115 protein-coding genes and 2 pseudogenes (1 of these 117 cut by a window edge) are annotated in these 108,802 nt (G+C 70.8%); 56 read left to right on the top strand and 61 right to left on the bottom strand.

Annotated features, from left to right (window positions below; genetic code table 11):
- Together ACWGKJ_RS07460 and ACWGKJ_RS07455 are read left to right on the top strand one after the other, a co-directional pair.
- Positions 1-223 carry the 3' end of a C40 family peptidase gene (locus ACWGKJ_RS07460; protein ID WP_385021172.1) on the top strand. The gene continues 881 nt to the left of window position 1, outside the view, so 223 of the gene's 1,104 nt are visible here — the last part of the coding sequence; the start codon falls outside the window, past its left edge; it ends in the stop codon at positions 221-223.
- A 366-nt stretch (positions 224-589) separates the two neighbouring features.
- Entirely contained in the window at positions 590-1,828 is a 1,239-nt protein-coding gene (locus tag ACWGKJ_RS07455; RefSeq protein ID WP_385021175.1) for a PP2C family protein-serine/threonine phosphatase, read from the top strand.
- 215 nt (positions 1,829-2,043) lie between these two features.
- Here ACWGKJ_RS07455 and ACWGKJ_RS07450 read toward each other — a convergent pair whose 3' ends face one another.
- The 4 genes from ACWGKJ_RS07450 to ACWGKJ_RS07435 form a co-directional block, all read right to left on the bottom strand.
- Positions 2,044-2,385, bottom strand: coding sequence for a DUF2516 family protein (locus tag ACWGKJ_RS07450; protein ID WP_385021178.1), 342 nt, complete (start codon positions 2,383-2,385; stop codon positions 2,044-2,046).
- A gap of 129 nt (positions 2,386-2,514) precedes the next feature.
- Complete coding sequence (locus ACWGKJ_RS07445) at positions 2,515-3,279, bottom strand: hypothetical protein (RefSeq protein WP_385021181.1); 765 nt, start codon at positions 3,277-3,279, stop codon at positions 2,515-2,517.
- Positions 3,280-3,297: 18 nt separating this feature from the next.
- Positions 3,298-3,894 carry a helix-turn-helix domain-containing protein gene (locus ACWGKJ_RS07440; protein ID WP_385021184.1) on the bottom strand — a complete coding sequence of 199 codons (597 nt, stop codon included), beginning with the start codon at positions 3,892-3,894 and terminating at the stop codon, positions 3,298-3,300.
- Positions 3,895-4,060: 166 nt separating this feature from the next.
- Complete coding sequence (locus ACWGKJ_RS07435) at positions 4,061-5,638, bottom strand: integrase (RefSeq protein ID WP_385021187.1); 1,578 nt, start codon at positions 5,636-5,638, stop codon at positions 4,061-4,063.
- Between the two features lie 240 nt (positions 5,639-5,878).
- Between ACWGKJ_RS07435 and ACWGKJ_RS07430 the strand changes: the two genes are divergently transcribed.
- On the top strand, positions 5,879-6,046 hold the full coding sequence (locus ACWGKJ_RS07430; protein ID WP_385021190.1) for a hypothetical protein: 168 nt from the start codon (positions 5,879-5,881) through the stop codon (positions 6,044-6,046).
- A gap of 58 nt (positions 6,047-6,104) precedes the next feature.
- On the opposite strand, the gene ACWGKJ_RS07425 is transcribed toward ACWGKJ_RS07430, so the two are convergent.
- Genes ACWGKJ_RS07425 through ACWGKJ_RS07415 form a run of 3 tightly spaced genes read right to left on the bottom strand, consistent with a single transcriptional unit; the run spans position 6,105 to position 9,500 of the window.
- A complete protein-coding gene (locus ACWGKJ_RS07425) occupies positions 6,105-7,949 on the bottom strand; it encodes a hypothetical protein (RefSeq protein WP_385021193.1) in 1,845 nt (614 codons plus the stop codon).
- Positions 7,942-8,409 (bottom strand): ABC-three component system middle component 2, encoded by a 468-nt coding sequence (locus ACWGKJ_RS07420; RefSeq protein ID WP_385021196.1) that lies wholly within the window; start codon positions 8,407-8,409, stop codon positions 7,942-7,944. Before ACWGKJ_RS07420 ends, ACWGKJ_RS07425 begins: the two co-directional genes overlap by 8 nt.
- A complete protein-coding gene (locus ACWGKJ_RS07415; protein WP_385021199.1) occupies positions 8,406-9,500 on the bottom strand; it encodes an ABC-three component system protein in 1,095 nt (364 codons plus the stop codon). Before ACWGKJ_RS07415 ends, ACWGKJ_RS07420 begins: the two co-directional genes overlap by 4 nt.
- Positions 9,501-10,348: 848 nt before the next feature.
- Here ACWGKJ_RS07415 and ACWGKJ_RS07410 point away from each other — a divergent pair.
- Both ACWGKJ_RS07410 and ACWGKJ_RS07405 read left to right on the top strand, forming a co-directional pair.
- On the top strand, positions 10,349-11,677 hold the full coding sequence (locus ACWGKJ_RS07410) for a sensor histidine kinase (protein ID WP_385021203.1): 1,329 nt from the start codon (positions 10,349-10,351) through the stop codon (positions 11,675-11,677).
- 89 nt (positions 11,678-11,766) lie between these two features.
- Complete coding sequence (locus ACWGKJ_RS07405) at positions 11,767-12,411, top strand: response regulator transcription factor (protein ID WP_385021357.1); 645 nt, start codon at positions 11,767-11,769, stop codon at positions 12,409-12,411.
- A 31-nt stretch (positions 12,412-12,442) separates the two neighbouring features.
- Here the strand turns inward: ACWGKJ_RS07405 and ACWGKJ_RS07400 are convergent, their stop codons facing one another.
- The gene (locus ACWGKJ_RS07400; protein WP_385021206.1) at positions 12,443-13,339 is read right to left on the bottom strand and encodes a hypothetical protein; all 897 of its coding nucleotides are present in this window, start codon (positions 13,337-13,339) and stop codon (positions 12,443-12,445) included.
- A 474-nt stretch (positions 13,340-13,813) separates the two neighbouring features.
- Between ACWGKJ_RS07400 and ACWGKJ_RS07395 the strand changes: the two are divergent.
- From ACWGKJ_RS07395 to ACWGKJ_RS07385, 3 genes and pseudogenes are all read left to right on the top strand, one after another.
- Positions 13,814-14,482, top strand: a pseudogene (locus ACWGKJ_RS07395) (methyltransferase domain-containing protein).
- 302 nt (positions 14,483-14,784) lie between these two features.
- Entirely contained in the window at positions 14,785-15,216 is a 432-nt protein-coding gene (locus ACWGKJ_RS07390; protein WP_385021209.1) for a VOC family protein, read from the top strand.
- 232 nt (positions 15,217-15,448) lie between these two features.
- Complete coding sequence (locus ACWGKJ_RS07385) at positions 15,449-16,402, top strand: SDR family NAD(P)-dependent oxidoreductase (RefSeq protein ID WP_385021212.1); 954 nt, start codon at positions 15,449-15,451, stop codon at positions 16,400-16,402.
- A gap of 18 nt (positions 16,403-16,420) precedes the next feature.
- Here ACWGKJ_RS07385 and ACWGKJ_RS07380 read toward each other — a convergent pair whose 3' ends face one another.
- Positions 16,421-17,281 carry a helix-turn-helix transcriptional regulator gene (locus ACWGKJ_RS07380; protein ID WP_385021215.1) on the bottom strand — a complete coding sequence of 287 codons (861 nt, stop codon included), beginning with the start codon at positions 17,279-17,281 and terminating at the stop codon, positions 16,421-16,423.
- A 194-nt stretch (positions 17,282-17,475) separates the two neighbouring features.
- Between ACWGKJ_RS07380 and ACWGKJ_RS07375 the strand changes: the two genes are divergently transcribed.
- Together ACWGKJ_RS07375 and ACWGKJ_RS07370 are read left to right on the top strand one after the other, a co-directional pair.
- Entirely contained in the window at positions 17,476-18,471 is a 996-nt protein-coding gene (locus ACWGKJ_RS07375; RefSeq protein ID WP_385021218.1) for an aldo/keto reductase, read from the top strand.
- 303 nt (positions 18,472-18,774) lie between these two features.
- On the top strand, positions 18,775-19,581 hold the full coding sequence (locus ACWGKJ_RS07370; protein ID WP_385021221.1) for an SDR family oxidoreductase: 807 nt from the start codon (positions 18,775-18,777) through the stop codon (positions 19,579-19,581).
- A 68-nt stretch (positions 19,582-19,649) separates the two neighbouring features.
- Here the strand turns inward: ACWGKJ_RS07370 and ACWGKJ_RS07365 are convergent, their stop codons facing one another.
- Positions 19,650-20,546 carry a LysR family transcriptional regulator gene (locus ACWGKJ_RS07365; RefSeq protein ID WP_385021224.1) on the bottom strand — a complete coding sequence of 299 codons (897 nt, stop codon included), beginning with the start codon at positions 20,544-20,546 and terminating at the stop codon, positions 19,650-19,652.
- A gap of 215 nt (positions 20,547-20,761) precedes the next feature.
- Between ACWGKJ_RS07365 and ACWGKJ_RS07360 the strand changes: the two genes are divergently transcribed.
- The gene (locus ACWGKJ_RS07360) at positions 20,762-21,478 is read left to right on the top strand and encodes a TetR/AcrR family transcriptional regulator (protein WP_385021227.1); all 717 of its coding nucleotides are present in this window, start codon (positions 20,762-20,764) and stop codon (positions 21,476-21,478) included.
- A complete protein-coding gene (locus tag ACWGKJ_RS07355) occupies positions 21,462-23,027 on the top strand; it encodes a glycosyltransferase family 39 protein (protein ID WP_385021229.1) in 1,566 nt (521 codons plus the stop codon). The genes ACWGKJ_RS07360 and ACWGKJ_RS07355 overlap by 17 nt, the downstream gene beginning before the upstream one ends.
- A gap of 101 nt (positions 23,028-23,128) precedes the next feature.
- On the opposite strand, the gene ACWGKJ_RS07350 is transcribed toward ACWGKJ_RS07355, so the two are convergent.
- Complete coding sequence (locus ACWGKJ_RS07350) at positions 23,129-23,539, bottom strand: VOC family protein (protein ID WP_385021232.1); 411 nt, start codon at positions 23,537-23,539, stop codon at positions 23,129-23,131.
- A 39-nt stretch (positions 23,540-23,578) separates the two neighbouring features.
- Complete coding sequence (locus ACWGKJ_RS07345) at positions 23,579-24,001, bottom strand: helix-turn-helix transcriptional regulator (protein WP_385021235.1); 423 nt, start codon at positions 23,999-24,001, stop codon at positions 23,579-23,581.
- Positions 24,002-24,180: 179 nt separating this feature from the next.
- Between ACWGKJ_RS07345 and ACWGKJ_RS07340 the strand changes: the two genes are divergently transcribed.
- On the top strand, positions 24,181-24,732 hold the full coding sequence (locus tag ACWGKJ_RS07340) for a sugar O-acetyltransferase (RefSeq protein WP_385021360.1): 552 nt from the start codon (positions 24,181-24,183) through the stop codon (positions 24,730-24,732).
- Positions 24,733-24,856: 124 nt separating this feature from the next.
- On the opposite strand, the gene ACWGKJ_RS07335 is transcribed toward ACWGKJ_RS07340, so the two are convergent.
- The 7 genes from ACWGKJ_RS07335 to ACWGKJ_RS07305 form a co-directional block, all read right to left on the bottom strand.
- A complete protein-coding gene (locus ACWGKJ_RS07335; protein ID WP_385021238.1) occupies positions 24,857-25,693 on the bottom strand; it encodes a hypothetical protein in 837 nt (278 codons plus the stop codon).
- Positions 25,694-25,948: 255 nt separating this feature from the next.
- Complete coding sequence (locus tag ACWGKJ_RS07330) at positions 25,949-28,150, bottom strand: HelD family protein (RefSeq protein ID WP_385021241.1); 2,202 nt, start codon at positions 28,148-28,150, stop codon at positions 25,949-25,951.
- A gap of 39 nt (positions 28,151-28,189) precedes the next feature.
- Positions 28,190-28,858, bottom strand: coding sequence for a TetR/AcrR family transcriptional regulator (locus ACWGKJ_RS07325; RefSeq protein WP_385021244.1), 669 nt, complete (start codon positions 28,856-28,858; stop codon positions 28,190-28,192).
- A 100-nt stretch (positions 28,859-28,958) separates the two neighbouring features.
- On the bottom strand, positions 28,959-29,753 hold the full coding sequence (locus ACWGKJ_RS07320; RefSeq protein ID WP_385021247.1) for an HAD family hydrolase: 795 nt from the start codon (positions 29,751-29,753) through the stop codon (positions 28,959-28,961).
- 71 nt (positions 29,754-29,824) lie between these two features.
- Complete coding sequence (locus ACWGKJ_RS07315; protein WP_385021250.1) at positions 29,825-31,078, bottom strand: phosphotransferase; 1,254 nt, start codon at positions 31,076-31,078, stop codon at positions 29,825-29,827.
- 195 nt (positions 31,079-31,273) lie between these two features.
- Positions 31,274-32,092: an HAD family hydrolase gene (locus tag ACWGKJ_RS07310; protein WP_385021253.1), complete on the bottom strand. Its 819-nt coding sequence runs from the start codon at positions 32,090-32,092 to the stop codon at positions 31,274-31,276.
- Entirely contained in the window at positions 32,073-32,954 is an 882-nt protein-coding gene (locus ACWGKJ_RS07305; protein WP_385021256.1) for a winged helix-turn-helix domain-containing protein, read from the bottom strand. Before ACWGKJ_RS07305 ends, ACWGKJ_RS07310 begins: the two co-directional genes overlap by 20 nt.
- 266 nt (positions 32,955-33,220) lie before the next feature.
- Between ACWGKJ_RS07305 and ACWGKJ_RS07300 the strand changes: the two genes are divergently transcribed.
- A complete protein-coding gene (locus ACWGKJ_RS07300) occupies positions 33,221-33,409 on the top strand; it encodes a hypothetical protein (protein WP_385021259.1) in 189 nt (62 codons plus the stop codon).
- Between the two features lie 90 nt (positions 33,410-33,499).
- On the opposite strand, the gene ACWGKJ_RS07295 is transcribed toward ACWGKJ_RS07300, so the two are convergent.
- The 3 genes from ACWGKJ_RS07295 to ACWGKJ_RS07285 form a co-directional block, all read right to left on the bottom strand.
- Positions 33,500-34,798 (bottom strand): GNAT family N-acetyltransferase, encoded by a 1,299-nt coding sequence (locus tag ACWGKJ_RS07295; protein ID WP_385021262.1) that lies wholly within the window; start codon positions 34,796-34,798, stop codon positions 33,500-33,502.
- A gap of 96 nt (positions 34,799-34,894) precedes the next feature.
- Positions 34,895-35,857, bottom strand: a complete 963-nt coding sequence (locus ACWGKJ_RS07290; protein ID WP_385021265.1) for an asparaginase — start codon at positions 35,855-35,857, stop codon at positions 34,895-34,897.
- Between the two features lie 43 nt (positions 35,858-35,900).
- Positions 35,901-36,488: an RsiG family protein gene (locus tag ACWGKJ_RS07285; protein WP_385021268.1), complete on the bottom strand. Its 588-nt coding sequence runs from the start codon at positions 36,486-36,488 to the stop codon at positions 35,901-35,903.
- A 116-nt stretch (positions 36,489-36,604) separates the two neighbouring features.
- Here ACWGKJ_RS07285 and dtd point away from each other — a divergent pair, with 116 nt between their 5' ends.
- A complete protein-coding gene (dtd, locus tag ACWGKJ_RS07280) occupies positions 36,605-37,030 on the top strand; it encodes a D-aminoacyl-tRNA deacylase (RefSeq protein ID WP_385021271.1) in 426 nt (141 codons plus the stop codon).
- Positions 37,031-37,136: 106 nt separating this feature from the next.
- Here the strand turns inward: dtd and ACWGKJ_RS07275 are convergent, their stop codons facing one another.
- Positions 37,137-37,469, bottom strand: a complete 333-nt coding sequence (locus ACWGKJ_RS07275) for an SCO0607 family lipoprotein (RefSeq protein ID WP_385021274.1) — start codon at positions 37,467-37,469, stop codon at positions 37,137-37,139.
- A gap of 411 nt (positions 37,470-37,880) precedes the next feature.
- Between ACWGKJ_RS07275 and ACWGKJ_RS07270 the strand changes: the two genes are divergently transcribed.
- Both ACWGKJ_RS07270 and ACWGKJ_RS07265 read left to right on the top strand, forming a co-directional pair.
- Positions 37,881-39,065 carry a S1 family peptidase gene (locus ACWGKJ_RS07270; protein ID WP_385021277.1) on the top strand — a complete coding sequence of 395 codons (1,185 nt, stop codon included), beginning with the start codon at positions 37,881-37,883 and terminating at the stop codon, positions 39,063-39,065.
- 104 nt (positions 39,066-39,169) lie between these two features.
- Positions 39,170-40,150 carry an XRE family transcriptional regulator gene (locus tag ACWGKJ_RS07265; protein WP_385021280.1) on the top strand — a complete coding sequence of 327 codons (981 nt, stop codon included), beginning with the start codon at positions 39,170-39,172 and terminating at the stop codon, positions 40,148-40,150.
- A 72-nt stretch (positions 40,151-40,222) separates the two neighbouring features.
- Here ACWGKJ_RS07265 and ygfZ read toward each other — a convergent pair whose 3' ends face one another.
- The 6 genes from ygfZ to ACWGKJ_RS07235 form a co-directional block, all read right to left on the bottom strand.
- On the bottom strand, positions 40,223-41,188 hold the full coding sequence (gene ygfZ, locus ACWGKJ_RS07260; protein WP_385021283.1) for a CAF17-like 4Fe-4S cluster assembly/insertion protein YgfZ: 966 nt from the start codon (positions 41,186-41,188) through the stop codon (positions 40,223-40,225).
- Positions 41,189-41,297: 109 nt separating this feature from the next.
- Positions 41,298-41,750, bottom strand: a complete 453-nt coding sequence (locus ACWGKJ_RS07255) for a Fur family transcriptional regulator (protein WP_385021287.1) — start codon at positions 41,748-41,750, stop codon at positions 41,298-41,300.
- 82 nt (positions 41,751-41,832) lie between these two features.
- Positions 41,833-42,396, bottom strand: a complete 564-nt coding sequence (locus tag ACWGKJ_RS07250; RefSeq protein WP_385021290.1) for an FABP family protein — start codon at positions 42,394-42,396, stop codon at positions 41,833-41,835.
- A 302-nt stretch (positions 42,397-42,698) separates the two neighbouring features.
- Positions 42,699-43,547: a hypothetical protein gene (locus tag ACWGKJ_RS07245; protein ID WP_385021293.1), complete on the bottom strand. Its 849-nt coding sequence runs from the start codon at positions 43,545-43,547 to the stop codon at positions 42,699-42,701.
- Positions 43,544-44,344, bottom strand: a complete 801-nt coding sequence (locus ACWGKJ_RS07240; protein WP_385021296.1) for a hypothetical protein — start codon at positions 44,342-44,344, stop codon at positions 43,544-43,546. Before ACWGKJ_RS07240 ends, ACWGKJ_RS07245 begins: the two co-directional genes overlap by 4 nt.
- Positions 44,341-45,249 (bottom strand): hypothetical protein, encoded by a 909-nt coding sequence (locus tag ACWGKJ_RS07235; RefSeq protein WP_385021298.1) that lies wholly within the window; start codon positions 45,247-45,249, stop codon positions 44,341-44,343. Before ACWGKJ_RS07235 ends, ACWGKJ_RS07240 begins: the two co-directional genes overlap by 4 nt.
- Positions 45,250-45,352: 103 nt before the next feature.
- Between ACWGKJ_RS07235 and ACWGKJ_RS07230 the strand changes: the two genes are divergently transcribed.
- On the top strand, positions 45,353-45,718 hold the full coding sequence (locus ACWGKJ_RS07230) for a DsrE family protein (RefSeq protein WP_385021301.1): 366 nt from the start codon (positions 45,353-45,355) through the stop codon (positions 45,716-45,718).
- A 39-nt stretch (positions 45,719-45,757) separates the two neighbouring features.
- Here ACWGKJ_RS07230 and ACWGKJ_RS07225 read toward each other — a convergent pair whose 3' ends face one another.
- The 8 genes from ACWGKJ_RS07225 to ACWGKJ_RS07190 all read right to left on the bottom strand — a co-directional run bounded on the left by ACWGKJ_RS07225 (position 45,758) and on the right by ACWGKJ_RS07190 (position 51,428).
- Positions 45,758-46,078, bottom strand: a complete 321-nt coding sequence (locus tag ACWGKJ_RS07225; RefSeq protein ID WP_385021304.1) for a DUF3099 domain-containing protein — start codon at positions 46,076-46,078, stop codon at positions 45,758-45,760.
- A 182-nt stretch (positions 46,079-46,260) separates the two neighbouring features.
- Positions 46,261-46,548, bottom strand: coding sequence for a DUF1416 domain-containing protein (locus ACWGKJ_RS07220; protein WP_164259678.1), 288 nt, complete (start codon positions 46,546-46,548; stop codon positions 46,261-46,263).
- Positions 46,549-46,590: 42 nt separating this feature from the next.
- Positions 46,591-47,430 (bottom strand): sulfurtransferase, encoded by an 840-nt coding sequence (locus ACWGKJ_RS07215; RefSeq protein ID WP_385021308.1) that lies wholly within the window; start codon positions 47,428-47,430, stop codon positions 46,591-46,593.
- A 190-nt stretch (positions 47,431-47,620) separates the two neighbouring features.
- Positions 47,621-47,701, bottom strand: a complete 81-nt coding sequence (locus ACWGKJ_RS07210; RefSeq protein ID WP_356828304.1) for an Ms5788A family Cys-rich leader peptide — start codon at positions 47,699-47,701, stop codon at positions 47,621-47,623.
- Between the two features lie 178 nt (positions 47,702-47,879).
- On the bottom strand, positions 47,880-48,572 hold the full coding sequence (locus ACWGKJ_RS07205) for an LmeA family phospholipid-binding protein (RefSeq protein ID WP_385021311.1): 693 nt from the start codon (positions 48,570-48,572) through the stop codon (positions 47,880-47,882).
- 72 nt (positions 48,573-48,644) lie between these two features.
- Positions 48,645-50,054 (bottom strand): hypothetical protein, encoded by a 1,410-nt coding sequence (locus tag ACWGKJ_RS07200; RefSeq protein ID WP_453315685.1) that lies wholly within the window; start codon positions 50,052-50,054, stop codon positions 48,645-48,647.
- Positions 50,055-50,062: 8 nt separating this feature from the next.
- Complete coding sequence (locus ACWGKJ_RS07195; protein WP_385021314.1) at positions 50,063-50,317, bottom strand: MoaD/ThiS family protein; 255 nt, start codon at positions 50,315-50,317, stop codon at positions 50,063-50,065.
- A 229-nt stretch (positions 50,318-50,546) separates the two neighbouring features.
- Positions 50,547-51,428: an alpha/beta hydrolase gene (locus tag ACWGKJ_RS07190; RefSeq protein ID WP_385021317.1), complete on the bottom strand. Its 882-nt coding sequence runs from the start codon at positions 51,426-51,428 to the stop codon at positions 50,547-50,549.
- Positions 51,429-51,649: 221 nt separating this feature from the next.
- On the opposite strand from ACWGKJ_RS07190, the gene ACWGKJ_RS07185 reads away from it, so the two are divergent.
- The 6 genes from ACWGKJ_RS07185 to ACWGKJ_RS07160 all read left to right on the top strand — a co-directional run bounded on the left by ACWGKJ_RS07185 (position 51,650) and on the right by ACWGKJ_RS07160 (position 57,310).
- Positions 51,650-52,441 (top strand): winged helix-turn-helix transcriptional regulator, encoded by a 792-nt coding sequence (locus ACWGKJ_RS07185; protein ID WP_385021319.1) that lies wholly within the window; start codon positions 51,650-51,652, stop codon positions 52,439-52,441.
- A gap of 36 nt (positions 52,442-52,477) precedes the next feature.
- Positions 52,478-53,500 carry a LacI family DNA-binding transcriptional regulator gene (locus ACWGKJ_RS07180; RefSeq protein WP_385021322.1) on the top strand — a complete coding sequence of 341 codons (1,023 nt, stop codon included), beginning with the start codon at positions 52,478-52,480 and terminating at the stop codon, positions 53,498-53,500.
- A gap of 168 nt (positions 53,501-53,668) precedes the next feature.
- Complete coding sequence (locus tag ACWGKJ_RS07175) at positions 53,669-54,751, top strand: S1C family serine protease (protein ID WP_385021325.1); 1,083 nt, start codon at positions 53,669-53,671, stop codon at positions 54,749-54,751.
- Positions 54,752-54,798: 47 nt separating this feature from the next.
- Positions 54,799-55,053, top strand: a complete 255-nt coding sequence (locus ACWGKJ_RS07170) for a hypothetical protein (protein ID WP_385021328.1) — start codon at positions 54,799-54,801, stop codon at positions 55,051-55,053.
- Positions 55,054-55,106: 53 nt separating this feature from the next.
- The gene (locus ACWGKJ_RS07165; RefSeq protein ID WP_385021331.1) at positions 55,107-55,838 is read left to right on the top strand and encodes a response regulator transcription factor; all 732 of its coding nucleotides are present in this window, start codon (positions 55,107-55,109) and stop codon (positions 55,836-55,838) included.
- A gap of 56 nt (positions 55,839-55,894) precedes the next feature.
- The gene (locus tag ACWGKJ_RS07160; RefSeq protein WP_385021364.1) at positions 55,895-57,310 is read left to right on the top strand and encodes a sensor histidine kinase; all 1,416 of its coding nucleotides are present in this window, start codon (positions 55,895-55,897) and stop codon (positions 57,308-57,310) included.
- 83 nt (positions 57,311-57,393) lie between these two features.
- Here the strand turns inward: ACWGKJ_RS07160 and ACWGKJ_RS07155 are convergent, their stop codons facing one another.
- On the bottom strand, positions 57,394-58,665 hold the full coding sequence (locus ACWGKJ_RS07155) for an LmeA family phospholipid-binding protein (RefSeq protein ID WP_385021334.1): 1,272 nt from the start codon (positions 58,663-58,665) through the stop codon (positions 57,394-57,396).
- A gap of 202 nt (positions 58,666-58,867) precedes the next feature.
- Here ACWGKJ_RS07155 and ACWGKJ_RS07150 point away from each other — a divergent pair, with 202 nt between their 5' ends.
- Positions 58,868-59,044, top strand: a complete 177-nt coding sequence (locus ACWGKJ_RS07150; protein ID WP_385021337.1) for a CsbD family protein — start codon at positions 58,868-58,870, stop codon at positions 59,042-59,044.
- Between the two features lie 194 nt (positions 59,045-59,238).
- On the opposite strand, the gene ACWGKJ_RS07145 is transcribed toward ACWGKJ_RS07150, so the two are convergent.
- Entirely contained in the window at positions 59,239-59,820 is a 582-nt protein-coding gene (locus ACWGKJ_RS07145; protein WP_385021340.1) for a TetR/AcrR family transcriptional regulator, read from the bottom strand.
- A gap of 99 nt (positions 59,821-59,919) precedes the next feature.
- On the opposite strand from ACWGKJ_RS07145, the gene ACWGKJ_RS07140 reads away from it, so the two are divergent.
- A complete protein-coding gene (locus ACWGKJ_RS07140) occupies positions 59,920-60,801 on the top strand; it encodes an SDR family oxidoreductase (protein ID WP_385021367.1) in 882 nt (293 codons plus the stop codon).
- A gap of 66 nt (positions 60,802-60,867) precedes the next feature.
- Here the strand turns inward: ACWGKJ_RS07140 and ssuE are convergent, their stop codons facing one another.
- From ssuE to ACWGKJ_RS07115, 5 genes are all read right to left on the bottom strand, one after another.
- Complete coding sequence (ssuE, locus tag ACWGKJ_RS07135; protein ID WP_385021343.1) at positions 60,868-61,422, bottom strand: NADPH-dependent FMN reductase; 555 nt, start codon at positions 61,420-61,422, stop codon at positions 60,868-60,870.
- Positions 61,423-61,682: 260 nt separating this feature from the next.
- On the bottom strand, positions 61,683-61,757 hold the full coding sequence (locus ACWGKJ_RS07130; protein WP_356828300.1) for a putative leader peptide: 75 nt from the start codon (positions 61,755-61,757) through the stop codon (positions 61,683-61,685).
- A gap of 116 nt (positions 61,758-61,873) precedes the next feature.
- A complete protein-coding gene (locus ACWGKJ_RS07125; RefSeq protein WP_385021346.1) occupies positions 61,874-62,251 on the bottom strand; it encodes a hypothetical protein in 378 nt (125 codons plus the stop codon).
- Positions 62,252-62,564: 313 nt separating this feature from the next.
- The gene (locus tag ACWGKJ_RS07120; protein WP_385032595.1) at positions 62,565-62,759 is read right to left on the bottom strand and encodes a DUF397 domain-containing protein; all 195 of its coding nucleotides are present in this window, start codon (positions 62,757-62,759) and stop codon (positions 62,565-62,567) included.
- 13 nt (positions 62,760-62,772) lie between these two features.
- Entirely contained in the window at positions 62,773-63,624 is an 852-nt protein-coding gene (locus ACWGKJ_RS07115; RefSeq protein WP_385032592.1) for a helix-turn-helix domain-containing protein, read from the bottom strand.
- Positions 63,625-63,872: 248 nt separating this feature from the next.
- Here ACWGKJ_RS07115 and ACWGKJ_RS07110 point away from each other — a divergent pair, with 248 nt between their 5' ends.
- Together ACWGKJ_RS07110 and ACWGKJ_RS07105 are read left to right on the top strand one after the other, a co-directional pair.
- Entirely contained in the window at positions 63,873-64,343 is a 471-nt protein-coding gene (locus ACWGKJ_RS07110; RefSeq protein WP_385032589.1) for an ATP-binding protein, read from the top strand.
- Positions 64,344-64,470: 127 nt separating this feature from the next.
- On the top strand, positions 64,471-64,941 hold the full coding sequence (locus ACWGKJ_RS07105) for a hypothetical protein (RefSeq protein WP_385032586.1): 471 nt from the start codon (positions 64,471-64,473) through the stop codon (positions 64,939-64,941).
- Between the two features lie 158 nt (positions 64,942-65,099).
- Here ACWGKJ_RS07105 and ACWGKJ_RS07100 read toward each other — a convergent pair whose 3' ends face one another.
- Both ACWGKJ_RS07100 and ACWGKJ_RS07095 read right to left on the bottom strand, forming a co-directional pair.
- Positions 65,100-67,028, bottom strand: a complete 1,929-nt coding sequence (locus ACWGKJ_RS07100; RefSeq protein WP_385032583.1) for a bifunctional metallophosphatase/5'-nucleotidase — start codon at positions 67,026-67,028, stop codon at positions 65,100-65,102.
- 106 nt (positions 67,029-67,134) lie between these two features.
- Positions 67,135-67,236 (bottom strand): annotated as a pseudogene (locus tag ACWGKJ_RS07095) (DNA-binding response regulator); the annotation flags it as partial.
- A gap of 126 nt (positions 67,237-67,362) precedes the next feature.
- Between ACWGKJ_RS07095 and ACWGKJ_RS07090 the strand changes: the two are divergent.
- From ACWGKJ_RS07090 to ACWGKJ_RS07070, 5 genes are all read left to right on the top strand, one after another.
- A complete protein-coding gene (locus ACWGKJ_RS07090) occupies positions 67,363-68,415 on the top strand; it encodes a PDDEXK nuclease domain-containing protein (RefSeq protein ID WP_385032580.1) in 1,053 nt (350 codons plus the stop codon).
- 80 nt (positions 68,416-68,495) lie between these two features.
- Positions 68,496-69,443 (top strand): mycothiol synthase, encoded by a 948-nt coding sequence (mshD, locus tag ACWGKJ_RS07085; RefSeq protein ID WP_385032577.1) that lies wholly within the window; start codon positions 68,496-68,498, stop codon positions 69,441-69,443.
- Positions 69,444-69,689: 246 nt separating this feature from the next.
- The gene (locus ACWGKJ_RS07080) at positions 69,690-70,223 is read left to right on the top strand and encodes a GntR family transcriptional regulator (RefSeq protein WP_385032574.1); all 534 of its coding nucleotides are present in this window, start codon (positions 69,690-69,692) and stop codon (positions 70,221-70,223) included.
- Complete coding sequence (locus ACWGKJ_RS07075; protein WP_385032571.1) at positions 70,220-71,113, top strand: ABC transporter ATP-binding protein; 894 nt, start codon at positions 70,220-70,222, stop codon at positions 71,111-71,113. Before ACWGKJ_RS07080 ends, ACWGKJ_RS07075 begins: the two co-directional genes overlap by 4 nt.
- On the top strand, positions 71,110-72,048 hold the full coding sequence (locus ACWGKJ_RS07070; RefSeq protein ID WP_385032568.1) for an ABC transporter permease: 939 nt from the start codon (positions 71,110-71,112) through the stop codon (positions 72,046-72,048). The genes ACWGKJ_RS07075 and ACWGKJ_RS07070 overlap by 4 nt, the downstream gene beginning before the upstream one ends.
- Positions 72,049-72,141: 93 nt before the next feature.
- Here the strand turns inward: ACWGKJ_RS07070 and ACWGKJ_RS07065 are convergent, their stop codons facing one another.
- Positions 72,142-72,705 carry a dihydrofolate reductase family protein gene (locus tag ACWGKJ_RS07065; RefSeq protein ID WP_385032565.1) on the bottom strand — a complete coding sequence of 188 codons (564 nt, stop codon included), beginning with the start codon at positions 72,703-72,705 and terminating at the stop codon, positions 72,142-72,144.
- Between the two features lie 198 nt (positions 72,706-72,903).
- Here ACWGKJ_RS07065 and ACWGKJ_RS07060 point away from each other — a divergent pair, with 198 nt between their 5' ends.
- The 3 genes from ACWGKJ_RS07060 (at position 72,904) to ACWGKJ_RS07050 (ending at position 76,665) form a co-directional block, all read left to right on the top strand.
- Entirely contained in the window at positions 72,904-75,129 is a 2,226-nt protein-coding gene (locus ACWGKJ_RS07060) for an RNA degradosome polyphosphate kinase (RefSeq protein ID WP_385032562.1), read from the top strand.
- A 103-nt stretch (positions 75,130-75,232) separates the two neighbouring features.
- Positions 75,233-76,222 carry a CHAD domain-containing protein gene (locus ACWGKJ_RS07055; RefSeq protein ID WP_385032559.1) on the top strand — a complete coding sequence of 330 codons (990 nt, stop codon included), beginning with the start codon at positions 75,233-75,235 and terminating at the stop codon, positions 76,220-76,222.
- On the top strand, positions 76,219-76,665 hold the full coding sequence (locus ACWGKJ_RS07050; protein ID WP_385032556.1) for an NUDIX hydrolase: 447 nt from the start codon (positions 76,219-76,221) through the stop codon (positions 76,663-76,665). The genes ACWGKJ_RS07055 and ACWGKJ_RS07050 overlap by 4 nt, the downstream gene beginning before the upstream one ends.
- 17 nt (positions 76,666-76,682) lie before the next feature.
- On the opposite strand, the gene ACWGKJ_RS07045 is transcribed toward ACWGKJ_RS07050, so the two are convergent.
- A complete protein-coding gene (locus ACWGKJ_RS07045) occupies positions 76,683-77,111 on the bottom strand; it encodes a PIN domain-containing protein (RefSeq protein ID WP_385032553.1) in 429 nt (142 codons plus the stop codon).
- Positions 77,108-77,380 carry a type II toxin-antitoxin system Phd/YefM family antitoxin gene (locus tag ACWGKJ_RS07040; RefSeq protein WP_385032550.1) on the bottom strand — a complete coding sequence of 91 codons (273 nt, stop codon included), beginning with the start codon at positions 77,378-77,380 and terminating at the stop codon, positions 77,108-77,110. The genes ACWGKJ_RS07045 and ACWGKJ_RS07040 overlap by 4 nt, the downstream gene beginning before the upstream one ends.
- 286 nt (positions 77,381-77,666) lie before the next feature.
- On the opposite strand from ACWGKJ_RS07040, the gene pstS reads away from it, so the two are divergent.
- The 4 genes from pstS to pstB all read left to right on the top strand — a co-directional run bounded on the left by pstS (position 77,667) and on the right by pstB (position 81,831).
- Complete coding sequence (pstS, locus tag ACWGKJ_RS07035; protein WP_385032547.1) at positions 77,667-78,803, top strand: phosphate ABC transporter substrate-binding protein PstS; 1,137 nt, start codon at positions 77,667-77,669, stop codon at positions 78,801-78,803.
- 149 nt (positions 78,804-78,952) lie between these two features.
- Positions 78,953-79,948: a phosphate ABC transporter permease subunit PstC gene (gene pstC / locus ACWGKJ_RS07030; RefSeq protein WP_385032544.1), complete on the top strand. Its 996-nt coding sequence runs from the start codon at positions 78,953-78,955 to the stop codon at positions 79,946-79,948.
- Positions 79,945-81,030: a phosphate ABC transporter permease PstA gene (gene pstA / locus ACWGKJ_RS07025; protein ID WP_385032541.1), complete on the top strand. Its 1,086-nt coding sequence runs from the start codon at positions 79,945-79,947 to the stop codon at positions 81,028-81,030. Before pstC ends, pstA begins: the two co-directional genes overlap by 4 nt.
- 24 nt (positions 81,031-81,054) lie before the next feature.
- Positions 81,055-81,831 (top strand): phosphate ABC transporter ATP-binding protein PstB, encoded by a 777-nt coding sequence (pstB, locus tag ACWGKJ_RS07020; RefSeq protein WP_385032538.1) that lies wholly within the window; start codon positions 81,055-81,057, stop codon positions 81,829-81,831.
- 210 nt (positions 81,832-82,041) lie between these two features.
- Here the strand turns inward: pstB and ACWGKJ_RS07015 are convergent, their stop codons facing one another.
- Complete coding sequence (locus ACWGKJ_RS07015; protein WP_385031041.1) at positions 82,042-83,037, bottom strand: inorganic phosphate transporter; 996 nt, start codon at positions 83,035-83,037, stop codon at positions 82,042-82,044.
- A 5-nt stretch (positions 83,038-83,042) separates the two neighbouring features.
- Positions 83,043-83,663, bottom strand: a complete 621-nt coding sequence (locus ACWGKJ_RS07010; RefSeq protein ID WP_164266361.1) for a DUF47 domain-containing protein — start codon at positions 83,661-83,663, stop codon at positions 83,043-83,045.
- A gap of 223 nt (positions 83,664-83,886) precedes the next feature.
- Here ACWGKJ_RS07010 and ACWGKJ_RS07005 point away from each other — a divergent pair, with 223 nt between their 5' ends.
- A complete protein-coding gene (locus ACWGKJ_RS07005; protein WP_385031044.1) occupies positions 83,887-84,234 on the top strand; it encodes a metal-sensitive transcriptional regulator in 348 nt (115 codons plus the stop codon).
- A gap of 71 nt (positions 84,235-84,305) precedes the next feature.
- Here ACWGKJ_RS07005 and ACWGKJ_RS07000 read toward each other — a convergent pair whose 3' ends face one another.
- Positions 84,306-84,512 (bottom strand): hypothetical protein, encoded by a 207-nt coding sequence (locus ACWGKJ_RS07000; RefSeq protein ID WP_385031047.1) that lies wholly within the window; start codon positions 84,510-84,512, stop codon positions 84,306-84,308.
- Positions 84,513-84,611: 99 nt separating this feature from the next.
- Positions 84,612-85,433 (bottom strand): hypothetical protein, encoded by an 822-nt coding sequence (locus ACWGKJ_RS06995; RefSeq protein ID WP_385031050.1) that lies wholly within the window; start codon positions 85,431-85,433, stop codon positions 84,612-84,614.
- A gap of 204 nt (positions 85,434-85,637) precedes the next feature.
- On the opposite strand from ACWGKJ_RS06995, the gene ACWGKJ_RS06990 reads away from it, so the two are divergent.
- Both ACWGKJ_RS06990 and ACWGKJ_RS06985 read left to right on the top strand, forming a co-directional pair.
- Positions 85,638-85,802, top strand: a complete 165-nt coding sequence (locus ACWGKJ_RS06990) for a hypothetical protein (RefSeq protein WP_385031053.1) — start codon at positions 85,638-85,640, stop codon at positions 85,800-85,802.
- A gap of 161 nt (positions 85,803-85,963) precedes the next feature.
- Positions 85,964-87,598: an FAD-binding oxidoreductase gene (locus ACWGKJ_RS06985; protein WP_385031056.1), complete on the top strand. Its 1,635-nt coding sequence runs from the start codon at positions 85,964-85,966 to the stop codon at positions 87,596-87,598.
- A 59-nt stretch (positions 87,599-87,657) separates the two neighbouring features.
- Here the strand turns inward: ACWGKJ_RS06985 and ACWGKJ_RS06980 are convergent, their stop codons facing one another.
- The 3 genes from ACWGKJ_RS06980 to ACWGKJ_RS06970 are packed head-to-tail and all read right to left on the bottom strand — an operon-like array spanning position 87,658 to position 89,299.
- Positions 87,658-88,005 (bottom strand): Asp23/Gls24 family envelope stress response protein, encoded by a 348-nt coding sequence (locus ACWGKJ_RS06980; RefSeq protein WP_385031059.1) that lies wholly within the window; start codon positions 88,003-88,005, stop codon positions 87,658-87,660.
- Positions 88,002-88,733: an Asp23/Gls24 family envelope stress response protein gene (locus ACWGKJ_RS06975; RefSeq protein ID WP_385031063.1), complete on the bottom strand. Its 732-nt coding sequence runs from the start codon at positions 88,731-88,733 to the stop codon at positions 88,002-88,004. Before ACWGKJ_RS06975 ends, ACWGKJ_RS06980 begins: the two co-directional genes overlap by 4 nt.
- Positions 88,724-89,299 (bottom strand): RNA polymerase sigma factor, encoded by a 576-nt coding sequence (locus ACWGKJ_RS06970; RefSeq protein WP_385031109.1) that lies wholly within the window; start codon positions 89,297-89,299, stop codon positions 88,724-88,726. The genes ACWGKJ_RS06975 and ACWGKJ_RS06970 overlap by 10 nt, the downstream gene beginning before the upstream one ends.
- A 288-nt stretch (positions 89,300-89,587) precedes the next feature.
- On the opposite strand from ACWGKJ_RS06970, the gene ACWGKJ_RS06965 reads away from it, so the two are divergent.
- From ACWGKJ_RS06965 to ACWGKJ_RS06945, 5 genes are all read left to right on the top strand, one after another.
- Positions 89,588-90,169, top strand: a complete 582-nt coding sequence (locus tag ACWGKJ_RS06965) for an Asp23/Gls24 family envelope stress response protein (protein ID WP_385031066.1) — start codon at positions 89,588-89,590, stop codon at positions 90,167-90,169.
- A 75-nt stretch (positions 90,170-90,244) separates the two neighbouring features.
- Positions 90,245-90,595 carry a hypothetical protein gene (locus tag ACWGKJ_RS06960; protein ID WP_385031114.1) on the top strand — a complete coding sequence of 117 codons (351 nt, stop codon included), beginning with the start codon at positions 90,245-90,247 and terminating at the stop codon, positions 90,593-90,595.
- On the top strand, positions 90,592-91,650 hold the full coding sequence (locus ACWGKJ_RS06955) for a DUF6286 domain-containing Asp23/Gls24 family envelope stress response protein (RefSeq protein WP_385031069.1): 1,059 nt from the start codon (positions 90,592-90,594) through the stop codon (positions 91,648-91,650). Before ACWGKJ_RS06960 ends, ACWGKJ_RS06955 begins: the two co-directional genes overlap by 4 nt.
- Positions 91,634-92,218, top strand: coding sequence for a hypothetical protein (locus ACWGKJ_RS06950; RefSeq protein WP_385031071.1), 585 nt, complete (start codon positions 91,634-91,636; stop codon positions 92,216-92,218). Before ACWGKJ_RS06955 ends, ACWGKJ_RS06950 begins: the two co-directional genes overlap by 17 nt.
- Positions 92,219-92,338: 120 nt before the next feature.
- On the top strand, positions 92,339-93,370 hold the full coding sequence (locus tag ACWGKJ_RS06945; RefSeq protein WP_385031074.1) for a YihY/virulence factor BrkB family protein: 1,032 nt from the start codon (positions 92,339-92,341) through the stop codon (positions 93,368-93,370).
- A 112-nt stretch (positions 93,371-93,482) separates the two neighbouring features.
- Here ACWGKJ_RS06945 and ACWGKJ_RS06940 read toward each other — a convergent pair whose 3' ends face one another.
- The 3 genes from ACWGKJ_RS06940 to ACWGKJ_RS06930 form a co-directional block, all read right to left on the bottom strand.
- Positions 93,483-94,187, bottom strand: a complete 705-nt coding sequence (locus ACWGKJ_RS06940; protein WP_385031076.1) for a phosphatase PAP2 family protein — start codon at positions 94,185-94,187, stop codon at positions 93,483-93,485.
- A 276-nt stretch (positions 94,188-94,463) separates the two neighbouring features.
- The gene (locus ACWGKJ_RS06935) at positions 94,464-95,471 is read right to left on the bottom strand and encodes a C40 family peptidase (protein ID WP_385031079.1); all 1,008 of its coding nucleotides are present in this window, start codon (positions 95,469-95,471) and stop codon (positions 94,464-94,466) included.
- Between the two features lie 420 nt (positions 95,472-95,891).
- Positions 95,892-97,148: a hypothetical protein gene (locus ACWGKJ_RS06930; protein ID WP_385031082.1), complete on the bottom strand. Its 1,257-nt coding sequence runs from the start codon at positions 97,146-97,148 to the stop codon at positions 95,892-95,894.
- A gap of 485 nt (positions 97,149-97,633) precedes the next feature.
- On the opposite strand from ACWGKJ_RS06930, the gene ACWGKJ_RS06925 reads away from it, so the two are divergent.
- From ACWGKJ_RS06925 to ACWGKJ_RS06900, 6 genes are all read left to right on the top strand, one after another.
- A complete protein-coding gene (locus ACWGKJ_RS06925) occupies positions 97,634-97,942 on the top strand; it encodes a hypothetical protein (RefSeq protein WP_164265700.1) in 309 nt (102 codons plus the stop codon).
- A gap of 156 nt (positions 97,943-98,098) precedes the next feature.
- Positions 98,099-98,959, top strand: a complete 861-nt coding sequence (locus ACWGKJ_RS06920; RefSeq protein WP_385031085.1) for a hypothetical protein — start codon at positions 98,099-98,101, stop codon at positions 98,957-98,959.
- Positions 98,949-100,304 (top strand): hypothetical protein, encoded by a 1,356-nt coding sequence (locus ACWGKJ_RS06915; RefSeq protein WP_385031088.1) that lies wholly within the window; start codon positions 98,949-98,951, stop codon positions 100,302-100,304. The genes ACWGKJ_RS06920 and ACWGKJ_RS06915 overlap by 11 nt, the downstream gene beginning before the upstream one ends.
- Positions 100,301-101,851, top strand: coding sequence for an SCO6880 family protein (locus ACWGKJ_RS06910; RefSeq protein WP_385031091.1), 1,551 nt, complete (start codon positions 100,301-100,303; stop codon positions 101,849-101,851). The genes ACWGKJ_RS06915 and ACWGKJ_RS06910 overlap by 4 nt, the downstream gene beginning before the upstream one ends.
- Positions 101,852-101,861: 10 nt before the next feature.
- Positions 101,862-103,274, top strand: coding sequence for an ATP-binding protein (locus tag ACWGKJ_RS06905; protein ID WP_385031094.1), 1,413 nt, complete (start codon positions 101,862-101,864; stop codon positions 103,272-103,274).
- A 1-nt stretch (position 103,275) separates the two neighbouring features.
- Entirely contained in the window at positions 103,276-105,249 is a 1,974-nt protein-coding gene (locus tag ACWGKJ_RS06900; protein WP_385031097.1) for a type VI secretion protein, read from the top strand.
- A gap of 64 nt (positions 105,250-105,313) precedes the next feature.
- Here ACWGKJ_RS06900 and ACWGKJ_RS06895 read toward each other — a convergent pair whose 3' ends face one another.
- Positions 105,314-106,300: a hypothetical protein gene (locus tag ACWGKJ_RS06895; protein ID WP_385031100.1), complete on the bottom strand. Its 987-nt coding sequence runs from the start codon at positions 106,298-106,300 to the stop codon at positions 105,314-105,316.
- A gap of 229 nt (positions 106,301-106,529) precedes the next feature.
- Between ACWGKJ_RS06895 and ACWGKJ_RS06890 the strand changes: the two genes are divergently transcribed.
- Positions 106,530-107,159: a papain-like cysteine protease family protein gene (locus tag ACWGKJ_RS06890; RefSeq protein WP_385031103.1), complete on the top strand. Its 630-nt coding sequence runs from the start codon at positions 106,530-106,532 to the stop codon at positions 107,157-107,159.
- Between the two features lie 5 nt (positions 107,160-107,164).
- Positions 107,165-108,142 carry a hypothetical protein gene (locus ACWGKJ_RS06885; RefSeq protein WP_385031112.1) on the top strand — a complete coding sequence of 326 codons (978 nt, stop codon included), beginning with the start codon at positions 107,165-107,167 and terminating at the stop codon, positions 108,140-108,142.
- Here ACWGKJ_RS06885 and ACWGKJ_RS06880 read toward each other — a convergent pair.
- Positions 108,055-108,627: a GNAT family N-acetyltransferase gene (locus tag ACWGKJ_RS06880; protein WP_385031106.1), complete on the bottom strand. Its 573-nt coding sequence runs from the start codon at positions 108,625-108,627 to the stop codon at positions 108,055-108,057. The two genes, ACWGKJ_RS06885 and ACWGKJ_RS06880, sit on opposite strands and share 88 nt — an antisense overlap.
- Between the last annotated feature and the right edge of the window lie 175 nt (positions 108,628-108,802).

Raw genomic sequence — 108,802 nt, 5'->3', positions numbered from 1 at the left:
CCCGATCCCGCGCACCTCGCAGGAGCAGTGGAAGCAGTTGCCGCACATCGCGGTGAAGGACATGCGCCCCGGGGACCTCATCATCTACTTCTCGGACGCGACCCATGTCGGGATGTACATAGGCGACGGAGCGATGGTGAACGCCCCGCGGCCCGGCCGGAACGTCACGATCGGCGGCGCGGGCTCGATGCCGATCCTCGGGGTGGTCCGGCCGGACGCGTAGGCCGGCGGGCGGGACTGGACACGTGGGCCGTCCGGCCGGCGGGCGGCACCTGACCGTGGGCCGTCCGGCGGGACAGCGCGGCCCCTGGCTCCCGGGTGCGCGTGGTGTGCGTCACCCCGGGGCGGGCGGGTCCCCGAGTGACGCGGGCGGGTCCCCGACTGATGACGCGGGCGAGTCCCCGAGTGACGTTCGTCATGGGTCTGCACACCGTCAAACCGCCGGATGCGGGTCTGGAGTGGGCATATGACCCAGGCGGTTTCCCCGATGCCATTCCGCAGTGGGCCCGCCAACCGCTAAGGTCCCCGTCGGTGGTGCGTCGTCTGGCGCTCCACCGCGCCCTCGGGGGGAGGGAAGGAAACCGAAGCGATGGAGAACGGTCAGACCGTTCTGCCCCACCAGACCAGGGGACCGGACTCCACCGGCAGCACCGACCTGACGCTGCTGGTGATCGAGAACGATCCAGCGGGCACTTTCACGGTCCCGGAGCTGCTCGACGCCGCCGGGACGCGGGTACGCGTCCGTACCGCGCGCAACCTCACCGAGGCCGGGCGGCTGCTCACGGACGACGTGCACTGCATCCTGCTCGACCTGGCACTGCCGGGAGCGGACGCGGACGACGAGCTGTCCGTACTCCGCCATGTCCTGAAGCTCGCGCCCAGCCATGCCGTCCTGGCACTGGCCCCGGCCGCCCGCCTGGAGAGCGCGACGGACGCGGTCCGGGTCGGGGCACAGGACTACCTGCTCCGCGAGGAGCTGGACGGCAGGCTGCTGAACCGCGCCGTCCGGTACGCGGTGGAGCGCAAGCGCGCCGACACCGCGCACTACAAACTGGCCGAGTCCCGGCTGCGCGCCCAGGAGAACGCCCGCCTGGAGCGCGGCCTGCTCCCCACACCGCTCCTCGAAGGATCGGACCTGCGCTTCGCCGCGCGGTACCGGCCGGGCCGCTCGCGCGCGCTGCTCGGGGGTGACTTCTACGACGTGGTGCGGACCCCGGACGGGACCGTGCACGCGATGATCGGCGACGTCTGCGGGCACGGTCCCGACGAGGCGGCGCTGGGGGTGGAACTGCGTATCGCCTGGCGGGCGTTGACCTTCGCCGGGCTCTGCGGCGACCAGCTGCTCTCCACGCTCCAGCGGGTACTGGAGCACGAGCGGGAGAGCGAGGAGCTGTTCGCGACGCTCTGCACGGTGGACATCGCCCCGGACGGCCGCCGGGCCGGACTCTGCCTGGCCGGCCACCCCGCCCCGCTGGTCTCCCGCGACGGCGGTACCGCGCGGCTCCTCCCGCAGGAGGACGGCGGCCCGGCGCTCGGGCTGCTCCCCCAGGCCCGCTGGCCCCGGCACGAGGTCGAACTCGGCTCGTCCTGGGCCCTGTTGATGTACACGGACGGCTTGATCGAGGGCCGGGTGGGACCGGGCACGCAGCGGCTCGGCCAGGAGGGCATGGTCGAGATGATCGACCGCCAGCTGACGGCCGGCCTGCGCGGCGAGAGCCTGCTGGAGGCGGCGGTGGCAGAGGTCCGCGACCTCAACGGCGACGAGCTGACCGACGACGTGGCCGTACTCCTGCTGGAGCGCCGCGGGGGCACCCGCCTGGGCGGCTAGCCGGTCCTGGGACGAGGGATACCCGGAAACGGCGGACGCCTCGGGATGACGGACGCCCCGGAACGGCGGACGCCCCGGTTGCCATGGGGATCCGGCGCCCTGGGGATGACGGACGCCCCGAGACGACGGACGCCCCGGCCACCGTTCCGGGGCATCCGGGGCGTCCGAGGCGTTTCGTTTGTGCTGCCGGTGATCGGGCGGGGGAAGCCGGGGGTCTACCGCCCGCCGTTGTACGGCCCGTACGGTCCGTCGCTGCTGGAGCCGCCGCGGCGACCGCGGCCGCCGCCCGAGACCTGCCGGACCGCGGGGCGCACGTCCACCATGTAGACGATGGTCGCGATCAGTCCGATGACCGGCAGGAAGGACAGGATCGAGAACAGCCAGTTCACTACGAACGCGATGGCCAGGATGATCAGCCAGAACGGCTTCGTCTGCTTGCTCGCGGCCCGGTACGCGTCCTCCCGGCGGATCGCCGCGTCCACCAGCGCGAACCCGCTGAAGAGGATGAGCGCCAGACTCAACAGCGACATCAACCCTGCGAAACCCTGCATCAGCACTGCACAACACCGCCTGTTCGACCGGCCGCCTACACGGCCACGCTACCGAAAGAACGAGCCGGGCACCCAGGAGGTGCCCGGCTCGGCCCGATCCATCCGTACCCGGTGGGACGGTGAAACGGTGAAGTCCTACTTCCCGGCAGGCGGCGTGTTCTTCTTCGCCGCCGTGCTGCGCGGCGCGGTGCTCTTCCTGGCCGCCGCGGGCTTGGCCTCGGCCTTCACCTCGGACTTCGATCCGGGCGCGGGCGCGGAGGCGGAGGCGGGCTTGGCGGCGGTCCTGGGCTGCGCGATCCGCGACTCGGTCCTGGCGCCGGGCTTCGGCGCGGCCTTGCTCCCGGCCCCCTGCTTCGGCGCGGCCTTGCTCCCGGCTCCCGACTTCGGCGCGGTCCGGGGCGTGGCCTTGCCGGCCGTCCTGGTACCGGGCTTCTGCCTGGCCGGGGCCTCGGGCTCGACGACCGTGCCGAACACGACGATGTCGTCGGCGGCCTCGCCCCGCCACTGCCGTACGGACTGCTCGCCGCGCTCGGCGACCTTCTCGTACGTCTCACGGGCCCGGACCGCGTACTCCGCGGCCACGCCCACACTGCGCAGTGCCAGATCCTGCGCGGTCTCACCGAGCTTCTTCAGGTCGGTGTCGAACGCCCCGATCACCTCGTTGACCTTCGCGGTGACGCTGGCCTGCGCCTCCTTGGCCTGGGTGGTCACGCGGTCCTGGACGTCCTTGGGGTCGGTGTTGCGCACCGCGTCGATACGGGCGGGCGCCTCGGCCTGGAACTTCTCCAGCAGCGCGGGCACCTTGCGGGCCTGCTGCACGGCGAGGTCGGCGGTACCGGCCGCGAAGTAGAGGGGGGTCGGGTCGGTGAGGGTCTTGCGCAGGTCATCGGTGATGGCCATGACTGTGGTCCTCCCGGATCAGTTCTGCTCGTGGTCGTCGTCGCGTACGTCTGGCACGTCACGTACGTCTCGTACATCTCCGTGCGCTTCACGTACTTCACGTACTTCGTGTACTTCACGCACTTCGTCAGCGTCCGTCACTTCAGACGCCTCATGCGCCTCCCGCGCCGCACGCGTGTCGTCCGCTGCCCGCCGGGGCCGCTGGGCGGCACCACTGCCGTCCGCCGGGCCGGTGTCCGCCGTGCCGCGCGGCGCATCCGGTGCGAGTTCGAGCCCGTTCTCCTTGCGGAAGGACTCGTAGATCTGGAGCAGCACCTGCTTCTGGCGCTCGGATATGGAGGGATCGGCCAGGATGACGGCACGCGTCTCCAGCTCGTCCCGCTCCTTCTCGTCAAGGATCCCGGCCTGGACGTACAGGGTCTCCGCAGAGATCCGCAACGCCTTCGCCAGCTGCTGGAGGATGTCCGCACTGGGCTTGCGCAGACCGCGCTCGATCTGACTCAGATACGGATTCGACACCCCGGCGGCATCGGCAAGCTGCCGCAGGGAGAGCTGCGCCGAGCGCCGCTGCTCGCGCAGGTACCCACCGAGATTGCCGACGTTGAGTGATGCCATAGGACGATGCTGCACCCATGTCGCTAACTTTTGCAAGCAGGCGCTTGCAAAAGTGTTACGCGCCACGGTGGCCGGGGGTTGTGACTGAGCACGGTAGGTGTCGTCTGAGCGCGACATATGTCGCATCAGCGTGGTTGATCGTGCCCAAAAGGTCGCACGTTCACGATTACGCCGGTTCGAGGAGCCGCACGACGGGCAGCCCCGTCTCGCCTCCGACTAGGCGCAGGGCAACTTCGGCGCGCGCGGCCAGGTCGAGAGGGGCAACCTGCTGAACTTGAGCGGCGTGGACGATGCGGTCCAAACCCGCTCCGACGAGTGGGGCTGCGGTGCGCAGAGAAGCATGCAGGGCCACCCCTTGCGTGGCTCCGCCGTGCAGCACGATGTTGCGGGTGCGATACAGACGACGCAGCGCGATGCGATAGGTGCCCATGACCTCATTCAGGACGCGGCGCGGATCTGCCAGCAAAGCAGCCATCCGCTCCGCCGCCGGGCGGTCGCTGTGCTTCGTGCGGGCACCCGAGAAGTCGAAGGCGTCCACACCCGAGACGCGCAACACATCGGAGAGGCAAGACGCACGGTCGAGGTTAGTCCTGCATGCCGCAAGGCGCTCGGACAGAGCGTCGGGACTCTGCGGCTTGTGCCGGTGGGCGAGCGCGGTCAACTCGGCCCGGGGCCAAGAGCAGGCGATGATCACCGCAAGACGGTCGGCGGCGACCGCCTTGCCGGAACGCTCAACTTCCTGAGGGTCGTCCGGGTGGGAGAGGAGTGCCTCGACGGCGGCCCAGGCGCCGGCGACGGCAGGCCCGAGAGGGCCCTGGTTGACCGGTGCGGCCAGTTCCAGCGCGTCGTCGATGCGACTGCGGGATTCATGGATGCGGTAGAGGTGCCCCTCGTTGACCAGCGTCAGTACGTCGGCGCCCCTGGCCGGCGGGGTGACGGGAATCGGCTGCGGGTGTCCCGCGACCCAGATGTACGGCAGCGGGACGATGCCCCCACGATTCCGGCGCAGGAACGAGGACCGGGCGACCATGCGCTCGATCATCTGGCGGGCCTGCTCGGCGGCCCCATAGGCATCCAGCGCGGTGAACTGGTATAGGAACCCCCCACCAGACCGAATGCCAGCGGTGTCGTGTCCGTGCTCGCGAAGCCAAGCGATCACTTTCCCCTTTGGCATCCAGTTCGCCAATGGTTCAGCGAGATCTCGCTGCGGAACGCTGTGCAGTGCGATCAGGACGTCGAACGAGCGGGGAGAAGATCGTGCAAGGGCCGCGGCACTCTCGGCGATGCGGACTGTGTCCGCTCGCTCTGCGTACAGCCCCTGCGCCCAGGCCAGCAGATGACTCGCGCTGTACCCGAGGTCCAGCAGATGCGCGGCAACAGTGCGTGAGAACCGCTCAGGGCCGGGGCGACTGCTACCAGCGACGGCGGCAGTCCAGCGCTCCAGGTAGCCCGAGCGTGCGTGATCGACGATCTCCCGCAGACGGCGTCTGGCCGGGCTCGGGTCGGGCAGAGGAGCGCTCAGCAGCGCGGTGATCTCCTTGCGCAGCTCACGCTCGCCCAGCCCCCGGTCCGGGCCGATGAGTGCGCGCAGTTCGGCCCGCTGCCAGTCGCAGGCCGCAGGCGACAGTACGCCCTGGGCTTGCCAGGAACCGGCTTCCCACAGTTCCTCCAGCGCCAGCACCGACCCGATGTCCCACAATCTCCGGGCCCATGGAGTGCCTTCGTCGGTGAAATAGTCGATCATGCGTGCGAGCGCGTGTCTCGCATAGGAGTCGGGTGCGAAGTGTGATGATGCGTTCACGCCGGGTACCGTAGCGGAGCTCTCCCCTGGCGTGCTAATCTCCTGGAAGACTTAAAGGGGCACTCGCCAACTATGGCCACTGCCCCTTTCTTCTTGTCCTCTTTCGGTGATCGCGTCGAGTTGTGAGCATCACGGGAAGACCGGGGCGCAGAGCATCCTGCGCCGACTGGTGAGCACGACATCGTGGCCACCCCCAAGATGGCCTCCCACCGTCGCGTGGGGGAGAACCTCGCGGTCTTCGACTTCGCACTCAGTACCGTCGGCATGGCCGCCATCAGGGAACTCGACGAGAACGCCTCCACGTGGCTGGCGTACGACGACCCGCGGATCGTCGAGATGGTCATACCCTGAACCCGGGCACGGCTGAGAGGACGGTGACAGTGAAGGCGACTGTTTTCCCGCGAGCTGCTCACGTCGTGTCTTGGGAAACTCTCCTCACCGGATGCGGGAAGAAGCCAGCACGTCCAGACGACGTCGCGGTGAACTGGTAGGTACGCGCGTGCTCGAGTATGTCGGCCGGCGGATCGCCATTCTCGATGATGACGGCCTGCCCGGGGAACTCGAGCATGTCGCGGTAAAAGCGCTCCACCACCTGGGAGGTGATGGTGACGTCCTCTCCCACTGGTTCCCGGTAGGTCACCACCGGTGAGTCCAGCACCACGAATCCAAGCCGGGGTCCGGAGACATCGAGGGCATACCGGGCGAGCGCGGTGGTGAACGCGGCGTGCAGAACGGAGCGGACACCTTTGCCTCGACTGGACCGGTCGCGTCCTCCGGCACGGATCTCCGCACCGTACTGGTCGTACTCGGCGTACTCCACAGCCGGCACCTGCCAGGTTTGCAGGGTGCGCTGGAGGGTGCGGTCGAAGGCGGTCAGGAATCTGCTGGGAATATGGCCGGGAGGCCGGTGCGTAGCCAGGGCGCCTGCCCCGTCGAGTCGTGAACGGCGCTCTTCGAGCTCTGCGATGCGCTGTTGGAGGTCGAGTTCCCGCTCCACAGTGGATCGCGCCTGAAGGAGTTCGTCCAGGTGTGCGCGATCGGGGCCGGTCTGGTCCTCCAAGTTACTGATCTCAATAGCCAGTTGATCCATCTGGTTGTGCAGCGACAGGCGGTCCGAGTGAAGCTCCTGAGCCTGGGTACGCAGATCGGCGATGGTGGGCAGCAGGTCGGTGAGCAGGGCGAAGGTCTTGGCCGTCTCGGCCTGAACGGCAGCGTGCAGCTGTGTGGTCTCCTGGGCGCCGTGGCCGGGGTTCTGGTGCTGGGTTTCGGCGCCGCAGAACACGCAGGTGCCGACGCGGAAGTAGCCGAGCAGGCTGCCCGCCTCGGCGACCATGGCGAGCCGGTCGAGGTCGGAACGGTACTGCCGTTCCAGCAGTCCAAACCGCTCCAGAAGCTCGGTGACCTCGGCGAGACGTTCCTCTGTCCGAGCCAGTTCCTTAGTGCTGTGCATACGTTTCGTCACCGCGGCAAGGTGGCGGTCGGCTGCCGCCCGGAGAGCCTGGGACCCCGTGTCGATCGAGGTCTGGATCCGGCGCTGGCGTTCGCGGAGCTGAGTCTGGTTCTCCTGCGTGGTCAGCTTGGCCTGGAGATCGAGCACGATCTGGTCGATCAGGGCGATGTTGCTCTTGTTGAGGCGCCGCTGACCAGGGTTCGGCCCGGTGTCCACGACGGGGTCGTCATCGTTGGTGAGAAGGAACTTCAGGACGGACTTCGCCGCGGTGCGCCCACTGGAGGCAGCCGAGCGGAAGACGGGCGACAACGGCTGCCACATGCGTGTCTCGGTGATGACCGAAAGATGTACGAGATCAGTGAGCCCGAGCGACCGCGTGTCACCGGCCTCGTTCTTGCGGATGCGCACGCCGTCGAGACCGAGCTCACCCAGCAGAAAGAGAGCGAGGCTGTGCGTGCTCCGCGCGGTATGGGTGGCGGTCAGCACAGCGTCGGAGGGCTGGGTGACAAGGTCCCTGAAGTCGCCTCGGTGCAGGTGAACGGCGCCCGAGTCAGGCGTACGCAGCAGGGTGACCACCTGGTCGTCGGGCAGCCGCAGTCCCAGCAGGATCTGGCTGTACCCCTCGGCCTCGGGGATGCGCGAGGGGCTGTCGCCGCCGAGCATGTACCCGATGGACTCGACGATGAAGGACTTCCCGCTGTCCGACGCCCCGTAGACGACGGTGAGGGCGTCGTCGAACTCGACGCGGGCGGTGGGCTTGCCAGAGCCGGCGTAGGTGAGGTGGAGCAGCCGCAGGTCAGTCATGGCGCGCCTCGGATCCGGAAGACTCGGGGCCACCCGCACGGCGGCCGGTGACAGCGTGTGTACCGGCCCGTACGTCCACCCCGGGCGCGTACTCCCGGACGACCCACTCAGCGCGCTGCCGCAGGTTCTCCGCGTAGGAGGACTGGAGCACGTCTACGAACGCGGGGCCCTGACCGGTTGCCAGGTAGGCAAGGCCGTCCGGGCCGGCTTTGATCTCGGCCAGGCCTGCCCGGACGAGCACCAGGAGCGCCTGCTCCAGCACGGCGCGCTTCATTCCCAGTTCGCCCTCCCGGCCGGGGAGGTCGGGGTGAAGGCTGGGCGGCCCGCTGAACTCGCCGCTGTGGAGCAGTGCGTAGTCCAGGAGGACGAGCTCAGCGAGGTCGAGGGGCTCGGGATGGCTTTCTGACAGGAGAGCAAGCGCACGCACCCCCACCTCCAGCGGACTGTTGAGAGGGTTCATGATTCTCCTTCCGGGCACCAGATCAAGCGGTCGGCGTTCGCCAGGTGGTGGCACGCCCCCACTCTGTCCTTGGAGCGGACGAACGGGCTGAGGACCGTCTGTGTAAGGACGATGCTCCCAGCGGCCTGCAGTGCGGCCTGCAAGCGGTCCCACCCCGAGGCGTGGGTGGCCGCGGCGACCTCCACCACGATGTCGTTGATGTCGTCGAGAACCGCCTCAAAGTGCCCTTCGGGCGTGCGGTCGCGTGCGAAGAGCCGCAGTGCCTCGGCGGAGTAGAATGCCTCCCGCTGACGCCGCAGGTGCTCACGGGCCACTGCATGTGCGACGACTTGCTCCAGCGAGCTCATGGACTGGCCCCACCGCTCCCGGTAGACGTCCATCAGCTGCTGGATGTAGCGCGCCTCGATCGGCTGATGCTCCGGCGGGGGAGCCATCGGCTCGGGTCCACCTTCCACCTCCTGATGGGAGAAACGGGCAGACCAGTGAGGCGTTTTGCGGTGCTGCTCAAGCATCCCGTCCATGTCGACGCACTCGAACATGGAAAAGTCCGTCGCCGCCGCGAGCTCCGTCACCTCATGGCGCTTCTCCACGCTGAGGTCGGTGAAGATCTTGTCCGTGGTGGAGGCGAGCTCCTGGAGAAACTTCTCCCGTGCCTCACTGGGCTTGGCGAGCTGGCGGACGAGTCCCCGGGAAATGATGGGCGCGGTGAAGACGTAGCGGCTCGGAACCGTGAAATGCCGATCAACCGCCGCAGCGAACATCTTCCGAATTTCGTGCGCGGCAGTCCCCCACGCCAGCCCGTTGCTGTAGTGCTTGCACTGGTAGTTGTGCCACTCGCCTTCCAGCCGCTGCGGGGTGAGGTAGCCCGCTACGTCGATGCCGTGATCGCCCGAACCGCCATGCCGTTCGACGAGGTGATAGTCCACGTCCAGTGCCGGCACCCACTCCTTGACGAACTCCTCGAACTGATCGGGGTCGTAGAGAATGACGAGCTGCTTCGGGGAGGGCAGAGGCATCGTGCGCAGCTGCGGAGGCAACAGCGTCAGAGGCTGCCGGTCGACGCTGCCGCTCGCCACGCACTCCTCGTCCACACCGCCCCCGTTTCCATAGCCCGGTGATCACCGACCGCGACACCGTGATATCACCACCGTGACGTTCCCCGGAAGACCGGGTCCAACTCTGGCAGGGCTGCCTCAATCGAAGCTGGACACGTCCTGTGCCGCCCAGCAGGAGGACAGCACCGTGAACCGGGGTACAGGGTTCGGCGACGTACACCCTCAGACGTGGCCCGGGGGGGTCCCCGAGGGGCATGGTCAGGGCCGCGAGCGTGAACCGGCCGATCTCTTGATCCGCGACGTGCCAGGTTCTGGATCGGCAGACTGCGCTCATCTCCAGTGTCCCGGATGCGCCCTGCTCGGCACGTTGTCTGCGACCGCTGCCCTCAGCGGCGTCGAGATCCATGCGGGTCGACGCAAGTAGATGCTGAGCGCACGGTCGTCCTCACGTAACCGCTGCACAAGCGGGGCCAGGAACTCCCGCGCCTCGTCCAGCTCCGTTGTTGCGAGCAGGCCCTGCTGAATACGGCCGGCAAGAAGAAGACCTCCAAGCCCTACACCGTGCCGTCGCAGGGGCTTCCCGGTGGGCGCTGGGCGCATTTTCGCGGAGCGGCATTGCCCGGTTCCGGGCCTGCACGATGGCAACGTCGTCACCGCTGGTGGTGCGGGCGTCGAGTCTGACATGGTCATGACGTACCAGAGGGGGCGGGCCTCTCACGAAGGTCTGGTCAAGGGAGAAGGCGGTGTCTCGAACTTCTCCGGCACCTGCCACCGGTTCTCCCACGGCCGTCATGACGAGTGGATGGGCCCCGATGGCCTCTTCTTTGCGGCGGAGTCGTCGCTGACCACGACGCGACACCCGTCCAGCGCCATACGCTGGGCGCATGGCTGAATCGTTGCCTCCCGTGGTCACGGGCGTGTCTGCGGGTCGGTGGCGGTCGGGCAGCCGGTTCGCGACGCGCCTGGGACGCCGTACGCTGCTGGACTCGTCGTACCTGCTGACCGCACCGGTCAGTGCCGCGTTCGGCCTGTTGCTGGTGCTCGGCTCCCTGTGTCTCAGCGCTGTCGGGCCGCTGTCGTCACCAGTCAGGGCTGTCGCTCCGGAAGTGGCGCGGTGGGCGGCCGACGTGGAACGGTGGCGGATCGCCGTGGTGCGCTTCGGGGCGGGCGAGGCACAGGGCGCACGCCGGCGTCCGGGGCAGGCGTCCGATCCGGGGCTGTGGCTGGACGTGGCGCACACGCTGCTGGTGATCCCGGTCGTCGTGGTCACGTCGGTGGTGACGGTGCTGTGGTGGTTCGTCGGCCTGGCCGCAGTCACGGTTGCGCTACGCAACCCGTACGCGACGTCCGACGCACTGCGGCCGATGAACCTCTATGCGGGCAGTTCCCAGTCCCACGTCGCACTGAGCCTGGGGCTGACCTCGCCCGGCCAGCGGATCGCCTTCGGCGTCACGGTCGGCCTGCTGACGCTGGCCACCCTGCCGCTGGTGACGCGCGCGTGCGTCACCGCCCAGGCCGGGCTGGGGAAGATCCTGTTGTCCGACCTGTCAGCGCTGCACCGCAGGATCAGCGGGCTGGAGCAGGAACGGGACACCGCCCGCGCACAGACCCTCGCCACGGTGACGACCGAGGCGGCGGCCCTGCGCCGGCTGGAACGCGATATTCACGACGGCCCCCAGCAGCGGCTGATTCGACTGGCGATTGAACTGGGCCGCGCCCAACGCCACTTCGACAGCAGACCGGACACCGCCCGGGAGGCGCTCGCCGACGCGATCGTTCAAGCACAGGAGACGTTGGAGGAGTTGAGAGCCCTGTCGCGCGGGATCGCCCCGCCGATACTCTCCGACCGGGGCCTGCCGACGGCGCTCACCGCACTGGCTGAGCGCAGCGTCGTACCCGCCGGTCTCGACCTCGTGCCCCTGAACCGCCGGCCCGATCCCGCAGTCGAGACGGCTGCCTATTTCGTGGTGGCCGAGGCCCTGACCAACGTGGCCAAGCACAGCCACGCCCAGCGGTGCACGATCGGCATGCGCCACAGTCAGGGGCTCCTGCGGGTCTGGGTGACGGACGACGGCCGCGGTGGAGCGGCCATGGCCAAGGGACACGGCCTGCGCGGCCTGGACGACAGAGTGCGCGCGGTCGGCGGCCGGCTGCTGACGTCCAGCCCCGACGGCGGCCCCACGACGATCACCGGAGAACTTCCATGGCTCTGACCTCGGCCGAATCGGCTCCCGGACCGACTCCCGCATCGGCTCCCGAATCGGCCGGTGGAGCACCGCCGGACCACGCGGCCGTCCGTCCGCTGCGGATCGTCGTGGCCGATGACGCGGTACTGCTACGGGAAGGCCTGGTCCGCCTGCTCGCCGATGACGGCCACCAGGTGGTCGCGGCCGTCGGTGACGGCCCTGCCCTGGTCCAGGCCGTACTCACCCATCGCCCGGACGTATCGATCGTCGACATACGGATGCCGCCGACCCATACGGACGAGGGCCTGCGCGCGGCGATCGATGCCCGCGCGCAGCTGCCCGGCACCCCCGTCCTGGTACTCAGCCAGTACGTGGAGGTGTCCTACGCCGCCGAGCTGCTCGCGGACGGGTCGGGCGCGATCGGTTATCTGCTGAAGGACCGGGTCGCCCGGGTCGAGGAGTTCCTGGACACCCTGGACCGGGTCGCCCGCGGGGCGACCGTACTCGACCCCCAGGTCGTCTCCCAGCTTCTGGCCGGGCAGCGCCGCGCTGCCCCACTGGAGGCGCTGACCGTACGGGAGCGTCAGCTCCTGAGCCTGATGGCCGAGGGCCACTCCAACACGGCCATCGCCCGGCAACTGGCGCTCTCCAACAGCGCGGTGGAGAAGCACATCGGCAACGTTTTCGCCAAGCTCGGCCTGCCGCCCGACGGCACTCAGCACCGCCGAGTCCTCGCCGTCCTCGCCTATCTCCGCTCCTGACCTGGCCCGTCCGCCGATGCCCGGCGAGGCGTCACAGGCCGCCTTCGTAGAACCCCAGGAGTGCCGGCGCCGGCTCCGCGGCGGTACCCGCGTTGGCCACTGCGATGACGAGCACCATCAGCGCGAGCAGGGCCGAGAGAACGCCGAACGACCTCATCGTGCGCCGGGTCCGCCCGTCCGGCCGGGCCGTCGCGGCGAATCTCCGCCACGCCAGCACGCTCAGGCCGATCAGGGCGACCGCCACGGCGGACGCCAGTACGGCGAGCACCGCGTGGTACCGGCCGAAGTCGTCGACCATCACCTTGAGGGCAGCCGCGTTCTGGCCGTGCGTGCTCGGGTAGTGGGCCAGGCCCTGCTTGATCTGATCGACCGCACCGGCGAATCGGCCGCTGGGGGCACCGAGCGGGAGCAGCCCGGTCGCCGAGGAGAAGGGTGCCATCGCGCCTTGGACATTCGCCATCAGCGCCGCCAGCGACACCAGCGCGAGCACGCTGACGAGGACGGCAGCCAAGGCGAGGCCCCTGCCCTCGGCCCCGGGACCACCGGACGCCCCGGGACCACCGGACGCTCCGGGACCACCGGGCCTCAAGAACGCCTTCCAGAGCCTGACCGCGAGGGCGACGAACACGATCAGCAGGGCCGCCGCCAAGACGCCCTTGACCACGTGGAAGCGGAACCAGTAGTCCACAACCCTCTCCAGGTCAGGGGGAAATCTCCGGTTCCCGGACTTCCAGTACCTGACGAACGCCGGGCTCAGGGTGTCGACGAGGTTCCGCTGCGAGGAGAACCCGTCCTCCGTCCCGATCGCCGCCAGCCTGCCCGGGACGAGAACGAAGGCGGCACCGAGCGTCACGGCGAGCACGACGAGCACGGCCGGCGCCCGACCGGGCACCTTCGCAGATCGCGGCAGGGCCTTATGAGTGTGCATGGAGGGTCCTTCGGCTCGATCGGGCACGGGGCAGCCCGAACCATGTGCCGGGCGGCCCCCTCGTCATGCCGGTCACGATGTCGCGCCGTCGACCACCCCGTCACTGAGGTATGCCATCCACTTGGGGTGTGGCCCGCCACACCCCCGGCCGAGCAGAGACGATGCAGCCCGTCGCGGCACGGCGGCACTTCGCTCGCCCGGACCGCGCACGGTGCGGTCGGCTCTGCTGGAGTGGCGCTTCACCGTCGACGGCCACGAAGCCTTCGGCCGGAATCTCGCCTTCCGGGCCGCCCGGTCCTGGCCCTGCTCGCCTCGCGGACCGACACGCCGCTCGCCTCGCGGACCGACACGCCGCTCGCCTCGCGGACCGACACGCCGCTCGTCTCGCGGACCGACACGCCGCGACAACTTGCCTGCGGAAATTGAGTTGTCGAACCTCCTACCCCCGCGGGCTCGTCGCCCTATGGTTGGCCGATGGGCGCACACCGAATTGACCGACCGGCCGATCTCGACGTGGTCCGTGCGTCCTACGACCGGGTGGCCGACAACTACGCCGAGATGGTCGCGGCGACGGGAATGGGCGACATCCGTCGCCATCCCTGGCTCAAGGCATCGATCGACATCTTCGCCGACACCGTGAGCGGACTCGGGCCCGTCCTCGACGTCGGCTGAGGGCCTGGAACGGTGACCGCCTACCTCGCCGAACGCGGTCTCGACGTGTCCGGAGTCGACCTCTCGCCCGGCATGATCGAAAACGCCCGGCGTCGGTATCCGCACTGCCGCTTCAGCGTCTCCTCCGCCACCGAGCTGAGCCTCGAAGAGGCGTCCCTCGGCGGCGTACTCGGGTGGTGGTCACTGTTCAACCTCCCGCGCAGCGTCCTCCCCCAGGTCCTCGCCCTGTTCGCGCGGGCGCTGAAGCCGGGCGGACACCTCATCACCGGAACGCACGTCGGCGACGAGGACGCGGTACGCACGGAGGCCTACGGAGGTGTGGCCGTCCGCTGGACGACGCACAAATGGCGGCCGGAACAGTTCGTCGACTTGATCGAGCAGGCCGGACTACGCCCCGTCGCCGAACTTCAACTCCCGGCAAATGAGTTCAGTGGGCCGGGTGTGGTCGTCATGGCCAAGCGCCCCGCCTGAGGCCGAGACGCCGAAGGCAGCCAGGGGCTCGTGCCGGGACCCACGGCCTGACGCCCCACCAGGCCATCGGGGAAGAACCGCCCCCGACCGCCCCCGGAAGGCACAGTTGCCCCGGCCCATGGTGCGCACTAAGGTCGCTGGGATGACTGCCGGGTCGGCCAAGGGCCATTCACGAGTGGGACGCCCGGCCTCCGCGTGAGCGCGAGGCGGGCAAGAGCCCCGCCCGCCTTCCATGTCTTTCGTACCGACGCCCTCGCACGGCGTCCTACCCAGCGGATTCAAGACCTGGAGACATGCCTCGGATGCCACTCGAACAACAACAGCAGGACGCGTACCCCACGTCGGCGACGGCCGGCGTCCAGTTGAACCACACCGCCATCTACGCCAGTGACCGTCACTTGTCGGCCGAGTTCATCGCGACGATCCTGGGTCTGGAAGTCAGCGCCCCGTTCGGCCCCTTCCTGCCGGTCGACCTCGGCAACGGCGTGACGCTCGACTACTACGAGAAGCGTGACGAGCCGATCCAGCCCCAGCACTACGCGTTCCTCGTTCCCGATGAGCAGTTCGACGGCATGATCGCCCGTCTGGACGCGGTTGGGGTCATCTACTACGCCGACCCCGGCCACACCGAGCCCGGCCGGATCAACCGTCTCTTCGGCGGACGCGGCGCGTACTTCGACGATCCGGAGGGCCACAACATGGAGATCATGACCCGGCCCTACATCCGCCCCTAGAGGGCCGCCCGGCCGTGAAGGCGCCGCAGGTCACGGCCCCCGCCCTGCCCACACGTGTCCAGGGCAGGGCGGCGCGGCCGCGGCCCCTGTCGGTGGGATGTCGGTGCTCAGCGGCGGTGGCCGGTGATCCGTCGGTGATGTGTCGGTGCGCGAGGGGATGGTGGGTGCCAGGCCGCTCCCCCCGGGGTCGCCGCCACCGTCATGCCGTTTCCGGTCGAAGGAGCCTGCCCCCATGCCGCCGATGTCCTCCGCCCCGCCCTGGGATGTTCACCGACTGCCGCGTGCCGAGGGGCGTGTCTTCCTGGTCACCGGGGGCAACGCGGGGATCGGGTACTTCATCGCGGAGCAGCTCTCCGCGACCGGGGCCACCGTCGTGCTGGGCTGCCGGGATCCCGCGCGCGCCGAAGCCGCCCTTGCCTCGATCCGCTCGCGGGTGCGTGGTGCGGAGGTGCGGGCCGTACGGATGGATCTCGCGGACCCGGCGTCGCTCGGGGCGGTGACGGAATCCTTGGGCGTACGTGCTCTCGACGCCGTGGTCCACAATGCCGGTGTCGCGCTGGACGACCCGCCCCGCCAGGAGACCGGGGACGGGCATGAGCTGATGTTCGGCACGAACCACCTCGGGCATTTCGCGCTGACCGGGCTGCTGATGCCGCTGCTGTCGGCCGCCCCTGCGGCGCGGGTCGTGACCGTCGGCAGTTTCGCGGCGAAGTCGGAACGGCTGGACCTGGACGACCTCCAGTCACGCCGGGACTACCGGGCCAAGCGCACATACGGGCGGTCCAAGCTGGCCCAGATGTATTTCGGGCTCGAACTGGACCGCCGTCTGCGCGCCGCCGACAGCCCGGTCGAGAGCGTGGTGGTCCATCCCGGCGGTGCGCTGGACTCCCTCACCCCGCCCCGCCCGCCGGTCCATACGCGGAGTCTCGGCGCCCGGCTCGGCGCGGCGCCCGTGGGTCTTCTCGTCCAGGGCAAGCACGCCGGGGCCTGGCCGGCGGTGCGGGCGGTACTCGATCCGGCCGTCCACGGTGGGGAGTTGTGGGGGCCACGCGTCTTCGGCCTGCGGGGCGCACCCCGGCGGGAAGCGGTGTGGAGCCATCTGACCGACAGCGCTGTCGCGGCACGGCTGTGGGAAACCAGCTGCCGGCTGACCGGCGTCGATCCCGGCGAGCAGCTGCGGGGGTAGCGGGAGGGTCCGGCCGTCTCACTGCGCCGGCGTGTGCGTCGTCCCCCCGGAGAATTCCTCGGTGCCGAGTACCCGCAGCAGTTCCAGCCGCTCGCGTGTCTCGGCGTCGGCCGGGGTGAGGACCAGGAGCATCTGCCCCTGGTCGGGTGTGACCAGGGTTTCGCAGTCCATCAGCAGGCTGCCCACCCGTGGGTGCAGCAGGGTCTTGCGGTCGGCGCGCCTGACCGCCACCTGGTGCTCGGCCCAGAGCCTGCGGAAGTCGCCGCTCGCCGCTCGCAGCCGGTCGACGAGTCCGGTGACCACAGGGTCACCGGCCCGCCGGCCGGCGGTCGCGCGCAGGTCGGCCACGAGCTGACGGGCGTGTTCCTCCTGCTCGGCGACCGGTCGGCCGTCGCGGGAAGCGGGGTCGGTGAACCAGCGGTACACGACGTAGCGCCGGTCGCCCGAGAGGCCGGTGTGGTCGCCCGCCAGCAGGACGGAGGCCCGGTTCTGGGCGAGTGCCTCGCCCAGGTCAGAGAGGACCACGGCCGGGGTGTCGCCGAGCAGGTCGAGCATCCGCACCAGGCCGGCGCGGGCCAGCCTGGCCACCGCGTCGACGGGCGGTGGCCGGTGGCCGGCCAGGTGGAAGAGATGGCCGCGCTCGTCGTCGGACAGCCGCAGCGCCCGGGACAGCGCACCGAGCAGCTGGGGCGAGGGCTGACTGCTGCGGCCCTGCTCAAGACGGACCACGTAGTCCACCGACATACCGGCGAGCATGGCCACCTCCTCCCGGCGCAGACCGGTGGTACGGCGGCGGGGACCGTCGGAGATACCGACGTCGGAGGGGCGGATCGCCTCACGGCGGCGGCGCAGGAAGTCGGCGAGCTGGTCCCGTTGCATGGCTCCATCGTCGCCCGCGGCGGGCGGGCCGATCCAGGGAGTGGCGCTCCCATGATGAACACTCCGCTGCCGTACGGCGCCGCACAGGCGCAAGGTGGGGAGAAGATCCATGGCGAAGGCCACGAAGGCTCCGAATGCCATGAATGCTACGAACACCGCAAAAGTAATGAACACGACGGACGGAAGAGAACGTGATGCAGACACGGACACTGGGCAGTACCGGTCCCGCCGTCTCCGCGCTGGGCCTGGGCGCGATGGGGATGTCGGGCGCCTACGGAGAGGCCGACCGTACGGAGAGCATCGCCACCGTGCACGCCGCGCTGGAGGCCGGTGTCACGCTGATCGACACCGGCGACTTCTACGCCATGGGCCACAACGAACTGCTGCTCGCCGAGGCGCTGCGCGGACGGGACCGGGACAGCTACCAGCTGAGCGTCAAGTTCGGTGTGCTGCGCGGCCCCGACTCCGGGTTCGTCGGTGTGGACGGCCGGCCCGAAGCGGTGAAGAACTTCCTGGCCTACTCGCTCAACCGGCTCGGCACCGACCACGTCGACATCTACCGTCCGGCCCGGCTGGACCCGGCGGTCCCGATCGAGGAGACGGTGGGCGCGGTCAAGGAGATGATCGACGCCGGGTACGTACGGCACCTCGGCCTCTCGGAGGTCGACGCGGCGACGGTCCGCCGGGCCCACGCCGTGCACCCGGTCGCCGACCTGCAGATCGAGTACTCGCTGATCTCCCGCGCCGTGGAGGCGGAGGTCCTGCCCACGCTCCGGGAACTCGGCATCGGCCTGACCGCGTACGGGGTGCTCGGCCGTGGCCTCATCTCCGGGCACTGGTCGGCCGGTCACACCGCGGGTCCCGGCGACAGCCGCGGCTCCAGCCCGCGGTTCGCCGACGGGAACGTGGAACACAACCTCGCCCTCGTGGAGGCGCTGCGCCGGGTGGCCGGGGCGAAGGGATGCACCGTCGCCCAGCTCGCCATCGCCTGGGTGGCCGCGCAGGGCCGGGACATCGTGCCGCTGGTCGGCGCCCGCACCCGCGAGCGGCTGTCCGAGGCACTGCCGGCGTTGGCGGTCGACCTCACCGCCGACGACCTCGCCGAGATCGAGAAGGCGGTACCGGCGGGCGCGGCGCGCGGGGACCGGTACCCGTCCCCGCTCATGTCCGGCCTCGGCGTGGGGAACTGAGAGCCGTCCGGTCGGGCATACGGCACCGGCCCGTAGAAACTCCCCAAGAGACATCCACTCAAGAAACAGAATCCCTCATGGGCACCCCTTATAGGAATCCCTTCAGGAAGCCCATATAGGCAACCCCTATAGCACCCGCTGTTCTTACGTCTTTGCCCCTGGCTCTTTCGCGGACGTACCGTCGAACACATCGATGGGACGCCACCGCGATTTCTCCGGAACTCTTCCCCAGAATTCGCGCTCCGCGCACATCGAAACTTTTTCCGTCGAGCGGATACATACGCCATGGAGAGGACCGGTGGCATGACCACAGTCGGAGAGACATCAGGAAAGCGGGATTTCCCGGGAAACCTGGAACTCGCGGGAAAGCGGGCCCTGGTCACCGGCGGCTCCCGTGGGATCGGGGCGGCCGTCGTGCGCCAGCTCCTGGACGCGGGCGCCGAGGTGCTCACGACCGCCAGGTCGGCGACGAGCACGGTGCCGGAGGGGGCCGGCTTCGTGGCGGCCGATGTACGGACACGGGCCGGGGCCGAGGCGATCGCCGCAGCGGCGCAGGAGCGGCTCGGCGGGGTGGACATCCTGGTCCACAACGCGGGCGGGGCGGCGCCGCGCGAGGGCGTCGCGGCCATCTCGGACGAGGAGTGGCAGGACGCGCTGGACCTGAACTTCCTGGCGTCGGTACGGCTGGACGCGCTGCTGGCACCGGGCATGCGGGAACGGCGCTCCGGGACGATCGTCCATATCTCGTCGGCCGCGGTCCTCACCCCGGTCGGATCGTTCCTGCACTACGTGGCGGCGAAGGCGGCCCTGGAGACCTACAGCCAGGGGCTGGCATCGGAGCTGGCCCCGTCCGGCATCCGGGTCAACACCGTGTCCCCGGGCAGAACCGCCACCCCCGGCGGCGTGGCGACCCGGGAGCAGTGGGCGGAAGTCACCGTACGCATGGGCGGGGCGCCGGCCCTGACCAACGCCGACGACATGCCGCCGCTGGGGCGCGAAGGGCAGCCCGACGACATCGCCAACGCGGTACTTTTCCTGGTGTCCGGGCGGGCGAGCTGGCTGACCGGGAGCAATATCATCGTGGACGGCGGAGAATTCCCACGGGGGTAACTCAACGAGGGTAACTCAAGCAATCAAGAAAAGTCGCTTTCGTGGAATCCGGTTACGGAAGAATCCGGCTACGGAAGAACGAATTCAGCGGCGGGCCTGGACCAGCTCTCCTGGCGCAGCAGTTCAAGCAGCGCCGTCTCCGCCGGGCCCGCACCCTGCCGCAGTACGGCGATGACGGGCTGGGACACGGCGGGGGACACCGGGCGTACGAGGTGCTCGTGGCCGTGCGGCACCGTGGAGGCCGGGACGAGCGTGACCCCCAGCCCGTGGGCGGCCCAGCGCACCGCTGTCGCCGTCTGGGACACGCGGGCGGCCGTGACCGGGGTCAGGTCGTTCTCCCGCAGCACGTTCAGGAGCACACCGTCGAGCGCGCTGTCACGGTCGAACCTCACCCATGGCTCCCCCGCCAGCTCGCTCAGCTCGACCCGGTCCGCGGCGAGTTGCCGGTGCCCGGCGCCCAGCACCACGGCGAACTCCTCGTCGCCGAGGTGGTGGGCGTCGGCGGGGCTCTGGTCGCATGCCGCCATCAGGGCGAGGTCCAGCACACCCCGGCGGCAGAGCCGGTCCAGCTCGGCTGAGCTCGGCTCCTCGAAGACGGTGACCTCCAGCTGCGGGAAGCGGCGGCGCAGCGCACCCAGCGCGCCGGGCAACTGCCGTGTACCGAAGCCCATCTGAACCGCGACCACCAGCTCGCCCGCGACATCGTCCGCGCCGGCCCGCGCGGTCGCCCTCGCCCGCCGCGACGCGTTCACCGCGACCTCCGCCTCCCGCAGGAACGCCCGGCCGACCATGGTGGGCACCAGCCCGGTCGGCGTGCGGGCGAAGAGCTTCACACCGAGTTCCCGCTCCAGGCCGCGGATCTGCTGGGACATGGACGGCTGGGCGACATGCAGCAGTTCCGCCGCCGCTGTCACCGAGCCCTCCTCGGCGACGGCCAGGGCGTACTCGTACTGACGAAGGCTCATCGGCTCCCGCTCTCATCGCCGCGGTGGACCGTGGCCCACCGTGCCGCACGCGTCGCGACGAGAGTACGAACAAGGGCGGCCGCGGATTTACTCCGGGCCCAGGTGCAGGTGCAGGTACAGGCCCAGGTCCGGTAGGCCCGGATCCGGATACAGGCCCGGGTCCGGGTTCAGCATCGGCTCTTGAGTGACTGACTCAGTCAGTCTAATGTGACCGCATGCGTGGACGGATGCCGATGCGGCCCCTGGAGGAGATCGCCGACGCGGCGGTGCGGGTGTTCCTGACGCGGGGGTTCCGGTCCGCCGGTATCTCCGATGTCGCGGACGCGCTCGGGCTGAGCCATGGCGCCGTCTACACCTACGCGAAGAGCAAGCAGGCCCTGCTCCACCTGGCACTCGTGCGGGTGCTGCGGCCGGACGAGGTCGCCGGTCTCGCTGTGCCGGTGCCCACACCGGAGGCCAAGGAGGTCATCGCGCTGGCCGAGTCCTGGGCGGGCGACCGGGCCGCGCTGCCGCTGCTGGCCAGGGTGTCGGCCGGTCCGCCCGGACTGCCGGCCACCGCGGAACTGGGCTCCGTGGTGGACGAGTTGTACGCGTTCGTCGAGCAGAACCGCCTGGTGCTGCAACTGGTCGAGAGCTGCGCCGAGCAGCTGCCCGAGCTGGCCCAGTGGTACTTCGTGGAGCGGCGGCGCGCGATCGTCGGCCGGCTCTGTGCGTATCTGAACGCCCGGATCACGGCCGGAGTGCTGTGCCCGGTCCCCGATGTGCCGGCAGCCGCCCGGTTCGTCGTGGAGACGGTCGCCTGGTTCGCCATGCACCGGCACCACGACCCGGACTCCCGGATGCTGACCGACGAAGGCTGCCGTCGCACCGTGCACCAACTGCTGGTGGCCGCGTTCCCCCCTGTGGAGGCAAGCCATGGCAGACACCGCTGAACGCGCCTTACCGAGTACACACTCCGACCCCGGCCGCGCGGCGATGGCGTGGCGCCCGGTGCTGCTGGTCGCCACGGCCGTGGCGGTCGTACACCTGGCGGTCGCCACCCGGTACGGCTGGCACCGTGACGAGTTCTACTTCGTCCTGTGCGGCCGCCATCCGGCATGGGGTTACGCCGACCAGCCGCCGCTGACCCCGTTGCTGGCCCGGTTCGCCGCCGAACTGCCCGGTGGTGTGCTGCCGCTGCGGGTCCTGGCGGTGGCCGCGCAGACCGGGTGTGTCGTGCTCGCGGCCCTGCTCGCCGCCGAGTTCGGCGGTGGCCGCCGCGCCCAGACCCTCACGGCCGCCGCGATCGCGTCCTGCCCGGCCTTCGTGGCCGCTTCGCTGCTGTTCGGTACGACGGTGGTGGACCAGGTCGTATGGACGGCACTGCTGGTGCTGGTCGCCCGCGCGCTGCGGCTGCGTACCGCCGGTTCCTGGCTGGCCGCCGGGGTGACGGCGGGCGTCGGCCTGGAGAACAAGGACACCGTGGCCGTTCTGCTGGCCGGGGTCGTCGTCGGTCTGGTGCTGCTGCGGCGCGAGGCGCTGCGTACCACCGGGCCCTGGCTCGCCGCCGTCGTGACGCTCGCACTCGCCGCGCCGAACGTGGTCTGGGACGCCCTGCACGGCTGGCCGAACCTGCGGATGGCCCGGGTGCTCGCCGCCGGGGAGGGCGGGCCGCTCGGCTCGCTTGAGCAAGTCCCGGTGCTCGCTCTGTTGTTGGCGGGCCCTCTGCTGGTCGCGCTCTGGGTGCTGGGCGTGCGGTGGCTGGCGTCCCCGGCCGGGCGCGCCCACCGGTGGGTGCTGGTCGTCGCGGCGGTGTCGGTCGTGGTGTTCACCGCGAGCGGCGGCAAGGCGTACTACCCGGCGCCCGCACTGGCCGGGCTGTTCGCGGCGGGCGCGGTACGGGTCGAAGCGGCGGAGCGGTCCCGGGGCCGGGTGGGTCGCGTGGGATGGGTAGGTCGGGTGGGCCGGGTGGGCCGGGTGGAATGGGTGGGCCGGGTGGGGCGGCCGGTGACGCTGGGGGTCTCGGCGCTGCTGGCGCTCGTGATCGGGCTGCCGGTCCTGCCGGTGCATGCGTCCGGTGTGGTGCAGCGGGTGAATCCGACGGTCATCGAGACGTACGGCTGGCCGGGGTTCGTCACACAGGTACGGCGGGCCGCCGCCACACTACCGCCCGGAACACCCATCTTCACCAGTAACTACGGCGAGGCGGGCGCGCTGACGATCCTGGGTCCGGCCCAGGGCCTGCGGCAGCTGGTGGTGAACGGACAGAACCAGTACGCGCTCTGGGGTCCGCCGTCCGGACGGCCGGATGTCGCGCTCTGCGTGGGCGAGTTCAGCCCCGCCGCACTGCACCGGGCATGGGCCCGGGTCACGGAGGTCGCTCCGGTCCGGATGGGAGGAGTGAAGGACCAGGAGACGCAGTTCCACGCGGCGATCTACGTCTGCCGGCAGCCGCGCGGCAGCTGGGACCGGCTCTGGCCCTCCCTCGTCCACTACAGCTGAGGCCGCACCGCCCCCACGGCCCCGTCCACTACAGCTGAGGCCGCACCGCCCCACGGCCCGTTCACGACAGCTGAGGCGGCCGCCCCGCGACGCGCCCGGGGTTACGCCTTCGGGGCCTGGGAGATCCGCACCACGTTCCCCGAGGGATCCCGGAACGCGCAGTCGCGCGGGCCCCAGGGCTGGTCGATGGGCTCCTGGAGCACCTCGGCGCCGGACGCCAGCACCGTCTCGAACGTCGCGTCGAGATCGTCGGAGCAGAAGACGATGTTCGGCAGGACGCCCTTGGTGAGCAGTTCCTGGAGGGCGTCCCCGTCGGCCTGGGACCGTCCTGCGTGCGGTTCCGACAGCACGATTTCCAGGCCCGGCTGGGACGCGCTGCCCAGGGTGACCCAGCGGAATCCGCCCGATGCGACGTCGTTGCGCGATTCGAGGCCGAGCGCGTCGCGGTAGAAGGCGAGGGCCTCGTCGACGTCGTTGACGGTGATGTGGCAGTACTGGAGAGCGATGGTCATGCGGACCAAGCTAAGGGCTGTCCCGTCCGGACGGGCCGGTCAATCTCCGTCCGGACGGGCCGGGAAACCCCTGGTCGGCCGGGTTCGGACCTTCGCGATGCACGCGGGCATCGCCGTGACGGCGCCGTGCTCCCGGGCCCGGTACGCGGTGGGCGACTCCCCCACGAGTTCGCTGAAGCGCGAGCTGAACGAGCCGAGCGACGTACAGCCGACCTCCATGCACGCGTCGGTGACCCGTGTGCCACCGCGCAGCAGGGCCATCGCCCGCTCGATACGGCGGGTCATGAGATAGCTGTACGGAGTCTCGCCGTAGACGGCGCGGAACTGCCGCGAGAAGTGTCCGGGCGACATGAGCGCGTGCCGCGCCAGGGTCGGCACGTCGAGCGGACGCGCGTACTCCCTGTCGATCAGATCCCGGGCCCGGCGCAGATGCACGAGGTTCTCAAGATCGCGCGGTTTCATGGGTCCCAGATTACCGATCCTGTTACCGGTCCTGGTGCTCCACCGGCCTGGAAACCCGCAGCCGGCCCGGCGGTGGGGACGCCCGGGAGCCGGTGTGGTGCATCGTGGCGGGGGCGCACCGTGCGGCCGAGGGGGAAGAGTGCTGGAGGACGTCTGCCGTGACCAGTCAGAAGGAACGCATGCTCGCCGGGGAGTTCTATCTGCCCGACGATCCCGAACTGGTCGCGGACGCGCTGCGGGCGGCCGTGCTGAGTGAGCGGTTCAACAGCAGCGCGCCCACCGACCCGGCGGGCCGCCGGGCGGCGCTCACCGAACTGCTCGGCTCACTCGGCGAGGATGTGGAGGTCCGGCCGCCCCTCCGGGTGGACTACGGCAGCAACATCACCATCGGGCCGCGCACCTTCGTCAACTTCGGCGCCGTCTTCCTCGACGTGGGGACCATCACCATCGGCGCCGACGTACAGATCGGTCCGAACGTCCAGCTCCTCACCCCGACCCATCCGATCGACCCCGGGAAGCGCCGCGCCAAGTGGGAGGCGGCGGAGCCGGTCACCGTCGGGGACAACGTCTGGCTCGGTGGCGGCGTCATCGTCTGCCCGGGGGTGACGATCGGCGAGAACACCGTGGTCGGGGCGGGCTCGGTCGTCACCAAGGACCTGCCGGCGAATGTCGTCGCCGTCGGCAGTCCGGCCCGTGTGATCCGTACGATCAACCAGGTCGAAGAGGTCTGAGGTACGGGCCTGAGGTGCGGGCCTGCTGCACCGGCCTGAGGTACGGGCCTGGGGTACGGGCCAGGGGTACGGGCCAGGGGTACGGGCCAGGGGTACGGGCCTGGGGTACGGGCCAGGGCGCCGGTCAGAGAGGCAGCCGGTACTGCCACCAGCGGTGGCTGATCCGCAGCTTGGCCGACTTGAGCGCCAGGCCCAGCACCTCGTCGTCCACCTCGCGGACCCGGAAGGACTCGACCGAGGGGTGGTCCTCGCGGATCTGCTCGACGAAGTCCGCCACCAGGGAGCCCAGTTCGGGTGCTTCGACGCCGTGGTGGGCGACTCTCTCGACGTACACCTCGGGGCCGGCGACCACTGTGGCGATCCGGGCTGCCGTACGCCCGTCGGCCGTCAGCAGTTCCAGGCCCTGCCACCCGGTGCCCCGGGGCGCCCGGCGGGTCCGTACCGGCGGCAGGCCCTCGGGGCGCTGCCAGCGGGACAGCGCCGACACGCCCCACTTCCGGCCCAGCTCCCGGTGGACCGAAGCCTCCAGCTCGGCCGCCGCGCGGGCGTCCAGCTCGGCGCCCGTGTCACCCCGGTCCAGCCAGTCCAGCGCCCGGAATCCGGCCGCTCCGGCCGCGTCGGCCGCCGCCCGGAAGAGGGCGACCAGGGCCGCCTCCTCGTCCCCCGTACCGTCCGGTTCCGCGACGGAGCCGTGGACGATGCGCTCACGCTCCCGGGACACCAGCAGCCACTCGACCGTCACCGCGTCCGGGTCATCGCCGGGGAACACGGGCGCCCACCCGAGCAGTACGCCATCGCCCGAGCGGGCAACCGCGACGCCCAGCGTCCCGGGGTGCGGGCGGCTCCCGCCGGGCGCCGGGGTACCGGCGGGCAGCCCCGCGCACAGCTCCTGCCACAGCCGGTCCTCCGCCCCGGGTTCCCGGTCGAACTCCACCACGATTTCCATGTCGTCCCCACTCACGCAGCCAACAGACGGCCGTCCCCGGCACCCGCAAGCATCGACGAAGACCGGCGGGCGGACGGGGAAGTGGCCTTCCCGGACCCATCCTCCGCCTGCTCAACCATGGTCCTCAATATGCGCCATGCCTGCTCCCGGGGGTACACCCGGCCCCCGCCCGTATGACCGAATGCCCGGATGCCCGGACAACCGCATGCCCGAACGGACCCGCGCATCCCTCCCTCTCCCCTCCCTCATCTCAGGGAGAGGTCCCTCTTCTCAGGGAGAGGCCGTGAGCGGCGCTGGCAGGTCGCGGCGGTGCACCAGGTCCAGCCGGGAGACCGCCCGGGTCAGCACCACATACAGCCGGTGCAGCCCGCGATCCTCGGCGGCCACGATCGCGGCCGGCTCGGCGACCACCACATGGTCGTACTCCAGCCCCTTCACCATCCCGGCGGCCACGACACTCACCCGGCCCGGGGCCGCCCCCTCCCCCGGCGCGGCGTCCGAGAACGCCCCGGAGCCGAGCACCCCCGCCTGTTCCAGCGTCGCCCGGAGCCCCGGGACCGCGTCATCGGCAGCGATCACCCCGACCGATCCCTCCTGCGCCAGCGCCGCCCGTACGCACTCCACGACCGCCGCCGCCAGGTCGCCGTCCTCATCGACCCGCCGTACGGTCAGCTCGCCGTCCCTCCGCATCGAGCGGCCCAGCGGCACCTCCACGCCCAGCGAGCCCACCAGCCGGTTCGCCAGCTCCACCATCACCTCGGGCACCCGGAAACCCAGCGTCAGCGGCACCACCGCCGCCCCCGGCTTCCCCAGATGCGCCAGCTGCTCGGGCCAGCTGCGGGCGGCCCACGGGGTCGTGCCCTGGGCGAGATCGCCCAGCACGGTCACCGAACCGAAGTCGACCCGGCGGGCCACCGCCCTGCACTGCATCGGCGACAGGTCCTGCGCCTCGTCGATGACCACGTGCCCGTATCCCTCCGGCCGCTCGATCAGCCCCTTCACCTCGTCGATGAGGACCAGATCGGCGGCCGACCACTTCGCGCCGCGCCAGGAGCGTGGCGGCTTCGGCCAGCGCACCGCCTGCTGCTCGGCCGCGCTCAGCACCCCGTCCGCCGCTTCGGCGAGCAGCTGCGGCCGGGTCAGCAGCTCCGCCACCACCTCCTCGGCCGAGACCTTCGGCCACACCGCGTCGACGAAGGCCGACAGCGCGCGGGCCCGGCCCATCCGGCGCAGCCACTCCCGGCTCGGCGGCCCGGCCCTGCGCTCGACCTGGCGCCGGAAGACGTTCAGCGCGCGCTCCCGTAAGCGTTCACGCCCCACCGCGTACAGCGGCGCCTCCTCCCGCACCCCGGCGACGATCCGCGCCAGCTCGTCCGGCTCGATGCGCCACCGGTACGAACCGTCCGGCACCGCGAGTCCCCCGGTGGGCGCCGAGACCCGCGCATAGAGCGCCCGGCGCAGCACTTCGGCCATGCGGACGTCGTGCTTGAGCGCGGCGGCGGCGGGCGGGTCCTGGCCGAGCACCGGGTGGCGGGCCAGCTCGTCGTCCACCGTCGACTGTCTGACCCCGATCTCACCGAGCGAGGGCAGCACTTCGGAGATGTACGCCAGGAACGTCCGGTTCGGGCCCAGCACCAGCAGACCACTGCGCCGGATGCGCTGCGGGTAGGTGTAGAGGAGGTACGCGGCACGGTGCAGCCCCACCGCCGTCTTGCCGGTGCCCGGGGCGCCCTGCACGCAGACGGACAGGGCGAGTTCACCCCGTACGAGATCGTCCTGCTCCGGCTGGATGGTCGCGGCGATGTCCCGCATCGGGCCGACCCGGGGCCGCTCGATCTCGGCGGTCAGGATGGCGCTTCCGCCGGGGGCGCCGTGCCTGCCGGGTTCGCCGGGTTCGCCGGGTTCGCCGGGTCCACGGTGCTCGCCGTGTTCACGGTGCTCGGAGTCCGCGCGCTGCTCGCCGTCCGCGCGGTGGTACGGCCCCGGTCCCGGCTGGAGCAGTTCGTCCTCCAGGCCGGTGAGGTCGTCGGACGCCCCGTCGCTCCAGGGCGCCCAGCCGAACCTCCGCCGCACCGCCACGCCCTGCGGGTCGCTCACGCTCGCCCGGTAGAAGGCGCGCGAGACGGGCGCGCGCCAGTCGATGACCAGCGGCGGTACCGACGGGTGGCGGCTGATCCGGCGGCGGCCGATGTGGTAGCTCTGCCCGCGGTGGTCGCGTGGGGCGTCGGCGCCGAAGGTGAGCCGCCCGAAGAACAGCGGACTGTCCGGCTCCTCCCGCAACTCCGTCGCCTGGCTCCGGAGTTGGTACCCGAGCACTTCGGCGTCGGCGCCCGAGGCGAAGGCATTCTCGCCGCTGACGACCCGTTCCTCCGCGTCCTCGGCCATTCCGGACAGAGCCGCCCGGCAGGCGTCGTGGTAGGTCCGTTCCGCGCCCAGTTCGGCGCTCAGCTGTTCGTCGGGTGGCGTCGTCATACGGCGAGCCTACCGAATAACGTTACCGAGTAACATTTTTTACTCTTTGGCGGACGCCCGGCCGCCGAAGCCCTCCCGCAGCTGCGCGAATCCCCACTCCGCGGCGGACACCGCGTCCGGGTACACCTGGTCGGCGCTCTCGCCCTCCGCGATCCGCCGCCAGTTCTCCATGGCCAGGATCCGCTGGACGGCCACGATCTGCCCGGCCGCCAGCCGCGCCCCGAGGAGAACACCCGGCCCGCCGGGCGTCTCCGTCCCGGACCCCGCCTCCGCCAACGCCCGGGTCAGCGCCTCCTCCGTACGGCTCGTGTACGCGTAAAGCCGCGCGACGAGGGCGGGTGTCCCGTACAGCAGCCGGTGGAAGGCCAGCACCTCCGCCGCGTCGCTGAGCCCGGTCACCGGGTCGCGCCGTTCGAGCCCGTCCTGGAAGTGCAGCCGCAGCGCGTCGAGCGGCGACCGGCCGGCGGGCCGCCCCGCCACCACCCCGGCCGACTCCCGCTCGTGGTCGGCGAACCGGTGCAGGACCAGGTCCTCCTTGGCCGGGAAGTACCGGAAGAGCGTCGGCTTGGAGACCCCGGCCGCGGCGGCCACCTCCGCCACCGGCACCGCGTCGAACCCCTTCTCCAGGAAAAGCCGGATCGCGGCGTCCGAGATCGCCCAGTAGGTCCGCTGCCGGTTGTGCTCGCGCAATCCCTTCCCGCCGCTCATGACGGACGAGCGTACGCAAGGAACGCGCCCGGCCGCCGCGCGAGTCCCTCCCGTACGGCGCCCGGCCCCCGCGCGCCGTCCGCCGCCCGGCGGGTAGCGCTCACCGGCCCCACAGGATGTCCAGGACCGGCTCCCAGGTGTTGAGCACCAGGTCGGCGCCCGCCGACGCGAGTTCGTCGACGGCCAGGTCGCTTCTGGCGTAGCCGAGGAACGGCAGGCCGACCTCCTGGGCCGCCCGCAGGTCCGGCACCGTGTCGCCGATCACCAGCGTCGTGGCGCGGTCCGCGCCCAGCCCGGCCAGCGCCTGCTCCAGCGTGTGCGGATGCGGCTTGAGCAGCTGGAGGTCGGCGGTCGTCCGGCCGTGGATGTGCGGCCCGAAGCACTCGGCGAGACCCCGGCCCTTCACATAATCGCGCACCGCCCGGGACGAGTGGCTGGTGGTGACGGCCAGCCTGCCGCCGGTCGCCGACCAGGTGCGGACGACACCGTCCGCGTACATCGTGGGCCATGCCCCGGCGACGGCGCGCTGCTCCTGGCGGGTCAGCCACTCCTCCAGGTCCGCCACCAGGTCGCTGCCCGGGTGCAGCGCCCCGACCGTACGCAGGATGTCGAGCGGGTCGGCGAGCCCGGCGAGATCCGCGTCCGGGGCGAGGGCGTTGACCCCGCGCTCCTCCAGGAACGTCCGCATCCCGTCGGACACGGCCTGCTCGGCGGCCGGTCCGAACAGCCGGCAGAGCGGACCGTCGAAGCCGAAGAGCACATACCGTGTCGCGGCGATCCGGTCTCGGAGGTTCTCACGGATCACGGATACCGCCTGTTCACTTCGGGTCGGATGGGTCGGGGCAGCCGGGACGGTCACATCGTTCCCGTCCGCCACATCGGTCTCTTGGGCCACAACGGCCTCTTGGGCCACATCATTTGCGTGGGTCACATCGTTCGCATCGGTCACATCGGTCGCCTCTGAAGTCACTCGGACAGGCTGCCCATGTCCGGGCCCTGCGCAGTCCTGACTGCATCGAACCACTTCTGCGGCTCTTCCACCACGTTCCGCTTTCTCCGCGAGCGCTTCTGTCCGTACGTCAAGACGCCAGTCTCCACAGGGCCGTTCCACACAGGGCTGTTCCACATCCCGGGAACATCCCGCGCGTTCCGCCGCCACACCGCACACGCCGCCGCGACCCGCTCCGTATCCGGCACCCCGCGCAGCCCGAGCGGTCCCCGCGCGGCGGCGAGCACCGTACGGATCCGCTCCGCTGCCGCCGCGAACTCCGCGGGGCCCGCGTGGTGCGGCAGCGCCAGCGTCACCCGGATCACATCGATGTAGACGGAGAGCAGCCGCTCGAAGTCCAGATAGATCCGCAGCGCGCCCCGGTGGTCGTTCAGGGCCCCGGGGCAGCTCACCGCTACCGCGGACCGCCACGCCCGCAGCGCGGCCCTCCTCCGGGCGCCGGTGGTGTACCGCATCCGTCCGAGATGGGCGGCTATCTCGTAGACCGGGTCTCCGTAGAGCGCCAGCTCCCAGTCGATCAGCGCGAGTTCCCCGCCCGGGCCGACGATCAGGTTCCCCGCGTGGGCGTCCGTGTGCAGCAGCGCGAAGGGCCGCTCGCCGAGTTCCGCCGCCCGCTCCCGGAGCCTGCCGAGCGCCCCGTCGTCCACCCCGAGCGCGGCGAACAGCTCCTGGTGTGCCCGGCCGGCGCGGCCCTTCACACCGGACTCGGTGAAGTCGACGAGCGTACGCAGGAATCCGCCGCAGTCCCCGTCCCCCGGCCAGCCGTCCGGAAGCGGGGGCAGCGCCTGGACGGGGACGGCGGTCAGCTGCCTGAACAGTGACACCAGTTGGACCACGTAGCCCCGGCCTGCCCGGCCGGCGGTCCCGGCCCGGCCGGAGAGCGGCACCCCCGGGGCGTAGGAGTGCACGGTGAAACCCGGCCGGTCGGCGAGGACCCGGGGGCTGCCGTCCACCCGGCCCGCGACGGCACGCAGCAGCTCGCCCTCCGGCCAGATCCGCAGATTGAACTGGGCCGCTCCGGGAATGGGGGCCCGCACCTTCACCGGTGTCCCGGCGGGCAGCGACATCGCGTCGGCGAGGTCGGGCGGCAGCCGCACCCGGTAGTTCCGGTGGTAGTAGCCGCTGAGGGGCTCCCCCTCGGCGGCGGCTCGGTACAGCAGGTCCCAGCTGTCGGCCGTACGGCCGCAGGCGCTGCGGGCTCCCTCAGGCATGCGGCTCCTGCGCTCTCGTGACCGAAGCTCGCCGGCGGACCGTCCCTGGCCGCTGCCCACCTTCATACCCAGGAGAGCCGATGGCCTCAAACCCCCCGGAACGTAAGGGGGTTGTACGTACACCTGGCGACGTACACCTGGCGACGGCTGCCCGCTCCGGCCGCGGGAGCCCCCGCGGGCGGCGTCCCGGGGCGGCTACCCGGCGACCGCCCCGCTCAGGACGGCCAGGTCCGTGACGAAGTACGCCGCGCCCGCGTCCCCGAGCCGCAGCAGCTTCTCCGGCCCGGTGCCGTACCCCACGAACGGGACCCCGATCGAGGTGGCGGCGAGGGCGTCGGCGGGGGAGTCGCCGATCATCAGCCCCCCGGCGGCGTCCGTCGCGGTCTCCGCCAGCAGGCGTTCCAGGCAGTACGGGTGCGGTTTCATCAGCCGCGGGTCGTCGTGCCGTCCGACGACCGCCGCGAAGTACCGCCCGATTCCGTGCAGTTCCAGATAGGCGCGGGCGGCTGCCTCACTGTTGTTGGTCGCGATGACCAGCTGCTTTCCGGTCGCCAGCAACGCTTCCATCAGCTCGAAGGCGCCGGGGGTGGGCTCCGCGGTGGCCGCCGCCTCCGTCTCCAGCTCCTCCAGCCGCTTGCGCAGGGCGGAGACCAGCCCGTCCGGGTCGCCGGGGAAGGCGTCATGGGCACGCCGGAGGACCGCGAGGGGATCGTGTGGCTCGTCCGGCCCCGACCAGCGCGGCAGCCGCAGGGCGGCCATGGCGCGCAGCTCGGCGGCGATCGCGGGGGCGCGCAGCCCGGCGAAGAGCCCGCAGACCGGGCCGTCGAAGTCCCAGAGGACCAGCGAGGCACGGGAGAGCAGCGCCCGCAGTGCGGGGGCAGCGGTCGGGACGGGAAGGGAGGCGGTACCAGGGGCCGGGGCGGCGGGGGCGGCTGCGCCAGGGGCCGGGGTGGCGGGGGCAGGGGCGGGGGTGTCATCGGGGGAGGGCAGCACGTCAGTCGCCGAAATCCGCATCTTGGGCCAGCTGGTCCCAGTAGGAGTCGAAGAATCTCTGCGCCGCTTCCACCTTCAGTGCCTGTCCGGGCTTGGTGTACGGGAAGAGCGTCGCGCCCACACCGAGCGAGTCGAGGATGGTGACCTCCACGCCGTCGATGGGCTCAGGTGTCCACTGCTCCAGGGTGTAGTAGCCCTCCAGCAGCTGGTCCTTGTTCAGCAGGTACAACTTCAGCGGCGGGGTGAAGGGCACGGTCCGGATCTGTACCGACACCTCGGGCACCAGACCCTGGTGGCGCAGTCTCAGCAGCGAGTGGCGCAGCGACCTGGCGTGGTTGATCACCATGTCGCGGTGGCGTTTGCGCGGCCGGTCGTCGTCGGGGTCCTCGACCCCGCGCGGGAAGGCGAGCCGTATGCCGGTGATGTCGGGGAGCATCAGCCGCAGCGCGATGCTCTGCGGCCGGATCTCGCCGTCGCTGATCCGCGCCATCTGCGCGCCGAGGTGCTGGGCCATCGTCTCCGAGGTCAGCGAGAGCACATCCATCGTGACCGTCTCGGCCTCGAAGGCGGCCCGCAGCCTGGGCTGGAGGGTGACCTGTGCGGGCTGCGCGGACGGTACGGAGTCTGCGGGCGCCGCGGCGGCGGGGCCGTCGGTCACGGTTGCCGGGCGGCCCCGGCTGGACGAGATCAGCCCCTCGGCCCTGAGTACGTCGAGCGCCCGGCCGACGGTCTCGCGCGATACCCCGTAGGTGGCCTGGAGTTCACGCTGGGAGGGCAGTTGCCGGCCCACCCGGTGGAGTCCGTCCGCGATCTCGGTCCGCAGGTCGTCCGCGATGACCTGGAACTTCCTGCCGTCTGTGCTGTCTGCGTCACGTGGGGCCACCACACCACCGTACAACTACCGGGCAGCGCAACGTAATTGACAGGAACAAACAGACAGGGTCACCTTTCCGGCCAATCAACCAGCCAACCAACCAGGCAAGTCACCAGACAGGTTTACGGATATACAAGCGGCGGGCATACCACCGTCAGGCCAACCGGGCCCACTTGTCTGGTACTTGACTGCAAAAACTCTCCATGGGGCATACAAGCCGATACAACGGTGTGCAGGCAGCGGGTGCTCCCCACCATCCCGAAGGAGGGAACCCCATGCCTACCGCAGCTCTCCTGGTCGCAGGAGTCGGATTCGTCATCGAGCAGACCGTTCAGTCCGCGTTCGGAATCGCGGGACTCGTCGGGTTCGGCATGCTCACCGTCGGCGTGAAGTCGGGCAGTCTCCCGTGCAGTTGTCTGGGTGCCTTCATGCTCTTCATCCAGGTGAAGGCCCTGATCGGCTGAGCCCTCCCGGAACCGGGCCCCTCCTGGAACCCGGCCCCTCCGCGAACCGGGCCCCTCCACGAACCGGGCCTCCCCGGAAACCGGGGCGCTCTAGAAGCCGTCCGGGCACCACGGCCGGACGGCCGTACGGAACAGCGCCTCGGTGACGGCGACCGCGCCGGCCCTCTCCTCCGAGATCCGGCCCAGCGCGGCGAGCCGCACCGCGGACGCGTCACCCAGATACATTGCGCTCAACTCCCCCACGTCCAGGGCGACATCGGCGCTCTCCGAGGTCGGCGCACAGACCGCGCCGTCGGGAGAGGCGTCCAGCCGGTAGCGCCCCGCCGAGAGCCCGTCGTGGTCCCGCACCTCCAGGACCAGAGTGCCGGACGCCTCGTACGTCCTGCTCTCCAGTGCCCGTACGACATCGAGCAGCCGGATCCACAGATAGTCCGCCTGCTGGGTGATCCTGGCCGCCCGCGGGTCGGGCAGCAGGGACGGCAGCAGATCGTCGGGGCCCCGGTGTTCGGCCCGCACGGTGGTGACCCAGTCGACCGAGCAGAGGTAGTGCCACAGGGCGCGCTCGGCGGCCGGGGAGACAGCGACCAGGTCCAGCACGGTGGCGGTGTTGAGCGGCTGTTTGGCGGGGCCCCAGTGGTCGTCGGCGGTGTAGACGAGCAGCCCATCGACCTCGCCCCGGGGCGAGCGGTAGACCGCGTAGAAGGGCTCGGTCCAGGGGTGGCCCGGCACCTGGTCGAGGCCGGTCCTGACGGCCCACCAGCGCTCGTTCCTGCTGGTCGCGCCGGGCTGCGAGCGCCGGAAGCGGGCGTGCAGTTCGGGTCCGAGCTTCCGTACGTCCGCGCCGTCCACCAGATCGATCCGGCCGGCTCCGCCACCGAGATCCTTGTCACGGGCGGAGGCGGAGGCGGAGCGAAGCGGAGCGCACTCCGGGCGGGCCCAGCGCGGGTCGAGCCCGGCGCGCGGCACATCGACCGTCCAGTCGGTGGCCCAGGCGGCCGGGCCGAAGCCGAACCGGCCGTAGATCGGGTACTCGGCGGCGATCAGCGTGGCCAGCACCTCCCCGCGCTCCTTCGCCGCCGCCAGGTCCACCGCCATCATCCGGCTGAGCAGCCCGCGCCTGCGGTGCGTCGGCGTGACCGTGACATTGGTGACCGCGTCCGAGGGGAGCGAGGCCCCGCCGACGACGCTGATCTCCTGCGCGAAGGACCGGAAGGTCCCGACACAGCGCCCGCCGTCGAACGCGCCCTGGGTCCGGGCCAGATCGGTGTGCGGGAGACGGCTGCGGACCTCCTCGTCGGAGACGGCCGGCGGCCGGAGGAAGCCGGTGTGACAGGCCCGCAGCCAGTCGGGGTAATCGGATTCGGGGACCGTACGGACGTCAACTGCCATGGTGGCCACGGTAAGTACCCATCCCTCGGACTGTCGCGCGAATTACCGACTGTCGCGCGGGCGTTCCCGGCCCCGCGCGGGTGGCCCGGAAGCTCTTCAGAGTGCCGCGCGGATCTCGCCGACCCTGGCGGCGCCACCGAGCAGCGGCGCGTCGGCCAGCCTGGCCAGCACCGGGCTCTCCACCCCCATCCGCTCCAGAGTCCGGGCCAGCACGGGGCCGAGCACCCGGGTCGAGCCGTCGTCGATCTTGAAGGCGAGCGCCCGGCCGTCCGGGAGGGCCAGCGCCTGGACCGCTTCGGCGCCCATCTTGGAGAGAGCCCCGGGCAGCGCCCGCATCACCCAGGTGTCCGGCCTGCGGGTCCCCGCGACGTACTCGGGGTGGGCGCGCATCGCGTCCGCGACCCGCCGCTCCGGCGAACCGTCGGGGGCGAGGACGAACGTACGGAACGCCCGCGCCAGGCCGACCAGGCTGATCGCCATCAGCGGCGCCCCGCACCCGTCCGTACCGACCGAGGTCACCCGCTCGCCCGCCGCCTCCTCGACCACCGTCAGGACCAGCCGCTGGAGCGGGTGGGACGGGTCGAGGTAGGAGTCGGTGGGCCAGCCGTTCAGCGCGCAGACGGCCAGCATCGCGGTGTGCTTGCCGGAGCAGTTCATGGTGACGCGCTCACGCTCATGGCCCGCGGCAAGATATCCCTCGGCCTCGACCGGGTCCAGCGGCAGATCGGCCGGGCACTGGAGATCGCTCTCACGCAGTCCGAACTCACTGAGCATCGTCCGCACGAGCGCCCGCTGGAACTCCTCGCCCGAGTGGCTGGCCGATGCCAGCGCCAGCCGCTCGCCGGAGAGGTCGAGCCCGGCCCGCAGTACGGCGGCGGCCTGCATCGGCTTGTTGCTGGAGCGGGGGAAGACCGGCAGCGACGGGTCGCCCAGCGCGTAGTCGACGCTCCCGTCGGCGGCGAGCACCACCAGTGAGCCCCGGTGCCGGCCCTCCACGAAGCCGGAGCGCACGACCTCCGCGAGGACCGGGGATACAGGGGCGGTGGTGCTGGCGGTCATCGTCGGCCTTCCGGGAACGGGGCCCGCCACCCGAAGGATCGCCTCAGGTGAGCAGGTCGTCTACTTGCGCTTCGCCCTCACGGTACCTGCGGGCGATCTCCGCGCTGCAATCGTCCGCGGTGCGCTGGAGGTGCTGCCGGCGGCTGGAGACCTGCTGCTCGTAGCGGACCAGGCGGCCCATTCCGGTGTGCAGCTCCTCGTCCGTACGGGCGCCGAGGTCGGAGAGCTCCACCTCGGCGAGCATGTCGGCGGCCAGCTGGGTGTTCTCCACGCTTCGCGGCGTCGAGAGCGTCACATGGCGGGCCGACGAGCGGTGCGACGACGGCAGGTCGGCCAGGATCTCGGAGAGCCGCTCGACGACCGGCGACTCCGGGCCCGTGCGCCGGGACAGCTCGGCGCGGAGGATGTCGATCCGCCCGTGCAGCATCCGCCGTACGTAGCTGAGGTCCGCCTCGTCCCGCTGGGCGTCCTTGCGCAGCGTGCGCAGTTCGGGCAGGCGCAGTCTGCCGATGTCGTGCTCGATGACCGCCGGGAGCGCGGCGCCCACGCGCTGCGCGGGTGTCCGTTGAACGGAGCTGATCCGGGTCATGGATACGGGACCGGTCGACTGCCCGGCGCCAGATGTACTCATATGCGTATTCCGTCCCCTCGACCGGTGCGGTGCACCGCCTCCCGTGCATGGTGCCACTCCGATCGGCGCCACAGCCGTCTCTCCGCACACGTTCGGCCCCGGATAGGTTGGGCCACATGCGTGCAGTGGTGCAGAGGGTGGACGGCGCGAGCGTCGTCGTGGCTGGTGAGACCGTGGGTGAGATCACCGGCGAGGGTCTGTGCGTCCTCGTGGGGGTCACCCATGAGGACACATCGGAAAAAGCGGCGCAGCTAGCCCGAAAGGTATGGTCCCTGCGCATCCTGTCGGGCGAAAAGTCGTGTTCCGACGCGAATGCCCCTTTGTTGGTGATTTCGCAGTTCACCCTGTACGGAGACGCCCGCAAGGGCCGCCGCCCCACCTGGAACGGGGCGGCGCCGGGCGAGGTGGCGGAGCCGCTCGTCGACGAGGTGGTGGACCGGTTGCGCGCCCTGGGCGCGACCGTCGAGACGGGCCGGTTCGGGGCGAGCATGCGGGTCTCGCTGACGAACGACGGCCCGTTCACGGTCCTGCTGGAGATCTGAGCCCGGACAGGTTCTCGCCCCGCAGGCACCCGTGCCCGGCCGGAGTCCCGTACGGCCCGTGGGGACCCGGTCCCCCGCCCCGGCGTTCCGGCGGCCCGGGACCCGCTCAGTCCTTCGGCGCCTTGACGGTCTTCCCGTCCTTGTCGACCGTGTGGGTCTGCCAGTAGGTGTCCCACTTGTCGCCGACGTGCTCGGGCACCTTGCCCTCCGGATAGCGGGTGTAGCCCTTCGGCGGCTCATGGCCCTTGGTGGCGCAGGCGCTGCCCGTCGAGCCCACGTTCAGCACCGGGTACTCACCCCCGCCGCAGATCGCGTCCGCCCGCGAACAGCCGGTGACGGTGAAGGCCACCGACACCGCGGCCAGTACCAGGACCGGCACGGAGCGACGGCCGCGCCGGATGCCGGACGAGGCCGTACGGGGACGGACGGACGCGTTCATGGGGACTCCTCGGGTCGGGCCGGGTACCGGCGTCAGGCAAGCCTGCACCGGCCATGGCCCCCGATCATGAGTACTCCTACTCAAACCGCCACCCGGAGGAGTCGGTGACCGAGGTGCGGGGCAGCGGCCGGGCGGGCCCACCGGCCCCGGGACGGCGCCACCGCGGACAGCGCTGAACTCAACAGTTATCTGCACCTCTGTGGAAAAGCGGACACCGAACACATCTTGAACAACCCCACGGGGCCGGGCCAGAGTTCGGGTCAGCGGCGCACTCCCCCCATAGGCCGCTGGACCGGCACGCCACATGCGCGACGGCTGTCTTCACGCACAGAAGAATCCTGATCAGCCCTGTCGCGCACTTGGCATGCCCATGACGAGAGGAAAGCTGTGCGCGTTTCTCGAATATCCCTGGTGACCACCGCGGTCGGCACGCTGCTGTCAGCAGCGTTCGCGACGGGCGCCGCGCAGGCCGCCCCGTCCCCCACCTCCACACCCCGCTATCAGCCCGCGATGGTGGCGGCGCTGGCCCGCACCCTCGGCGTCAGCGAAGACGCAGCCGTGGCACGGCTCGACCACCAGGCCGCTCAGCAGAACGAGTTGGCCACCCTCAACAGATCGGGGGTGACGACGGACGGCGCCTACTTCACCGCGGACGGCAAGCTGACCGTGAACGTCTCCACTCCTGCCGCGACCCGGCAGGTCAGACAGCACGGCCTGGTGGCACGCGTACCGCAGCGCGGTGAGCGCGCCCTGGACCGGATCAAGGCATCGCTCGACGCGAAGGCTCTCCGCAAGGCCCCCGACGGCGTCGCCTCATGGGCGGTGGATCTGCCGAGCGACACCGTGACCGTGCACGTCGCACCCGGCCGTACGTCCGCGGCGGCCAAGTCGTTCCTCAAGGCGGCGGCCTCGCGGGGCAGCGCGGTGCGGGTCGTCCGTGACGGACAGCGCCTCGGCCCCCAGGCAGCCGTCTACCCGGGCAGCAAGATGACCTGGACCAACAGCCAGGGCAGCTGGATCTGCTCCGTCGGCTACGGCGCCCACGACTCATCGGGGCGCCAGTACCTCGTGAGCGCCGGCCACTGCGTGGCCGACCTCACCGACCTGTACTACGGCAGCGCGCACTTCGCGAAGGGCGTCGACAGCCGCTACGCCCTGGGCCGCCGGAGCGTCGACATGGGCATCGCCCAGGTCGACCAGGACGACTCCATCGCCACCCAGGTCGGCACGTGGGGGCAGGGATCGAACGTCTCCGTCAAGGGCAGCAAGCGCGCGGCCTCCGGAGCCTCACTGTGCAAGTCGGGCCAGACCACGGGCTGGACCTGCGGCGCCGTGAAGTCGTACAACGTCTCCGTCACCTACACCGACGAACACGGCGGGCCCGACACCGTGGTCACCGGCCTCGGCAGTTCGTCGGTGTGCACGGAGGGCGGTGACAGCGGCGGCGCCTACATCTCCGGCAGCCAGGCGCAGGGCATGACCTCGGGCGGCCCCACCGGCCAGCAGTGCTCGGGCACCAACTCCGGTGGCTCGTCGTACTTCCAGCCCCTCGACGACGCCCTCTCGTACTACGGTCTGACGCTCAACACCAACTGATCACCGGACCGGAAGCCGGACGGGCGGGTCCACCGTGGGCGGACCCGCCCGTCCAGGCGTACTATCCCGGCCCACAGGACGTGCGCCGACGATGCGGGGGTGTCATGAGAGAACCGCACCGGGCCGAACCCGCCGGTGGCATCTCCGCATCGTCCGGAGATGCCACCGCATCCTCCGGAGATGCCACCGCTCCGGACGCGGCAGGGTCCTTCGCCGCCGTCTTCCGGGAAGCCGTCCAGCGGCGCGGCCTCTCCCTCGACCGGGTGCGCGGGCGGCTGACCGGCCAGGGCATCAACGTCAGCCTCGCGACCCTGAGCTACTGGCAGCGCGGGCGCAGCCAGCCGGAACACGCACACTCCCTGCGTGCCGTGGACGCCCTTGAGACCATCCTGGAACTTCCGACGGGCGCCCTCAAATCCCTGATCGGACCGAGCCGTCCCCGCGGCCGTACCACCGGAGCGGCCCCCGGGGTGGACGTTTCACGCCGGGTGTTCGGAGAGCGGTCCCACGTCGAGCAGGCCCTGGGCCCGGATTTCTCCCGGTTCAACAACGATCTCATCGCGCTGACGATCCATGAGACGGTCCGGATCGACGCGCACCGCCGCTGCCGGGCCATCACCGTGCGACAGGTGCTGCGGGCGACGCGGGACGGGGCGCGCCGGATCACGGTCGTGCACGATGAGGTATCCGCCGGATCAGCGACCGTCACCGCACACAACGGCAGGCTGGGCAAAGTACGCCGACTGCCGGAACTGAGTACCGTCGTAGCCGAGTTGGACTTCGGAAGGGCGCTGGCCCGCGACGAGACCGCACTGATCGTCTACACCCTGCGGCACGGCCCCGAACCAGCGGAATCGCTGCTGCACGAGCGTCGCATACGTACCACCTCGCACGAATATCTGCTGCACATCTGCTTCCACCCCGCCGCGCTACCGGCCGGCTGCCACCGCTTTTTCCGGGAACGGGTCGACGCCCCCGCCCGCTATGAGCGCCGGATCGCCCTGGACGGGTCGCACTCCGCGCACATGCTGCTCCACAAGTGCCGGCCCGGTGTGTACGGGATGTCATGGGAATGGCCCCGCTGACCCACCAGGTTCACGTCACTTCCCGACCTCACGACCGCACCATGCAAGGACACGGCCGGAAGGCCCCAGCCCCTAAGGCTCCACCACGACTTCCTGGGCGGCCGCGGTGTCCCCCGCCAGCAGCTCCGCGTCCACCGGCACATTGCGCTTCACCAACGCCAGGGCGATCGGGCCCAGTTCATGGTGGCGGGCCGATGAGGTGACGAAGCCCAGCTGGCGGCCCTCCGCCCCGTCCGACGCCCGCCGGACCGGCGTACCGGGGGCCGGGAGCAGCACCTCGCTGCCGTCCAGATGCAGAAAGACCAGCCGCCGCGGCGGCTTCCCCAGGTTGTGGACACGGGCGACCGTCTCCTGCCCCCGGTAGCAGCCCTTCTCCAGATGGACCGCGGTGCCGATCCACCCCAGCTCGTGCGGGATGGTCCGGTGGTCGGTCTCCAGGCCGAGCCGCGGCCGGTGCGCCTCGATCCGCAGCGCCTCGTACGCGAGGAGCCCGGCGGCCGGGCCGTGCTCGGCCGCGTACGTCTCCAACTGCTCCCGGGGCAGGAAGAGATCACGGCCGTACGCCGTCTCCCGTACGACCACGCCCTCCGGCACCCCGGCGATCGAACCGGCCGGCAGATGGACGACCGCGGTGTCCGCGGTGCGGTCGGCGATCTCGGCCCGGTAGTAGAACTTCATGCTCTCCAGGTACGCGATCAGCTCCTGCTGCGTGCCCGGCTCGACATGGGCCCACACCGTCTCGCCGTCGTCCACGAGATAGAGGGCGTGCTCGATGTGGCCGTGGGCGGAGAGGATCAGCGCCTCGGTGGCCACGCCCTGCGGCAGCTCGCTGACGTGCTGGGTGAGCAGCAGATGCAGCCAGCTCAGCCGGTCGGGGCCGGTGACGGTGACGACGCCGCGGTGGGAGAGGTCCACGAGGCCGCGGCCGTCGGACAGCGCACGCTGTTCGCGGAACAGGTCCCCGTAGTGGGCGGCGACACCTTCGTCCCGGCCTTCGGCGGGGACGGCACCGGGCAGTGACAACAGCGGGCTCTTCATGTCCACAAGCCTACGACCGGCCGCCGGAAGGCCACGAACCGCCGCCGGGGGACACCGGTTCCGCCTGGTACGCGCCCCCGCCCCCGCCCCCGCCCCCGCCCCCGGGAGATTACGAAGCGCCGCCGGGGGCCGCGTCCTGGCCGGCCTTGTCCGTGCACTTCGCGCACCGGCCGAAGATGGCGAAGTGCTTCATGTCCGTCTCGAAGCCGAACGTCTCCCGCAGCTGCCCGGTGAAACCCGCGGCGACGCTGACATCGGCCTCGATGACGTCCGTACAGTCCCGGCAGACCAGATGGATGTGGTGGTGCCGGTCGGCGAGATGGTACGTGGGAGCGCCGTGCCCCAGATGGGCGTGGCTCACCAGGCCCAGCTCCTCAAGCAGCTCCAGGGTCCGGTAGACCGTGGAGATGTTCACGCCGCCCGCCGTCTTCCGCACCTCGGTGAGGATGTCGTCGGGCGTCGCGTGCTCCAGCGTGTCCACGGCCTCCAGCACAAGCTGTCGCTGCGGGGTCAGCCGGTATCCGCGGCTGCGGAGGTCGCTCTGCCAGTCAGTGGTCACCACGCGTCCAGTGTAGGAGCGACCCGGCGGAAGCGACCCGGGCAGAGGCTGAGCGGCTCAGCGGGAGCCGCTCAGCGGAAGCGTCCTACTTGAAGAAGGCGACACCGTCGTCGGGCAGGTCCTTCAGGTCCTTCGCCCACTCGCTGGGGTCGACGAACTTCTTCAGATGCGCGGACATATAGGGCCGCAGCTCGACCTCGGGGGTGGCCTTCTCGCCCACCCACATCAGATCGCTGTTCACATAGCCGTAGAGCCGCTTGCCGCCGCTGTACGGGCCGGAGGCCGCGGTCCGTGCGACCGCGTCCGTCACCAGGTCGATCTGCGGCTTCTGGTCGGCGAGCTCGCCGTACCAGACCTCGACGACGCCCTGGTCCCGGACCATCACGACCTCGACCTTGCGGTGCTCGTCGATGCGCCAGTACCCGGACTCGCTCTCCAGCGGCCTGACCTTCTCGCCCTCGGAGTCCAGCACCCAGGTGTGCGAGGTGTACTCCAGGAAGTCGCGGCCGTCGTGGCTGAAGGTGACTTCCTGGCCGAAGTTGCACTTCTCCTCACCGGGGAAGTCCGCGACACCGGCCCCCGTCCAGTTGCCGAGGAGGAAGACCAGCGGGACGAGGCTCGGATGGAGGTCCGACGGAATCTCGATCATGAGGGCTCAGACGATCTGTGAGAGGGGTTCGGTGGCGGCTGCCGGCTACCGGGCGGTCAGCGCTGGCCCTGGTAGAGCTTCTTCACGGAGAGGCCGGTGAAGGCGATGACGCCGACGCAGACCAGAACCAGCAGAGCGATGTAGAAGGCTTCAAGCACGAGGTGCTCCCTGTATGAGCGACTGCACGGACAACGGCGGCCGCGTGAACGAAAAGCATGAAGGGCCGGGTCCCAGCCTAATGGGTGGGGGCCCGGCCCTCTCTGCGAGGTGCGCGGCGGCAGCCCGCGCACGGTCGGCGGCCGTCAGCCGAGCAGCTGGCTCTGCAGGACGACCGTCTGGTGGAAGGGCACGGCGGGCGCCCCGCCCTTCCGCCTCTCGGTGATCACCGCGAGGGTGTCCCCCGCCACCACATAAGCCAGCCGGGCCTGGGTCGCGCCGTACGGCTCCTTCTCGGCGAAGACGGAATCCGACACCTCCTTCGGGGCTCCCCTGCGGTCCCAGCTCTCGTCGAGCTCCATCAGGGGCGCGTCCGCCGGTGGCTGTCCGGCATCGATCCCGGCGTTGATGACGTTGTCCTTGAACGCCTGGGCGAAGGCGTTCGACTGGAAGGTCAGCAGATAGATCCGGGCCGACGTCCCGTCCGGCATCGTCCACCCGCGCGCCGCGATGTGGCGTACGACGTAGTCGCGCAGGCCCATGGCGATGTCGGCCCGGCCGTCCTCGTCGTACTCGGACACATAACGGCTGTCCGGCACCCAGCCCCCGGACAGCTTCGGGTCGCCCTTCGCGCTCGCCGGGGCGGGCAGCAGCAGATCCCGGGCGTCCGCGTGGTGGACCTGGCCGTCGTTGCCCATGGTGAACGGCCGCGGCGCCCCGGAGGGCAGCGCGGGCAGCTTGAGCGCGGCGAAGTCCCAGCGGCCGTCGTCCGCGGTCGCCAGACCGGGGACGTCGGTACGGTGCAGAGCCGTGAGCCCGCACGCGGTCGCCGCTCCGAGTCCCGCGCAGACCACGGCGGCCAGCGTCCAGCGCGCCACCGCGCGCACCACCGGGCGCTCCCGCAGTGGGCTCCGGTCCCGGGGCGGAAGCTGGTCCTGCGGCTGGTCCACCGGGTGCGGTTCGCCGGGCGGGACCGTTGTCAGGTGCGCGGTCATACGGACTCTCCCGGGGTCGTGAGGTAGTCGAGCTGACGCCCCACGAGCGCCACGGCCTCGTTCTGGTAGGACGCCTCGGTGAAGGTGGCATTGAACGTGACCAGCACGTCGCCCCGGTAGCCGAAGCAGTCCAGGGTGCGGAGGCCGGATCTCAGTCCCTTGGGCGGCAGGAAGCAGCCGCTGTCCGAGCGGTGACCGTCGATCTTCGGCCCTGGGACGGCCCCGGCCGCCTTGAAGAGCTTCATCCGGGTCGTGAACTGGCTCCGTACCTCTTTCTTGTCCCTGATCCGCGCCAGCTGCACCTCGGCGACCAGGCTGTCGTCGTCGGAGGCGTACGTCCGCATGCCCATGCCCCGCACACCCCACCCCTCCACCTTCCGGTTCCACTCCGTGCGCCATGAGCCGGACAGGCCCTTGCCGGCCCCCTTGACCACGGCCTCGGCCTGCTTGGCGGTCAGCTCGGCGTCGTGGTCGTACTCGCCGATGTCGGGGCCGAGCCGGTAGCGGCCGTTGGCGGGCAGCAGCATCTTGCTGAGCACGGTGTCCTGGCGGCCTTCGCCCGGGTGGGCCACCGGGTCGTCGCGCTCCGGCTGCACGCCCTTGCCCCAGAGTGGGGTCGGGGCCTTTGTGGCAGCGTGCCCGGCGGTGGCGGCGATGTACGCGATGCCTCCCCCGGCGGCGCCGAGGACCAGCACTGCCGGGAGGATCGCTGCCGCGACCCTGACCGCACGCGAGGCCCGCCGCGAGGGGCGCACCGCACCGGGCCCGGCCGGTTCGCTGTTCACGTCGTCGTTCACAGGCGCTCCAACTGCCGCTCGGCCAACGTCCGGATGTCCTTCTCGCTGATGGGCCGGGTGTCGAACAGGTCGATGATGAACACCACATCGCCGCGCCAGCCCAGTGCCGTGGCCCAGTAGCCGTGCCCGTCCACGGCCACGCTGGCGGGCGAGCGGACGACGTACCTGGCGTTGCCACTGCCCTCGACGGAGCCGCCACGCTCTCCTTCGTCACCCCCCTCGGGGAGGTACCGCAACTGCCCGTCGGCCATCTCCCGGGCTGCCGTGCCTGAACCGGCCCGGTACTGCACCAGCCGGACGACACCCTCCCGGTCCTGGCCCTGCACCCAGTCGTCGGCGGCGATCCGGCGGACGTTCTTCTCGGTCAGCTCGGTGAACCCGCTGGCGACGTCCGTCCTGATCGAGGCGAAGGCGCTCGGCGTGATCCAGCCGTCGACGGGCAGCCCGCCCCGTGCGTACAGCTGCCGGTCCGCAGTGCGCGCCCCCCGCGGCCTGGGCACGAGCTGCTTCCGGAGGTCGCCGTCGGTGGCGAGCCCGCGGTCCTCCGCGGTGGTCAGCGGCGGGCGCCCCTTGCCCTCGGGGAGCGGCTTCGCGGGGTACGCCGGCGCGTGCTGCGACAGGGCGGGCAGCGGGGTCGGGGGCCGGTCGGCCTGGATCGTGTAACCGATGGCGCCGCCGCCGACGATGCCGAGCAGGGCGGCGGAGGCCACGATGAGCGTGGTCCGGCCCCGGCGACGCGGCGGCCTCCCGGGCTCCTGCGGCTCTTCCTGCTGCTGTGGCTGTTCCTGCTGCTGTTCCGGCTGTGTCTGTTCCGGCTGTGTCTGTTCCGGCTGTTGCCGTTGCTGTTCCCGCTGCTCCTGTCTTCGCTGTTCGTGCTGCTCAGGATTGTTGTCCAGCGCTTCCAAAGGGGTCCCCCCACGAGACCAGAGGCGCGGATTCCCTATCCGCGCATCCACCTGACTCGCCGGGCCCGGCCGGGGTTGTACGGCAGCCGATTACAGTTCGGACATGGCGCAGAAGAAGCTAGTGATCAAGGTGACCGCGGGATCCGACGCTCCCGAGCGGTGTTCCCAGGCGTTCACCGTGGCCGCGGTCGCGGTGGCCAGCGGGGTGGAGGTCTCGCTCTGGCTGACCGGTGAGTCGTCGTGGTTCGCCCTGCCGGGCCGGGCCGCCGAGTTCGAGCTGCCGCACGCGGCGCCGCTGCCGGATCTGATCGACTCGATCCGGGCGGGCGGCCGGATCACCGTCTGCACCCAGTGCGCGGCCCGCCGTGACATCACGGAGCAGGACGTCCTGGAAGGCGTACGGATCGCGGGCGCCCAGCTCTTCGTCCAGGAAGCGATGGACGACGGGGTCCAGGCGCTCGTCTACTGATGATGCTCGCCACGGCCGTCCGGGCCTGTGGGCGGCGGTCTACCGTCGCCGCTTCTTCCCGTCCAGCTCGTCCCACCACTCGTCGGACGTGCGGTCCCCAGAAGGCGGCAGGTCCTTGCGCTTGTCGTCACGCCTGCCGTCTCCGGATTCGCGGTCCGGTGGCGGCTCGTCCCACCAGCGGTCCTCGGGGCCGCGCCGGTTGCCGACGATCGCCGCGACCGGCGGGATGACCATCGCCACGAAACACATGGCGATGGCGGCGGGCACCGACCAGAGACGTACGAAGGCCCAGGCGGAGACGAAGAGCAGCAGACAGCCGCCCATCAACAGGAAATAGCCGCGCCGACGTCGCGAGTACATGTCTCCAGCGTAAGACCGATCGGTAACTCCCCGCCCCCGGACGGCGCTCGGCGATTTCCGGGGCCTCTCGGCCTGAGCAGGTGCCGGACAGCGCGGAGGGCCGCACCCCATTCCAGTGGCGTCCAACCCCCTGGGGTGCGGCCCTCCCGCCGAATCCGGCTACCGCCGGTTCACTGCCCGGTTCAGACAGCGATCGCGATCTCCGCGAGGCCGCCGGTCTGCGCGACGACCGTGCGGTCGGCCGTGCCACCCGGGACGAGGGCGCGCAGCGTCCACGTGCCCTCGGCCGCGTAGAAGCGGAACTGTCCGGTGGCCGAGGTCGGGACCTCGGCGGTGAACTCGCCGGTCGAGTCCAGCAGGCGCACATAACCGGTGACGGGCTCGCCGTCACGGGTCACGCTGCCCTGGATCGTGGTCTCACCGGGCTTGATCGTCGAGGCGTCCGGGCCACCGGCCTTCGCTCCGCACATGCTGTTCTCCTGAAGGGGCTGAGAGGGGGTGAAGGTCGGGTCCTACTTGTTGGCGCCGAGCTCGATCGGCACGCCCACCAGCGAGCCGTACTCGGTCCACGAGCCGTCGTAGTTCTTGACGTTCTCCTGGCCGAGCAGCTCGTGCAGGACGAACCAGGTCAGCGCGGAGCGCTCACCGATGCGGCAGTAGGCGATGGTGTCCTTGGCCAGGTCGACCTGCTCGTCCTCGTAGAGGGCCTTGAGCTCGTCGTCCGACTTGAAGGTGCCGTCGTCGTTGGCGTTCTTCGACCACGGGATGTTGCGGGCGCTCGGCACATGGCCGGGGCGCTGCGACTGCTCCTGCGGGAGGTGCGCGGGGGCGAGCAGCTTGCCGCTGAACTCGTCGGGCGACCGGACGTCGACCAGGTTCTTGCTGTTGATCGCGGCCACCACGTCGTCGCGGTAGGCGCGGATCGACTCGTCCTGCGGCTTGGCCTTGTACGTGGTGGCCGGGCGGGACGGTACGGCTTCGACCAGGTCGCGGGAGTCGAGCTCCCACTTCTTGCGGCCGCCGTCGAGCAGCCGGACGTCGCTGTGGCCGTAGAGCTTGAAGTACCAGAAGGCGTACGAGGCGAACCAGTTGTTGTTGCCGCCGTAGAGCACGACCGTCGTGTCGTTGCCGATGCCCTTCTCCGACAGCAGCTTCTCGAAGCCGGCCTGGTCGATGAAGTCACGGCGGACCGGGTCCTGGAGGTCCTTGGTCCAGTCGATCCGGATCGCGTTCCTGATGTGGTTCTTCTCGTACGCGGAGGTGTCCTCGTCCACCTCGACGATGGCGACCTGCGGGTCGTCGATGTGGGCCTCGACCCAGTCGGCGTCTACGAGAACGTCGCTGCGGCTCATGCGGAATCTCCTCCGGGGATGGGGAATCCCCTGCTCCTGCGGAGCCTGGGGAAGTGCGGCGGGATGGTGCGCGCGTATCGGCGTACGGTCCACGGGAGCCGGGGGACAGAGCACATCCGGCACCGCGGGAGGGGGCGGCCCCGGCGGACGGCCGGGGGACCCGGGGGGATACGGGAGTCGGAGCTCCCGCTCAGAAGGCGCGACAGAGCATGGCGGCGACGCGGCACAGGTCGACTGCCCGCCGCTTCGTGAGATCCGCCTGTTGCTTCATGCCCTCGATCGTAGGGAAGTACGGGCGGAGATGTCACCGTCGTATCACTCAATGAGACGCGATCGTCCGCGATGCGGGACAAAGTGTTGAGGCGGTGTGCACGGCCCGGAGTTCCCACGGTCCCTTATCTGCCCACCATCTACGGACCGGACTCCCCCGTCTCACTGGTCGGACGGACTTACTCTCCGGTCAGCGCGACATTCGTACCCGTGACACCGATGTCGACACCGTCCGGCGTGGCCCGCAGTTCGCTGAGGGTCAGACCGTCGGGCAGCCCGCCGACCGCGCTCTCGAAGTCGGTCTTCTGCCGGACCAGCCCCTCAAGCCCTGGGATGCCCTCGCCGGGCACCGTGTCCGCGTGCACCTTGATCCGGTTCGCCCCCAGCAGGGTCACCGTCGATGTCACGCTGCGGCTGACCGTGCGGCCCAGGACGGACACCGAGCCGGTGACCTTGACCTTGCCGTTCCCCGCGTAAGCGATTCGGACACCGGAGTCGGACGCCTTGGTGAGGTCCTCGTACGAGATGTGGGCCCGGCCGGAAGCCCGCGCGGCGACGGCGCTGCTGAAGCTGCTGGAGATCTTGGTGTCGCGCAGCTCGGCCCGCACCTCGGTGATCCGCACATGGCGGCCCGACGCGTTCGCCTCGACGCCCTTGAGGGTGACGTCGACCCGGTCGAGCTTCTTGTCGAGAACCTGGGTCAGGAACGGGAAGCCCTTGATGTCCACGTCGGGGGAGGCCGACAGGCCCTCGCTGCTGCGTATTCGGTCGGCCGCCTTGTTCTCCGCGACATGCACCGCGATCCGGTCGGCGAGGACGAAGAGCCCGCCCACCACCACGACGAGGATGAACAGTGTCCGCAGTGCTCGCATGCCGGTCGTCCCCCTGCTCGTACCCGGGTCCAGATCCGTGCCGGTGGCACGGATCAGAGCCTAATGTCCTGATCAGCCGATGAGGCGGCCGACCAGATAGATCGCCGGTGCGGCGGCGGAGAGCGGCAGGGCCACCCCGGCCGTCATATGGACGAACCGGGACGGGTAGTCGTAGCTCGCGACCCGCAGCCCGATCAGGGCGCAGCCGCCGGCGGCGAGCCCGAGCAGCGCGCCCGGCATCCCGAGCCCGGTGACGGCGCCCGCCAGGGCTCCGGCGGCCGCAGCGGCGACCAGGGCCGCGACCACGCCGGCCGGGCCCGGCAGCGGGAGCGCTCGGACGACGGCGGCGACCGCGACGGCCGTGCAGCCGACCGTCACGGCGTCCGTCGAGGCGGCCAGGATGCCCGTCGCGACGATGGTGAGCGCCGATGAGGCGATAGTGGCCATCAGCCCGGCCATCCGCTCATCGGCCGGGGCGTGGCTGCGCAGCTGGAGTACGAGCGTGAGCAGCACCCAGACGCCGAGCGTGCCGATGATCGCGGCGGGGCCGTGGTCCGCGCCCGCGACGAGCAGGGCGATGTCCGCGACGACACCGCCGAGGAAGGCGAGCGCGATGCCCTGCCGGGCCGGCCACATCCCGTTCAGCCGGAACCAGCCCGCCGCCGTGACCGCCTGGAGCACCAGGAGCGGCACGACCAGCGCGTACCGCCCGCCGAACGCGGCGGCGGCGAGCAGGATCCCGAGCCCGGCCGTCAGCGCGGCGGGCTGCATCCCCGGGGCGATGATCGGCGACCGCCCCTCCGCACGGGCCCGCTGCGCGTCGGTGATCCGCGCCTGGCCGACGGTGCTGGGGGCGCTGTACGCGGGCCCGCCGTCGGGCGCCGTCGCGGCGGGCGCCTCCGCCGCGACGGGCGCCTCCGCCGCGACGGGCACGGGCGGCGCGGCGTAGGGCGCGGGGGCGGGCATCTCCGGCGGCAGGGGAAGCGACTGCGGCGGAAGGCAGGTGGCTTCGGGGCCGGTGTACGGCTGCTGGGGCTGGGCCTGCTGGGCCTGCTGGTAGGGGGGCTGCTGCTGGTACGGGGGCTGCTGCTGGTTCTGCTGGGCGTACGGCGCCTGCCCTGTGTATGGGTCCTGCTGGGCGTACGGGTCCTGCTGGGCCTGCGGCGCCTGCTGAACGTACGGATCCTGCTGGGCCTGCGGCGCCTGCTGAACGTACGGATCCTGCTGGTACGGGCCCTGGCCCTGAGCTTGGCCCTGCCCCTGGGCCTGGCTCTGCTCCTGCCCCTGGTCCGGCCGCTGCACCGGCTGGTACTGGGTGTCCCAGGTCTGCCCGCTCCAGGTCTGGGTGAAGGAATCCTGGTAGCCGTTCGGATCCTGGTACGCGTTCGGATCCTGGTAGAACGGCTGGTCGGGCTGCGGCTGCTGCGGTTGCCGGCGCGGCTGCTGCGGTTGCTGCCCGTACGGATATGGCTGGTCACTCATGTGGGGGGTCACCCTCCTGCGAACGGCGGGAGCACCTCTACCGTGCCGCCCTCGGCAAGCCGTACCGTCTCATGGCCGCGGGCCCCCACGGGATCGCCGTCGACGAGGAACGAGCATCGCCGCAGCACCTGCGGCAGCTCACCGGGGTGCCGCTCGCGCGCCGCGTCGAGCACTTCGGCCAGCGTCGCGCCGTCGTACGGCTCCTCGGCTGTACCTGCGGCGGCCTTGGCGGCGGCCCAGTAGCGGATGGTTCCCGCGGGCATGGGTACTCCTCATGGTTTTTGCGTCGCGCGGGTCCATGATGCCGGGTGCGACGCACCGGCCGCGCCGCCGCCCGCCTTCTCCCACAACCTCAGCCGAATCAAGCCCGTCCTGGGGGCACCTCCCGGCGTCGACTGCCGGCCAGATCAAGCCCCTCCGGCGTGTGAGGAGCGGAGGCCCGGGGGCAGCGCCCCCGAAAGCCCGCCGCAGGCGCCCCACGCCCCGGCCCCCCTACCGCACAAGCCACTCCCCCACCCGCCCCAGCAACGCATCCCCCGCCGCATTCTCCGCATGCCCCATCCCCGCCTCCACCCACAGCTCCGCCCCCGCCCCCGCCGCGGCGGCCAGCATCCGCGGGTGGTCCAGCGGAAAGTAGGGGTCCCGGTCCCCGTGCACGATCAGCAGGGGCACCGGCGCGATCATCGGCACCGCGTCCACCGGTGACAGCGGGACCGGGTCCCAGTCCTCCGTGTGGATCCGGGTCCGCAGGCCGAACCTCCCCACCAGCCGCCCGAGCGGCCGGGTGACCACCCAGTGCAGCCGCCGCATCGGCGCCGTCCCGCGGTAGTACCACCGCGCCGGAGAACTCACCGCCGCCACCGCGTCCGTACGCGCCCTTGCGAACTCCCCGCCCGCGGAACCACCGGCCCCGGCCGCGCCCCCACCGGACCCGGAACCACGAGAACCGGACCCGCGCCCGCCCGCCAGCGCCGCATGCCGCAGTACCACCGAGCCGCCCATCGAGAAGCCGACCGTCACCACCCGCCGGTGCCCGAGGCCGCGGGCCCACTCGACCGCCGCCGCCAGGTCGAGCACCTCCCGGTCCCCCACCGTCGAGCGCCCGCCCGACCGCCCGTGCCCCCGGAACGAGAACGTCACCACGGCCGCACGCCGCGCGAACACCTCCGCCGCCCGCCGCACCGCCGGCCGGTCGACCGACCCCGTGAACCCGTGCGCGACCACGATCACCGTGTCCGCCGCACCCGTCGCGCACGGCTCGTACCGGGCCTCGATCGGCACCCCGTCCCGGGTACGAAGGATCACCCTGAGGTCGCCCGGAGTGACCAAGGGAACACCGGCTTTCCGGAAGCGGTCTTCTGACGCAGAACTCATGTGGGCTATTCTGGTGGGATGAGGACCTGGGCAAAGTTGCCCCTAGGTCCTTTTGTGCTTTCGGCGCGTTGTATACGAAGCCGCCGGACCTGCACAGCAAGCCCCGCGCACGGGGTAAGCGCAGAAAAAAGCAGTGCCACATACGTCCCCCGAGGAGGAATCGACGTAATGGGCGAGCGATATATGCACGACCGTATGACGACCACGGCAGGTGGGGCGCGATGAGTTCTCTGCTGCTCCTGACCAACGCCCTCCAGCCGTCGACGGAGGTGCTACCCGCCCTCGGACTCCTGCTGCACAGTGTGCGGGTCGCTCCCGCCGAAGGCCCGGCTCTCATCGACACCCCGGGCGCCGATGTGATCCTCGTGGACGGGCGCCGCGACCTGCCCCAGGTCCGCAGCCTCTGTCAGCTGCTGCACTCCACGGGGCCCGGCTGTCCGCTGGTCCTCGTCGTCACCGAGGGCGGTCTCGCGGCCGTCACGGCGGACTGGGGCGTGGACGACGTCCTGCTCGACACCGCGGGTCCGGCCGAGGTCGAGGCGCGGCTGCGGCTCGCGACCGGCCGCCAGCAGATCACGACGGACGATTCCCCCACCGAGATCCGGATCGGCGACCTCTCGGTCGACGAGACGACGTACAGCGCGAAGCTGAAGGGCCGGGTCCTGGACCTGACCTTCAAGGAGTTCGAGCTGATCAAGTACCTCGCCCAGCACCCCGGCCGGGTCTTCACCCGCGCCCAGCTGCTCCAGGAGGTCTGGGGTTACGACTACTTCGGCGGTACGCGCACGGTCGACGTCCACGTACGGCGGCTGCGCGCCAAGCTCGGCCCCGAGCACGAGTCGCTGATCGGCACCGTCCGCAATGTCGGCTACCGCTTCGTCACCCCCGAGAAGGTCGAGCGCGCGGCCGAGGAGGCCCAGGCCAGGGCCGCCGCCGAGGCCGCCGAGGCACTGACCCGGACGGCGGACACGGCGGCGCTCCCGGAGCCCGCTGCCCGGCCGGTGAAACGGTAGGTCCCAGAGCGGGTCCATCCGCGTAGACTGCCGCGCGTGGCCAAGGTGACGCGGGACGATGTGGCACGACTGGCGGGGACTTCGACCGCGGTCGTCAGCTATGTCATCAACAACGGGCCGAGGCCGGTCGCCCCGGCCACGCGCGAGCGGGTGGTCAACGCGATCAAGGAGCTGGGGTACCGGCCGGACCGGGTGGCGCAGGCCATGGCGTCCCGGCGCACCGACCTCATAGGGATGATCGTGCCGGACGCCCGGCAGCCCTTCTTCGCGGAGATGGCGCACGCGGTGGAGCAGGCCGCTTCCGAGCGCGGAAAGATGGTGCTGGTCGGCAACTCCGACTACATCGACGAGCGCGAGCTCCACTATCTGCGGGCCTTCCTCGGGATGCGGGTCTCCGGGCTGATCCTGGTCAGCCAGGGCATGAGCGAGCGTGCCGCCGCCGAGATAGAGGCCTGGGACGCCCGGGTGGTGCTGCTGCACGAGCGGCCCGAGGCGATCGACGACGTCGCCGTCGTCACGGACGACATCGGCGGTGCCCAGCTCGCCACCCGTCACCTCCTGGAGCACGGCTACGCGTATGTGGCCTGCCTCGGCGGCGTCGAGTCGACGCCCTCCGTCGGTGACCCGGTGGCCGACCACGTCGAGGGCTGGCGGCGCGCCATGCAGGAGTCCGGCCGCTCCGTCGAAGGGCGCCTCTTCCAGGCCCCGTACAACCGCTACGACGCCTACCAGGTGGCGCTGAAGCTGCTCGCGGGACCGGACAGGCCCCCGGCGATCTTCTGCTCCACCGACGACCAGGCGATCGGTGTCCTGCGGGCCGCCCGTGAGCTGCGGATCGATGTGCCGGACGAGCTGGCGGTGGCCGGTTTCGACGACGTCAAGGAGGCGGCCCTCACGGACCCGCCGCTGACGACGGTGTACTCGGACCGCCCGGCGATGGCGCGCTCCGCGGTCGATCTCGTACTGGACGACGCGCTGCGGGTCGCGGGGTCGCGGCGGGAGCGGCTGAAGCAGTTCCCCTCGGCGCTGGTCGTGCGCCGCTCCTGCGGCTGCGGCTGAGCGCCAACGCCGCCCGGCCGTACGACCGCCAACGCCGCCCGCCCGTACGACCGCCAACGCCGCCCGCCCGTACGGCCGTCGGGCCTTTATATCGGGCATACGGGGTTCTGTCGGGCTTCTCAGCGGGCGCTCAGGAAACTCTCATGGTCGGTGGTGAGGCTATGAGACATGACCGAGAACCCGGAGCAGTACCCCAACCCGCAGCAGGACGATGCGTACACGGCCCGGTCCTACCCGCCGCCGCCCGCACACCAGCCGACAGCGGCCTGGCCGCCCCCGGCTCCGGCCGCCCCGGCGGACCACGACCACGCCGGGCCCCGGCGCGCCAGGCGGCCGGTCGCTCTGCTCGCCGCTGTCGCCATCATCGCCGCGGTGGTGGGCGGCGGTTCGGCGGCACTCGCCGAGTCCCTGATGGACAACGGGAGCAACGGCGCCAATCCGGCGGGCACCGTCAGCGGCACCACCGTCTCGCAGTCGAGCAAGGGCACGGTCTCCGGTGTCGCCCAGGCCGTCTCGCCGAGCATCGTGGAGGTCAAGGCGACCTCGCAGGAGGGTCAGTCGACCGGGGCGGGGGTGATCGTCACCGCGGCCGGTGAGATCGTCACCAACAACCACGTCATCTCCGGCGCCGACTCGGTCAAGGTCTCCCTGAGCGACGGCAAGTCGTACACGGCGAAGGTGGTCGGCACCGACCCGGACAAGGACCTGGCGCTGATCAAGGTGCAGAACGCCTCCGGCCTCAAGCCCGCCTCGCTCGGCGACTCGTCCCACGTGGCGGTCGGCGACCAGGTCGTGGCGATCGGCTCCCCCGAGGGCCTGACCGGCACCGTCACCAGCGGCATCATCTCGGCCCTGAACCGCGATGTCACCGTCGCCAAGGAGGACGGCCAGGGACAGAGCCAGGGACAGGGCGAGGGGCAGGGCCAGGGCCGCGGTGAGGGCGGCGGCGACGGGAACTGGCCGTTCCAGTTCGGCGGCCGGCAGTTCAACGGCGACACCGGCGACTCCACCACCACGTACAAGGCGCTCCAGACCGACGCCTCGCTGAACCCGGGCAACTCCGGCGGTGCGCTGATCAATATGAACGGCGAGATCGTCGGCATCAACTCCGCGATGTACTCGGCCAGTTCGCAGAGCAGCGACAGTTCGAGCACCGCCGGGAGCGTGGGTCTCGGCTTCGCCATTCCGATCAACACGGTCAAGGCCGACCTCGCCCAGCTGCGCGCGGGCGGCGACAGCAGCAGCAACTAGCACGACCGCCGGCGCCCCCGCGCCGGCCTGCACCCCCGGAGGGCCATGTGACCGTCAACGTCACCGTCAACCGAGCCAGGCACGCCCTGCTCACCGCAGTCTCCTGGGCCGGCCCGGCCGGTCTCGGGCTTCCGCTGGCCCTGGCCCAGTCCCAGGCCGGGCAGGGGGCCGGGTCCGGATCGGCCGGACAGACGGCGGTACGGGCCCCCGAGGTCCGTACGTCCGCCGCCACCGCGCCCTCCCCGGGCACCCGCACCAAGGGGCGTGCCGCGCGCCGCCGCCGGCCGGCCGTGCGAGGCTGAGGGGCGCGAGACCGCGCCCCCAGCGACCCCCAGCAGACGAGGACAGAGAGCCCATGAGCCCCGCCGAGGACGGCCACGACCAGCAGCGCATCCTGATCGTGGACGACGAGCCCGCCGTACGCGAGGCGCTGCGCCGCAGTCTCGCCTTCGAGGGGTACGGCACGGAGGTCGCCGTCGACGGTCTGGACGCGCTGACTAAGGCGGAGCCGTACGCACCGGATCTCATCGTCCTCGACATCCAGATGCCCCGCATGGACGGCCTGACCGCGGCCCGCAGGCTGCGCGCATCGGGTTCGACCACGCCGATCCTGATGCTCACCGCCCGTGACACGGTCGGCGACCGGGTGACCGGTCTCGACGCGGGCGCCGACGACTACCTGGTGAAGCCGTTCGAACTGGACGAGCTGTTCGCCCGTATCCGCGCGCTGCTGCGGCGCAGTTCGTACACGGCGACTGCGGGCGAGGTCCCCGACGACAACGTGCTGTCCTTCGCCGATCTGCGGATGGACCTCTCGACGCGCGAGGTGGTGCGCGGGGAGCGGCGGGTCGAGCTGACCCGTACCGAGTTCACCCTCCTGGAGATGTTCCTGGCCCACCCGCGCCAGGTGCTCACCCGGGAGCAGATCCTCAAGGCGGTCTGGGGCTTCGACTTCGAGCCGTCGTCCAACTCGCTGGATGTGTACGTGATGTACCTCCGCCGCAAGACGGAAGCGGGCGGCGAGCCGAGGCTCGTGCACACGGTGCGCGGCGTGGGATACGCGCTGCGGACCGGGAGCGCCGAGTGAGAACTCCCCGGCCCGTGCGCTGGTTCCAGCGGCTTCCGCTGCGCTCCCGGCTGGCGATGCTGACGGCCGCCGCGGTGGCGTTCGCGGTGGCCGTGGTCTCGGTGATCTGCTGGTTCCTGGTGCAGGGGAAGCTGTACGACGAGATCGACTCGAAGCTCGCCGGGCAGATCTACAGCCAGCCCGTGTCGGTGCCCACGCTGCGCGACAACCTCAACGACTGCCGCGCCCCGGCGCCGCCCGGCAACTTCGGCCAGCAGACGTCCCCGTACTACGCGCAGCTCGTCCAGTCGGACGGCACCACCTGTGTGCGCAGTGGCGCGGGCACCATCAGGGTCACCGGCGGCGACCGTTCCCTGGCCAAGTCGGGCAATGCCGAGCTGGCCAAGTACCGCAACGGCACCGACTCGGACGGGCACCCCGTCCGGGTCCTCACGGCGCACGTGTTCAACCGGCCCGGGGTGGCCTACCCGGACATCGTCCAGATGGTCGCCTACCCCCTGGCGGACACCCGCAGCACCCTCAACGAACTGGCCCTGCTCCTCCTCGGTGTCTCCGGGGTCGGCGTCATCGGCGCGGGCGCCGCGGGGCTGTGGATCGCGCGGGCCGGGCTGAAGCCGGTGGACGAGCTGACCGAGGCGGTCGAGCACGTGGCCCGTACGGAGGACCTCACCGTCCGTATCCCGGTCGAGGGCGAGGACGAGATCGCCCGGCTCTCCCGGTCGTTCAACTCGATGACCGCCGCGCTCGGCGACTCACGCGACCGTCAGGCGCAGCTCATCGCGGACGCCGGGCACGAGCTGCGGACCCCGCTCACCTCGCTCCGTACCAATATCGAGCTGCTCGCCCGCAGCGAGGAGACCGGCCGGCCCATCCCGCCCGACGACCGCAGGGCCCTGATGGCTTCGGTCAAGGCACAGATGACCGAACTGGCCGCGCTCATCGGCGACTTGCAGGAGCTGTCCCGCTCCGACGCCATCCGCGCGCCGGAGACCCTGAACGTCGTCGCGCTGCACGACATCGCCCAGTCGGCGCTGGACCGGGCGCGGCTGCGCGGCCCGGAGCTGACCTTCACGGCGGAGCTGAGGCCCTGGTACGTCCAGGCCGAACCGGCCGCCCTTGAGCGGGCCGTGATCAATGTCCTGGACAACGCGGTGAAGTTCAGCCCGCCCGGCGGGTCCATCGAAATCGCCCTGGGCGAGGGCCTCCTGACGGTACGGGACCACGGATCCGGCATCCCCGCCGAGGACCTCCCGTACGTCTTCGAGCGGTTCTGGCGCTCACCGTCGGCCCGTTCGCTTCCCGGTTCGGGCCTCGGGCTCTCCATCGTGGCCCGTACGGTCCAGCAGTCCGGCGGCGACATCGCGCTCAACCCCGCGCCGGGCGGCGGCACGGAGGCGGTCATCCGGATCCCGGGGACCGCGACCCCGCCCCCGGACTCACCGCCGGCACCCGCGCCTTCGCCGGGGGAGTGACGGGCGGCCCCGCCCCACCGGAGCCCGCCCCCTGCCCGTCCTGCTTGCCCTGCTCAGCCCTGTCCGCCCTGCCTGCGCCCTGGTCAGCCCTGCTTGCCCAGCCGCAGGCCGGAGCCGGCCAGATCCGCCTTGATCCCCTTCTTCTCCACCACCACATGGCGCAGCCGGATGTCGCCGGGGGCCTTGGGCAGCTTGAAGGAGAGCGAGAACTGGCTGGAGAGCTCCGGCGGGCGCAGGCTCATCACCGCGGCGATCAGCTTGGGGTCGATCCCGGCCTTCTGCAGCAGCCAGGGGTGGGCGGCGACCTCGTCGACCAGGTTGACCCGTATCAGCTGGTGGGCGAAGCGGGGGGTGCCGGTCATCCGGTGCAGCTCGTCGTCGCTGTGCAGCGCCTGCCGCACCCGCTTCTGCGGTACGCCGATCCGGTCGACCACGGACGGCACCGAGAGCAGCGCCCTGATGTGGTTCTTCTCGCGGGCGATCCGGGCGGCCGCCTCGGGGGCGAGCCGCAGCCCGGAGTGCGCGCGGTCCCGGCCGGGTGTGTACGTGGCGATCCCGGGGACGTCGACCCGCATGTGGTCGACCGTCGTGGACACCGCCCGGCCGCCGTCCCGCCGGACGTGCGCCTTGGCCGCGAGCCGTACCTGCGTACCCGCCACGGGCAGGCCACCGCGCACGTCGATCGAGTCATGGCCCTGGTCGGTGAACTTGACCTGCGATGCGCCGAGTTCACGGTTCATGTCCTCGAAGGAGAGGAAGACGTCGCCGTCCATCGAGCCGACCACGGCGCCCTTGATGGAGCTGGGGAGGTCTCCGTTGATCCGGATGTCCTTGGCGGTGGCGTGCACCTCCGCGAGCGAGACCCGGTCGGCCGGTACGTCGGGCACGGACACGTCGACCCGGCCGAGGTGCTTGTCGAGCACCTGGGTGAGGAAGGGGAAGCCGTGGATGTCGACCTCCGGCCTGGTCACCAGGTGCAGTGACTGCTGGAGCTTCTCGGCGGCCTTGTTCTGCGCGTACAGCTCGGCGAAGCGGTCGGCGAGGAAGAGGAAGCCCGTGCAGGCCAGGGCGGCGACGGCGACCTTCACCACGGTGGAGACGGCGGCGAAGCGGCCCCTGGCCCGGTGGTTGGGCGGCGACCAGCTGTCGTCGTCGGCGCCTTCCGGGCGGGAGGCGTCGGCCCCTGCGGCCCCGTCGGCCTGGTCGTCGGACTTCAGCCCCAGCCCGAGGGGGTCGCGCTCGTCGTAGCCGCGCCCGTCGTGACCGCGCCCGTCGTGACCGTACGGCTCGAAGCCCGGTTCCGGGTCACTGAGTTCTGCCAGCTGATGGTAGGGATTGGGTGGATGCGAGGGCATGCGTGTGGGGGGTCGCATCACCTCATCCCACCACGCGTGCGCCCCCCGGACGCAAGTCGTACCCGGGGTAGCCCCCTGGTTTGTGCCCTTTGTCGGCCGGGGCCGGCTGTCAGACCCGTCACAGGCCCAGCGGTTTGAAGGGGCGAAGTGCGGCAAAGCGCTTGAATGACACTGTTTCCGAGAAGGCAGGACGTGAGCGATCGTGGCTGCGGACGAAAAGGCACAGGCCAAGGGCGAGCAGGTCAAGGGCAAGATCAAGAAGACCGCCGGTGACGCCGTGGGCAACGAGTCGCTCCAGGCCGAGGGCCGCGCGGAAGAGACCACGGGCGATGCGCGCAAGGCCAAGGAAGCCATCAAGGACGTGTTCAAGTCCAAGTGACACAGGTCCACTCCACGTGGACAAGGCTCCGCCCGGTGGTCCGGCTCCAGGCCGGCCACCGGGCGGAGTCATGCCCGGGTGCGGCTGAGGCGCACTAGAGCCGAGGCGCACTGCGGCTGAGGCGCATCCCGTCGGCGTACCCCGGGCCGGACGGCACCGGACGGAACCGGCGAGGCCCAGCCAGTCAGCCCCGGTCAGCCCAGTGAGGCGCTCGCCGCGCGCAGGTCCTCCAGGGCGGCCAGCGCATAGGGCGCGAGCCCTTCCGCACCGTCCTCACGATCACTTTCGCACCAGCGGGCGTAGCCCAGCTTGAAGGCGAGGATTCCCAGCTCACCCGCGAGCAGCGCGGTCGGCTCGGGGACACCACGGGCGACGAGCGCGGCCGTCATGGCAGCCGCGAGACCGACGCTCTTCAGGGTGTCGCGCTCCTGGAGTTCGGTACTGGCCGCCACCGCGGCCTTGAGGCGGGGGCCGAGTTCACGGTTGGCAGGCCCCATGGCGCTCGACGCGCGCTCAAGACCGGCCGCCACCGCCTGAAGCGGCCGTGCATCCGCAGGCGCCTCGGTGATGCCGTCGGCGAGCAGCCTGCTGAGCGTCTCCTGTCCGGCGACCAGCAGTTCGCGCTTGTCGGAGAAGTACCGGAAGAAGGTGCTCTTGGTGACGCCTGCGCGCTCGGCGATCTGCGTCACCGTCGTGGCGTCGTACCCCTGCTCGGTGAAGAGGTCGACGGCCGCGACGACGAGTCGCTCTGCTGCCCCTGGTTGCCATCTGGCCATGACAACAGGATAGGTGATGGGACAGCTGTCCTATCACCCGTGTATGGTCAGTGATGGGACAACGGTCCCATCACACCCCCTCGCCTCATGGGAGCACCCATGCATGTCTTCGTCACCGGCGGTACCGGAACCATCGGGTCCGCCGTCATCACCGAACTGCTCGGCAACGGCCACACCGTTCTCGCGCTGGCCCGCTCGGACCGCTCGGCGCAGACCCTGGAGGGCGCAGGCGCCAAGGTGCTGCGCGGAGATCTTGCGGACCCCGGCATCCTGCGCTCCGGCGCCGCGCAGTCCGACGGCGTGATCAGCCTGGCGTTCGGGCGCGACTACGGCAGCGCGGACGCGCTCGCGCGGGGCATCGCCGAGGAGAGCGCCGCGCTCACCGCGCTGGGGCAGGAACTCATCGGCAGCGACCGCCCGATCGTCGCCGTCTCGGGTACCCCCTGGGTGCCGGGGCGTGTCGCCACCGAGGCCGATCCGCTGCCGTCCGAAGGAGCGTTGGCCGGTCGGAGCCGCTCGGTCACGGCCCTGCTGGCCCTCGCGTCGCAGGGTCTGCGCAGCGCGGCCGTCCGTATGCCGCGCACGGTCCACAACGAGGGACAGGGCGGATTCGCCGGGCTGCTGGCCGATACGGCGCGCCGCACCGGGGTGTCCGGCTACCCGGGCGACGGCGCCCAGCGCTGGCCGGCCGTGCACGCGCGCGACGCGGCGGCCCTCTTCCGGCTGGTCCTCGAATCGGCACCGGCCGGTACGTCCTGGCACGCCGTCGCCGACGAGGGCGACGCGGTGCGGGACATCGCCACGGTCATCGGCCGACGGCTGGGCCTGCCCGTCGAGCAGGTCCCGGAGGAGACCTTCGGACCGTTCGGCCCGGTCTTCGCGATGGACCAGCCGGCGACCAGCGCCCACACCCGCGACGCCCTCGGATGGCAGCCGGTCCACCCCGGGCTCATCGAGGACCTGGAGAACATTCAGCCCTGACGCACCACCCCGGCGCGCGCGGCCGGATGCCGAAGCGGACCGTACGGCCCTGCCGGGCGGCCGGGGTCAGCCGGCCACGGCCAGGCTCGGCCGGTGGTCCAGCGCGGTGGAGAACTGGTCGACGATCTGGTCCAGCGAGCGGGCGGTGGCGGGATCGACGGTCACGGTGTCGTCGGGTGCGACGCTGATGTGCCGGTCCAGCACGAACCAGCCCTGCACTATGTGCGCGGCCCCCATCGACGAGAGCACCGGACGCAGCGCGTAGTCGATGGCGAGCACATGCGCGGTGGAGCCCCCGGTGGCCAGCGGCAGGACGGTCTTCCCGGCCAGCGCGTACTGGGGCAGCAGATCGAGCAGCGACTTCAACAGGCCGGAGTAGGCGGCCTTGTAGACGGGCGTACCGATGACCACCCCGTCCGCCGACGCGAACAGCTCGGTGGCCCGGACGATGTCCGGGTGCGCGAAATCGGCCCCGAGCAGGGCCCCGGCGGGCAGGGTGCGCACGTCGAGCGGGACGACGGTGTGGCCCTGGGCGGTGAGCCGGGCGTCGAGGTGGCGCAGCAGGCGGGCGGTGCGGGAGGTGGCGGACGGACTTCCCGAGACGGACAGGACGGTGGCCATGGGCCCTCATTTCCGGGTACGACGGATGGCGGAGCGGCCGCTGATCAGGTCGGATCACCGTCGCGGCGGGCGCACGGAACGGAGTGTGCGGGCAGGCGGAAGGAGACAGCCGAGGCTCCGGCGGCGGATGACTGCGCCGACCGAGGACTCCGGGCGGGGGACGGCTCACGCAGCACGGCGGACCCGCGAGGGGCACCGACGGTTACGGAGCCCTGGCCCGGCCACAAGGCACCGGGCAGCGAGCGAAGGGGAAGGTCTCCTCAGGCTTCGCGGCGACAGAAGGCACTGGAGACGCGGGCGAGGTCGATGTGGCGGCGCTTGGTCAGGCAGCTCATACCGTTCGCTCCTCTCGCGTTCTCCCGGTGTGCGTTCCGGGGCCCACAGTACGGCGGCCCCGGCACCCCGGTCGAGTGGGCGACCACCCACTGGACGCCCGGCCCGCCCGAAGCCGTCAGGACGGCGCCCCGGGACAGGCACCCCCGAGAACCGCGATCAGCCCTTCCCCACCGGGGCAGAATTCGAGATACGGGTGCACGGACCACTCGATCCACCGCCCCCGGTGACTCAACGAGAACCCGCACGGCTCGCCCCGGTGCAGAGCCCCCATCGCCCCCACACAGCCGCCGCCGTCGACCCAACTCAGCGCGCGGTGCCGCTCGATGGGCGGCAGCGAGTGCGCCAGCGCACGTACGTCGGCCCGGATGCGGCGGATCGCCTCAGCCGGTGCGTTCGTGGCGTACCGCGCTACGTCCGCCACGTCGTCGGCGTCCATCGTGCGGTAGGTGATCCGCTCACACCAGAAGGCCCGGACGGGATACGGGACGCGCATGGTGGAGCCTCCTGACGCGACGTCGGGGCCACCCCCTGCCCACGACCGGCGTGACGAGCTGTAGGTAGCGGGGTGGCCCCTTTGTTTCCCCCCAATCGGCGCAGACTGAGGGGGTGTTGCGCCCCCAGGGCATGAACATGCCCTAGCAACAAGGCTGTTGGCGACGCAGAACGAAGCTAGCGCTTAAAGCATCCCCGCATCAAGTGTTGTACGTCTAACGAGTGAGGCAAGCCGTCTCAACAGGTAGCACGCAGCAAAACGGGCGGCCTCCACCTGCGCCGGTGGAGGCCGCCCGCGACTGGACCCTGGCGTGTCAGGCCAGGTCGTCGAACTCGCCTTCCTTCGCACCCCCGAGGAAGGCGCGGAGCTTGGCCCGGCTGGTCCGGATGATCACATCCGGGTTATCGCTCTCGCGCATCAGGATCTCGCCCCCGCACTCGGCAAGCTCCAGGCAATCGGAGCCTTCGGCATTGGAAGACTTCGAGGACTTTCGCCACTGAATTTCCATCATTCTCACGCCTTCATACTTGTTGAGCTATTTTGCGAATGAAGTCCCGCGAACTTTCCGGATCAAGCGCTTTCTCCTCGGTCCGCTCCAGAGCAACTCGCCAGTTCTCCAAGTCGGTCTCGGAATCCAGAAACCCTGATCCGGTCGTTGTATCAATCTGCACCGTGTCGAGTTGCGGCACGACGCCACGCACGTAGTGCGCCGAACTACTGGCATGCGGGAACCCACCTGCCGCGAACGGGATCGCCCGAATCGTTACATTGTCGCGGTCCGACTGTTTCAGCAAATTTTCGAGCTGGCTACGGGCAACAGAGGGCCCGCCGAACGTCATTCTCAGTGCAGCTTCATGTACGAGGAAGGTGCAGTCGACCAACTCAGGCCGGTCCAGAACATCGCGTCGCTTCAGCCGATGGGACAGCTGCCGACGCAGACGAGCGGGGCTCGGCTGCGGGACACTCTCCGCAAAGACGGCGCGCGCGTAGTCCTCGGTCTGGAGCAGGCCGGGCATATACATGATCTGCACCGACCGGAAGCCCACGGCATGGTGCTCAAGCTCAGCCAGGTCGAGCGCCCCACTGGTGAGGTGACCTCGATAGTCCTCCCACCAACCGTTTATGCGTTCGGTCGCCATGTGGGCAAGGGCCTCGACATAAGCCTCATCGGGGCACCCGTAGTGGCCGGCCCACGTGCGCACTCGTTCAGCGCTCACACCGAACCTGCCGGACTCGATGTTGCTGATGGTGGTGCGATCCGTACCGAGCATGGCCGCAGCTGCGGTGAGCGACAGGCCCGTGTGCTCCCGGATCCTGCGCAACTCGGTACCCAGACGACGCTGACGCGCCGTGGGCGCCTTCCTCGATGGCATGGATCTCTCCTCTTGTCGGGTCTCAGTGTGGCCCCCTGACCGACACGGGTCCAACACACACATAACTTAGTGGAATGTCGTCTAACACGTGAGGCGATGCGCTAGCGTGGCCTCAGCGCCGCGCACCTGACTGCCAGGTCCGAAGTGCAGCCATTCCGGCGTGCGTTGAAGCGCGCCGCGACAGAGCCATCGCCACGGACAACGAGCGGCGCACCCGTTTCGGATCGCTTCGCGTAGGGAGAACCGTCATGACCCCCGTCGCATCACGCCCCCCACAGGGCGGTGAGCTGTACCGCATGGCCGTACCCAACACCGCCAACGCCCCCCGCATCGCACGGGACTTCGTCACCTCGCTGCTCACAGTCGGCCGCCACCGCGAACTGGCCGACGACGCGCGGCTCTGCGTCGCGGAGGTGGTGACCAACGCCCACCGCCACACCCGTACGCCCAGGATCCAGCTCTGCGCGACCGTCAACCGCAAGCAGGTCACCGTCTCGGTCGCGGACAACGCACCCTGGTTTCTCCCCGTGCTCACCCCGTCGGCCCCGGCCGGTGAACTGGAGGGCGGGCGCGGGCTGTTGCTGCTCGACCAACTGGCGCACGCCTGGGGCTGGACGCTTCTCGGCGGCTGCACCCCCGACCGCAAGGCCGTCTGGTTCACGCTCGGCCGGGCGGAGCCAACGAGGCACCCGGGTCCGCGCAGCCGACCGGCCGGATAATCCGACTCCCATAACTCGTTGGAGTGGAAGTGCCCGGGGGACCTCTGGACAGAACACTGCACACTGTGTGCCTACTGGTCACAGAGGGTCACCGCTGCGGTGGCCCCTGTCACCCAAGGAGCACGCCATGAAGTTCCGTACCTCAGTGTGTCTCGCGGCCGTATCGGCAACGCTGCTTCTCGGCGCGGGAAGCGCCTTCGCGGCCCCGGCCCTCACCACGGGCCAGGCCGGGACGGCCAAGGTCAGCGCCGCCCGCCCCACCAGCGACCACATCATCCGGCCGCGCGCCACGCTGTGCAGGAACCAGGCCTGGACCTCGGGGAACGGACGGGCGAGCCTGCGCATGCAGGAGGACGGCAACTTCGTTCTCTACAAGGACGGGCGCCCGGCCTGGCAGGCGCCCAACACCTGGTCGCACGGGAACTGCGCGGTCTTCCAGGAGGACGGCAACTTCGTCGTCTACAACCGCGCCAACGAGCCCGTCTGGGCCTCCGGCACCTGGCACAAGGGCGCCTACCTGGCCATCCAGGACGACGGCAACGTCGTGATCTACAACAACGCCCACCGCCCTGTCTGGGCCACCAACACCGGTGACTGACCGGCCGGTTCCCCGTCCGGGAACTGAAAACTGAAACAGGGGCGGCGCGTTACCGAGGGCCCTCGGGGTCCGCCGCCCCGCCAGCCGCCGGCCGGAGCCGTGGCCCCCGCCCGCCGGACGGAGCAGGAGCCACAGTCCCATCACCTCTGTGAGGAGGGTTACCTGACGACCGTGATCCGGTCGGCCGTAGGCGTCGGGATCGGCTTGGACGCCGAGGAGTTCGCCGCCAGATAGGCATTGAACACATCAAGATCGGACGCACCGACCAGCTTGTTCGTGCCCTGGCCCAGCGCCGCGAAGCCGTCGCCGCCGCCCGCGAGGAACTCGTTCATCGCGACACGGTAGGTCGCGGCCGGGTCGATGGCCTTGCCGTTCAGCCTGACCGTGTCCGTGACCACCCGGTCCGCACCCGACTTCGTCAGGTCGAGGGTGTACGTCAGCCCCTTCGACACCTGGAGGATCTTCGGGGATGCCTCATTGCCCCCGGTGACCTGCTGCTGGAGCGCGGTGAGGAGCTGCGCGCCGGTCAGATCGACCACGTTCATCATGTTGGTGAACGGCTGCACGGTGAACGCCTCGCCGTACGTCACCACCCCGTCCCCCTCGTCGCCGCTCGCCTTGTACACCAGGTCGGACCTGATGCCGCCCGGGTTCATCAGGGCCAGCTGGGCACCGCCCTTGTCCGCGGGGGCGAGCCCGGCGAGCTGCGCGTCGGCGATCAGATCGCCGAGCCGGGTCTCCGGGGACGTGTCGCCGCGTCCGTTGATGTCGGCCGAGATGTAGCCCTGCGGCTTGTTGGCGATCGGGGCGGCCAGTGCGTTCCAGCGGGTGATCAGCGAGGTGATGTCCCGCGCCTTGGGCTGATCGCGGCTGACGACATGGTTGACGGGCCGCACGGCCGCACCCGGCCTGCCGTGCCCGCCGGCCGTCTTCGCCGAAGTCCGCACGATGTCATGGGTCTTGAGGTCGTACGTCAGGGTGCTGTCCGTGTACAGCCTCCCGAAGGACGCCGCCGACGTCACCATGCGCGAGTTGCCCGCCGGGTCCGGGATGTCACACACGTACGACTGGTGGGTATGGCCGGTGACCAGCGCGTCCACCATGGGCGAGATGCCCTTGGCGATGTCCACGATGGGGCCCGAGATACCGTCGCCCGCGCCCGGCGAGTCACAGTCGTAGTTGTACGAGCTGCTGGCGGGCATCCCGCCCTCGTGGATGAGCGCGACGATGGACTTGACGCCCTGACGGTCCAGCTCCTTGGCGTACTTGTTGACCGTCTCGATCTCGTCGTGGAACTTGAGGCCCTTGACGCCGTTCGCGGTCACGACGTTGGGCGTGCCCTTCAGGGTCACCCCGATGAAGCCGATCTTGACGCCGTTCTTCTTCCACACCGTGTACGGCTTGAGGATCGGCTTGCCGGTCTTCTCACTGGTCACATTGGCGGCCAGGTAGGGGAAGTCCGCGCCCTTGAACTTCTTGCCCTTCTCGAAACAGCCGTCGGCCGGATGGCAGCCGCCGTTCTGCATCCGGGCCAGCTCGGTCGCGCCCTCGTCGAACTCGTGGTTGCCGACGGATGTGACGTCGAGCTTGATGTCGTTGAGCGCCTCGATGGTCGGCTCGTCATGGAAGAGCCCCGACAGCATCGGACTCGCACCGATCATGTCGCCGCCCGCCGCGGTGACCGAGTACGGGTGCCCCTTGCGGGCGGCCCGCAGCGAACTCGCCAGATACTCCACACCTCCCGCGGGGACCGACTTCACGGTGCCGTCGGGCTGCGCCTCGGCCACCGTGCCCGAGGAGCCGGCCGGCGGCTCCAGATTCCCGTGCAGATCGTTGAAGGACAGCATCTGCACATCGACGGTCGGGTCGGGCTTGGGGTGGCCGGGCCTGGGGTGGTGGTGCGCCCCGTGCTGCCCATGGCCCCCGTGGCCGTGGCTGCCATGGCCGAGGCTGCCGTGGTCCTGGGCCTGGGCCGGCAGGGCGGCGACCAGCGCGCCGACCGTCGCGAGCCCGGCAGCGGCGGCCAGCATCCGACGGGTCGCGCGCGCACGCCGACGACCGTGCGCTCTATGAGGTTTGGCTGACATTCGTCCCCTTGTGAGTTCTGTGTGAAGGCTGAGGGGTGACGCTCGGCAGCCTAGAGTCAACGCGCGTAGCGCGACAGGGGGATGAGGTCAGGAGCTTCGGAAGGCGTCAGCCCGCGACCTCGGGCACGACCAGCCGGGTTTCGTACGCGATCACCACCGCGTGGGTCCGGTTCTGGGCGCCGAGCTTGGTCAGCACCCCGGCGGCATGCCCGCCCGCGCACCGACAGCCGCCCCCGCCAGTCGCCCAGCGCAGCCTGCCCACCGAGTCACCCGTTCGGTGGATTGATTTCGGAAGGAACGTCACAGCACGAGAAGCGACCGAAAGTCTGTCCCCGTGAACGACGACACGGTCAGGGGCGTTGTACCCCTCCAGGCCCCCGCTCTCCCGCCCGGCTTCTTCGACCTGGTGCACGACCTCAAGGCAATCGTGCGCGGCGCCCATGTCCGCGCCCAGTTGAAGGTCAACACCGAGATGCTCCTCATGTACTGGGAGATCGGCAGGACGATCCTGGCTCGGCAGCAGGACGAGAAGTGGGGCACGAAGATCATCGAACGCATCTCGGCCGAGTTGCGCACCGAGTTCCCGAACCAGCGGGGTTTCAGCGCGCGGAACGTCAAATATATGCGTCAGCTGGCTCGAACATGGCCCGAACAATTTGGGCAGCAAGCTGCTGCCCAATTGCCCTGGGGCCACCTCCAGCTCCTGATGGACAAGTGCGAGACCCGCTTTGAGCTGGACTTCTACGTCCAGCACGCCGTCCACCACGGCTGGTCGCGGGACCACCTCGGCTCGATGATCCACACCGCGCTGCACCGAGCCAAGGGTGCGGCCGCCAACAACTTCGACGTCAGCCTGCCGGAGAGTTCCGACGCGGTGAAGGAGATCTTCAAGGATCCCTACCGGCTCGACTTCACCGAACTCACCGGGCGCCCGGCGGAGCGCGATCTGGAGGACGCGCTCGTCGCCAATCTGGTCAGGTTCCTGACCGAACTCGGCGTCGGATTCGCCTTCGTGGGGCGCCAGTACCCCGTCGTGGTGGGCGACAGCGAATTCCGTATCGATCTCCTCTTCTATCACTGCAGACTGCACTGCTATGTCGTGCTGGAGCTCAAGACCCGGAAGGCCCATCCGGAGCATTTCGGACAACTCGGGTTCTATGTGTCAGTGGTCGACGACCTGGTCCGTGACAAGGCTGTCGACGGCCCCACCGTCGGCATCCTCATCGCCGAGAGCCGGGACCGCTCCATGGTCGAGTACGCGCTGCGCGGGTACAGCAAGCCTCTCGCAGTCAGCACCTACGCCGGACTGCCGGAGCACGTACAAGGGCTGCTGCCGAGCGCAGAGGATCTCTCCCGTGTCGCGGACGGTGTTCTGCGCACGCGCTAACCGGCTTCCCGCGTATGCGATTGCCGACTCCCGGCCCGCGGCCCCACCGCCCGCCACCTCTCCCCCGTACGCTCGTCCGCATGACGAATGTGCCCGCAGTCCCCGCCTCCGGCCGGCAGATCCAGATCCTCGACACCCTCACCGCCGACCAGGAGCAAGCCGTACGCGCGCTGCTCGCCGAGGCCGCGCGGACCGACGGGCAGCAGGCCGTCTCCGAGCAGGGGCGGCTCCAGCTGCGCGGCGAGCGGCGTGCAGGGGTCCAGCACTTCCTGGTCGGCATCGGTGACACGCTCACCGGATACGCCCAGCTGGAGGCGGTCGACCCGGTCGAGGCGCCCGCCGCCGAGCTGGTCGTCCACCCCTCGCACCGGGGGCAGGGCCACGGCCGTGCGCTCGGCTCCGCGCTGATGGCCGCGTCCGGACGGCGGCTGCGCGTCTGGGCGCACGGGGGGCATGCGTCGGCACGCCACCTCGCCCAGGTGCTCGGCCTCGCCATGTTCCGTGAACTGCGCCAGCTGCGGCGCCCGTTGGTCCCGCTGGACATCCCGGAGCCGGTGTATCCCGAGGGCGTCACCGTACGGACCTTCGTACCCGGCCAGGACGACGCGGCCTGGCTCGCCGTGAACGCCGCGGCCTTCGCCCACCACCCCGAGCAGGGGTCGATGAGCCAGCGCGACCTTGACGACCGGAAGGCGGAGTCCTGGTTCGACCCGAAGGGGTTCTTCCTGGCCGTACGGGACACGGAGACGGACGGCGTCCCCGGCGAGGAGATCGTCGGCTTCCACTGGACGAAGGTGCACGCGGACGAGCAGCTGGGCGAGGTGTACGTGGTCGGCATCCGCCCCGACGCCCAGGGCGGCGGCCTCGGCAAGGCGCTGACCGCGACCGGGCTGCGCCACCTCGCGGCCGAGGGGCTGCCCACCGCGATGCTGTACGTGGACGCCGACAACACGGCCGCCGTCACGGTGTACGAACGGCTGGGCTTCACCACGCACGAGGTCGACCTGATGTACCGCTCGGAGTCCTGACCCCGGACCCTTCAGGCCCGGACGCTCCCCGTTCGGACCCTTTTCGGCCGGACCCTTCGGGCTCGGACACCTCCCGCCCGGACCCTTTCCGCCGGCAGGAACACCGCACGTCACACAGCCCTCCCCGGTCCGCCGGGGAGGGCTTTCCTCAGGGCCTGTCGTGGACCCTTCCGCTCATGGAGTTGACACCGGGCAGGCCCTTGCATCACCCTTTCACTACTCAAGTAGTGAAAGGGGGGAAGGCGCGTGATCGAGTTCCGTATAGACCGGCGCAGCGGGGTCTCGACGTATCTCCAGATCGTCCAGCAGACCAAACAGGCCATGCGGCTGGGCCTGCTGCAGCCCGGCGACCAGCTGCCCACCGCACGCGCGGTCGTCGAGTCCACCGCCATCAACCCCAACACGGTCCTGAAGGCCTACCGCGAGCTGGAGCGCGAGGGCCTGGTCGAGGCCCGGCGCGGGATGGGCACCTTCGTCCGCAAGTCGCTCGGGCGGACCCCGCCCGCGGATTCGGCGCTGCGGGCCGAGCTGACCGAGTGGGCCGACCGGGCCCGTACCGCCGGACTGGAGAAGGACGACGCGGCGGCGCTCTGCGCGTCCGTACTCGACGCCTGCTTCCGGACCGGCCCCACCGGCCCCGGCTCCGGCTCCGACACCGGCTCCGGCACCACCGAGTCCGGCACCGGCACCACCGAGTCCGGCACCGGCTCCGGCTCCGCCTCCAGCCCCGCCACCACCAGCCCCACCGCCACCCGCTCCAAGGGGGACACACCGACATGACCGACACCGCCATCGAAGCCTTCGGGCTCGGCAAGACCTACGGGAGGCGGCGCGGCCGGGCGCTGCGGGGCTGTTCGTTCCGGCTGCCCGCCGGCCGGATCTGCGCGCTGGTGGGCCCCAACGGCGCCGGCAAGTCGACGCTGCTCGCCCACGCGGCGGGGCTGCTGCGGCCCACCGAGGGCGCCATCCAGGTACTCGGTACATCCCCCGCCGCCGCCCGCGAGCGGATCGCCTTCGTCGGCCAGAACAAGCCGCTGGTCGGGCAGTTGACCGTCGCCGAGACCCTGCGCACGGGGTACGAGCTGAACCCGGCCCGCTGGGACGCGGCGACAGCGGAGCGCGTCGTCGCCGGGGCCGGGTTGAAAGGGAACGAGCCCGTCCGCACCCTCTCCGGCGGTCAGCGCACCCGCGTGGCCCTCGCGCTCGCCCTCGGCAAGCGGCCCGAACTGATGCTGCTGGACGAGCCGATGGCCGACCTCGACCCGCTCGCCCGGCACGAACTGATGGGCGCCCTGATGTCCGAGGCGGCCGAGCACGGCACCACGATCGTGATGTCCTCCCACATCCTGGCCGAACTGGAGGGTGCCTGCGACTACTTGCTGCTGGTCGACGGCGGCCGGGTGCGGCTGGGCGGCGAGACCGATGACCTGCTCTCCGTCCACGCCCTGCTGACCGGGCCGGTCGCCGACCTCGGCCCGCACACCGTCATCGAATCACGCACCACCGGCCGCCAGCTGACCGCGCTGGTACGCAGGGACGGGCCGGTCTCGGGCGACTGGCAGACCGCGGAACCGTCTCTGGAGGAGCTGCTCCTCGCCCATCTGCGGTCACCCGACGCACCCGCGCTGCTGACACCGAGCGCTGAACACCGTACGGAGGCACGAGCATGAACCCCCTGCACGCGAGCACCGAGACCGGCGTCGCCGCCACCGCGGGAACGGCCGGAACAGGATGGCTGCGCGGTCCCTACTGGGTCGCCGTCCGCATGCACCGCTCCACCCTCCGGTGGGCCGCCGGGCTGATCGTCCTGGCCCTGGTCATGCTGATCGCGGTCCGGGTCTGGGGCGGCGGTCTGACCGGCCGCTACTGGTCGGACGGCCACCTGGTGGAGAACGTGGCTTCGGTGATCATGCTGCTCCCCTATCTGATCGCCGCCTTCACGGCCGGACCGCTCGTCGCCCGCGAGCTGGAGTCCGGCAACAACCAGCTGCTGTGGACCCAGTCCGTCTCCCCCCTCCGCTGGTTCGCCTCGAAGCTCGCCGTACCGGCCGCGCTGGCCCTCGTCGGTTCGGCCGTGCTCGACGGCGTCTTCCGCTGGGTCTGGAGCGCCGCCCCGCACCAGGACCCGACCCGGCACTGGTACCCCGACAGCGTGTACGAGGCGCTCGGCCCGATCGGCATCGCCACCGCCCTGCTCGCGGTCCCGCTCGGTGCGCTGGCCGGTCTGCTGGTCCGCCGTACGGTGCCCGCCATCGTGACCGGCCTGGTCGCGACCGCGGTCGTGTCCGGTGTGCTCGGCGCCGTACGCGGCCACCTCTGGCCGGTCGTGACCGTCCGCACGAGCCTCGCCGAGGGCTACCCGGCGATGAACGGCATGGTCACATCCGAGGGCGCGGTCACGGGCAGCGGCGCCCATGTGGCCGACCCGATCTGTGTGGACGACAAGCAGTGCCAGCAGGCCCACAACCTGGCGGGCTACTTCCGCTCCTCCCACCCTGTCTCCCACTTCTGGCCGCTCCAGCTGGTCGAGACCGGCATCCTGCTGGCCCTGGCCGCCGTGCTGACCCTGGTGGTGTTCCGCATCGTGAAGCGGACGGCCGTCTGAACCCCGGCCGGACCGCTGCGGCCCGCACCCCGCGGAACCACACCCCTCCGGCCCGCGCCCGCCCCGCCCCGCCCCGCCCCGGAACCTGCGCGCTCAGGCCGGGGCGTAGCGCTGGAGGGTGATCCCGCTGCGGAAGGGCTTCGACTCCAGGAGCCGCAGCCGCGGGATCCCGTACCCCTCGGGGAAGAGCCGGCGACCGCGGCCCTGGACCACCGGATAGACGAAGAAGCGGTACTCGTCGACCAGCCCGGCCGCGATCAGCGTGTGTGCCAGGGTGATGCTCCCGGTGAGCACGATGTCCTGGCCGCCCTCGCGCTCCTTCAGCGCGGCCACCTCCGCCACCGGGTCGCCCGCCAGCACCGTCGAGTTCTCCCACCCCGGATCGGTGAGCGTGCCGGACACGACGTACTTCCGCACCCGGTTCAGATACGCGGTGATACCGGTGGGGTCCTCGGTCTGCCGGGGCCAGTAGCCGCGGAAGTCCTCGAAGGTCCGGCGCCCGACGAGCAGGGCGTCGGCCCGGCTGTCCTGCCGGTGGCTCTCCGCCAGGAGGTCGTCCATGTCCGGGGCTCCCTGGCCCTGCGGGTCGAACCAGTCCGTGAGCATCTCGACCGCGCCGTCCACGGTGACGTTCTGGGTGACAGCGAGTGTGCGCATACTGAACCTCCTGTACAGCCGATGGTCCCGCGTAGGCGTGCCGCACGCCTCTCCAGCACTGACCGTTCCGGCCGGCAGGACTCATCGGTGGCCCGGACGTCATGTCCTCGTTACCCCTCATTCAGACGCGCTTGCGACCCTCTCGGAATGCAACCCGTCACCGCGCCCGCCGACCCTCCCGCGCGGAACAATGGGCATATGAGCCAGCAGCCCAGTGCAGAGGTCCCGGTCAAGCACGCCCAGCCCTCCGTCGGTTCCATCGCGGCGCACCGCCCGCACACTGTCGCCGCGGCCGTCCCCGACCTGGATCCCGGCATCGACGCCGATGTCGACGCGTACGAGGAGGACGGCTCCGGCAGCGAGCTGCCGGCCGGCCGCTTCCTCGACCGGGAACAGAGCTGGCTCGCCTTCAACGAACGCGTCCTCGAACTGGCCGAGGATCCGGCGACCCCCCTCCTCGAACGGGCTAACTTCCTCTCCATCTTCGCGAGCAACCTGGACGAGTTCTTCATGGTCCGGGTGGCCGGCCTCAAACGCCGTATCGCGACCGGCGTCGCCACCCGCTCGGCGTCCGGCTTCCAGCCCCGCGAGGTGCTGGAGCAGATCTGGACCAGGTCGCGCGAGCTCATGGCCCGGCACGCCGCCTGCTACCAGCAGGACGTCGCACCGGCCCTCGCCGACGAGAACATCCACCTGATCCGCTGGGACGACCTGACCGACAAGGAGAAGGCGCGGCTCTTCACCTTCTTCCGGCAGCGGATCTTCCCCGTGCTGACCCCGCTGGCCGTCGACCCCGCGCACCCCTTCCCGTACATCTCGGGGCTCTCGCTCAACCTCGCCGTGGTCGTCCGCAACCCGGTCAGCGGCCACCGCCACTTCGCCCGGGTCAAGGTGCCGCCGCTGCTCACCCGCTTCCTGGAGGCGTCGCCGCAGCGGTATGTGCCGGTCGAGGACATCATCGCGGCGCATCTGGAAGAGCTGTTCCCGGGGATGGAGGTGCTGGCGCACCACATGTTCCGGGTCACCAGGAACGAGGACCTGGAGGTCGAGGAGGACGACGCCGAGAACCTCCTCAAGGCCCTGGAGAAGGAGCTGATGCGGCGCCGCTTCGGGCCGCCCGTGCGGCTGGAGGTCGAGGAGTCCATCGACCCGTACATCCTCGACCTGCTGGTCCGTGAGCTGAAGGTCGCCGACGCCGAGGTCTACCCGCTGCCGGGGCCGCTCGACCTCACCGGTCTTTTCGGCATCGCGTCGCTGGAGCGCCCCGAGCTGAAGTACCCGCCGTTCATCGCGGGCACCCACCGCGATCTGGCCGAGGTCGAGTCCGCGTCCGCGCCCGACATCTTCGCCGCCCTGCGCGAGCGGGACGTGCTGCTGCACCATCCGTACGACTCGTTCTCCACCTCCGTACAGGCGTTCCTGGAGCAGGCGGCGGGCGACCCGGACGTCCTCGCGATCAAGCAGACGCTGTACCGAACGTCCGGCGACTCACCGATAGTGGACGCCCTGATCGACGCGGCCGAATCCGGCAAGCAGGTGCTCGTCCTGGTCGAGATCAAGGCCCGCTTCGACGAGCAGGCCAACATCAAATGGGCCAGGAAGCTGGAGGAGGCGGGCTGCCATGTCGTCTACGGCCTGGTGGGGCTGAAGACGCACTCCAAGCTCTCGCTCGTCGTACGCCAGGAGGGCGACACCCTGCGGCGCTACTCCCATGTCGGCACCGGCAACTACCACCCGAAGACGGCCAGGCTGTACGAGGACCTCGGTCTGCTCACCGCGGACCCGCAGGTCGGCGCGGACCTCTCCGACCTGTTCAACCGGCTCTCCGGCTACTCGCGGCGCGAGACCTACCGGCGGCTGCTCGTCGCCCCCAAGTCGCTCCGCGACGGCCTGGTCGCGCGGATCGACAAGGAGGTCGCGCACCAGCGCGCCGGACGCCCGGCCCATGTCCGTATCAAGGTCAACTCGATGGTCGACGAAGCGGTCATCGACGCCTGCTACCGGGCCGCGCGGGCCGGGGTCTCCGTCGACATCTGGGTACGCGGCATCTGCGCGCTACGCCCCGGCGTCACCGGCCTCTCCGAGAACATCCGGGTCAGGTCGGTACTCGGCCGCTTCCTCGAACACTCCCGGGTGTTCGCCTTCGGCAACGGCGGCGAGCCCGAAGTGTGGCTGGGCAGCGCCGACATGATGCACCGCAACCTGGACCGCAGGATCGAGGCGCTGGTCCGCGTCACCGACCCGGCCCACCGTGCCGCGCTCAGCCGGCTCCTGGAGACCGGTATGTCCGACACCACGTCCTCCTGGCATCTGGGGGCCGACGGCAACTGGACCCGCCACGCGACCGACGCCGACGGCCGGCCGCTGCGCCATGTGCAGGAAATGCTGATCGACGCGAGGAGGCGCCGCCGTGCGACCCCCTGACCGCTCCCGGCAGGCTCCGCCGTGCGGCCCCTGACGCCCCCGGAGACTCCGCCGCGCGACCACCCCATGACGCCCCTCGGAGGCGCAGCCGTGCGACCACCCCATGACGCTCCCCGGAGGCGCAGCCGTGCCACGCCCTGACCCGACGGCGACCGCGGGCCAGCTGCTCGCCCGCTATCTGCACGACCAGGCAGCGGAGTTCCTGCGCAGCCTGCGCACCTACTCGGAAGGGGACGAGGAGGCCGCCCGCGCCCTGCGCAGGTCGGCCCGCCGTATCAGCGGCACCCTGCACACCTTCCGCGGCCACCTCGACGCGGCCTGGGCCGACCAGCTCCGCTCCGAACTGGCCTGGCTCTCCGGCACGCTGGCCCGCGAACACGCGTACGCGGCACGGCTCGCCCGGCTGCTCGAAGCGCTCGGCAGACTCTCGGACGGTACGGCTTCGCTGCCGGGCCCCCGCGACGGTACGGCCGCCCACCCCGCGCCCGCCATGGGCGCCGCGCGCGCCGGCGCACTCCTGGAGCGACAGCTGACCCTGGCGAGGACCCGCGCCCACTCGGCGGCGCTCCAGGCGCTGGGCTCGTCCCGCTTCCACGCGGTCGCGGACGCGGTGGCGCTGCTGGCGTCCGATGTGCCCTTCGCACCGGCCGCGACCTCGTACGCCACCGAGACGCTGCCGCCGGCGGCCGAGACGGCGGGCCGCCGACTCTCGGACGCGGTGGCCGCGCTGCCGCTGCACCGGGCCGCGCACCCGTACAACGCCGAGGGGCTGAGCGACGCCCAGGACGCCCCCTGGCACCAGGTCAGACTGCTGCTGCGGCTGCACCGCTACGCCCAGGAGGCGCTGTACACAGGGCTGGACGACCGGCCGGGCCCCGACCTGCGGCTCTACGGCGCGGGCCAGGCCCTGGACCAGCACCGCGAGGCGGCAGAGGCCGCATCGGCGGCCGCCGCGGCGGCCCGTACGCCCCGGATCGCCCCGGCGACGGCGTACGCGCTGGGGGTGCTCCACGCCGACCAGCGCCATGAGGTGGAGGCCGCGCGCTACACCTTCCAGCAGACCTGGCAGCGTACGGCGGTGAGCGCCCCATGAGCGGCAACGGCAACGGCAGCGCGGACCGCACCGTACACGCGGCGGGGTGCGTGCTGTGGCGCCGCACCCCGGCCGGGGACCTGGAGATCTGCCTGGTCCACCGGCCGAAATATGACGACTGGTCGCACCCCAAGGGCAAGCTCAAACCGGACGAGGACCCGCTGACCGCCGCCCTGCGCGAGGTCAGGGAGGAGACCGGCCACCACTGCACCCCGGGCGCCCGCCTCCCCACCGTGCGGTACACGGCGAACGGCCGCCCCAAGGAGGTCAGCTACTGGTCCGCCGAGGCGACGGACGGCACCTTCACCCCGAACAGCGAGGTCGACCGCCTGCTCTGGCTCCCCCCGCCCGTCGCCCGCACCCGCCTCACCCAGCAGCGCGACCGGGAACTGCTCGACGCTCTGCTGCACGTGCCCGGCCTGGCAGTTGGTCAGCCGACATGACAAGCCCGGGCCGCTGCTCAGAGGTCGTCGGGAAGCAGACGGAAAGCAGGGTGCCCGGTGAGCGGCCGCACCGCCCGCATGTGCTTGCGGTCCAGCGTGGCGACCTCGTCCGTGGTGTACACGGCGGCCAGCGTGACGTTCATGGCGTCGGTGAGACCGATCTGCGGGTAGCGGTGCATGACCTGGAGCGCGGTGCTCAGATGTGCCTCGATCTCCGGGACGGCGTAACGGCGTACGGCAGTGCGGTCGCGGATGTGCGCGAGCGCCTTCCAGGCTGCTTCCGGCCCGCGCCGTGAGGTGAGCAGGTAGTCGAACTCGGCCAGTACCAGGGGCGAGATCACCAGATGTGACGCAGCGGCCACGGCGGCCCGGCAGGCGCGGTGTTCCGGCTCGCTCCGGTCGTAGAGGGCGATCAGCGCGGAGGTGTCGGCGACGGTGGCCCTCACCCGCCGAAGCCCTTCAGGTAGTGGGACCGGCCCTTCGTCCAGTCGACCGGCTCGTCGCACCCGTCTTCCTCACCGAAGACCGGCATGTCGGCGTCCTCGCCCATCGGGTCGTCGGGGTACGGAGGGACAGCCGCGCCGCCCACGCAGTCGATGGGGCGAAGTACGGCGACAGGGCGGCCGTTCTTCGTCACTGTGACGCTCTCGCCCCGCTCTGCTGCGGCGAGGATCCGGGAAGAGTTCTGATTGAACTCGCGGGCCGTGGCTTCCATGTACTACAGAGTAGTACATGGGCCGGAAACGCACGTCCCGTCCCGCGCCCCAGGCAAGCGAGGGGTGCGCACAGTGACCGCCGCCCACCGCACGGCGGCCCGCACACCCCCGCACCCGGTCGTCCGCCGAGGTTCACTCTCCGTTCACTCACCCCCGTCGACCACTTCACCTGATCTGCCTAATTTCGGCCTTACACGGTGCACGCACCCCGCCGCACCGGTCACCTCTTCGCACGCCGCCGTACAACGAATCGAAACCCGGCGGCTCCTGGAAGGAACACCCGAAGTGAAGCTTCAGCAGCGCAAGACCCGGCTCCGCGCCGCCGCGCTCGGCGCTCTCGCCGTATCCGGCGCCCTGGTCCTCACGGCGTGCGGTTCGGACAACAACAGCGGCTCGACCGGAGGCACCGGCACCAAGACGAACGCCGCGTCGGACGTCAAGTGCGACGGCGCGAAGGGCCAGCTGCGCGCCTCCGGTTCGAGCGCGCAGAAGAACGCGATGGACCTGTGGGCCAAGGGCTATATGGCCGCCTGTTCCGGCGTCGACATCAACTACAAGTCGTCCTCGTCCGGTGAGGGCATCGTCGCCTTCAACCAGGGCACGGTCGGCTACGCCGGTTCGGACTCGCCGCTGAAGCCCGCGGAGGTCGCGGACTCCAAGAAGGTCTGCTCCGGCGGCCGGGGCATCGACCTCCCGATGGTCGGCGGCCCCATCGCGGTCGGCTACCACCTGGAGGGCGTCGACAACCTGGTCCTCGACGGTCCGACCCTGGCGAAGATCTTCTCGGCGAAGATCAAGACCTGGGACGACCCGGCGATCAAGAAGCTCAACCCCGGCGCGAAGCTGCCGTCCAAGGCGATCCAGCCCTTCCACCGCTCCGAGGACTCCGGCACCACCGAGAACCTGAGCAAGTACCTGACCGCGGCGGCGCCCGACGACTGGAAGTACCCGGTCGGCAAGTCGTGGCCCGCGCCCGGCGGCCAGGCGGCGGCCGGTTCGGCCGGAGTCTCCCAGCAGGTGAAGCAGGTCGACGGCTCGATCGGCTACTTCGAGCTCTCGTACGCCACCTCGCAGAAGATCTCCACGGTCAAGATCGACACAGGCGCCTCGTCCCCCGTCGAAGCGACCTCCGACAACGCCTCCAAGGCCATCGCGGCCGCCAAGATCGTCGGCACCGGCTCCGACCTGTCGCTCAAGCTCGACTACACCACCAAGGCCGACGGCGCCTACCCGATCGTCCTGGTCACGTACGAGATCGTCTGCGACAAGGGCAACAAGTCCGACACCCTCGGCACCGTCAAGTCCTTCCTGAACTACACCGCGAGCGACGAGGGCCAGAAGCAGCTCTCGACCGCCGGTTACGCCCCGATCCCGGCCGAGATCAACGCCAAGGTGCGCAAGACGCTCGCCACGATCTCGTAGTCCGGCCGCCCGGTGCCGCGACAGGCACCGGCCCCACAGCAGTGACGGCGTCCGGTCCGGAGCGCTCCTCCGGACCGGCCACCGCCCCCCCCATCCGGTGCACCGCCGCCAGGGGAGCCACCCGCTCCCCCACACAGACCGGAGAAACCATGGCTACCACCACACCGATAGACACCCCTCCACCGAAAACCTCTCTCCCCACCACGCCAGGCGCCTCCACCGGCCGGCTGGGCGACCGGGTCTTCCTCGGCCTCTCCAGAGGCTCGGGCGTCCTGCTCCTCGTGGTGATGGCAGCGATCGCGGGGTTCCTCACCTACCGCGCCTCCCTCGCCATCTCGAAGGACCAGGGCAACTTCCTCACGACGTCCGACTGGCTGCCCTCACAGACACCGCCGGTCTTCGGTATCGCGGTCCTGCTCGTCGGCACCGTCGTCAGCTCGGTCATCGCGATGGTCCTCGCCGTCCCGGTCGCCGTCGGTATCGCGCTCTTCATCTCGCACTACGCGCCGCGCAGGCTGGCCACCACCCTCGCCTACGTGGTGGACCTGCTGGCCGCCGTACCGAGCATCATCTACGGCATCTGGGGCGCCCTGATCCTGGTGCCGCACCTGGGCGGGCTCAACGCCTGGCTCGACCAGTACTTCAGCTGGACGTACGTCTTCGACCAGACCCAGTCCGGCGTCTCCCGCAACATGCTCACCGTCGGCATCCTGCTGGCGATCATGATCCTGCCGATCGTGACCAGCGTCAGCCGGGAGGTCTTCCTCCAGGTCCCGCGGATGAACGAGGAGGCCGCACTGGCCCTCGGCGCCACCCGCTGGGAGGTCGTCCGGCTCTCCGTACTGCCCTTCGGACGCTCCGGCATCATCTCCGCCTCGATGCTGGGCCTCGGCCGCGCGCTCGGCGAGACGATGGCCGTCGCCACGGTCCTCTCCCCCAGCTATGTGATGTCGCTGCATCTGCTCAACCCGGGCGGCGGCACCTTCGCCCAGAACATCGCGGCGAAGTTCGACGAGGCCAACCCGCTGGGGCGTGACGCCCTGATCGCGTCCGGCCTGGTCCTCTTCGTCCTCACCCTGCTCGTGAACGGCGCGGCCCGGCTGATCATCGCCCGCCGCAAGGAGTACTCGGGGGCCAACGCATGAGCGACACCGTCATCGAGACGGAGACCGGGCAGCGGAAGTCCCCCCGGGTCTCCGCAGCCTCCGGCCTCAGCGCCCGCAGCCTCCCGCGCTGGGCCCCGGCCGGCTTCGCCGCCGCCGCGATCGTGCTCGGCGCCGGCATCGGCGCGGCCGCCGGACTCAGCAGCAAGGTCCAGTGGGGCCTGATCGCCGCCGTCGTCTTCCTCGCGCTCTCCTATGTCACCACCGCCGTGGTCGAGAACAAGCGCCAGGCGAAGGACCGCTTCGCCACCAGCATCATCTGGGTCTGCTTCCTGCTGGCCGTCATCCCGCTGCTCTCGCTGCTGTGGACGACCGTCGGCCACGGGGTGAAGGACCTGAGCATCACCTTCCTCACCCACTCGATGGCCGGCGTCCTCTCGTCCGACCCGGGCGGCGGTGTCTACCACGCGCTGATCGGCACCCTGGAACAGGTCGGCATCGCCACGGTGATCGCCGTCCCGATCGGCCTGCTGACCGCGGTCTATCTGGTGGAGTACGGCAAGGGCGCGCTGGCCAGGGCCGTGACGTTCTTCGTGGACGTCATGACCGGCATCCCGTCCATCGTCGCCGGGCTCTTCATCCTGTCGATCATGCTGATGACCGGCACCGAGCCCTCGGGCCTGATGGGCGCGCTCGCGCTGACGATCCTGATGATCCCGGTCGTGGTCCGCTCCACCGAGGAGATGCTCAAGCTCGTCCCGAACGAGCTGCGCGAGGCCGCGCTGGCCCTCGGCGTACCGAAGTGGCGCATGATCCTCAAGGTCGTCCTGCCGACCGCGATCGGCGGGATCACCACCGGGGTGATGCTGGCCGTCGCACGGATCGCGGGCGAGACCGCGCCGATCATGCTGCTGGTGTTCGGCAGCCAGATGATCAACACCAACCCCTTCAAGGACGGCCAGTCCTCCCTGCCGTACTACATCTTCGAGCAGTACAAGCTCGGCGAGCCGCCCGCGATCGACCGGGCCTGGGCAGCGGCACTGGTGCTGATCGCCTTCGTCATGATCCTGAACCTCGTCGCCCGCGGCATAGCCCGCTGGAAGGCACCGAAGACCGGCCGCTGAGGCCGAGAGAAGAAGCTGATTCCCATGGCCAAGCGAATCGACGTCAGCGGCCTGACCGCCTACTACAGCTCCCACAAGGCCATCGAGGACATCTCGATGACCGTCGAGCCCCGCTCGGTGACCGCGTTCATCGGCCCCTCCGGCTGCGGGAAGTCGACCTTCCTGCGCACCCTCAACCGGATGCACGAGGTCACCCCCGGCGGCCGGGTCGAGGGCAAGGTGATGCTGGACGACGAGAACCTGTACGGGGCGAGCGTCGACCCCGTCGCGGTACGCCGTACGGTCGGCATGGTCTTCCAGCGGCCCAACCCCTTCCCGACCATGTCGATCTTTGACAACGTCGCGGCGGGCCTGCGCCTGAACGGCTCGTACAAGAAGAGCGAGCTGACCGACATCGTCGAGAAGTCGCTCCGCGGCGCCAACCTCTGGAACGAGGTCAAGGACCGTCTGAACAAGCCGGGCTCCGGGCTCTCCGGCGGCCAGCAGCAGCGGCTCTGCATAGCCCGCGCCATCGCGGTCGAACCGCAGGTCCTGCTGATGGACGAGCCGTGCTCGGCGCTCGACCCGATCTCCACGCTCGCCATCGAGGACCTGGTGGGCGAGCTCAAGGAGCGCTTCACGATCGTCATCGTGACGCACAACATGCAGCAGGCGGCGCGGGTCTCGGACCGTACGGCCTTCTTCAACCTCTCGGCGGTGGGCAAGCCGGGCCGGCTCATCGAGATCGACGAGACCGAGCGGATCTTCTCGAACCCGTCCGTCCAGGCGACCGAGGACTACATCTCGGGGCGCTTCGGATAGACGCCACGGCTTGCGGTGCTGCATGGCGGTGCCACCGCAAGGCAGAAAAGGGCCCGCCCCCGTGGATTCCGGGGGCGGGCCCACTTCGTACGGCCGGAGAGCGCCGGCGCACGCCGGGCGTCATCGGACGACCGGGCGTCATCGGACGACCGGGCGTCATCGGACGACCGGGCGTCATCGGACGACCGGGCGTCATCGGACGACCGGGCGTCAGAAGATCAGCACGACGACCCAGTAGCTGAGGGCCGCGACGACCGCGGCGGCCGGCATGGTGATGAACCAGCCGAGCACGATGTTCTTGGCCACACCCCAGCGCACCGCGCGCGGCCGTTTGGTGGCGCCCACACCCATGATCGCCGAGGTGATCACATGGGTGGTCGAGATCGGCGCCTGGAAGAGGTACGAGGAGCCGAACATGACCGCGGCGCCGGTGGTCTCCGCCGCGAAGCCCTGCGGCGGGTCCAGCTCGATGATCTTGCGACCGAGGGTCCGCATGATGCGCCAGCCGCCCGCGTACGTACCGAGCGAGAGCATCAGCGCACAGACCAGCTTGACCCAGACGGGGATCGCGTCGGTGAAGCTCTCGTGCCCGGAGATGACCAGGGCCATCATGACCACACCCATGGTCTTCTGCGCGTCCTGCAGACCGTGGCCGAGCGCCATACCCGCCGCGGAGACCGTCTGGGCGATCCGGAATCCGCGCTTCGCCTTGTGCGGGTTGGCCTTGCGGAACATCCACAGGATCGCGACCATCACGAGATAGCCGACCACCAGGCCGACGACGGGCGACAGGAACATCGGGATGACGATCTTCTCGACCACCCCGCTCCAGTGCACCATCGTGCCGCCCGCGAGCGCGGCGCCGACCAGTCCGCCGAACAGGGCGTGCGACGACGAGGACGGCAGCCCGAAGTACCAGGTGATCAGGTTCCAGACGATCGCCCCGACGAGCGCCGAGAAGAGGATGCCCATCCCCTTCTGGCCGGTGGGTGTGGCGATCAGCCCCTCGCTGACGGTCTTGGCGACCCCGCTGCCCAGGAAGGCGCCCGCGAGGTTCATCACAGCGGCCATCGCCAGCGCCGCACGCGGCGTCAGCGCCCGGGTGGACACCGAGGTCGCGATGGCGTTGGCCGAGTCGTGGAAGCCGTTCGTGTAGGTGAATCCGAGCGCGACAGCGATGGTCACGATCAGAGTGAAGGTGTCCACGAGGTTCAGGACTCCTTGACCGCGATGGTCTCCACCGTGTTGGCGACGTGCTCGAACGCGTCGGCCGCCTCTTCCAGCACATCGACGATCTGCTTGAGCTTCAGGACCTCCATGGCGTCGTACTTGCCGTTGAAGAGGTGCGCGAGCAGCTTGCGGTGGATCTGGTCGGCCTGGTTCTCCAGACGGTTGACCTCGATCCAGTACTCGGTGAGGTTGTTCATCGTCCGCAGGCTCGGCATGGCCTCGGCGGTCAGCACGGCGGCCCTGGCCAGTACCTCGATCTGCTGCTCGACGCCCTTGGGCAGCTCCTCCACCTGGTAGAGGACGACCAGGTCGACGGCCTCCTCCATGAAGTCCATGATGTCGTCGAGGCACGAGGCGAGGTTGTAGATGTCCTCGCGGTCGAACGGCGTGATGAAGGAGGAGTTGAGCTGGTGGAAGATCGCGTGCGTCGCGTCGTCCCCCGCGTGCTCCGCTGCCCGCATCCGCTCCGCGATCTCGACCCGGCCGGATGCGTCCGCGCCGAGCAGTTCCATGAGGAGCTTCGAGCCCGTGACGATGTTGTCCGCGGATGCGGCGAACATGTCGTAGAAGCTCGTCTCCCTGGGGGTCAGACGAAAGCGCACGTGGGGTCCTCGGGGCTCTGGATTCGGTCAGGCTGATGCTAGGCGCATCATCCGGCCACGGCTAACCGGCGTTGTTCAGTGTCGCCCATGGGGCACAGTGATCAGCACGGGGCCCGCCCCGATTTTCGGAAGGATCGGTACTATATACCCACGAGGGGTATCAGGAACCTTTCTGGACACGGGGTCACCACCTTTCACAACGGTTCCACAACGGGAGGACGCGATGACAACCACCGAGGCGGCCGGCGCGCCCGACCGCACAGGGCAGGAACCGGGCGGCGAGCCCGTCGTGCACGGCTACCACAAGCAGAAGGACGAACACCTCAAGCGGCTGCGCCGGATCGAGGGCCAGATCCGGGGACTCCAGCGGCTCGTGGACGAGGACGTCTACTGCATCGACATACTCACCCAGGTATCGGCTTCCACCAAGGCCCTGCAGTCCTTCGCGCTCCAGCTCCTGGAGGAGCACCTGCGGCACTGTGTGGCGGATGCCGCGGTCCGTGGCGGCGAGGAGATCGACGCGAAGGTCGAGGAGGCCACCAAGGCCATCGCCCGGCTGCTGCGGACCTGAACCCGCCCGCCCCTGCGGTGGCTGAAAATCGCCGGTCGGTCCGCTGAGTCCGCTCGGTCCGCTCGGTCCGCTCAGCTCTCCGGGCCCCGGCGGGCGCGGGGGCACCCGTCCGGGTGCGCGGCCCGGGCGGACCGTGCGGTCCGCACCATCAGTACCTCGTCGATACGGGCCTGGCTGAGCCGCTCATCGGGAGAGGCGGCGGCCGCGATCATCAGCTCTCCGCACAGTTCGATCTCGACGAGGGCGACGCGGTCCTGGACGGTGAGCACTCCGGCCATGGCCATCACCCCTTTCTGAGCCGACTTCCCAGCGTAGGGAAACGCCCACACCCCGCGCATGGCACGGACGGACCATTTCCCCCTGGTTCCTGCCGGTTCCTACTCGACGGTCCCGGCGTAGATGTCGCCGGTACGCGGCAGCGTCACCGTGACCGGTGTGCCGAAGTCGTACAGCAGCGTCTCCGACGCCACCTGCACGGTCTGCCCCTGGTTGGCGAAGCTGAACGTCTCGCGCACCTTGCGCAGCCGCCCCTCCGCGTCGAAGTAGGCGTCGAACGGCACACCGGGCCCCGCGAACCCCTTCGCCGCAGCGGCGAGAACCGCACGGGCCTGCGGCGCCGCGTTCCGTGCGGCCACCGCGAGATCGACGGTCCCCTTGTAGTGCCGAACGGGCGCCCCGGCCAGCTGCTCCGTACCGGCGTACGCCACACCGCGCGCCCCGCTCAGCACCTCGGCCGCGATCAGCGGATCGGTCGCCCCGTTGGTCACCAGATTCCCGTCCGAGAGCTTCGCCGGCTCGATACGGACCCACTCGCCCGCGGGCACCCTGGCGCCCCGGTTCTTCATGTAGACGGCGGCGGGCGTCAGGAGTTCGGTGATCGGCGGATGCTCCTCGGCCCCCGCGGCGTCCGGAGGGAGCGTGACCCGGAGCCGGCCGCGGCGCCGGCCGAAGTCGAAGCCGCCGGTGCCCCGGATGGTCACCCGGGTCCCGCCGGTCGCCATCGTCATAGCCGTCCTGGCCCGGGAGCTCCCGGCGCCCGCCAGGACGTGCGCGGCCTGCCTGACCGCTTCGGCTGCGCCGTTCCCGTCGTCCGCCGACGCACCGGCCCTGGCTGTGCAGCCACCGGCCCCCACCACACCCACCAGGGCGAACGCGGCGCCGGCGAGCGCCCTGGCTCTGCCTCTGTACTGCTCCACCATCGCCTGCCAACCCCCAACGCCTGGCCAGTAATCGTCCGCGCCCTCCTGCTCCGCCTAACGACTCCCGCGAACCGCCGTCACGCCCGCGCCCACCCGTAAGTACCGCGACCGCCGTCCCGGCCGTAAGCGCCCACCCGTCGGTGCCCACCCGTAAGTACCGCGACCGCCGTCCCGGCCGCGCCCGCCCGTCAGTACCGTGGACGGGTGCGCGACGACGACCCCCCACGGACCACCCGGCAGCACGCCACATCGACCTCCGAACGCGGCTCCTTCTGTACGGCCCGCTGCAGCTGCGGCTGGTCGGGCCCGGCCCGCCGCTCGCGCGAACGCGCCCGTACGGACGCGGTGGAACACACGGCAACGGCCTGAGCCGCCTCTCTCCGCCCTCCCCAACACCCCCCGAATTCCCCACATTCCACGGCATCTGCGGCATCCCCGGAATCCCCGGAATCCCCGGTGCCCGAACGGGCAGGCGCGGCAGGGAACCCGTACGCCCACGCGTCTCGTCTCGTACGCCGGGAGGTCTCCACATGCAACGCCGTACTCTGCTCACCGCCGTACCCGTCCTGGCCACCGCCGCCGCCTGCCGCGGCACCGACAGAGCCGACAGTTCGGGTGTTTCAGGTGGTTCCGGCGGATCGGGCGGTACCGATCAGAAACCACCGGGTTCCACACCCGGTTCCGCATCCGGGGGGACCGCCGGCGGCAGCCCGGCGCCCGCCGTGTCCGGCTCCGGGTCGCTGCCCCGGGCCGCCGCCGACTGGACCGCGCTCGGCCACGGGCTCGACGGCAAACTCGTCCGCCCCGGCGACGCGGACTACCCCACGGCCCGTCAGCTCTACAACACCCGGTACGACAGCCTGAAGCCCGCCGCCGTCGCGTACATAGCGGGCGAGGACGACATACGCGAGTGCCTCGCCTACGCGCGGGCGCACCACGTCCCCGTCTCGATCCGCAACGGCGGCCACTCGTACGCCGGCTGGTCGTCGGGCAACGGCCGGCTCGTCATCGATGTGTCGAAGCTGTCTCGCATATCCGCCGACGGCACGATCGGCGCGGGCGCCAAGCTGGTCGACATCTACGAGACCCTCGGCCGGAGTTCCCGTGCCATCCCCGGCGGCTCCTGCCCCACGGTCGGCATCTCGGGGCTCACCCTCGGCGGCGGCCATGGTGTCGCTTCCCGGGCGTACGGCCTGACCTGCGACAGCCTCACCTCCGCCACCCTGATCACGGCGGACGGCAAGCGCGTGACGGCGAGCGCCAAGGAGAACAAGGACCTGTTCTGGGCGCTGCGCGGCGCGGGCAACGGCAACTTCGGTGTCGTCACCGGCATGACCTTCCGTACCCACGCGGCGCCGCAGACCGTCTCCGCCTATATGTCCTGGCCCTGGTCGAAGGCGCACGCGGTCATCGACGCCTGGCAGAAGTGGGGCCCCGAACAGCCCGACGAGATCTGGTCGTCGGCGCATCTGGAGGCCGCTTCGGGCGGCGGCACCCCGAGCGTCTCCGTCGCCGCGTTCTCACTGGGCACGTACGGAGACCTCCAGAACGCGGTCGACCGTCTCGCCGACCGGGTGGGCGCCCCAGCCCGCTCCGTCTCGCTGCGCAGGCGTGGTTACGAGGACGCGATGCTGGTCTACGCGGGCTGCGCGAGCATCAGCGAGGACCAGTGCCATCTGCCGGGTCCGACGCCCGGCCGCCGGACCCGGGGCACGCTGCAGCGCGAAACGTACGCCGCCGCATCGGACTTCTACGACCGGACGCTCCCCGCTGCCGGTATCGACGCCCTGCTCGCCAGGGTCCGGTCCTTCACCGGACTGAGCGCGTCGCAGGGCGCGGGATCGGTCGCGCTCACCGCGCTGGGCGGCGCGATCAACCGGGTCTCCCCCTCGGCCACGGCATTCGTACACCGGCGTTCACGGGTGCTGGTCCAGTACCTGGCGTCCTGGCGGCCCGGCACCTCGGGCAGCGCCCAGCAGTCCTGGCTCAGGGACACCCACCGGGCGATGGGCCCGTACGCCTCCGGGGGCGCCTACCAGAACTACATGGACCCGAAGCTGACGGACTGGCGGACGGCGTACTACGGGGCGGGAGCGGCGAGACTGGCCGGGCTGAAGAAGCAGTACGACCCGCAGCGGCTCTTCGACTTCCCGCAGGCGCTCTGAGGGGGTGGGGCGCTCCGTCACCTCTCCTCTTCCTTCTTTTCAATCAGCTCCGCTCCGTCTCAGGCGAAGCCGGTGACGGTGACGGTGACGGTAACCGTCAGGGTCAGGGCCGCCGGGTCCGCGACCGTCCGCAGCACCGCTGCCCGGACGGCGCGCGTGACGTCGACGGCGCGGTGGCCCTGCCGCAGCACCACGAACACCTCGGCCGTCCAGCCGTCACAGCCTTCGCGGCCTTCACGAGCGTCCGTACCCCCGGCCCGCCCGATCCGTACGCCGGACGGCCCGGTGCGGCCCGCCGTACGCAGCAGCCCGGAGAGTCCGGGCCGCAGAAACGCGACTCCGGGCACGCCGAGCGCCGCTTCCGCGACCGCCGCCGACAACTGCGCTCGCGTCTTCTGATCCGTCATCGCACACCCCCAGCGGTGCCGCCGAAACCACGATCGACCACACCACCGTCAACGACATCAGCGACACCGGCAGCATCGGTGACATCGGTGACATCGGTGATGCACACATCCACCGAAGCCACCTCCATCCCCAGTGCACTGTCCGCCGCACCCGCGATCCGCTCCCGGATCTCGTCCGCCGCCTCCTGGAGATTCAGGGTCAGCGCGACGGACGCCTCGACCCGTACCCGTACAGGACCCCGCGGAGCCGTATCCGCCGGCCCGGCGGAGGAACCGGCGCGGTCGAGCGGGGCGATCCGACAGCTGCCCACCTGCACACCCGGCACCAGCTCCGCCGCGGCCCGGAACGTCCTGGCAGCAGCCGCCTCCACGATCCACGCGTCCTCGTCCGGTTCACCGAGCGGCAGCGTGCGCCCCGGCCGCAGTTCGAGCCGGACCACGTCCATCACCCGCTCGACAAGGGTGAGCGCGTCGGCGTCGGTGGCAGGTCCGGTGTCCTCCATGTCCCGGGCCCCCCGCACGGCGACGCCGAGCATGTCGAGGTCGCTCAGCGCGGCAGCGCAGTACTCACAGCCCGCGGTATGGGCATCCGTACCGCCCGTGTCCCACTGTTCCCACACCTCGGAGAGCAACCGGCCGCAGAGCAGCCGCTCGTCGCCGGTGCCTTCGCCGGTGCCTTCGCCGTCCGCCGCGTCCTCGGGCGGCCCGGGGTTCGCAGTCACCGCCATGCGCCCATCGCCTCCGTCAGACAGCGCCGTGCGCGGAAGACCCTGGCCCGGACCGCCTGCTGGCTGATCCCGACCGTCTCCGCGATGGTCTCGTTCGGCAGCCCGTGCAGTTCCCGCAGCACCCAGCAGGCGCGCTGCTCGGGCGAGAGCCCGGCCATGGCGGCCGAGAGCGCCTCCACCGCCGCGTGCGACTCGGCCGCCCGCGCGGGCGAGAACGCATGCTCGGGGGCCTGTGGTTCCGGTACGGAATCGAGCCCCGCCACCGGCCGTCTCGCCCGCAGCACGTTCAGACAGCGGTTGGTGACGATCCGGTACATCCAGGTACGGAAGGTTGCATCGCGGCGGAACTCGGGCAGCTTGCGCCAGGCGGCGATGAAGGAGTCCTGCACGGCGTCCTCCGCTTCGGTCCGGCTGCCGAGGAGCCGGGTGGCCAGTTGCAGCAGTACGGGCCCGTGCCTGCGTACCAGTGTCTCGAACGCTTCCTCGTCACCCTCACCGGCCCGTACGGCCAACAGCCCGTCGGCGCGCCAGGGACGGCCATCGCCTTCGGCCGGCGTCTTGTCCAGGTCTCCCGGCACGCGGCGGCTCCTCTCCTCTGCTCACCGGGTTGGACACCGGGCGGGCGCCGGCGTTACGCGCCACGGGCACGCTATCCGCAGCGGCCCCGCCGGGAGCAGTAGGCAGAGCGCAGCCGTACCTGCCGCCCGGACACGCCACCAGCAGCGCCCGGTCTCTTCCGGGATTTCGCGTAACGCCGTACGCGCGGCCGTGTCGAAGGAAGCAGACGCGCACGCCGTGCAACAGGGACGTGCGACAGCCCGGCAAGAGCGGCACCGACTCACGAGGAGAACCCGATGACCACTCAGGAACTGTCCGCGACCACCCAGGAAACGTCCACAGGCGCGAGCGGCACAAGCGGCACGCACGGACCGAGCGGCACAAGCGGCACGAGCGGCACGAGCGGCACGAGCGGCACGAGCGGCGTCCGGAGGACTCCCGGCTCCACCACGGTGAGCGGCGGAGTGAGCGGCGCCGCGGAGCCCGCGTCCTCGCGCGGCAGGACGTCCATCGCGGACGTGGTGGTCGTGAAGATCGCGGGCATGGCGGCGCGTGAGATCCCCGGCGTGTACGACATGGGCGGTGGCCTCTCCCGCACCGTCGGCGCCCTGCGCGACCGCGTCCCCGGCAACCGTCCGAACGTCGGCCGCGGCGTGAAGGTCGAGGTCGGCGAACGGCAGACGGCGATCGATCTGGACCTGGTCGTGGAGTACGGCGTGGCCATCACCGAAGTGGCGCGCGACGTACGCGAGAACGTGATCGCGGCCGTCGAGCGCATCACCGGCCTTGAGGTCGTCGAGGTGAACATCGCGGTCAACGACGTACATCTGCTGGAGGACGAGGACCCCGCCCCGGGCATGGACACCCGCGTGGAGTGAGCGGGGAGGGCGGCCGAGGTGAAGTGAACGGAAATGAAGTGCTGTGAAGTGAAGCGAAGTGGGGTGAGGTGAGCCGTGAACAGATCATGGGTGGGGCTGCTGGTGGGGATGGCCCTGGGGTTCGCCGGCTGGTTCGGCGGCTTCGGAGCGTTCCTCCTGGTCGCGGCGCTCGGTGCGATCGGCTGGGCGGTGGGCCGGGCCTCCGATGACGAGGGATTCGACTGGCGTCGGTTCCTCACCACCCGCGACCACCACGGCCCACGCGCCGGCGGGCGCTTCGACGACGGGGCGCGCTTCCGCGAGAGCAAGCGCTTGGATGACAGGGCGCACTTCGACGACAGCGGACTCTTCGACGACAGCGGACTCTTCAACGACAGGGCGCGCTCCCGCGAAAGCGCCAACTCCCGTGACCGGTACGGCCGATGACGGCCCCCGCCGAGCGCGGCACGCTGACGGTGGCCGACCGGGCGGTGCGCAGAATCGCCGAACGCGCCGCCGGGGAGGCCCTGCCGCCGGGCGACGCACGGGTCACCCGCGGCTCGGTCACCGTGCAGGGCCGCCGCGCCCAGGTCGCGGTGGATGTCGCCCTGCCCTACCCGGCACCGCTGGACGATGCGGGCAGCCGCATCCAGCGACGTGTAACGGACCGCACCGCCGCCCTGACCGGCCTCGCCGTCCCGGACGCCCGTATCCACATCCGCGCCCTCCCGGCCCGCACGACGGTCACGTCGGAACCGGGAGACGCCGCCGGCCACCAGCCGCACCTGCCCAACCGGCCCCACCACTCCCACCGCCCCCACCGCCCCTGGGCAGAACGCCGGATCCCCGCAGCCCTGCTGGGCCTCACGGCAGCGGCGGGGTGCGGACTGCTCCTGTACGACGTCGTCCAGGTGCACGCCGCCCACCGCGCCCCCGCCCGATGGCGCACGGGCCTGCTCGACCAGCTGGCCGGGCACGGTCCGGGCGACACCGTGGTGACCGCGGTCGGGGCGGTGGCGGCGGTGGCCGGACTGTGGCTTCTGCTGCTCGCCCTGACGCCCGGCGCACGCAGGGTGCTCCCGATGACCCCGCTCTCCCCGGAGCTGCACGCCGTACTGGAACGCCGGGCGGTGGCCGTACTCGTACGGGATGCCGTCGCCGCGGTCCCCGGCATCACCCGGGTACGTACCCGGGTCGGCAGACGCCGGGTCACGGTACGCGCCCGACTCGGCTTCGGGGACCGGGCCACCGCCCGCCGTGAAGTGACGGAAGCGGTCACCGGAACACTCACGCGGTGCGGCCTGGCCCGCCCGCTGCGCCCGCACACCAGAGTGACCCCGGCCCCGCACTGGCAGGACACACCACCGCCGCAGGGCCCCGCCCCGCAGCCCCGCCCCGGCAAACCCCCGGCAGCCCCTGCCCCCGACGCGCACACCCCCACCCCGGCTGCCCCCGACACGCTCCCCCTGAAAGAGGCCGCATCCGATGAGCCGACTCCGTAACGGAACGAACCGGGCCGCCCTGGCGTGCGCCGGTCTCGTCCTGCTCGCCGGGGGCGGCCTGCTGGCCACGGCCGCGCCCGGCGTACGCTCCCGGCTGCCGTCCGGGTGGCCCCGCCCCGGGCGCGGCACCGTGCTCCTGGATCGCACCGGCCTCGCGCGGCTACGTGACCACGGCTGGTGGACCCCTACCGTGCTCGCCGCACTCACCGTCGCAATCCTGCTCCTCCTGTGGTGGGTCATCGCCCAGCTCCGCGGCGGCGCCCGTGGACCCGTACCGCTGACCAGACCCGGTGTCACCCTGCGCACCCGGGCGCTCGCCATGGCGATGGCCGAGCGGACGGCCGCGCTGCCCGGAGTGGACCGCGCCCGCATCGCGCTGCACGGCCGCCCGCACCGCCTCACCGCCCGCGCCACCCTGCTGCTCGCCCCGGACGCCGAGCCCGCGGCCGTGCTGGGCCGGGTCGCCACCGGCACCCTCGCCGAAGCCCGTACGTCGGCCACCCCCCGGGCCATCGCGGCCGATGTCCGCCTCGGCGTACCCGCGCACCGCTCCCGCCGCGCCACCTGAGAACCGGGGTAAACCCCCAGGCCGGGGGCAGGAGCCAGCAGTCACAGCAGCAACCCACCCCCACTCCCACCCACACCAGCACCGAGAGCAGCACCGGCCCCGGCCGGCAGAGAGGCACGCATGGAGCGACGGACCGCACCGGAGCCCGTCGAGAGCCCGGCCCGGCCGTGGATCCCCCGCCCCGGCCGCCGTACACCGCGCCCCCGCCCGGGCTCCGGCGTCTGGTCCCGCGGAGGAGCGGCACTGCGCCGCACCCCGGTCTCCATGTGGAACGAGGACGTGTCCGACTGGGCCGCCGCCCTCACCTACTACGCGATCCTCGCGCTGGTCCCCGCGCTCCTGGTCACCATCTCGGTCATCGGCCTGGTCGCTCCGGCCACGACCGACGAACTCATCGCCGACGTGAGCGCCTGGGCCCCCGCCGAATCCGGCGCCGCCCTGCACCAGGCCCTGAGCCATGTGGCGGGCCAGCGCTCCGCCGCTCTGACGGTCCTGATCGGCGGCGCCTTCAGCGCCCTGTGGTCCGCCTCCAGCTACCTCGCCGTCTTCCGCCGCGCCCTGCACTCCATGTACGCGGTGAAAGACGAACGCCCCGCACTCCGCAAGGCCCACCGCATCCTGCTGACGGCCGTGGCCCTGCTCGGGCTGCTGGTGGTGAGCGCCCTGGTGCTGGTACTCAGCGGCTCCCTGGCCGCCTCCCTGAGCCGCGCGCTGGGCCTGGGCAACAGCGCGGGCAACGACGCCTGGACCCTGCTCAAGTGGCCCACCCTGCTGTGCTGCGTGGCCCTGCTGGTCCTGATCCTCTTCCGCTCCGGCCCACCGGCCGCCCGCACCACCCACCGCGGCCTGCCCGGCGGCGTACTGGCGGCGCTGCTCTGGCTGACGGCATCGGCGGGCTTCACGGCGTACGCGGCGGGGTTCGGCACGTACAGCAGGCTGTACGGATCACTCGCGGGCGTAGTCGTGTTCATGGTCTGGCTCTGGGTCTCGAACCTGTCCCTGCTGGCAGGAGCCCAGTTCAACGCGGAACTGACCCGAGCCGCCCAGAAGCCCAATCCACCGACCGAGGCAAACCCAAGCCCGCCCGACCCAAGGCCCAATCCACCGACCGAGGCAAAATCAAGCCCGTCCGGGGGCACCTCCCAGCGTTAGCCGGGGGAGATTGAGGACCGGGGCCCGGGGCGGAGCCCCGAGAAACCCCCACGCGCACACCCCGCACGCGCACACCGCATCCCGCAACCCCCGCCCGCAACCCGGACCCCTGTCACGCGGCCAGATCGTTCCGCCCCGACTCCGACCGCGCCTCAGGAATCTCCACCGCGGCAGCCGCCACCCTCCGTACCCGCCGCGACCGCACCAGCACCCGCCCCCGCTCGGAGCGGGCCACCGCCCGCACCAGCGGGGTCAGCAGCGCCATCGCAAGCGGCGAGAGCAGCAGCGTCACCGCCGTCCCCAGCGCGAACCCGCCGACCACATCGGTCGGGTAGTGCACGCCCATGAAGACCCGGCAGAACCCTTCGGCCAGCGCGAGCCCGATCGCGGCGAGCCCGAACTTCCGGTGCGCCACGAAGAGTCCGGCCCCGATCGCCATGGCCAGCGTCGCGTGATCGCTCACGAAGGAGAAGTCGGTCTTGCCCTTCACCAGGACATCGAGCCCCTGGTGGTCGACGAACGGCCGTGCCCGCCGCACGAATCCCCGGATCGGTACGTTCACCAGAACCGCGATCCCGGCGGCCAGCGGGGCCCAGACGACGGCGGCGACAGCCGTCACGGCCGACTCGGCCTCCGGCCGCCTGCGCACACTCCACCAGCACCCCAGCACAAGCAGCACCACCGCGAGCAGAATCCCGTACTCGCCGATGAACTCCATGGCCCGGTCCGCCCAGCCGGGGGCCGACCTGGCGAGGCCGTTGACGTCGTAGAGCAATCGGACATCAGGGTTCGACCCATCACTTGCGAGCCCAGCCATTCGCTGCCCCTTGCCTCTGCCTTCGCTCCACCGTGCGGCCCGCGTCCGTGCAGGCCGCTCTGCCAACCCCCGCGGTCAGTGCGCGCTCGTTGTCATCCCGGACAGCCGTCCCGGACGGTCATCCGGGAAAGTCGTCCCGGACAAGGGAACGCCCCGCGCGCCCGCGGCGTTCCGCTCTCCACCGAAAGATCACCAGGACGTTATCGAAGAGTGACTCATCGTCGCAGCTCAGAGCGACCGGTGTCACAGTGAGTTCAAGCCAGGCGACGGAGCGTCTCAGGCTTTCGAGGGGGTTTTGGGGAGTGCTTTCGCGCCATCCTGGGTGACCCGGGTGGCCCCGAAGTAGTCCGGCGAGTCGATCTTGTCGAACCGGATCACGGACCCGGTGTACGGCGCGTCGATCATGTACCCGCCGCCCACGTACAGCCCCACGTGGTGAATGGCACGGGAGTTGGACAGATCGTTCGAGAAGAACACCAGGTCCCCCGGGAGCAGTTGGTCCCTGGAGGGGTGTTCCCCCGCGTTGTACTGGTCGTTGGCCACCCGGGGCAGCGTGATCCCGACACTGCGGTAAGCGGCCTGAGTCAGCCCCGAACAGTCGAACCGCCCACCCTGCCCCGCGGTACCGGTCCCGCCCCAGAGATAGGGCGTACCGAGCTTCTGCTGCGCGTAGTAAATGGCCGCTGCGGCCTGCTGCGAGGCGGCCACCCCGTTGACCGGCTGCGCGAAACTCTTCTGCAGGGTGCGGATGACCTTGACGTAGTTCTGGGTCTCCCGGTACGGCGGGACCCCGCCGTGCTGGATGACGGCGTACGACCCCGCGTTGTACGCGGCGAGCATGTTGTCGCTCTGATTGCCCGGCACGTTCTTGACGTATCCGGCCAGTTCGCAGTCGTACGAAGCGGCTGACGGAATCGCGTCGGCCGGATCCCAGATGTCCTTCTTGCCGTCGCCGTTCCCATCGACCCCGTGCGTCGCCCAGGTGCTGGGAATGAACTGGGCCATCCCCTGCGCGTTCGCCGGGCTCTTGGCCGTCGGGTCCCAGCCGCTCTCCTGGTACAACTGGGCCGCGAGCAAGGCCGGGTTGAGCGCGGGACAGAGATTGCCCCACTTCTGCACGGTCGTCTGATAAGCGCTCGGCACGGCTCCCTTGGCCAGCGCGACGCCGGACTCGGCGCTGCTGCCGATTCCGGCGGCAGCGGAATACGTACCGAAGACGAGCAGGCCGACGAAGCCCAGACTCGCCCCGAACCCGATCCCGCCCACGACCCAGACTTTGCGCATCCCTCAACCCTCCCCCATTCGGCCCCGGTTCACTGCCTTCTTTACCCGGAAGCCCGAACAGCTGATGCCGGCGTAGTCCGTTGGGGTCGATTCGATGTGGGAGAAGACGACGGCCCCGTCCCCGGGGTCGGCCGAGTCCTGAATGCTGTCCTCGACGCTCCCCCGCACGGGAGGGATCCGGCCCATGCCACGGGCCCCGAGCCTGGCGAACAGTGCGTACGCGCCGATCCGTGACGGGTCCTGAGGTCTGAGTGCATCCACCGGGCCCACTTTTTCAGCCGCCCGGGCGCCGAGCAAGGGGCGTTGGCCCGTACCACGGCCTGTCAGCGCCCGTTTCAGTGGCCGGCTCAGTGGCCGCCTCGGAGGTCGCCTCGGAGGTCGCCTCAGCGGCCGCCCCCGAGGTCGCCCCAGCGGCCCGTCTCAGCGGCCCCCCGCACCGCCCTGCCGCAGCTTCCTGAAGGTGTATGCACCACCGCGCACGACCGGCACGGAAGTGCACTTCACCAGCGCCCTCCGGCCGTCCGCACGGCCGCTGCCATCGCCGGGCCTGCGGTACTCGACGATGTACGTCCCGTGCAGGACGACCCGGCTGTCCGGCTCCAGCGAGCAGGTGATCGTCGTACCGGTCTCCGTACCGGACTTGGCGACGGCGGCCAGCGGACCGGCCGTCATCCCCGCCGCAGCGCCCGGCCCGGAACCGGATCCCGGGCGGGGCCCCCGCACCGTCCGCACCGTGATGCCGCTGACCGGAGTTCCGCTGCCCGCACCACCGCCCAGCCGGCCGCCGGGCGCGGGGTGGACGAGCGCGGGGACGAACCCGCCGCGCGGCACCAGCGCGGCGAAGTCACCGTCCCAGGACCAGCCGGATTCGGCGTCGTACGACAGGTCCGCCGGGCTCATCCGGTCCAGGTCGACCTGGACCGCGGGCCCCGGGGCGGCCTTCACCACCGACCCGGGCGCCGCCGGATCCGCCGCGAAGGCGAGGACCACCTGGCCCAGCGGGAGGATGACGTTCTGGCCCCGCCCGGCCAGCGGGAGCGCACAGACCGGCACCGGGGCGCCGCCCCCCGGCGCGGGCTGCGCCAGACCGCACGAGAGCGGGGTCGCCGTGGTGTCCGAAATGGTGACCGCCCCCGGCGTACCCCCGCCGACGACGGTGGAGCGCGTCTCCGGCCCGACGTCGAGGGTCTGCCCCAGCGAGACCCGGGTGAGGTCCACACCCGCGAGCCTCGCCCCGGCCGGGTCCTCGCCGGTCGTGACGAAGGCGTAGTACTCCTCGGCCCAGGACAGTTCGGTCCGGGCCGTGTATCCGCTCATGGAGCTCCACAGCACGGGCAGCCCCCCGGTGCTCTGCTCGCTCTGCACGGCCTTGAACATCAGCAGCCGGTGACCGGCCGACCGCAGCCGGCCGACCGTCCCCGCGGGCATGTTCACCCGCACCGTGTACCGCACACCGGGAGCGGCAAACCGGTGGGACGCGCCCCGGGCCGGGCGGGCGGGCCCCGGGTTGGGGATGGGCCCCTGCGCCGTTCCCCGCGCCGGCTCCTGCCGGGCGGTCCCGGCGGACGCGGCCCTGTGTGCGCCGCCCAGCAGCGCGGGGACGAAGGCGGCGGCGCCCGTTACCGCACCACCCGCGGAAACCTGCCTGAGAAAGGTGCGCCGGGACTGCTCAGCCATGGGATGTCCTCCGAGTCTCGCGGTGGCAGAGCCGCCGGACCGGTCAGCGGGGCAGCCCCGCGGGCACCTCAGCACACCCCCGTACGGCTCGGTGCGAGGCACACGGCCCGACCGCGGCGCCTGCACCCGCACGGCCGAAGAACAGGGCGGGGCGCACCCGCCGCACGGACCGCCGTATGGATCCGCCGTACGGACCGCCGTACGGATCCGCCGCGAAGGGACGGCCCGCCCTCCGGTTCGCCGAGCTCTCCCGCAGCGGCGTCATTGCCCGGCGTCACCCCCCGTGATACACAGAGTAACCATGCGTGTTCGACCGAACACGAGTCCGCGCCGCAGGTCAGAGCAGTCTGTTCGGACAAATGTATGGGCATGCGGGTAAAGAGAGCCGCCGGGTTACACACGGGGGCTGTTTCATCAGCGAAGATAGGGCGTGACCCCTGCACCGGAGCATGGGCACGAACTACCCGATAGGGGCGGTGAGTTACATGAACCTGGCAGCCGACAAGGGCGACATCAGCACCATCATCGGCGGAATCGCCCCCAACTGGGGGCCGTTCGGCAGTCTCGGCAACGAGGCACGGATCATGGTCGAGGTCGTGATGGCGGTCGCCATCCTCCTCTGCCTCGGCATCGCGATCTGGGGTGCGGCCAAGCAGCGTATCGGCGCCACCGCCCTGCGGGACACCTTCAGCGCGGAACAGGGCAAGGGCCTGATCGTCGCCGGACTCACCGGCGTCTTCATCATCGGCTCGCTGGGCACGGTCTTCACCATCGTCTACGGCATGGCCGTCTGACCCCGCATCATCCGTCCCGCACACCCCGGGCGTGCCCGGCCCACCCAGAGGTTGCGCATCGCTGATGTCGAGTCACCACAGCCCGCCCGTACGGGAACCAGCACAGTTACCGTCGTACTGCACAACACGGCACACGGTTGAGGGGACGTCCGCGGCATGAGTCTCGGAGACGAGAACAACTACGGCAGCGACGCGGGGCGGTCCGACGGCATGGGCGGATCGGGCCAGACCCGCACCCGCCTGCCGGAGGGCGAGGGCGATCCGTACGGTGGCGCCAGACGCCCCGTACGCGCCTCACGCTCCCTCGTCACGGTCGTGGGCGTCGTGGTGCTGCTCATCGCCGCCATCGCCTTCGCCAACCGCGGCAACGGAAACGACAGCGGCGACTCGGCCTCGGACAGCAACGGAGCGAAGAAGCCCGGTTCGAACGCTACGGCGGCCTCCGGCGTCACCCCGGTCACGGGCAACAACAGCGGCATCCCCTCCGGCTTCGCCCACACCAGCCAGGGGGCACAGAGCGCGGCGGCGAACTACGCGGTGGCGCTGGGTTCTGACGGCATGTTCAAGGAGGACACCCGCCATCGCATCGTGAAAGCGGTGTACGCACCCAACGTGGCGGCCGCCCAGCTGAGCGATCTCGACAAGGTCTACTCGGGGCAGAAGTTCCTCGCAAGCGTCGGCCTCAAGGCGGACGGCTCGGCTCCCGCGGGCCTGACCTTCGTCGCCCGCACCGCCCCCGTCGGCACCAAGGCCGTCAAATTCGCCACGGACACCGCAAGCGTCTCGGTCTGGTACTCCTCGCTCTTCGGACTGGCGGGCGCGGGCTCGACCAACCCGGTCTCCGAGAGCTGGTACACGAACACCTTCGACCTGAAGTGGATCAATGGCGACTGGAGAGTCACGGGCTCCAGCCAGAAGGACGGGCCGGTGCCCGTCGGCCGCGACCAGACCGCTTCCAGCGCCAAGGACATGGCTGACGCGGTGAAACAGTTCGGAGGGTTCACTTATGCCAGGTAAGCATTCCCGCCGCGCCCTCTCACTGGCCTCCCTGGCCGTAGCCGTACAGACGGCCGCCGTCCTGCTGGCGACCCGTGCGGCCGCCGCGCCGTCACCCACTCCGAGCCCGGGTGCGAGCAACGGCGCCTGCGACCTGATCCGCGGACGCGCCCACGACATCTGCGAAGGCGACGCCGGCTCCGGTACGCACACCAACAACACCCCCCCGGCCGACTCCCTCGACCCCCTCTCCTCCCTCGCCAAGGGCTGCGCCGACGCCGCCGCCTGGATCGTCGGCAAGCTCTCCGACGCGGTGAAGAGCACCGCCAACGTCGACTTCACCAACAGCTCCTTCCTCCGCCAGTACGCCGTCGTCTTCGCCGCCTCCACCATCCTCACGCTGGTCCTCTGGCTCCTCGCCGTGGCCAAGCGCGCCGTCCGCGGCGTCCCCCTGACCACCGCGCTCTCCGAGGCCATCGGGTTCCTCTGGCTGACGGTCATCGCCTCCGCCTTCACCCCGCTGATCCTCTACACCCTGGTCTCCGCGACCGACAGCGTCACCCAGGTCATCGCCTCGGCCACCGGCGGCAAGAACGACATGTTCTTCGGCGCCTTCGCCGAAGCCCTCAAGAAGGGCTCCGACATCGGCGGCGGCCCGATCATGCTGATCGTCACGTCCCTGGTGTCGATCCTCGCCGCCGGCGTCCTCTGGCTCGAACTCGTCATCCGCGCCGCCCTCCTGTACGCCGGCGCCCTCCTCGGCACCGTCGTCTACGCGGGCCTCGTCGACAAGAACATGTGGGGCCACGTCCGCCGCTGGGCCGGCATCATGATCGCGGTAATCATGGTCAAACCGGTCATCGTCATCGTGCTCGGCCTCGCCGGCGCGCTCTCGTCCGGCAAGGGCCCGAACTCCTTCTCGGCCGTCGTCTCCGGCCTTGCCATCATCCTGCTCGCCATCTTCGCCAGCGGCATGATCTACCGCTTCGTCCCCGGCTTCGGTGACGAGGTCGCCGCCTCCCGCACCAACCGCAAGTCCGCGACCGACGGCTCCCAGGCCGCCGCCATGATCAGCTCGCCCGCCGCACTCGTGTCCCAGGGCATCAAGACCCACAGCAGCCGCGGCGGAGGCGGCGGCGGAAACGACAGCGGAAGCGGCGGCGGAGGCGGCGGACGCCCCGCCAACCCGGTCTCCGGAGGCGTGGCGGCCCACAGCAGCCGCGGCGGCTCCGGCGGACAGAGCGGCCAGAGCGGCGGCGGAACCGGCGGGAAGATCCCCAACGCCGCCTCCCCGCCCCGTAACAAGCCGAGCAGCTCAGGAACCCACAGCACACGCAACAACGGCACAGGAGGAGGAGGGCGTTGACGACCCAGTCCCAGCCGGTCGCGCCCCGCCGCACGTATCTGATCGGCCGCGCCCGGCCATCGGCGATCGTCGGCAAGAACCGCGAGACGGGCGAGATCGCACTGATCATCGCGGGCGCCTTCCTCGGCATGATGTGCGGACTCCTCGTCCCCGTCCTGCCCCTGCGCATCGTGACCCTGACCGGCTTCCCGCTGCTGGCACTCGCCGTGGTCTACGTCCCGTACAAGCACCGCACGTTCTACAAGTGGTTCGAGATCAACCGCAGCTACAAGCGCTCCCTGCGCCGCGGCAGCGCCTACCGCTCCGCCACCATGGAGGCGGGCGTCGCGCTCGACGGCCGCGAGGTCGAGGTCGGCCCGCCGCCCGGCATCGGCCGGATCAACTGGCTGGCCGCCCCCTTCGGCCCCGACGAGATCGCCGTACTGCTCCACGCCGACCGGCGCACCGTCACCGCAGCCATCGAGATCGAGGGCCCGGGAGTCGGCCTGCGCGACTCGGAGGACCAGGAAGCGCTGGTGGACCGGTTCGGCACCCTCCTCAAGCATGTGGCCAACGGCGACGGATTCGTCACCCGCCTGCAGATCCTCGCCCGCACCCTCCCCGCCGACCCCGACGCCCACGCCAAGGACGTCGCCCAGCGCGGCGACCCCCGCGCCCCCGGCTGGCTCCAGGACTCCTACGACCAGCTCGCCTCCATGGTCTCCACCTCAAGCGAGCAGCACCGCGCGTACCTGGTGGCCTGTATGCACTTCACCCGCGAACTGGCCACCGAGGCCCACACCATGGCCCGCGCCGCCCGGCCGAGCGGAGGCCGCCGCCTCGACAAGGACGCAGGACTCGCCGTCGTCATGGCCCGCGAGCTCACCGACATCTGCGCCCGCCTCGCCGAGGCCGACATCCGGGTACGCCAGCCCCTCGGCCAGGGACGGCTCTCCTCGCTCGTGCACTCCATGTACGACCCGGACCACCCCATCGACCACATCCAGGCCATGACCAAGCGCAACGCCTGGCCCGCCGAGCTCGACGCCGTGGAGCCCACCTACCTCCAGGCGAAGACCCGCGAGTCCTCCACCCGCGCCCCCTGGTGTCACGCCACGGCCTGGGTGAAGGAGTGGCCGATGACCCCCGTCGGCGTCAACTTCCTCGCCCCGCTGCTCGTCCACACCCCGGACGTGATCCGTACGGTCGCGGTCTGCATGGACCTCGAACCGACCGAGGTCGCCATCGAGCGCATGCTCACCGAGAAGACCAACGACGAGGCCGAGGCCAGCCGCGCCGCCAAGATGAACCGGACCGTCGACCCCCGCGACGTCGCCACCCACGGCCGCCTCGACCAGCGCGGCGAGGACCTCGCCAGCGGGGCGGCCGGCGTCAACCTGGTCGGGTACATCACGGTCTCGTCCCGCTCACCCGAAGCACTGGCCCGCGACAAGCGGACCATCCGCGCATCGGCCGGCAAGTCGTATCTCAAACTCGAATGGTGCGACCGCGAGCACCACCGGGCCTTTGTGAATACGCTGCCGTTCGCGACCGGCATCCGCCGATAGGGGACCTGTGATGCGAGATCCGATGTCAGCCGTCACCGACGCCTTCGCCGCGTTCCTCTTCGGCAAGGTCGAGACGACCCGCCTCCCCGTCCGTACGTCGACGGGCCAGGCCCAGGCGGTCTATCTGCCGACCGCCGCCCCCGGCCTCGGCGACTCCGGCGTGATCATCGGCCGCGAGGTCTACTCCGGCAAGGGCTACATCTACGACCCCTTCCAGCTCTACGGACAGCAGCTGCCCGCCCCGCACTGGCTGGTGCTCGGCGAATCCGGCAACGGCAAGTCCTCGCTGGAGAAGACGTACGTCCTGCGCCAGCTGCGCTTCAAGGACCGCCAGGTCGTGGTACTCGACGCCCAGGGCGAGGACGGCGCCGGTGAATGGGCCCTCATCGCCCAGCAGCTGGGCATAACCCCCATCCGGCTCGACGCGATGGCCGCACTCGACGACGGCATCCGGCTCAACCCGCTGGATCCGGCCATCGCCACCACGGGCCAGCTCGCCCTGCTCCGCACCATCATCGAAGTCGCCATGGGCCACGGCCTGGACGAACGCTCGGGCTTCGCGCTCAAGGTGGCGCACGCCTACGTCAACGAGACGATCACCGACCGCCAGCCCGTCCTCACCGACATCGTCGAACAGCTCCGCCACCCCGAACCGGAGTCCGCGGAGGCGATGAACGTCGGTACGGACGACGTACGGGCCTGGGGCCTGGACGTCGCGCTCGTCCTGGACCGCCTGGTCGACGGCGACCTGCGTGGCATGTTCGACGGCCCGACCTCGGTCGGCATCGACCTGGACGCCCCGCTCATCGTCTTCGACCTGTCGCACATCGACCGCAACTCCATCGCCATGCCCATCCTGATGGCGATCGTCGGCGTCTGGCTGGAACACACCTGGATCCGCCCCGACCGCAAGAAGCGCATCTTCCTGGTCGAAGAGGCCTGGCACATCATCAACAGCCCGTTCGTGGCCCAGCTCTTCCAGCGCCTGCTGAAGTTCGGGCGGCGGCTCGGCCTGTCGTTCGTGGCGGTGGTCCACCATCTCTCCGACGTGGTGGACGGCGCGGCGGCCCGGGAGGCGGCGGCCATCCTCAAGATGGCGTCGACCCGGACGATCTACGCCCAGAAGGCCGACGAGGCACGGGCCACCGGCCGGGTACTCGGCCTGCCCCGCTGGGCCGTCGAGATCATCCCCACGCTCACCCCCGGCATCGCGGTCTGGGACGTCAACGGCAACGTCCAGGTCGTCAAACACCTGATCACCGAGGCCGAACGCCCCCTGGTCTTCACCGACCGCGCCATGACCGAGTCCTCGACCCCGGACGCCGACGACGCCCTGGCCCTCCAACTGGAGACGGAGGCGGAGGAACGGGCGGCCAGGATCGAGCGGCAGTTCAACGAGTCCTCAGAGTCGACGGTGGCCTGATATGCGCGACGCCCCGCACCGCGGCCTCCACCAGCCGTACGAGCAGCACGACCCGCACCACCCGCCCAACCGCCGGCCGTCCCGCTCGCAGTCGCGCGGCATCCCGGACGGGCTGCTGATCGCGCTGATCGTCTTCCTGCTCGGCCTGACCCTCCTGGTCTGGCTGGCGACGGGCCTCGCCGCGGTGTTCTCCCACGGCGCCTGGCCGCACGGGGTGACCGTCTCGCACACCCCGGTGGCCATGCGCGAACTGGCCGCTTCCCCGAAGGACCTCGCCACCGCCTGGCCGGACACCCCGGCGGGCCGCCTCTCGGGGTACGGGCTCTTCTGGGGCCTGCTCATCGGCGAGGTCCTGGTCCTGCTGGTGCTGACCGTGTTCGTCCTGGGCACGTTCACCCGCTGGCGCGCGGTGCGCGCCGCCCGCCGGACAGCGGCGAAGGGGACCGGCGCCGACAGGCCGTACGGTACGGACCGTTCGTACGGTACGAGCGGCCCGTACGGCGCACGGTACGGCGAGACGCAGGCCGGCCCCGACGGCACAGGACCGGAGCCGGAGCCCACGGTGACCCCGCGCGTGGCACCCCCGAGATCACCGGAGCAGCGGGCGACCGAGCCGTACGAGCCCCGGGAGCCGTACCCACCGCAGGGCACCGAACAGCACCCGGCCCCCGGACTCCCGGCCGGGACCGCACCCCCGGAGGGCAGTGCCACCCCTGCAGCGGCCATCCCCGCAGGCACCGCAACCCCTGCAACGGCCGCCCCCACAGCCACCCCCGCCCCGAGCACGCCCACACCGGCCACATCGGGCGCACCGGCCACACCGGCCACACCGATCAACCCGGGCACACCGGGCGCACCCAGCGCACCGGCCACACCGAGCACGTCCGCCGCACCGATCAACCCGGGCACGCGGGTCACCCCGAGCACGTCGGCCACACCCACCACCCCAAGCACCCCGGCCACCCCAAGCACCCCGACCACCCCCGGCACGCCGGTCACCGTGATCGCCCCCGTCCCGGCCGAGACCCCGCTCCCGGCGCCCCTCGTCCGCTTCGGGCCGGTGGCGGACCGCCGGGCCGCGGCGGTCCAGGCCGTGAGCGACGCGGCGGGCCCCGCACTCGTCGTCACCTCATCGCCCGCCGTCTGGGCCGAGACCAAGGACGCACGGGCCAAGCTCGGCCCCGTACTCGTCTACGACCCCGGCCACCTCTGCGACACACCCGCCCGCCTCCACTGGTCCCCCACCAGCGGCTGCGACGACGCCGACACCGCGGCCGCCCGAGCCGTCGCGCTGCTCGCACCGGTCCGGCCTGCCGCCCGGATCGACTCGGCCATGGCCGACACCGCGGAGACCCTCCTGCGCAGCTGGCTGCATGCCGCCGCCGTCGACGGCCGTCCGTTCCGGCAGGTGCACCGCTGGGCCCAGGGCGCCGGTCCCGCCCAGGAGGCCGTACGTATTCTGCGCACCCACCCACGGGCCCGCTCCGGGTCGGCCGGGCTCCTGGAGTCTGCGCTCACCGCGTACCCCGAACGCCGGGACATGGCACAGGAGCTGACGGCCCGTGCGCTGAGTGCGCTCTCCTCGGTCCATATCCGCGAGGCCTGCACACCGAACCGAACCGATTCGGTCACGCTGGAATCATTCATCCATGAAGGGGGCACCCTCTATGTGGTGGGTGAAGCAATCGAGGATCCGCGCACGCACCCCGGTGCCATGCCGTTGCTCACCGCACTCGCCTCCAGCGTGGTCGAGCACGGCCGCCGCTTGGCCGCACGGTCAACTGACGGTCGGCTCGACCCACCAATGGCGCTCGTCCTGGACGACATCGCCGCCGTCGCCCCGCTCCCGCAGCTGCCGGAGCTGCTGACCACCGGTCAGACGCACGGCCTGCACCCGCTGGCGCTGCTCCGCTCACGTGAACAGGCACGCGCCCGCTGGCCCCACCGGGAACTGCCCGAAGCAACACCCTTCTGAACCCGGCCGAACCAGCCGGGGCCCCGCGCCACCGGGCCCCGGCGAAGCCCCGAACCCCAGCGTCCTACTCCCAGTCCCAGTCGATCCCCACCCGCCCCGGCCGTACCTCCTGCTCCACGGTATGGACGGACCGGTACAGACCACTGAGCGTCAGTTCCTCACGTGCACCCCGCGCCGTCCCCGCCGATGCCTGTACGAAGCGCCGGCACCGCACCGGCAGCGCCCGTTCGTCGAAACGCACCTGAAGGACGTACTGCCCACCGGCGAAGCTGAACCCGCGTACGTACTCACTGCTGGGCCCGCCCGTGCCGTCCTCGAATCCGTACCCGAACACATAGGTCTCCCCCGCCCTCAGCCGGGCGTCGAACAGCAGCTCGGCGACGACCACCCCGGTCTCCCGCCGCCAACGCACCCGCCCCGTACGGCAGTTCTCCCCGGCCAGGACCTCCACCCGCCCGGGGTCGCAGCCGGGGTCCCCGTGGTGGATGGCCACATAGCGGTCGACCCCGTCCCGGTGCGCGCGGACCACATGCTGCGACGAGCGGCCGACGAGCCGACGGTCCGCCCCGATCCGTACGGACTCGTGGTGCCCCACCGTGTGCAGCCCGCCGTCCTCCGGGCTCTCCATCTCGGCGAGCAGCCCCTCCAGTACGGCCGCACCCGCCACGAGCGAACGGTACGGACGGGCGGGCGGCCGCCCCCCGGCCCCACGCGGCCCACCGCCTGCGTGTGCACCGCCCGCGGGCCCGCCGTCGCCGTCCGCGAGCAGCCGCACCAGTGAACCGGGCGGCAGCCGCAGCACCTCCTCCAGCGCACCCACCGCCCGCAGCGACTCGGCCCGCCGGGGCCTTCGCACCCCCTGCTGCCAGTAACTCAGGCTCGTCACACCGACCTTGACGCCCCGGCTCGCCAGATGGTGCTGGACGCGGTGGAGCGGAAGCCCCCGTACGGCAAGGGCGGTACGCAGCGCCAGCGGGAAGGGCCCGGTCCGCAGGACGCGCGCGAGTTCCGCACCGTCGGCCACCGGATCCGGTCCCACGATCCGTCTCATCAGCGCCCCTCCGGGTCCGGTGAACATTCACGGCGGCCGGCCGAACAGCACCCAGGCCCGAACCATCCGCGCAGGTGAGAAGGGGAGCCGTTCACAACCGGCCACGCGCCGTTCACAGAGCCGTGTCCTCGCGTATTCAACCGCGTTGACCCGCCCACAACAACACCCGATGCTCACCACAGCGTCCGGACGCACTCCTCCAATCCACCCCCACTCCGGGAGGAACGCGATGCGCACCCACAGCAGACGGCTGTCCCTGGCCGTCATCGGCACAGCGGCGGCCCTGCTCGCCCTGCCGACCACCACAGCGGCAGCTGCCCCCGCACCCAGCAGCCCGGTGGCCGCCCACTCGTCCACCACCGCGGCACCCGCGCTGGCGGGAGCCAAGCGCCTCAACATCACCATGCAGGAGCAGCAGCAGACCAACTGGTGCTGGGCCGCGAGCGGCAACACCATCGCCGGCTGGTACGGCCGCAACTACAGCCAGAACCAGTTCTGCAACGCCGCCTTCAACCGAAGCCAGAACGGCAACTGCCCCAACAACCAGGCCACCCTCGGCAACGTCCAGACCGGCCTCGACTGGGCCGGTATCAACCCGGGTTCGTATGTCACCGGCTGGCTCCAGTACTCCACGGTGCAGACCGAGATCAACGCCGGCCGCCCGATCGCCGACCGTATCCAGTGGTCGAGCGGCGGCGGGCACATGAACGTGATCTACGGGTACGACACGGCGAGCAACTGGGTCTACTGGGGCGACCCGTGGCCCTCGGACAACCGCTACAACTGGGCGGCCCACGACTGGTACGTCAGCAACAACGAGTTCTCCTGGACCCACTCGCTCTACCGGATCGGGGCGTGACCGCCATGCAGAGACCCCGTACGCACACAGACTCCGCCGCACACGGCCGCACCGTCCTGCGAGCGGCTCTCGCCGGGGCCGCGGCCACCGCGGTACTCGCACTGGCCCCCAGCGCATCGGCCGCCGACCACTCCACCGCCCCCGCCCCGCGCCTCACCGACTCGGCGGCCGGCCGCAGCGCCGCCCAGCGGGCGGCCACGGCCCCGGCCACGATCGGCACCCTGGCGCGCTTCTTCGCCAGCTCCGGCGCCCAAGGCGCCCAGTCCCACTCGGCAGCGTCAGCCGACGGCCCGGTTCCGCAGATCAAGGGCCGGGCCGTGCCCGTCTACACACTCTCCCCCGACTTCGTCGCAGCCCGCTCCGGCGCCCCGGTAGCCCGGCTGGACTTCCTGGCCAGCACCGCGGTCTCCGCCGACGGCCGGAAGGCATCGGTGTGGACCGTCCCGCAGGGCTCCACCTGGCAGGTGGTGAACATCGCCACCGGCGACGACGAGACCCGCTACGCGGCCAAGGGTGCCGCCGCGCTCCCCGGCGGCACCGTCTTCCGAGAGCCCCAGATCAACGCCTGGTACGCCACCAAGGGCACCAGGGTCGTGCCTCTGGACACCGAGGCCGTACGCGCGATCGGCGCCGGGGGAACGACACTCGCCGCCTACCAGCACCGGGTGCACCAGGCCTACGCCGACAAGCTGCCGGGCTCCGCATACGCGAAGAAGGGCGAAGCGGGCGGCTACGCGGACGACACCGACAGCCACCACACCGCGACACACACCAGGACGGAGACCCGGACCACCGCAGCCTCGCCATCCGGTTTGGCCGGCACAGCGCTGCTGGCGGGAGGCGCGGGCGCACTCGTCCTGGGCATCGGCGCCCTGTTCGTACGCCGCACCGCCCATCACACCGGGCGGGCGACCGCCATCTCCAGCTCGTACTCGCCCGTCGCGCCGGTCTCGCCCGTCTCGCCGGAGACAGGGACCGAGTAACCGGTCGGTACGAACCCGATCTTCCGGTAGAAGCCGGCGGCCCGCCCGTTGTCCTGGTGCACGAAGAGCCGCACCCGCTCGACCCGCGGCTCCTCCAGCGTCCAGGCCCACTCCATCGCCACCCGGAAGAGCTCCTGAGTGAGACCCACCCCACGGAACTCTGGCCGTACGTACACAGCGACCAGGTGCGCCTGCGGTACGGCGCTCACTTCGCCGAAGATTCCCTCGGCCCCGACGGGCTCGACCAGCACGACCACCGAGCCGGACCACACCCCGTCGGGGCTCTCCGCGATGAACTGCCGTGCGGCACCCCCGTGCGAGGTCCCTGCCGCCCGGTCCTGCCAGAAGGAATCAGGGCGGGCGATGGCCGCTTCATAGGTTTCCAGAAAGGCAAGAGGGGCCGCAGGGTCCTGGAGAGCGGCCAGCCGCAACTCCTTGGCCTTGCGCCACTCGTCAGCCCGTACGGGGCGTATGACGTCGTCCATGCCGGGATCCTGCCAGACAAGTCCGCAGAACCGCACATGAATATGACGGCACCCGGTGTATGAACTGCATGTGGACGCAGAAATGCCTCAGCCCCGGACCATAACGGTCCGGGGCTGAGGCCAAAAATTGTTCGGCGGCGTCCTACTCTCCCACAGGGTCCCCCCTGCAGTACCA

Source organism: Streptomyces sp. NPDC054757 (assembly GCF_053612185.1).
The sequence above is the reverse complement of the archived record's forward strand: the minus strand, read 5'-3'. Positions and strand labels throughout refer to the sequence as shown.

Bases quoted from the DNA above. Each gene is read 5' to 3' on its own strand.
- ACWGKJ_RS07455 (WP_385021175.1), top strand. From the start codon at position 590: ATGGAGAACGGTCAGACCGTTCTGCCCCACCAGACCAGGGGACCGGAC.
- ACWGKJ_RS07445 (WP_385021181.1), bottom strand. From the start codon at position 3,279: ATGGCCATCACCGATGACCTGCGCAAGACCCTCACCGACCCGACCCCC.
- ACWGKJ_RS07440 (WP_385021184.1), bottom strand. From the start codon at position 3,894: ATGGCATCACTCAACGTCGGCAATCTCGGTGGGTACCTGCGCGAGCAG.
- ACWGKJ_RS07435 (WP_385021187.1), bottom strand. From the start codon at position 5,638: ATGATCGACTATTTCACCGACGAAGGCACTCCATGGGCCCGGAGATTG.
- ACWGKJ_RS07425 (WP_385021193.1), bottom strand. From the start codon at position 7,949: ATGACTGACCTGCGGCTGCTCCACCTCACCTACGCCGGCTCTGGCAAG.
- ACWGKJ_RS07420 (WP_385021196.1), bottom strand. From the start codon at position 8,409: ATGAACCCTCTCAACAGTCCGCTGGAGGTGGGGGTGCGTGCGCTTGCT.
- ACWGKJ_RS07410 (WP_385021203.1), top strand. From the start codon at position 10,349: ATGGCTGAATCGTTGCCTCCCGTGGTCACGGGCGTGTCTGCGGGTCGG.
- ACWGKJ_RS07400 (WP_385021206.1), bottom strand. From the start codon at position 13,339: ATGCACACTCATAAGGCCCTGCCGCGATCTGCGAAGGTGCCCGGTCGG.
- ACWGKJ_RS07390 (WP_385021209.1), top strand. From the start codon at position 14,785: ATGCCACTCGAACAACAACAGCAGGACGCGTACCCCACGTCGGCGACG.
- ACWGKJ_RS07385 (WP_385021212.1), top strand. From the start codon at position 15,449: ATGCCGCCGATGTCCTCCGCCCCGCCCTGGGATGTTCACCGACTGCCG.
- ACWGKJ_RS07380 (WP_385021215.1), bottom strand. From the start codon at position 17,281: ATGCAACGGGACCAGCTCGCCGACTTCCTGCGCCGCCGCCGTGAGGCG.
- ACWGKJ_RS07375 (WP_385021218.1), top strand. From the start codon at position 17,476: ATGCAGACACGGACACTGGGCAGTACCGGTCCCGCCGTCTCCGCGCTG.
- ACWGKJ_RS07370 (WP_385021221.1), top strand. From the start codon at position 18,775: ATGACCACAGTCGGAGAGACATCAGGAAAGCGGGATTTCCCGGGAAAC.
- ACWGKJ_RS07365 (WP_385021224.1), bottom strand. From the start codon at position 20,546: ATGAGCCTTCGTCAGTACGAGTACGCCCTGGCCGTCGCCGAGGAGGGC.
- ACWGKJ_RS07360 (WP_385021227.1), top strand. From the start codon at position 20,762: ATGCGTGGACGGATGCCGATGCGGCCCCTGGAGGAGATCGCCGACGCG.
- ACWGKJ_RS07355 (WP_385021229.1), top strand. From the start codon at position 21,462: ATGGCAGACACCGCTGAACGCGCCTTACCGAGTACACACTCCGACCCC.
- ACWGKJ_RS07350 (WP_385021232.1), bottom strand. From the start codon at position 23,539: ATGACCATCGCTCTCCAGTACTGCCACATCACCGTCAACGACGTCGAC.
- ACWGKJ_RS07345 (WP_385021235.1), bottom strand. From the start codon at position 24,001: ATGAAACCGCGCGATCTTGAGAACCTCGTGCATCTGCGCCGGGCCCGG.
- ACWGKJ_RS07340 (WP_385021360.1), top strand. From the start codon at position 24,181: ATGCTCGCCGGGGAGTTCTATCTGCCCGACGATCCCGAACTGGTCGCG.
- ACWGKJ_RS07330 (WP_385021241.1), bottom strand. From the start codon at position 28,150: ATGACGACGCCACCCGACGAACAGCTGAGCGCCGAACTGGGCGCGGAA.
- ACWGKJ_RS07325 (WP_385021244.1), bottom strand. From the start codon at position 28,858: ATGAGCGGCGGGAAGGGATTGCGCGAGCACAACCGGCAGCGGACCTAC.
- ACWGKJ_RS07315 (WP_385021250.1), bottom strand. From the start codon at position 31,078: ATGCCTGAGGGAGCCCGCAGCGCCTGCGGCCGTACGGCCGACAGCTGG.
- ACWGKJ_RS07310 (WP_385021253.1), bottom strand. From the start codon at position 32,092: ATGCGGATTTCGGCGACTGACGTGCTGCCCTCCCCCGATGACACCCCC.
- ACWGKJ_RS07300 (WP_385021259.1), top strand. From the start codon at position 33,221: ATGCCTACCGCAGCTCTCCTGGTCGCAGGAGTCGGATTCGTCATCGAG.
- ACWGKJ_RS07295 (WP_385021262.1), bottom strand. From the start codon at position 34,798: ATGGCAGTTGACGTCCGTACGGTCCCCGAATCCGATTACCCCGACTGG.
- ACWGKJ_RS07290 (WP_385021265.1), bottom strand. From the start codon at position 35,857: ATGACCGCCAGCACCACCGCCCCTGTATCCCCGGTCCTCGCGGAGGTC.
- ACWGKJ_RS07285 (WP_385021268.1), bottom strand. From the start codon at position 36,488: ATGAGTACATCTGGCGCCGGGCAGTCGACCGGTCCCGTATCCATGACC.
- dtd (WP_385021271.1), top strand. From the start codon at position 36,605: ATGCGTGCAGTGGTGCAGAGGGTGGACGGCGCGAGCGTCGTCGTGGCT.
- ACWGKJ_RS07275 (WP_385021274.1), bottom strand. From the start codon at position 37,469: ATGAACGCGTCCGTCCGTCCCCGTACGGCCTCGTCCGGCATCCGGCGC.
- ACWGKJ_RS07265 (WP_385021280.1), top strand. From the start codon at position 39,170: ATGAGAGAACCGCACCGGGCCGAACCCGCCGGTGGCATCTCCGCATCG.
- ygfZ (WP_385021283.1), bottom strand. From the start codon at position 41,188: ATGAAGAGCCCGCTGTTGTCACTGCCCGGTGCCGTCCCCGCCGAAGGC.
- ACWGKJ_RS07250 (WP_385021290.1), bottom strand. From the start codon at position 42,396: ATGATCGAGATTCCGTCGGACCTCCATCCGAGCCTCGTCCCGCTGGTC.
- ACWGKJ_RS07245 (WP_385021293.1), bottom strand. From the start codon at position 43,547: ATGACCGCGCACCTGACAACGGTCCCGCCCGGCGAACCGCACCCGGTG.
- ACWGKJ_RS07230 (WP_385021301.1), top strand. From the start codon at position 45,353: ATGGCGCAGAAGAAGCTAGTGATCAAGGTGACCGCGGGATCCGACGCT.
- ACWGKJ_RS07225 (WP_385021304.1), bottom strand. From the start codon at position 46,078: ATGTACTCGCGACGTCGGCGCGGCTATTTCCTGTTGATGGGCGGCTGT.
- ACWGKJ_RS07220 (WP_164259678.1), bottom strand. From the start codon at position 46,548: ATGTGCGGAGCGAAGGCCGGTGGCCCGGACGCCTCGACGATCAAGCCC.
- ACWGKJ_RS07215 (WP_385021308.1), bottom strand. From the start codon at position 47,430: ATGAGCCGCAGCGACGTTCTCGTAGACGCCGACTGGGTCGAGGCCCAC.
- ACWGKJ_RS07210 (WP_356828304.1), bottom strand. From the start codon at position 47,701: ATGAAGCAACAGGCGGATCTCACGAAGCGGCGGGCAGTCGACCTGTGC.
- ACWGKJ_RS07205 (WP_385021311.1), bottom strand. From the start codon at position 48,572: ATGCGAGCACTGCGGACACTGTTCATCCTCGTCGTGGTGGTGGGCGGG.
- ACWGKJ_RS07200 (WP_453315685.1), bottom strand. From the start codon at position 50,054: ATGAGTGACCAGCCATATCCGTACGGGCAGCAACCGCAGCAGCCGCGC.
- ACWGKJ_RS07195 (WP_385021314.1), bottom strand. From the start codon at position 50,317: ATGCCCGCGGGAACCATCCGCTACTGGGCCGCCGCCAAGGCCGCCGCA.
- ACWGKJ_RS07190 (WP_385021317.1), bottom strand. From the start codon at position 51,428: ATGAGTTCTGCGTCAGAAGACCGCTTCCGGAAAGCCGGTGTTCCCTTG.
- ACWGKJ_RS07185 (WP_385021319.1), top strand. From the start codon at position 51,650: ATGAGTTCTCTGCTGCTCCTGACCAACGCCCTCCAGCCGTCGACGGAG.
- ACWGKJ_RS07175 (WP_385021325.1), top strand. From the start codon at position 53,669: ATGACCGAGAACCCGGAGCAGTACCCCAACCCGCAGCAGGACGATGCG.
- ACWGKJ_RS07165 (WP_385021331.1), top strand. From the start codon at position 55,107: ATGAGCCCCGCCGAGGACGGCCACGACCAGCAGCGCATCCTGATCGTG.
- ACWGKJ_RS07160 (WP_385021364.1), top strand. From the start codon at position 55,895: ATGCTGACGGCCGCCGCGGTGGCGTTCGCGGTGGCCGTGGTCTCGGTG.
- ACWGKJ_RS07155 (WP_385021334.1), bottom strand. From the start codon at position 58,665: ATGCCCTCGCATCCACCCAATCCCTACCATCAGCTGGCAGAACTCAGT.
- ACWGKJ_RS07145 (WP_385021340.1), bottom strand. From the start codon at position 59,820: ATGGCCAGATGGCAACCAGGGGCAGCAGAGCGACTCGTCGTCGCGGCC.
- ACWGKJ_RS07140 (WP_385021367.1), top strand. From the start codon at position 59,920: ATGCATGTCTTCGTCACCGGCGGTACCGGAACCATCGGGTCCGCCGTC.
- ssuE (WP_385021343.1), bottom strand. From the start codon at position 61,422: ATGGCCACCGTCCTGTCCGTCTCGGGAAGTCCGTCCGCCACCTCCCGC.
- ACWGKJ_RS07125 (WP_385021346.1), bottom strand. From the start codon at position 62,251: ATGCGCGTCCCGTATCCCGTCCGGGCCTTCTGGTGTGAGCGGATCACC.
- ACWGKJ_RS07120 (WP_385032595.1), bottom strand. From the start codon at position 62,759: ATGGAAATTCAGTGGCGAAAGTCCTCGAAGTCTTCCAATGCCGAAGGC.
- ACWGKJ_RS07115 (WP_385032592.1), bottom strand. From the start codon at position 63,624: ATGCCATCGAGGAAGGCGCCCACGGCGCGTCAGCGTCGTCTGGGTACC.
- ACWGKJ_RS07110 (WP_385032589.1), top strand. From the start codon at position 63,873: ATGACCCCCGTCGCATCACGCCCCCCACAGGGCGGTGAGCTGTACCGC.
- ACWGKJ_RS07105 (WP_385032586.1), top strand. From the start codon at position 64,471: ATGAAGTTCCGTACCTCAGTGTGTCTCGCGGCCGTATCGGCAACGCTG.
- ACWGKJ_RS07100 (WP_385032583.1), bottom strand. From the start codon at position 67,028: ATGTCAGCCAAACCTCATAGAGCGCACGGTCGTCGGCGTGCGCGCGCG.
- mshD (WP_385032577.1), top strand. From the start codon at position 68,496: ATGACGAATGTGCCCGCAGTCCCCGCCTCCGGCCGGCAGATCCAGATC.
- ACWGKJ_RS07075 (WP_385032571.1), top strand. From the start codon at position 70,220: ATGACCGACACCGCCATCGAAGCCTTCGGGCTCGGCAAGACCTACGGG.
- ACWGKJ_RS07070 (WP_385032568.1), top strand. From the start codon at position 71,110: ATGAACCCCCTGCACGCGAGCACCGAGACCGGCGTCGCCGCCACCGCG.
- ACWGKJ_RS07065 (WP_385032565.1), bottom strand. From the start codon at position 72,705: ATGCGCACACTCGCTGTCACCCAGAACGTCACCGTGGACGGCGCGGTC.
- ACWGKJ_RS07060 (WP_385032562.1), top strand. From the start codon at position 72,904: ATGAGCCAGCAGCCCAGTGCAGAGGTCCCGGTCAAGCACGCCCAGCCC.
- ACWGKJ_RS07055 (WP_385032559.1), top strand. From the start codon at position 75,233: ATGACGCTCCCCGGAGGCGCAGCCGTGCCACGCCCTGACCCGACGGCG.
- ACWGKJ_RS07050 (WP_385032556.1), top strand. From the start codon at position 76,219: ATGAGCGGCAACGGCAACGGCAGCGCGGACCGCACCGTACACGCGGCG.
- ACWGKJ_RS07040 (WP_385032550.1), bottom strand. From the start codon at position 77,380: ATGGAAGCCACGGCCCGCGAGTTCAATCAGAACTCTTCCCGGATCCTC.
- pstC (WP_385032544.1), top strand. From the start codon at position 78,953: ATGGCTACCACCACACCGATAGACACCCCTCCACCGAAAACCTCTCTC.
- pstA (WP_385032541.1), top strand. From the start codon at position 79,945: ATGAGCGACACCGTCATCGAGACGGAGACCGGGCAGCGGAAGTCCCCC.
- pstB (WP_385032538.1), top strand. From the start codon at position 81,055: ATGGCCAAGCGAATCGACGTCAGCGGCCTGACCGCCTACTACAGCTCC.
- ACWGKJ_RS07005 (WP_385031044.1), top strand. From the start codon at position 83,887: ATGACAACCACCGAGGCGGCCGGCGCGCCCGACCGCACAGGGCAGGAA.
- ACWGKJ_RS07000 (WP_385031047.1), bottom strand. From the start codon at position 84,512: ATGGCCGGAGTGCTCACCGTCCAGGACCGCGTCGCCCTCGTCGAGATC.
- ACWGKJ_RS06995 (WP_385031050.1), bottom strand. From the start codon at position 85,433: ATGGTGGAGCAGTACAGAGGCAGAGCCAGGGCGCTCGCCGGCGCCGCG.
- ACWGKJ_RS06985 (WP_385031056.1), top strand. From the start codon at position 85,964: ATGCAACGCCGTACTCTGCTCACCGCCGTACCCGTCCTGGCCACCGCC.
- ACWGKJ_RS06980 (WP_385031059.1), bottom strand. From the start codon at position 88,005: ATGACGGATCAGAAGACGCGAGCGCAGTTGTCGGCGGCGGTCGCGGAA.
- ACWGKJ_RS06975 (WP_385031063.1), bottom strand. From the start codon at position 88,733: ATGGCGGTGACTGCGAACCCCGGGCCGCCCGAGGACGCGGCGGACGGC.
- ACWGKJ_RS06965 (WP_385031066.1), top strand. From the start codon at position 89,588: ATGACCACTCAGGAACTGTCCGCGACCACCCAGGAAACGTCCACAGGC.
- ACWGKJ_RS06955 (WP_385031069.1), top strand. From the start codon at position 90,592: ATGACGGCCCCCGCCGAGCGCGGCACGCTGACGGTGGCCGACCGGGCG.
- ACWGKJ_RS06950 (WP_385031071.1), top strand. From the start codon at position 91,634: ATGAGCCGACTCCGTAACGGAACGAACCGGGCCGCCCTGGCGTGCGCC.
- ACWGKJ_RS06945 (WP_385031074.1), top strand. From the start codon at position 92,339: ATGGAGCGACGGACCGCACCGGAGCCCGTCGAGAGCCCGGCCCGGCCG.
- ACWGKJ_RS06940 (WP_385031076.1), bottom strand. From the start codon at position 94,187: ATGGCTGGGCTCGCAAGTGATGGGTCGAACCCTGATGTCCGATTGCTC.
- ACWGKJ_RS06935 (WP_385031079.1), bottom strand. From the start codon at position 95,471: ATGCGCAAAGTCTGGGTCGTGGGCGGGATCGGGTTCGGGGCGAGTCTG.
- ACWGKJ_RS06930 (WP_385031082.1), bottom strand. From the start codon at position 97,148: ATGGCTGAGCAGTCCCGGCGCACCTTTCTCAGGCAGGTTTCCGCGGGT.
- ACWGKJ_RS06925 (WP_164265700.1), top strand. From the start codon at position 97,634: ATGAACCTGGCAGCCGACAAGGGCGACATCAGCACCATCATCGGCGGA.
- ACWGKJ_RS06920 (WP_385031085.1), top strand. From the start codon at position 98,099: ATGAGTCTCGGAGACGAGAACAACTACGGCAGCGACGCGGGGCGGTCC.
- ACWGKJ_RS06915 (WP_385031088.1), top strand. From the start codon at position 98,949: ATGCCAGGTAAGCATTCCCGCCGCGCCCTCTCACTGGCCTCCCTGGCC.
- ACWGKJ_RS06905 (WP_385031094.1), top strand. From the start codon at position 101,862: ATGCGAGATCCGATGTCAGCCGTCACCGACGCCTTCGCCGCGTTCCTC.
- ACWGKJ_RS06900 (WP_385031097.1), top strand. From the start codon at position 103,276: ATGCGCGACGCCCCGCACCGCGGCCTCCACCAGCCGTACGAGCAGCAC.
- ACWGKJ_RS06895 (WP_385031100.1), bottom strand. From the start codon at position 106,300: ATGAGACGGATCGTGGGACCGGATCCGGTGGCCGACGGTGCGGAACTC.
- ACWGKJ_RS06890 (WP_385031103.1), top strand. From the start codon at position 106,530: ATGCGCACCCACAGCAGACGGCTGTCCCTGGCCGTCATCGGCACAGCG.
- ACWGKJ_RS06885 (WP_385031112.1), top strand. From the start codon at position 107,165: ATGCAGAGACCCCGTACGCACACAGACTCCGCCGCACACGGCCGCACC.
- ACWGKJ_RS06880 (WP_385031106.1), bottom strand. From the start codon at position 108,627: ATGGACGACGTCATACGCCCCGTACGGGCTGACGAGTGGCGCAAGGCC.